This window comes from Bradyrhizobium sp. CCBAU 53351 (genome assembly GCF_015291745.1).
Taxonomy (GTDB): Bacteria; Pseudomonadota; Alphaproteobacteria; order Rhizobiales; family Xanthobacteraceae; genus Bradyrhizobium.
Genome location: NZ_CP030059.1, coordinates 57,672 through 169,618, shown reverse-complemented (window position 1 = coordinate 169,618; position 111,947 = coordinate 57,672). Strand labels below are relative to the sequence as shown.

Here is a 111,947-nt window from a genome sequence, read left to right as displayed (position 1 = left end):
ATCGCCGCCGGCGCCGATTATCTCGTCGTCGGGCGTCCGGTCGTGGAAGCCGCTGATCCCAGGGCCATCGCAGACGCCATTCAGGCCGAGATCGCGCAGGCGCTGGGCTGATCAACAACACAGGGAGAAGAATAATGGCAAAGGGCTACTGGATCGGGCGCGTCGACGTGAGCAGTGACGAGGGTTACAAGCCCTACGCCGTCGCCAACGGTCCGATCTTCAAGAAATGGGGCGGCCGCTTCGTCGTCCGCGGCGGCAAGTTCACCACCGTCGAAGGCGCCAGCCGCACCCGCAACGTCGTGATCGAATTCCCCGACTACGAGACCGCGATCGCCTGCTACAATTCGCCGGAATACCAGGCCAACATCAAGGTGCGCCAGCCGCACTCGGTCGCCGATCTCATCATCATCGAGGGCTATGACGGCCCGCAGCCGCAGGACGGCTGAGGCGCGATCTCACTTACCCTCCCCTCCAGGGGAGGGTAAGCGAGCGCGTGCCTCCCAAGCCCCTCGGTTGCCGGAACTGCCTCCCCCCGCTACAACGGCGGCGAAGAGGATCACACCATGTCCGACATGCGCTTGATTGTTGCTGGAGCCGGCGGCCGGATGGGCCGCGCGCTGGTGCGGGCGATTTCCGAGAGCAAAGGCGCGGTGCTGGCCGGCGCGCTGGAGGCCCCGGGATCGGAGCTGCTCGGCAAGGATGCCGGGGTGCTCGCAGGGCTGCCCGCCAACGGCATCAAGCTCTCGGCCGATCTCTGGGCGATGTCGAAGGAGGCCGACGGTATCCTCGATTTTACCGTCCCTGCCGCCACCATCGCCAATGTCGCGATCGCCGCCGAGCGCGGCATCGTCCATGTCGTCGGCACCACCGGGCTGTCGGGCTCCGACAACGCCGTGATCAAGAGCGTCACCAACCGTGCCGTCGTGGTGCAGTCGGGCAATATGAGCCTGGGCGTCAATTTGCTTGCCGCCGTGGTCAAGCGCGTCGCCAAGGCGCTCGACCAGGGTTTCGACATCGAGATCGTCGAGACCCATCACCGCATGAAGGTCGATGCACCCTCCGGCACGGCGCTGATGCTGGGCCAGGCCGCCGCCAGTGGCCGCGGCGTCACGCTCGATGAGCATTCCGAGCGGGGCCGCGACGGTATCACCGGCGCGCGCAGGCCTGGCAATATCGGCTTCGCCTCGTTGCGCGGCGGCACCGTCGCCGGCGATCACAGCGTGACCTTCCTCGGGCCGTTCGAGCGCCTGACGCTGACGCATCAGGCCGAGGACCGCATGCTGTTCGCCCATGGCGCGCTGAAGGCGGCGCTGTGGGCGCATGGCAAAGCGCCGGGGCATTACTCCATGGCCGACGTGCTCGGCCTTGCCGATATCTAGTCGACAATAAGCAACGGAAAGCAGTCAATGAGCGAACGTCTTCTCGTGCTCGTGCGCCACGGCCAGAGCGAATGGAATCTGAAGAACCTGTTCACCGGCTGGAAGGATCCTGACCTCACCGAGCTCGGCGTGAAGGAAGCTACCGAAGCCGGCCGCAAGCTGAAGGCACAGGGTCTCGTGTTCGACGTGGCCTTCACCTCGGTGCTGACGCGCGCGCAACACACGCTCGATATCATCCTCGGCGAGCTCGGCCAGAAGGGCTTGCCGACTTCGAAGAACCTCGCGCTGAACGAGCGCGACTACGGCGATCTCTCCGGCCTCAACAAGGACGACGCCCGCAAGAAATGGGGTGAGGATCAGGTGCTGATCTGGCGCCGCTCCTACGACGTGCCGCCGCCCGGCGGCGAAAGCCTGAAGGACACGCTCGCGCGCGCGCTGCCCTATTACGTGCAGGAGATCCTGCCCGGCGTGCTCAACGGCAAGCGCACCCTGGTTGCCGCCCACGGCAATTCGCTGCGCGCGCTGATCATGGTGCTGGAGAAGCTGTCGCCCGAAGGCATTTTGAAGCGCGAGCTCGCGACCGGCGTGCCGATCATCTACCGGCTCAACGCGGATTCGACCGTGGCGTCGAAGCTGGATCTGGCGGGCTAAACCTCGCTCCACGCGCGGTGCCGTAGGGTGGGTTAGACAGCGTCTGCGCGAAGCGCAATCGCTGGCGTAACCCACCATCTCTGCCGCCGCGGAAGCATAAGAGGTGGGTTACGCCTACGGCTAACCCACCCTACGAATTCCGCTGCATCCCGAGCTGCCCGGCTTCCCAGCCCAGCATCGCCTGCTTGCGCGTGATGCCCCAATGATAGCCGGTGAGCGTGCCGCTCTTGCCGAGCGCGCGGTGGCAGGGCACGACGAACGAGACCGGGTTCTTGCCGACCGCGGCGCCGACGGCGCGCGAGGCCTTCGGACTGTTGATGTTGCAGGCGATGTCCGAATAGGACACCGCGCGGCCCATCGGGATCTTCAAGAGCGTCTCCCACACCCGCACCTCGAAATCGGTGCCGATCATCACCACGCGCAGCGGCTGGTCCGGCCGCCACAGCCTGGTGTCGAAGATGCGCGCCGCGAGCGGCGCCGTGCCTTCGTGGTCTTCGACATAGGTGGCATTCGGCCAGCGCCGCGTCATGTCGGCGAGCGCGATCTTCTCGTCGCCGTGGTCGGCGAAGGCAAGCCCCGACAGGCCGCGATCGGTGGCGATCACGATCGCCGTGCCGAACGGGGAGGGATGAAAGCCGTAGCGCAAGGTGAGGCCGGCGCCGCCGTTCTTCCATTCGCCCGGCGACATCGCTTCATGCGTGACGAAGAGATCGTGCAGCCGGCCCGGGCCCGACAGGCCGGAATCGAGCGCGGCGTCGAGAATGCTCGCGGAGTCCCGCAGCAGGCCCTTGGCGTGGTCGAGCGTCAGCGCCTGCATGAAGGCCTTTGGTGTGATCGAGGCCCAGCGGCGGAACAGATGGTGCAGCTCATCCGGCGTGACGCCGGCCGCATCGGCCATCGCCTCGATGGTCGGCTGCGCGCGCCAGTTCTCCGAGATGAAGGCGATCGCCCGGCGCACCGAATCATAGTCGCGCAACGCGGCGTGTTGGGGGCCCGGCTTGGTCAGGCGCTGGTCATGTATGGCGAGTGTCATCATGACCGGAAATGTAGGAGAGGGGCGGGTCGGAAACCACCCGATTCCTGACTACGTTCAAGTCACCGGATTATAGGTCGGGCCGCGTCGGGCGGCATTCAGGGCGCCGACCAAGGCATTGTAAAAACTTGTCTTTTCCTCCGGTCCGAGAAAGCCGGCGATACGCAGCCGGCTGCCGCGAGAGATCAGATAGAGATGTTCGATGCCGTATTCCTCGTCGATCTCCTGGTCGAGCCGGACCCAGAGCGGGTTGAACGTCCATTCGGCAACCTGACCGCGGTGACTGACGCGGCGCACGCGCAGCTCCGAAGGCGTGATCACGATCTCCTCGCTGGCCCGCGCGGCGCGGAAATTGGCCTTGAAGGCCCACCAGATCACGAGAACGTCGAGGCCGAAGAAACCGAACACCGGCCAGGCGCCCATCATCAGGAAGACGAGGCCGGTGACGAAGCTGACCGCGCTCACGAACAGCATCACGGCGAGGAAGCCGGTGCGGTTCAGCGAGCGGTGCGGCGTCAGCAGCGCGGAGAAGATCTGCACGTCGCGCGGATCACGATCGCTGCGCTCAATTTCGTTGCCTGTGCTCATCGTCCGTCAGTATATCCCGATCATGGCGAAAATCACCCGCAAGCCGGTCCCGCGCAAGGCCGCCGCGCCGAAAAAGGCAAGGGCCGCTGTCGCGAAGCCCAAGCCCGGCGAGAAAACGGCTCCAGCGAAAAAATCACTCAAAGCGATCAGACCCTGGACGCCCGCCGAGGTCCGCGAGGTCTTCAGCCGTTTCCGCAAGGCCAACTCGGAACCGAAGGGCGAGCTCGAGCACGTCAATCCGTTCACGCTGCTGGTCGCCGTGGTGCTGTCGGCGCAGGCGACCGATGCCGGCGTCAACAAGGCGACGCGCGCCTTGTTCGAAATCGCCGATACCCCGCAGAAGATGCTCGACCTCGGCGAGGAGCGCTTGCGCGACTACATCAAGACCATCGGCCTCTACCGCACCAAGGCGAAAAACGTGATCGCGCTGTCGGCAAAGCTGCTCAGCGAGTTCGGCGGCGAGGTGCCGCGCACCCGCGCCGAGATCGAGTCGCTGCCCGGCGCCGGCCGCAAGACCGCCAACGTCGTGCTCAACATGGCCTTCGGCGAGCACACCATGGCGGTCGACACGCATGTCTTCCGCGTCGGCAACCGCACTGCCCTGGCGCCCGGCAAGACGCCGCTGGAGGTCGAGCTCGGTCTCGAGAAGGTCATCCCGGCCGAGTTCATGCTGCACGCCCATCATTGGCTGATCCTGCACGGCCGCTATACCTGCCTCGCGCGCAAGCCGCGCTGCGAGGTCTGCCTGATCAACGATCTCTGCCGGTGGCCGGAGAAGACGGTCTGAGACGGCGCCGTTAGCGCATCTGCCGCGCCGGTTCGATCAGCTCCGGCCGCGGGCCTGACAGCCGCTTGTGCATGTGGACCATGAAGGCCATGCCGAAGATCGGCGTCGCCAGATTGACGATCGGGATCGAGACGAAGGCGGCGATGAACAGGCCGGCGGTGAAGATGGTCGCGGCATTGTCGCGCCGCATCGCCTTGGCTTCCTCCGGCGAACGGAAGCGCATCGCCGCGAGCTCGAAATATTCACGGCCGAGCAGCCAGGCCGCGGCGAGGAAGAAGATCAGGAATCCGGCGCCGGCGAACAGCACCAGCGGCAGCGCGATCAGGTAGACCAAGATCGTCAGCAGCGCGGTCTTGATGCCTTCGAAGATCGCCTGGTTGAAGGGTAGCGCGAGACCCGGCTGCTCGGCCGGATAATGCTCGCGCTCCACGACATCGGCGACGTCGTCGACGAACAGGCTCGCCACCAGCGAGGTGATCGCGGGCATCAGGAAGATGCCGCCGAACACGACGCCGAGGCCCGCCGCGATCGAGACGATCCAGGACAGGACGTCGAGTGACGTATGCCAGCCCGGCCCGAGCAGGCCTTCCAGCCAGACCTCGCCGGAGGTCGCAAACCAGCTGAGCAGCCGCTGCAAGCCGATCGCCAGCACGATGATCAGCACCAGCGCGAGCCCAATCGACCGCCACAGGATCGAGCGCATCGGCGGCGACATCATTTGCGACAGCGCCTTCACGGCGGCATCCAGCATGGGAGACCCTTTCACGAAATCACTCGCGAGAGGTAGACACCGATTGCGGCTTCGGCAAGGGAGAGCGGCTGCTTCCCTTCTCCCCCTTGTGGGAGAAGGTGGCGCGAAGCGCCGGATGAGGGGTATCTATCCGCGAGTCCAAATGAGAATTGGAATCGCAGATAGATACCTCTCACCCGCCTCGCCGCTACGCGGCAAGCCACCCTCTCCCACAAGGGGGAGAGGGTTTGCACTGCCCGCACACTCGTTCCGGTCTACCCATGCCGGTGCCCGTGCTTCCGCGCCTTCGCCGGCTTCCGCTCCCCGGTCGGGATCATCACGACGCGGCCATAGCGCACGCCGCGTTCGGCGATGATGTGGTCGGCGAAATGCTTGACCTCGTCGGCAGCGCCCTTCAGCGCCGTCATCTCCATGCAATTGTCGTCGTCGAGATGGACGTGCAGGGTCGCCAGCGCGAGGTCGTGATGGCCGTGAAATTCCTGCACCAGTCGTTTCGACAGATCGCGGGCGGCGTGGTCGTAGACATAGACGAGGCCGGCGACGCATTGGCCTGTTTGCGCGGTGTCCTCGGTGCTCTGCTGCAGGCCGGCGCGGGCGAGGTCGCGGATGATCTCGGAGCGATTCTGGTAGCCGCGCGCCTCTGCCGCCGCGTCGATCTCCGCCAGCAGATCGTCCTCGATCGTGATCGTAATTCGCTGCATCAGATGCTCCCGCCTGTGTCCCCCTGAACCGTAGCCGGGATGGAGCGAAGCGCAATCCGGGACGGTGCCAATAAGAGGGCAGGCCCCCGGATTTCGCTTGCGCTCCATCCGGGCTACGCCGCCATCCCTACAGCCGCGTCGCGCGCAGCCGCAGCGCGTTCCCGACCACGCTCACCGAGGACAGGGCCATCGCCGCCGCGGCGATGATCGGCGAGAGCAACAGGCCGAACGCCGGATAGAGGATGCCGGCCGCAATCGGGATGCCGGCGGCATTGTAGATGAAGGCGAAGAACAGGTTTTGCCGGATGTTGCTCATGGTCGCCTGCGACAGTTTTCGCGCGCGGACGATGCCGACGAGATCGCCCTTGAGCAGTGTCACGCCGGCGCTCTCCATCGCGACATCCGTGCCGGTGCCCATGGCAATGCCGACTTCGGCGGCGGCCAGCGCCGGCGCGTCGTTGACGCCGTCGCCGGCCATGGCGACGACGCGGCCGGCCTTTTGCAGCTTGCTCACCACCGCGCTCTTCTGGTCCGGCAGCACCTCGGCTTCGACCTCGGAGATGCCGAGCCGGCGCGCCACCGCTTCCGCCGTGGTGCGGTTGTCGCCGGTCAGCATGATCACCTTGATGCCTTCGTCCGCCAGCGCCTTCAGCGCCTCCGGGGTCGAGGCCTTGACCGGATCGGCGATCGCGAACAGGCCGGCAAGCGCACCGTCGACGGCCATGTTGATCACGGTCGCGCCGTCCTGGCGCAGCCGCTCGGCCTCGGCGTCGAGCGCTATCGTGTCGATTCCGATCGAGGCGAGATATCTGGCGTTGCCGAGCGCGATGGTCTTGCCGTCGACCTTGCCGGTGGCGCCCTTGCCGGTTGGCGAGTCGAAGTGCTCGACCTGGCCGAGCGCGAGCTGCTTCTCCTTGGCCGCGCGCATGATCGCGTCAGCCAAAGGATGCTCGCTGGCGCGCTCGACGCTGGCCGCGAGCCGCAGGATGTCATCTTCCGCAAAGCCGGCGGCCGGCACGATCGCGACAACCTTGGGCTTGCCCTCGGTCAGCGTGCCCGTCTTGTCGACCACCAGCGTGTCGATCTTCTCCATCCGCTCCAGCGCTTCGGCGTTCTTGATCAGCACGCCGCCCTGCGCGCCGCGGCCGACGCCGACCATGATCGACATCGGGGTCGCAAGGCCCAGCGCGCAGGGGCAGGCGATGATCAGCACGCTGACGGCCGCGACGAGGCCGAAGGCCAGCCGCGGCTCCGGTCCGAACCAGGCCCATGCGCCGAACGCGACGAGAGCGACGACGATCACGGTGGGAACGAACCAGCCGGCGACCTGATCGGCGAGGCGCTGGATCGGCGCGCGCGAGCGCTGCGCGTCCGCGACCATCTGCACGATCTGCGACAGCAGCGTCTCGCGGCCGACCTTGTCGGCGCGCATCACGAAGCTGCCCGACTGGTTCAGCGTGCCGGCAATGACCTTGGCGCCGGCTTCCTTGGTGACCGGCATGGACTCGCCCGTCACCAGGGATTCGTCGAGCGAGGAGCGCCCCTCCAGGATGATGCCGTCGACCGGCACCTTCTCGCCGGGACGAACGCGCAAGCGGTCGCCGGCATGAAGCGTATCGATCTCGACCTCGTGCTCGCTGCCATCGGCATCGACGCGGCGCGCGGTCTTCGGCGCGAGCTGCAGCAGCGCCTTGATCGCGCCCGAGGTCGCGTCACGCGCGCGCAGCTCCAGCACCTGGCCGAGCAGCACCAGCACGGTGATGACGGCGGCCGCCTCGAAATAGACGGCAACCGCGCCTTCATGGCCACGGAACGTCGCAGGGAAGATCTGCGGCGTGACGGTGCCGAGGACGCTGTAGACATAGGCAACGCCCGTGCCCATCGCGATCAGCGTGAACATGTTGAGGTTGCGCGTCAGCAGCGATTGCCAGCCGCGGACGAAGAACGGCCAGCCGGCCCACAGCACCACCGGCGTGGCGAAGACGAGCTGGATCCAGTTCGAGAGCGTCGCGTCGATCCAGTTGTGCGGACCCGTGAGATGGCCGCCCATCTCCAGCACCACGGCCGGCAGCGCCAGCGCGCCGCCGATCCAGAACCGGCGTGTCATGTCGGCGAGCTCGGGGTTGGGTCCGCTCTCCAGGCTCGCGACTTCCGGCTCCAGCGCCATGCCGCAGATCGGGCAACTGCCGGGACCGACCTGGCGGATCTCGGGGTGCATCGGGCAGGTGTAGATCGTGCCCGCGGGCATCTCGGGTTCGGGCGCCTTCTCCTTGGCGAGATATTTGGCGGGATCGGCGGCGAACTTGGTGCGACAGCCGGCCGAGCAGAAATGGAAGGTCTCGCCGTGATGGTCAAAGCGGTGCTTCGAGGTCGCGGGATCGACGCTCATGCCGCAGACGGGGTCCTTGACCCCCGTCAAGGCGTCACCGCGGTCATGGGTGTGATGATGGGCATGGCCGGAATGATCGCCGTGACCCCCGCAGCACGAGGAGGTCGCGGGCTTGGCGGCCGGCGCCGCCTTGCTCGAACAACCGCATCCGGAAGGCTTGTTCGTGTCGTGATGATGCCCGTGCTCGTTGTTGTTCATTGCCATGCTCCGGCCCTTGTGCCTGGTCCCGTATCCGGGCTTGCAACCCATACCCGGTAGGGGTATATAGACCTCATGCGCAAGGACATCAAGGCATCTGTCGGAAAACGCCTGGGCCGGATCGAGGGCCAGGTTCGCGGCCTCTCGAAAATGGTAGAGGAGGACCGCTACTGCATCGACATCGTGACGCAGATCTCGGCGGTGCGTGCCGCGCTGCGCCGGGTCGAGGAGGAAGTCCTGAAGGATCACGTCGCCCATTGCGTCGAGCACGCCATCGCGAGCGGCGACAAGACCGACCAGCGCGAGAAGATCGCGGAGCTGATGGCGGTGATCGGACGGGCGGAGCGGTAGGTTTTCACCGTTGTCGCGAGCGCAGCTTCGTCGCTACGCCCATCGCAATAACGGTCCGTGAGGAGAAGTCCCGCAACACACTCGGTGTCGTGCCTGCGAACGGAAGGGCCGCAGCGGCTATGCCGCTTTCTCTCTTGCGCGGCCACGCCGACGCGGGCGGTACATCGCCAGCTTCTTCAGCAGCGGAACATGCTCGGAAGCAGTGACGCTTCCGGCCACTGCAACATCCGCACTCACTTGCTCAGCCGGAATCTCATCCGGCGCCTCTTGGTCAATCGCTTCAGGAACGAGCGGCGGCGCACTGATCGTTTCTGGAAACACACTGAATGTGCCCGCTACCTCCTCGAGCGGCTTCTGCTTGTCGGCCCAGTGCAGGGCGGTGTAGTCGAACCCGTGCACGATGGTGGGTTTGACGACTTCGAAATAGGGCGAGATGTCGAAGTCGCGGGGCATGTAGAGCGAGGAATCGCGGATGTGCAGGATCTCGCGGCGGGCGGCGCGGCTGCCGGCCTTGGTGATCTTGGGCAGGATCGGGTAGCGCACGGCGTCGAAGGCCTGCGCGATCAGTGCCGAGCAGATGATCTTGGTCGGATCGCCCGAGCCGATCGCGATCATGCGACGCCGCCAGCGCTGCGGCACCGGCAGCGGAAACAGGAAGCGCATGAGGTCGACGATGTTCTTGGTGTCGTAGCCGAAGCCGATGCGGTTGATCGCATAGCGGCAGACCGTGGTGCGATCCTCATAGGACAGCCCGACCGGGCGGCAGACGCGGGTGTGATACGGAAAATATTTCGACAGCGGCGCCGAGGTGACGCCTTCGCCGATATTGGCCTCGATCAGCACGTGCGGCTCGCCATCGGGCTCCGCGGCGCCTTCGACCGGACCGACATAGAGCGCGGCATGCGACCAGGTCGACTGGGTCAGATATTTGATGATGCCGGAGATGCGGTTGTTGCCCTCGACCAGCAGCACGTCGCCGGGCTCGATGACGCCGCGCAGGTGCTCGGGGTCGCTTGGCGTGAACGGCTCATAGCCGGGCACCTCCTTGGAGAGGTACGCGGCAATCAACTTGCCGACTGAATCTAGGACCGTCCCCATTTCAAGCTCCCCCCACGGCCTTTTCCGGCCGTCTTTTTCCCTTCTCTATCATGGTCGAAACGTGTTGCCATTCGGTTCATCAATCCGTGAGGTCAAGCACGATTGATTCACCATGATGGTTGCCGTGCAACATCAGATGCGGCAAGGTTCGCTGACTGTTCCCGTTTGCCGCAAGTCCTCGGAAACCATGACATGACAATCACGCGCCGCGGTTTCCTTGTCGCGTCGGCGGGCCTTGCCGCGATGCCGGTCCTGCGCGCAAGCGCCGCGCCCTTGCCGCGCGAGGCCGACATCGTCGTGGTCGGGGCGGGGGCTGCGGGCATCGCCGCGGCGCGGCGCATCATGGCGACGGGCCGCAAGGTCGTCGTGGTGGAAGCGGCATCGCAAATTGGCGGCCGCTGTATCACCGACAGCACGACCTTCGACACGCCGTTCGACCGCGGTGCGCGCTGGATGCACAATCCCGACACTAATCCGATGATCCGGCTGGCGCGCAGCGCCGGGCTCGACGTGCTGCCGGCGCCGTCCGGCCAGAAGATGCGTATCGGCCGCCGCAACGCGCGTGCGGGCGAAACCGAGCAGTTCCTGGCGGCGCTGGTGCGCGCCAACCGCGCCATCGACGAGGCGGCGCGGGGCAAGCTCGATACTTCCTGCGCGTCCGTGCTGCCGAAGGATCTCGGCGACTGGGCGGGCGCGGCCGAGTTCATGCTGGGCGCGAGCTTCGCCGGCAAGGATCTGAAGGAGCTGTCCGCGATCGACAAGGGCCGCGCGCAGGACCGCAACGCGGCGATCGCCTGCCGTCAGGGCTTGGGCACGCTGATCACCAGGCTCGGCGAGCAGGCGCCGGTGGCGCTGTCGAGCCCGGTGAGCCGCATAGCCTGGAGCAGCCGCGACGTTGGTGTGGAGACGCAAGCGGGCAAGATCGCCGCGCGCGCCGTCATCGTCACGGTCTCGACCAACGTGCTGACATCTGGCGCGATCAAGTTCGCGCCTGACATTCCCAAGCGCACGCTGGACGCGGCGTCGAAACTCGGTCTCGGCAGCTATGATCGCATCATGCTGCAATTGCCGGGCAATCCGCTCGGCCTGTCGCGCGACGACAGCCTGATCGAGCAGAGCAATTCGACACGCACGGCGCTGATGTTCGCCAATATCGGGGGATCCTCGCTCTGCTCCATCGATGTCGGCGGCGCGTTCGGCCGCGAACTGTCCGAGCAGGGCGAGAAGGCCATGGTCGCCTTTGCCAGGGAATGGATCACGAAGCTGTTTGGCAGCGAGGCGGCGGCCGCCGTGCAGAAGACCAGCGTCACGCGCTGGAACGCCTCGCCCTACGTGATGGGCGCGATGTCGGCGGCGTCACCCGGCGGTCAGCTCTCGCGAAAAATTCTGACCGAGCCGATCGGCAATGTGTTCCTCGCCGGCGAAGCCACCCATGAGACGTTGTGGGGCACCGTCGACGGCGCCTGGGAAAGTGGCGAGCGTGCCGCGGATGCCGCCCTGCGCAAGATCGGCGCGCTCAAGGACGACCCGGCGGATGTGCCGACGCAATCGACCAAGAAGCGGCGAGTGCCGCGGCAATAGGGCACTCCGCCTCAAAACAGCGGAGATTATCGGCGCAACACCCCGTCCAGCGCCGGTAATCCAAAAATCACCGCCAACGCAATCAGTCCGTAGCAAATCCCGCGAAACACCTTCTCGCTCGCGCGCCCGAACAGCGAGGCGCCGAACGCGACGCCGATCGCATAGACCGGGCCGACGATCAGCGAGAGCACCAGCGATTCGCGGCTGATCAGGCCCGTGGTCGCGTAACTGATCATCGAGAAGAAATCAGAGGCGCCGAAGAACAGCACGATGTTGGCGCGCGCGACGATCGGCGCGATCGGTCGGCCGAGCCAATAGCCGACGATCGGCGGGCCGCCGGTCTGCGCGAGGCCGCTGCAGAAGCCGGAGAGCCCGCCGATGCCGACCGAGAGCCAGGAATGGTCCTTGCCGCGATAGCGCCAGCCCGACAGCAGCAGAAGCAGGAGCGCGGTGACGAAGCAGGAGATGATCCAGCGCGTGGTGACGGGCTCGAGCACGCTGAGGAAATAGGTGCCGACGGGGACGCCGACCAGCGCGCCCAGCACGATCACGGCGGTGGCCTTGCGGTCAGCCTTCCGCCACGCGTCCGGCAGCAGCGGCGCCGCCGAGACGAAATCGATGACGAGCAGGAGCGCCGCAACGAGCCGCGGCGCCGCGATGCTGCTCGCGAGCGGCATGAAGATCAGCGCCGAACCGAAGCCGGAGAAGCCGCGGGCGGTGCCCGAAACGAAAGCGACGGCGCAGAGCGCCATCGCGATGGTGAGGCTGACGTCCTTGGGGAGGAAATCAGCGAGCGTCATCCGCGGAGCGTGCCGCCGGTCTTCTTCGTGACCTCGGCGACGATCTTCGCCGCGACGGCGTCGATCTCCTGATCGGTCAGGGTCTTCTCGCGCGGCTGGAGCGTCACCGCGATCGCGATCGATTTCTTGGCCTCGTCGATGCCCTTGCCCTCATAGACGTCGAAGACGTTGACGCCGGTGATGAGCTTCTTGTCGACACCCTGCGCGGCGCGCACGATGTCGCCCGTCTTCACGGTGCGATCGACGATGAAGGCGAAGTCGCGCGATACCGGCTGGAACGCCGAGAGTTCGATCAGCGGCTTGGCGCGGGTCGGCTTCTTCTTCGCTTCCGGGATACGGTCCAGGATCACCTCGAACACGACAAGCGGGCCGTCGGCGCCGAGCGCTTCGAGCGCGCGCGGATGCACCTCGCCGAAATATCCGAGCACGTTCTGCGGCCCGATCTGGATGGTGCCGGAGCGGCCCGGATGCAGCCAGGACGGTCCACCGGACACGATCTGCAGCGCCTGCATCGGCGCGCCGCTTGCTGCCAGCACCGCCAGCGCATCAGCCTTGGCGTCGAACACATCGGCCTGCGCCGAGCCGGTCCAGTGCCGTCCCAGGCCTTCGGACGAAGCAATGCCGTGGCGGACGCCGCTCGCGGCCATGAACTGGTCCTGCGGGCGATCGCCCTTGAACACCTGGCCGACCTCGAACAGCGCGACATCGTTCACGCCGCGGTTGGCGTTCGCCTGTGCCGCCGCGATCAGGCCCGCAAGCAGCGTCGGGCGCATGTCGGAGAGATCCGACGCGATCGGGTTGGCGACCTCGAGCTCGCGCTGGCCGCCGCCGAACAACTGTGCCGCGCTCTTGGTGATGAAGGACCAGGTCACCGCCTCCACCATGCCGCGGCCCGCGAGCGCGCGCTTGGCCCGGCGCGTGCGCAGCTGGAGCGGCGTCAGCACCGGCTTGCGCGCGTCCTCGCCGCGCTCGAACGGCGTCATCGGGACCTTGTCGACGCCGAAGATGCGGACAATCTCCTCGACGATGTCGGCCTTGCCGTGCACGTCGGAGCGCCAGGACGGCACAGCGACCTTCACGACCGGCCCCGGGCCGGCCATCATGAAGCCGAGATGGGTCAGGATGCGCTTCATCTCTGCTTGCGGCACGTCGATGCCGGAGAGACGCTTCACCTCGGTGACCGGGAAATCGATCACGCGGTCGTCGCCGAAGGATTTGCCGACCACGACGGTCTCGGACGGCGCGCCGCCGCACATCTCCGTCACGAGTTTCGTCGCAAGCTCCAGGCCGGGCACCATGAAGGCCGGATCGACGCCGCGCTCGAAACGGTAGCGCGCATCGGAATTGATGCCGAGCTTGCGGCCGGTCTGCGCGATGTTGATCTCGTTCCACAGCGCCGATTCGATCAGCACGTCGGTGGTGGTCTCGTCGCAGCCCGAGGCCTCGCCGCCCATGATGCCGGCCAGCGATTCGACGCCATGCTCGTCCGCGATCACGCAAATCGCGGGATCGAGATTGTAGGTGCGGCCGTCGAGCGCCAGCAGGCTCTCGCCCTCGCGCGCGCGGCGTACGACGAGATTGCCCTTCACCTTCTTGGCGTCGAACACGTGCAGCGGACGCGCGCGGTCGTAGGTCATGAAGTTGGTGATGTCGACCAGCGCGTTGATCGGACGCAGGCCGATCGCCGTCAGCCGCTTCTGCAGCCATTCCGGCGACGGCCCGTTCTTGACTCCGCGCACGAGGCGAAGCGCGAAGCCCGGACAGAGCGAGGTGTCCTCAACCGTGACTTTCACAGGACAGGGGAATTCGCCCTTGATCGGCTTGATGGTCGGGTCCTTGAACTTGCCCATGTCGGCGGCGGCGAGGTCGCGCGCGATGCCGTGCACGCCGGTGCAGTCCTGCCGGTTCGGCGTCAAATTGATCTCGACCACGGGATCGCCGAGCGCCGCCCATTCGGCGTAACCTGCGCCGATCGGCGCATCCGCCGGCAATTCCATGATGCCGTCATGATCGTTGGAGATCTGCAGCTCGGCCGCCGAGCACAGCATGCCGCGGCTCTCGACGCCTCTGATGGTGCCGACGCCCAGCGTGATGTCCTTGCCGGGGATGTAGGTGCCGGGCGGAGAGAACACGCTGACCAGACCCGCACGCGCATTCGGCGCGCCGCACACGACCTGCACCGGCGCGCCACCGTCGCCGGTGTCGACCATGCAGACGCGTAAACGATCCGCATTCGGATGCTGCTCGGCGGAAATCACCTTCGCAATGGTGAAGGGCTTGAGCGCCTTCGCCTTGTCCTCGATGTTCTCGACCTCGAGTCCGATCATGGTGAGCTTCTCGGCAAGCCTGTCGAGCGGCTCGTCAGTCTCGAGATGATCCTTCAGCCAGGAGAGGGTGAATTTCATGGCTGTGTGCCTCGGCTCTTGTCGGTGTTTACGAATTGATCTTGGTCGGTGCCAGTGTTCCCTCCCCCCTTGTGGGGGAGGGTCAGGGAGGGGGGTGAGCCGCGGGCTCCGGCGGAAGCTGCCTGGCGAATTGCCTCAACAACTCCCTCAAGGTTCGTCATCACCTGATCGTTGTTGAAGCGCAGGACCTGAAAGCCCTCAGCTGCGAAGAACGCGTCACGACGCTCGTCCTTCTTCTGACGTTCCTCGAAATTGTGGGATTCTCCATCGAGTTCGATGATGAGCTTTGAGGAGAAGCACACGAAGTCAGCGATGTAGTTTCCGATCGGCGTCTGGCGACGGATCCCAACGCCATCCATGCGGTTAGCTTTCAAGTAACGCCACAGCAGTGTTTCGGCGCGCGTCATCGCTCGGCGAAGATCCTTCGCCTTGCTGCGCTGACGCTCGCTCACAACTGCGTGCGGCATCCGCGGCTACCCCCCTCCCTGACCCTCCCCCACAAGGGGGGAGGGAACGGAGAGAGCTTTCGTATGGCCAATCACAGCCATCACGTGCTCAACCCCCCAGCCAGCGTCGGCACCTCCAGCGGCTTGAACCCGTAATGGCTCAGCCAGCGGACGTCGCTGTCGAACAGCTGGCGCAAATCGGCGATGCCGTATTTCAGCATGGCGATGCGGTCGATGCCCATGCCCCAGGCGAAGCCCTGGTACTCGTCGGGATCGATGCCGCAGGCGCGCAGCACGTTCGGATGCACCATGCCGCAGCCGAGGATCTCGAGCCAGTCCTCGCCCTCGCCGAAGCGGATCTCGCCCTTGTCGCGGCGGCACTGGATGTCGACTTCCAGCGACGGCTCGGTGAACGGGAAGAACGAGGGCCGGAAGCGCATGTTGATGTGGTCGACCTCGAAGAACGCCTTGCAGAATTCGTGCAGGATCCATTTGAGGTGGCCGAGATGCGAGGTCTTGTCGATGACGAGGCCTTCGACCTGGTGGAATTGCGGCGTGTGGGTCGCGTCCGAATCGATGCGGTAGGTACGGCCCGGGCAGATCACGCGGATCGGCGGCTTCTGGCTCAGCATGGTGCGCACCTGCACCGGCGAGGTGTGGGTCCGCAGCAGCATGCGCGAGCCGTCCTCCTTCGGATGGAAGAAGAACGTGTCGTGCATCTCGCGCGCGGGATGGCCTTCCGGGAAATTCAGCTTGGTGAAGTTGTAATCGTCGGTCTCGATGTCAGGACCTTCGGCCACCGAGAATCCCATGTCGGCGAAGATCGTGGTCAGCTCGTCCCAGACCTGGCTCAGCGGATGGATGCGGCCGGCTTCGGCCTGAGCCTCGCGCAGCGGCAGCGTGACGTCGACGGTCTCGGACGCCAGCCGCGCATCGAGCGCCGCCGATTTCAGGACGTCGCGCCTTGCCGCGAGCGCCTGGGTGACTTCGTCCTTGGCCTGGTTGATCGCGGCCCCTTGCGACTTGCGCTCGTCCGGCGACATCTTGCCGAGCGTTGCGAGCAGCGCGGAGATCGAACCCTTCTTGCCGAGGGCTGCGACGCGCACGGCTTCGAGCGCGCCCTCGTCGGCGGCGGCGGCGATGTCGGCGATGATCTGGGCTTGGAGCTGGGCAAGATCGGTCATGGCAATCCCTTTTGGCCAGGATGCTGAGCCGATGATCCTAGCCCGTTACGCCCGGCCCAGAAGCGCGAAGCGCGTCTTCGCGTAAATGCGCCGGGCTTCCACGTCGGAGAAGTGTTTGCGCGAGAGACGGCCGGGGCATCAAGGCGCAAGAAGCGCCTCTGCCCGGGGCCATCACAAGCTGAATGCTGCGCAGAGCACAGTGGAGGACGGCTTGCGCCGGTATCAGGCCGCCAGCGCGGCTTTGGCCTTCTCGGCGATCGCCTGGAACGCGGCGGGCTCGTTGACCGCCAGATCCGACAGCACCTTGCGGTCCACGGTGATCCCGGACTTGGCCATGCCGTCGATAAACCGGCTGTAGGTCATGCCGAACGGACGGACGGCAGCGTTGATGCGCTGGATCCAGAGCGCGCGGAACGTCCGCTTCTTGCGCTTGCGGTCACGGAAGGCGTACTGCATCGCCTTCTCGACCGCCGGCTTGGCGGCGCGGATGGTGTTCTTGCGGCGGCCGTAGAAGCCCTTGGCGGCCTTGTAGACTTTCTTGTGCTTGGCGTGGGCGGTCACACCGCGTTTGACGCGAGACATGACGAAATCCTTCAGAGATGACTTTGGTTATCGGATTGCCGCGAGATGCGGCACGGTTGGCAATGATCGGGGACGCGATCAGGCGTTCGGCAAGAAGTACTTCTTGACGTTGTCGCCGTCGGTCTTGAACAGCACGCGGGTGCCGCGGAGCTGACGGATCTGCTTCTTCGTCCGCTTGATCATGCCGTGACGCTTGCCGCGCTGGGCGTGCATCACTTTGCCGGTGGCAGTCACCTTGAAGCGCTTTTTAGCGCCCGATTTGGTCTTCAGCTTGGGCATTTGGCTCTCCTAATGGCCACAGAGTTCCGCCCGCGAAGGCGGCTGGCCGTCAAAAATGCTCGTTAGAGCGTTGATTGTGCTCAGGTTTTACGAACAAGCGCGAAACCCGCACGAAACACCGCCACGGCAGCCCTTAATCAGCCGGGCGATGAAGGCTGGGCTTATGGCAGAGGACAAGCCAATTGGCAACGATGAACCACCGGAACCCGCCCCGCGACTATCCGGAAATGCTGCCCTCATGTCCAAGTTTGTCGCCTGGAGCAGGACCACAATGGCCCATTTTTCCCAATTGCTTTCGTCTCTGACCGGTTTCGCCCGCCCGCGCCATCTGGCGCTGCTCGCTGTGCTGGCCACGGCCGCGCTGCCATCGACCGCCGATGCCCGTGCCGGCGGCTATGACGGCACCTGGAATGTCACCTTCGCCACCACGAGGGGCAATTGCAGCTCGGGCTACAGCGTGCCCTTCACCGTCACGGGCAGCCGGGTCTCGTCCGCCGGCGGCGGCCGGGTCTCCGGCACGGTCAGGCGCGGCGGCGCGGTCGCGGTCCAGGTCTCGGTCGGCGCGTCGCATGCCAACGGTGGCGGCCGGCTCGCCGGGGTCAACGGCGCCGGCTCGTGGAAGGGCGTCATTTCCGGCGACGCCTGCAGCGGCACCTGGCAGGCGACACGGACCTAGCTGTCGTCAGACGCTCGGTGCGCTCCCTCTCCCGCAAGCGAGCGAGGTGCAGCAGCGCTCGCGGCCTGCACCTTGGCCAAAACAAAACGGCCCGCCGGAAATCCGGACGGGCCGTTGAACCTCTTAACGTCCTAACGTGCTGGAATCAGCGTGGCGCCAGCACCATGACGACCTGGCGGCCCTCGAATCGCGCGTCCTGCTCGACCTTGGCGAGTTCGGCCACGTCGGTCTTGATCTTGTCCAGCAACTTGGTGCCGATCTCCTGGTGCGCCATTTCGCGGCCGCGATAGCGCAGCGTGATCTTGACCTTGTCGCCCTCTTCGAAGAACCGCTGCATCGCGCGCATCTTCACGTCGTAATCGTGATCGTCGATCATCGGGCGGAGCTTGATCTCCTTGATCTCGACGGTCTTCTGCCGCTTGCGGGCTTCGGCGGCTTTCTTCTGTGCCGAATACTTGTACTTCCCGTAGTCCATAATTTTGCAGACGGGAGGGCTGACGTTCGGCGAGATCTCGACAAGATCCATGCCGGCTTCCTGAGCCATGCGGATTGCCATAACTGTCTCGACGGTGCCTTTGTTGTCACCGGCCGCGTCGATCAGCTGGATCTGCGCATTGCGGATATCATCATTGATGCGCGGCCCGTCTTTGCTGGCAGCGGGCGGAGCTTTATTAGGACGGCGAATGGGTGGTTCTCCAAAGTTGTGAAAGAAGCGGCCATCTTGAAGGAAGTCGCGGTTGCCGGCAAGCAAGTCGCTCGTGCGGGACGCGAAAAACCCTCAAATGCGAGGTATTTTGGCCACGCCCGGGCACGCTGACCGACATAGACACCTTGCGTCTGTTCCGCAAGCGTCCCAAAGGGCGCAGCCGCATCCCGGTTGCGTCGCAGGAGGCACCCCGGACAGCTCAAACCGCACAGCCAGAGTAAACGTTCCATGACTTCAGCAATTCCCGATGCCGTGCCCGACTTCATCAACGTGGGCGAGGGGCCGTCCGCACGCAGGATCGCGGTGCGCCGCCGTGCCGGGAAGGACCATGTCTCGGGGCCTGGCCTGGTCTGGTTGGGCGGATTCAAGTCGGACATGCAGGGCGGCAAGGCCTTGGCACTGGATGCCTGGGCCCGGGATCACGGCCGCGCCATCGTCCGGTTCGACTATTCCGGTCACGGCGAATCCGGCGGCGATTTCGCCGATGGAACCATCGGCAGTTGGCTCGAGGACAGCGTCGCGGTGTTCGGGCGCTTTTGCGAGGGGCCGCAGGTTCTGATCGGCTCCTCCATGGGCGGCTGGATGGCGCTGTTGCTCGCGCGCGAGATCAAGAAGCGGCAGGAGAAACAACAAGCCAAGGCCTCGCTTGCGGGGCTCGTGCTGATCGCGCCGGCGCCCGATTTCACCGAAGAGCTGATGTGGAAGAATTTTTCGCCTGCTGCGAAGCAGGAGATCGAGACCAAGGGCGTCTGGATGCGGCCGTCGGACTATGGCGACGGCTCGCCCTATCCGATCACGCGGAAGCTGATCGAGGAGGGGCGCAACCATCTCGTGCTCGGCAGCGCCATCGATCTCGGCTGCCCGGTTCGCATCCTGCAGGGCGCCCAGGACCCGGATGTGCCCTGGCAGCACGCCTTCGCGCTGACGCACCGTCTGCCGGCCGACGACGTCGTGCTGACCATGATCCAGGACGGCGACCACCGCCTCTCCCGCCCGCAAGACATCGCGCGCATTCTTGCCGCGGTGGCCGAGATCGGGTGAAACTGTTCCCCCCTCTCCCACAAGGTGAGAGGGAAAGAAGAGCGCCGGGAGGATAACACGATGACCACCATCGCCATGCTGCGCGCTTTCTGCGACGCCGTCGAGCAACGCAACGGCCGCGCCTTTGCCGAGCTCTTCACCGAGGACGGCGTCTATCACGACGTCTTCTACGGCGCCTTCGCAGGCCGCGAAAAGATCGCCGCGATGATCGACGACTGGTTCTATCGCACGGCGACCGATTTTCGCTGGGACATGCATGACCCCGTCACTGACGGCGCCACGCTCTATGCGCGGTACACCTTCAGCTATCGCTCGACGCTGCCGGAAGCGAATGGTGCGCGTGCGATGTTCGAGGGCGTGGCGATCATGACGCTTCGTGAGGGGCAGATCGTCAGCTATCACGAGGTCGCCAACACGGCGCCGGCGTTCGTCGATCTGAAGTTCGCGCCGGAAAGAATCGCGAAGATCGTCGCCAAGCAGGGCATGGAATTGAAGCAGCGGCCGGAGATGCAGCGGCATCTCACCTGACCGTCATGCCGGGGCGCGCGAAGCGCGAACCCGGAATCCATTTCTCCTCCGGGCCTGTAGCCCGATGGATTCCGGGTCTGCGCCTGACGGCGTATCCCGGAATGACGAGCGGAGAAAGGCGCGCGCTCCCTACCGCTTCGACGGATTCGCCATCGGCTTGCGCTGCGCCAGCGCGGCGACCGTTGCGGTGCCGATCGGGCCCGCTTCGTCATAGAGCCAGCATTCGCCGATCGCGACGCCGTCGGTCGCCTGATGGTTCACCACCTCGAAACCGATCCACTCCGTTACCGGCAGGCGATGCAGATAGATCGTCACGTCGCTGTTGATGTAGCCGAGACCCTTGTCGCCGGCATTGGCAAAGGGGCTTGCGAAATCGGCGCCGGTGGCGACGTGGACGAACGGCGTCATCGGGACGCCGGCAACGAGCTCGCGCACCTCGCTCATCCAGAGCCGGCGCGGCCCGAGCGAGCCCATGTGGCCGACGATCGGGCGCGTCGTCCATTTGCCGTTCATGCCGAGCCTGGGATCGGCAGGTTTTGGAATGTCTGACGGCTTCGGCACGTCCCAGTTCGGCGGCGACCAGACATTGCCGTCGGGATTTTGCGTCTTGCGCAGCAGCTGGCAGGAGGCGCGCGCCATGCTGACGCCGCCGGAGACGAATTCCGCCTCGACCACGCGGATGCGCAGCCCGTCGCGCACAAGGCGCGTCGTCACCTCGATCGGCTTGTCGATGGTCGGCAGCCGAAACATGTCGACGGTGAGCCGCGCCGGCACCAGGTCGGGACCGGAATGGCGCTCTTCGATGGCGAAGCCCAGCAGGCCGACGATGACGCGACCATGCAGCGATTTCGGATCCCATGGACCGTTCGCGACTTCCGTCGGATGGAATGTGTCGCCGTCGCGGGTGAAGAAAGGCATGTTTGTCATGCGCGCGAGATTGCGGGAATGAGTGGAGAAATCAAGGGTGATGAGGCGTGGCCACAAAAGCGGTGTCATCGCCCGACTTGATCGGGCGATCCAGTACTCCGAGACGGCAGCGGTTTACTCGATAGGCCGCGGCGTACTGGATGCCCCGGTCAAGCCGGGGCATGACAGCGGTGGATTAGGAGGCGACGCGCCACTCCTCACGCACACTCTCGTCGGATTCTTTGTCCAACGCAGCATGCCTCAACGCAACAAACTCTTCGCGCTCCACCAACTCCCCCAGCGCCCACACCGCCGCCCCACGCACCAGCGGGTTCGCGTCCTCCAGCAATCGCCGTACCTCGCCCGCCAGCGCTGTATCGCCGGAGTTGCCGATCGCGATCAGCACGTTGCGCAAGAAGCGGTCGCGGCCGATGCGTTTCACCGGTGACTTTGTGAACAGCGCGCGAAACGCGGCGTCGTCGAGCCGCGCCAGCTCGGAAAGTGACGGTGCGCGCAACTCATCGCGCGCGGCGAGCTTCGCTTCGCGTCCCTCCTGCGCGAACTTGTTCCATGGACAGGCGGCGAGACAGTCGTCGCAGCCATAGATGCGATTGCCGATGGCTTTGCGGAATTCGATCGGGATCGGCCCCTTGTTCTCGATGGTGAGATAGGAGATGCAGCGCCGCGCATCGAGCTTGTAGGGCGCGGGGAATGCCGCGGTCGGGCAGATGTCGAGGCAGGCCTGGCACGAGCCGCAATGATCGATCTCCGCGGCGTCGCGCGACAACTCCAGCGTTGTGTAGATCGCGCCGAGGAACAGCCATGAGCCGAACCCGCGCGAGACGAGGTTGGTGTGCTTGCCCTGCCAGCCGAGACCCGCGGTCTGCGCCAGCGGCTTCTCCATCACCGCCGCGGTGTCGACGAACACTTTCACGTCCGACGGCGCGGTCGCGACCAGCCAGCGCGCCAGCGCCTTCAGTCGTTTCTTGATGAGGTCGTGATAATCGTCGCCTTGCGCATAGACCGAGATCGCTGCGCGCGTGCGCTGCTTCAGGATCGCCAGTGGATCGGAGTCGGGACCATAATTGACGCCGAGCATGATCACGCTCCGCACGTCGCTCCACAGCCCGCGTGGATCGACGCGGCGCTCCGGCTGCGCGGCCAGCCAGTCCATGTCGCCATGGCCGCCGGATGCGATGAACTCGAGGAAGTATCTTCCGGCGTTCTCGATCGTGCCGGGTGCGGTAACGCCGATGCAGTCGAAGCCGAGCTCACGCGCTTCGCGTGCGAGCGCCGTTTTCAGTTCAGTCGGATCGGAGCTCAGAAATCCAGGTCCACGTAGGTCCGCGATGCCGGCACGCCGGCCAGCCATTCGCTCAGCAGCGGACGGAACGACGGGCGGGACTTCACCCGCGCGTACCACGCCTTTGCTGAATCGTCCTCGCTCCATGGCACGTCGCCCAGATAGTCGATCGCCGAAAGATGCGCCGCGGCGGCGAGGTCCGCGTAAGTGAGCCGGTCGCCGCCGAGGAAATTGCGCGTCTGCGCCAGCCAGCCGATATAGGCCAGATGATAGCGCACATTGGCCTTGGCGGCGCGCATCACGTCGGCGGAAGGCGCACCGCCGCCGTTCTCCTCGCTCATGAAGCGCTTGTAGATGCGCTCGGTGACGAGGGGATGCGAGACCTCCTCGAAGAACTTTTCGTTGAACCAGGCCATCAGCCGGCGCACCTCGACGCGCTCGGAAATCGTCTCCGGCATCAGGCGCTTGGGTCCCATCTCGGCGCCATAGGCTTCGTCGACATATTCCGCGATGATCGCCGCGCCCGGGACGGGTGGCTGCTCGTCGTCGACCATGACGGGCGTCGTCCCCGCCGCGTTGAGCAGCAGAAATGCCTCGCGCCGTTCCCAGCTGCGCTCTTCGACCAGCTTCAGGTCGAGCCCGTACTCGCCCGCGATCAAGCGGATGAAGCGCGAATGCGGACAGAACGGATGATGAAACAGCGTAAACATGAAGCCTTTGACTATTTGATGGTGCTTAAGAATCCATCAATGTTTGTGCAGCGCCACACTAGTCCTTCAAAACCGCGAGGCAAGGGCGTGATGTCGCATTTTGCGATTGCGGCATAGGGGCGAATAGGCGAGAAGAGCCCCGCTTTTCAAGCCGAAATGGACCGTAAATATGTCAGACGCAATACGGGCAGTGATCCTCGGCATCATCGAGGGCGTGACCGAGTTCCTTCCCGTATCCTCGACCGGCCATCTGCTGCTCGCGGAGCGCTTCTTCCATCTCGGCGAAGGCGCGTTCTGGGATTCGTTTACGGTTCTGATCCAGCTCGGCGCGATCCTCGCCATCGTCGGCCTCTACTTCAAGAAGCTCTGGGACGTCGTGATCGGCTTCTTCACCGGCGACACCTATTCGCGCCGCTTCGTGCTCGGCGTGCTGGTGGCGTTCCTGCCCGCTGTGATCGTCGGGCTCGTCGCAGGCAAATACATCAAGAGCGTGCTGTTCAATCCCTGGGTCGTGTGTTTCACGCTGATCGTCGGCGGCGCCATCCTGCTCTGGGTCGACAAGCTCGATCTCAAGCCGCGCGAGCATGACGCCACGAGGTTTCCGCTGCTGATGTATCTCTATATCGGCATCGCGCAGTGCGTGGCGATGATCCCGGGCGTGTCGCGTTCCGGCGCCAGCATCGTCGCCGCGATGTTCCTGGGTGCCGACAAGCGCGCGGCGGCGGAGTTCTCGTTCTTCCTCGCCATCCCCACCATGATCGGCGCGTTCGCCTACGACTTCTACAAGAACCGCTCCGAGATGACGATGGACCATATGGGCATCGTCGCGATCGGTTTCGTGGTGTCGTTCATCACCGCGATCATCGTGGTCAAGACGTTCCTGGAATACGTCACCCGGCACGGCTTCGTGGTGTTCGCCTGGTGGCGCGTCATCGTCGGCACGCTCGGCCTGATCGCGCTGGCGCTCGGCCGGTAGGCGCGAAGTTCAGGTAACGGCAGTCGCGACGTCGAAGCTCGTCATGCCCGGCCTTGTGCCGGGCATCGACGTTCTTGGCGACCCCTCACGCGCTCTTGCGCTGGAACTGGCCCGCGGCGCGGAAACGCCAGAGATATTGCGGGGCGATCGCTTCCAGCGAATCGGCCTGGATGCCGAGCCCTTCCAGCGTCAGGCCGGCGGCCTTCGCCGCGTCGGACACGACATTGTCGCGCTCCAGCAGCGTGACCTGGTCCGGCGTCAGCTTGAATGCGCCCGGCGCGAATTGCAGGAAGGCGGCCTTGAAGCGGGCGAGGCCGAACGGCAGCGGCACCAGCATCCGCTCGCGATCGGTGATGGCGAGGATGGCCTCGATGATCTCGCGCATGGTCAGCACTTCAGGCCCGCCGAGCTCGTAGGTGGCGCCCGCCTTGGCCTTGCCGTCGACGGCGTCCGCGATCGCGGTGGCGACGTCGCCGACATAGGCCGGCTGCATCTTGGTCTCGCCGCCGATCAGCGGCAGCACCGGCGAGATCCGGGCCAGCGCGGCGAAGCGGTTGGTGAACTGGTCCTCGGGGCCGAACATCATGGACGGGCGGAAGATCGTGGCCGAGGGCACCGCGGCCAAGACCGCGGCTTCGCCGGCCGCCTTGGCCCTGGCGTAGCGCGCGGGCGATTCGGCGTCGGCCCCGATCGCTGAGACATGCACCAGGCGGGCCCCTGCCGCGGCCGCCGCCTTGGCGACCGTCTCGGCACCCCTGGCCTGGACCGCGTCGAACGTCTGCTCGCCGGCTTCAGTGAGGACGCCGACCAGATTGATCACGACATGCGAATCACGCAGCGCCGCCTCGACCGAGGCCGGATAGCGCAGATTGGCCTGCACGGTGTGGACCTGCCCGACCCTGCCGGAGGGCTGGAGGAAGCCCGCCAGTTCCGGCCGCCGCACCGCGACCCGGACCCGATAATCGCGCTTGCACAAGGCACGGACGACATTCCGGCCCAAAAACCCCGATCCGCCGAAAACCGTGACGAGAGTTTCCAGATTCGATGCCATGGGAGCCAATCCTGCGGAAAAGAGTGCGTCTTGTCAGGCTTGTATCGGGCCGGTTTGCGATGCGCAATCGGCATCCCGACCGGGCCGCAAGCATGAATTGACAACGGCGTCACCGAACCGTAGTAACCGCCTCCGTGCCCCAAACGGCATGCCCAGGTGGTGGAATTGGTAGACGCGCTGGCTTCAGGTGCCAGTGGCTTAACGGCCGTGAAGGTTCGAGTCCTTTCCTGGGCACCATCCCCAACCCAAGTGGTTGAAATCGCTCATTTGCAGGGAATTTGAGCCGCTGACCGGTACACAAAACCGGGACACAGCGTGTATGAACTATCGCATGGCCTACATCTATCTCGACACCGATTCCTCGCACTGGAACTTCCGGCTGCGGACACCCACAGACGTACTTCGAATCCTCGACGACGACCGCTTGCTGATGGTGTTCGACAGGTGCATGGGCGAACCAGGTTTTGAGGCACAGGTTCGCATTGGAGCGGTCGTGAAGCTCTCACTACGGACCCGCAACGCGGCGGTGGCCGAAATTCGAAAAGCCCAAGCCTTGGCGCAGTTGGCGAAAGTCTGGGCTGCCAAAAGGTCGGAGCCGAAGCGGCTCAACCTCATGCAGATCATGGGTCTCGCGGGTCTCGTGCACGACCTCTACGTCGAAACGTTTCAGCAAGAGCCAGGCGAGCGGGCGGATTGGATCGCGCACAAGGCGGTGAACAGAGCCGTGCGGGAAGGTCGTCTGGTTGACGTCCCGCCGATCATCCCTGGCCAGATGCCGAACGAGCAGCAGCTTGCGCTCGACGAGTTCGGGGATGATCTCACCGCCGGCATCAACGCGCTTCCAAGATTGGAGAACGGCGACGAGGGTCTGGAGCGCAGATATGGTCTGCTTTGCAATTGGGTTCTGGCCCAGCAATGCCTGCGCGTCGACTATGCGACCAGGAAGCGGCTGCTGGTCGCGATCGCGAAGGCCGGCGACACGGGACCGCGTCAGCTCAAGGAGAACGCGATTGGTGACTACAGCCCCGACATCTATCGCGAGCGATATCCGCGTTATCGATCGAGCCGCACGCTACAACAGGTGTTCGAGCAATGGCGGGGTGAGACACAGCCGGCGCCCAGCAGCGTGACGAACTGGAGGGGTCATGTCGACTCGCTGGTGGGTTTCGTCGGACATGACCATGTGGAACGGCTAACCAGGGCAGATATCGTCAGCTGGAAGGACCACCTGGTCGAGAAGGGGTTAGCCGCCAAGACCATCAACGACAGCTATCTGGCCTGCATCAAGAGGCTCCTGAACTACGAGGTGGAGAACCACCGGCTGGTCGAGAGCGTGGCCGAAAAGGTCTCGGTGAGCAGCCGAGGTCAGGCCGGTGACTCTCAGCTCCCTTATACCACCGAGGAAGTGGCTCAGCTGCTCACGCTCGCGAGGGGGCAGCATAAGCCGATCCTGCGCTGGCTACCCTGGCTTGTTGCGTTGAGCGGCTCCCGCGTTGGAGAGGTAGCGCAGCTTTGGGGATCCAGCGTCAAACAGGTCGGAAATCTGTGGGTCATGCAGATTAAGCCCGCGGACGATGGCGGTCGGCTGAAAAACCACTGGAGCGAACGAGAAACCCCGATCCATCAGGCCATCATCGAGGAAGGATTCCTAAACTTCGTTTCGGACCGTGGCGACGGACCGCTGTTCTATAACCGCAGCTCGGGCGATCGAAACAGGAAGCATGCCTCGAAGAGCGTGTGCAATCGCCTCGGGGCCTGGATTCGATCGCAAGAGGGATTCCAGGACCCGCGCAAGGCGCCGAACCATGCATTTCGGCACTGGTTCAAAACGGAGCTTGGCGCGCTGGGTGTGCCTGACAGTATGGCGGACGCGATCATGGGGCACGGGAAGAAATCGGAGGCGGACAAGTATCGCCACTACACCGCCCAACGGAAGGCCCCGTTCGTGAACAAAGTGCAGGTCCCCGAGGTCACAGCCAGTTCTACGGTAGAGGCCGCCGAATAGGTCGCATGGATGAGACTCCTGCGACCTACGACGGCTCTCGGTCACTTCCCCTTCTTGGAAGGCGAAGGGCTCGGCGTTACGTCCTGGAGCGCTGCGGCGACACGTTCGGCCTCTCGGACTGCCTCAGCAAGGACGACCCTATGGCTCTCCGGGTCGAACGTCTCTAGCCGGGCTCGGGCGTCGGCCACACGAGCGAGGGCCTGCTCCTGCTGCCGTTCGAGGTCTTTGCGCGCGAGCAGAGCGGCACGGATCGCCCTGATCTCGTCAGAAGCCTTTTGGCTATCGCGGATGATGCTCGCTCGCTCCTGGCGGTACGACCATCCCTTGGTTGAGAAGGCGGATGCATTCCGGTTCATGTCAGGCGTCCTCGGCCTCTCTGCGCAGCATGGCCGCGCGTTCGGGATCGTTCTTTTCGAGCAGCATCTGCTGGGTCAAGTTGAAGCCGGCCCGGCTGAATGGATTTGTCGGGTCGCCGTCATCTCTTCGAACATTGCGCTCGCTCGCGGCGTAGCGCTCCAGCTGCTGTGCATATTGCGGGTCGTCGCGCTGGAGGAGCATCTGCTTGGTGACGTTCCAATGCCGCTTCGAGAACGGATTTTGGGTGAGCAGCGAGGCTCCGTGGGGCAGGCGGAGAGGCGCCCCGTTGCTGCTGAAGAAGCGCCTGGTCTCAGGGGTGCTGTAAAGGCAAGCGAGATAGGCCGTGAGGTCAGCTTCAGCACCGTCCTGGTCGAGGTACTTCAAGCTATGACCGCCGCCCGGGATGAGCCGATCGGTCAGCCGCTCAACGAGAGCGTCCTCGCCCTCTCGGGTGAGCTTAAGGCCATGAAGGTCGAGCACCTGACGGAGCGCCGTCGCGGTGTTGATCCTGCCTGCGATGACTTCGGTCATGACTTGACCTTCTGCAATTCGGCCAAAGCAACTCGGCGCAGCCAAGATGATCGCGAGATCAGCTCGGATTTGGCGCGTTCCTCGATGGCGGTAGCCATGGTTTCAGGGAACACGGTACCGATGGTGACGGTCCGCTCGTTCCTAAGCAGGTCGAGATCGATTTCCTGCATGTTGGTCTCCATGATGAGAGTGGTTGAAGAGGTGCGAGCTGGGGAGGCGTGCTGGCGCCCAAGCTCGAGTGAATCTTTACACTGTAAAGATTCAAATGTCAATAGTTGCAAAGGCTTAGAAGGGCCTACCAGCCAAAACCAGGGAATTTCGACGCTTGGCGATCGACTTAGAACTCATAGCAAGCGGTTGATTTTCCAAGATTTTTTCGCTGACTGGACGTCGCGGTCACGGAGCCCGCAAATCAAATGCTCTTTTAAGAAAGGTGCAACGTCTCGGGCGCCGAACGGCTCCAGAATGCCCCTAGGATTCAATAGGATAGCCGCTGATGCGTTTTGCGTCAGACGAAGGGGCAACCCTACTGACCAATCGCACACGCGCCAGCGAGGCCCCTAGGCGGCTCTGTTGCGGCTCCCCTTACGGCCCTGGTCGTTGGCCGGCTTCGGGACCGGGTTGTTCACCTCCGAGGTGACGCGGGGCAGGCGCAGGTCCTGCCGCAGGCCACCAGCAACCGCGGCGCGGGCGCGAGCCTTGGCCGTCAGATTGGTGGACAGCCCGTAGCGCTTGCCGAAGATCGGACCGCCGTACTGGACCGTGTGGTTAAAGAACCGGTTCGCCTGCGGGCTGTTCTTGGCGATGTACGTCAAAACGCTCTCCTCGCCGCCCCTCTCATTGCGCCTGATCTGGTACGTGCAACCACGCACGTCGATTTCATCAGTCCCATCGCACCAAGCCTCGACCACGCTGTCGAACCGCTTTTGCAATAAGCGCGGCACATGCATCAGGACGTGGAGGTGTTCGTTTTTCCCGGTGTGGCGCTCCGATTCCCTGGTCCACAGGCAAGTGAAGTCGAAGTCGTTATCGCGGGCGAACTGGGCCAGCTTGTTTCGCCAGCGCCACCAAGTATCGATCCGCTGCTCGGCATCCTGGTCGTTGATGTCGTGCGGCCTGAACGTGATGAACCTGTTCACCGGCTGACCGACCGTCTTCGCGTGATGCCAGGCGGATTTCAGGTCACGAACTTGGGGCAGCGTCAGCTGTCGGGTGATGCTCCTCCGACCGATCTTGGTCTTCTTGGTCCAGTTCGCGAACGGGTCTGCCCCGGGATGAAGGGCCTCACTCCTGTTGGTGTGCTTCACCCCAGCAGCGCCTGAAACCATATAAGAGGGTCGCAGGCGGTTCTCGTCGCCTTCAGGTAAGGAATCCCTAGAAATTTGCGGGATTTTGCAGCTGCTGTCCGCCGGGAACTCGGATTGGAGTTCTTGAAAGTTGTCGTTCGCGGAAAAGGGGTCTTTTGGAAGTTCGAAGTAGGAGCGGGTCATCCGAGGCAGGGGCCTATGCAAGAAAAAAATTGGACCTTCAATGGTGCAGCCTCGCCCCACCGGAGTCCACGCGATGAGCGCAGGACTCGCCGCACGTCCGGCTTTTCCCCAAGCACGAGTGCAACCGAATCACCAAAGCGCCCGCGTGTAAAACGACACCAAATGTAAGCCGATGGACCGAATCGCCGGCACATAACGCGACCAACTTCGTACTTGTTTTGTTCCACGACTAGTCCGCCCGGACAGCGGGTGCAGGGATCGGCGATCGCTCGCCGATCCCAATTCTTGTTCCCGGTTAACCTGACGCTAAACGTCAGGCACCAAGATGGGCCACGCACGCAGCCCGAAGGCCTTGGCGTAGAGCCGGGCGCCGGTCTTCGGACATGTCCGCCATGGGCGGAACACGTACCGATATCCCGGAGCAGGCGGAGGAAGCTTTCGCTTCGCCATCACGCACTCCGTCGGGGCGCTGTTTGCCTTGACACGACTGCCGGCCCATATTAGGCGAGGTTTGCGATCACCTGATTCGGCATCGTGGGCTTCCGGTTCGGCAAGCCCCTTGTGCCCGAACCAGAAATACGGAAGAGGGCCTGAGCCCCCAAGCTCAAGCCCTCTTTCTATTTCAGCAGTCCCTTTCTGCTCAGGAAATTAAGACGGTTGGTCGCCGCCTCATAGGAGACGCCGTGGCGCGCGATGACCACCGCTGCGGTGTCGGTGCGCATCATGAAGCAGCGAGGCATCAACAGCTCCGCTGCAAACTGGTTGGCCTGAGGTTCGCTCAGGCAAAAGGGCGGGACGCTCTGCTCCGGACGGGCGCGTGCGAGTGGCATCCGGGTGTGAAGGGCGAGATGTCCAAGCTCGTGAGCTGCCGTGAACCGTGACCGGCCGTCACCGGCATACGCGCCGTAGTAGACGTCATCCCGTAAAATGATGAACTCGCCATTCGGGTCGGTGTAGCCCTCGGCATTGGCCATCTCGTGCTTGTCGGCGACCTCGAACGTGACCACGCTCATTCGCTGGTCCAGGACCTTCTCGATGAACTCCATGATCGGGAAGTAGGGCTGCGCACCGAGACCGAACTGCTCGCGGATGCTGTCTGTCGTCTGTGCGATCTGGTCCCAGCTCAGTGCTGGCACGACGAAGTCTTGTCCGCTCACGCCGGCTTGCTCCCCTTGAACAAAATCTCCCGGATTTCTTTGAGCTGGCTGTCCGACAGATTGTTGATGCGTCTCGCCAGCAATGCCGCAGTGTCACGACCGAGGGCGCTGCTCGGCTCAATGGTGAAGGCTTTGCGCGATCGATCTGCCGCCCGGCGAAGCGCCTCAGCGGCATCGCCGGCAAGCTGGTAGATTTTGATCACGGCCTCTTCGAAGTCCGAGGGCGGCGACTTCTTGCCGACCTCGACCGCGGAGATGAAGGAGGCCGACTTGTCCAGTCGCTTTGCCATGTCCATCAAGCGCTCATCCGTTTCGATCCGCAGCTTCCTCAGCTCTTTTCCAATGTCTGTAAGCATGCGATTCCTCCTCTTTGGTGTGCTGAAATAACCTGTCGCGCTCTGTAATTCAACCCATCAGATTGAAAAATTTCACCCCACTTATCGTTTTTCGTTGCCGTCTTGGTGCTACTCTGTTACGATATCTCAAGATAACGAAACAGATAATTGGGTTAAGCCGTGGCAAAATCACCGAAATTGACGAAATCGATCGCGTATCTGCGGACGTCGAGTGCGGCGAACGTCGGGCCGGACAAGGACAGCGACAAGCGCCAGCGGGCCGCGATCGAGGCGTTTGCGAAGCGGGCCGGCCTGGAGATCACGGAGGAGTTCTACGACCAGGACGTTAGCGGTGCGGACCCGATAGAGAGCCGGCCGGGATTCTCAGCCTTGCTGGACAGGATTGAGTCCAATGGCGTGCGGACGGTCGTGGTCGAGGATGCTTCGAGGTTTGCGCGCCAGCTGATCGTCCAGGAGGCCGGCATAATCGCTTTGATCGAGCGCGGCGTTCGAGTGTTAACCAGCTCGGGCGACGATCTCACGGAGACGAACGACCCGTTCAAGATCGCGATGCGCCAGATCGCCGGCGTATTCGCTCAGCTTGAGAAGGCGCGGCTGGTGGGCAAGCTGAAGGCCGCGCGGGATCGGAAGCGCGCCACCGGCGTGAAGGTTGAAGGCCGCAAGAGCTATCGCGAGATCGATGACGAGAAGCATGGCGGGGAGATGATCACTATGGCGAAGCGGTTGCGTCGAAAGACGCCAAAGGGCGGTCGCCGTTCACTCAGGGCTATCGCCGATGAACTGGCGAGAGCCGGCTACAAGAGCGAAAGCGGAAAGCCCTACGCGGCGACCGCCATCGGACGAATGTTAGGGGAGATCCAATGAAGATTTGGAGTGGACGTCCGCTCTACCCCAGAAGTGGGCCTATTGGTAAGTCGGCCTGTGACCCACAGTCCGGCTCTCACGCTAGGAGAACGTCCCCCATGTTCGCTCGGTAGCCCACCATATGAGCCAGCTTCCGCCGAGGATCATCACGCCCAACCAAAACCATCCAACTATGCCGACCGTGATCAGCCCCGCTCCGAGGACCGTCACGGGCACGATCATCGCGAGATAGTAAGGCCCGGTATAGCGACAATGCGTGCGATTACAGCGTCGTGCATTCAGGATGCACGCCGCGCCCATCCAGATGAGTGCGATAATCCAGATCACGGCGCGAAAAGATACAGGGAAAAACAAACCGGCAAGGATGGCTGCTTTAGGCAGCCACCACGCCAGCACGCTGGTATGGACACTGCCAAGCCAGTCGCGCGAGGTTTGAATCGGCGCGCTGGTCATCGCCTGTTACGCACAGCAGGAGGCAGCGCCAGGTTTGCCGGCGCGAACCTCTTGAATTGGTGGACACGGCACCGAGCCATAGGAACAGAATACGCAACAATCGCCCGACTTGGGCTTTAGCTTCGTGCCGCAGCCGGTGCATTCATAGAAGAACTGACAGGCATCGGTCGGCATGGTCTCCGTTTTCGCGACAGAGCAGTGCGGACAGGTGATGGTCGACTGAAGAAGCATCGGATCAGCTCTTGGGTGCGGACGGGTAACCGGCCTGGGTGGTGGCCGAGGTCAGTTGGTTTACATCGGCCTTGGCATCGTCATAGACGATCGTTGCCGTCTTGTCCTTGTAGGACACCGCAACCTTGGCCACACCCGGCACTGCTTCCAGGCTTCCTTTGACGATGGAGGGGCATGACGCGCAGTACATGTTCTTCACGGCCAACGTGATCGTTCTCTCTGCAGCCATGGCCGTTGGCGCAGCGATAATGGTGACAGCGAAGGCGGCGAAGGCGAGAACTTTGTTCATGGGAAGTTTCCGGTCATGAGTTGAGGAGTAGGGGAGCGATAAAGTCGAGCCCTAGAGCGGCAGCAACCAAGATAGTTGCGAGGATGAGGCTTGCCTTGATGATGCGATTCGGTAGGGCCCGCGCGCAGGCCTCGCCCTCGGCGCAGGCGCGTTTTCCTGATCGGTAGACCAACCAATAGCCGTACCCCAAGAACCCGAGGGTGGCCGCTATGAAATAGGGTTGGTAGGGAGCCAGCCGGGTGAAATTCCCGATCCAGGCTCCGCTAATCCCGAGAGCAAACATCGCTAGGGGAAGAATACAACACGACGATGCCGCAAGCGCGGCCAGGACGCCACCTGCCGCTATCAGGCCTTGCCGCGGTCGGTCATCAGCAATGTGATCGGTCTGATTGATCTTCATGGGCTATACCATGCATCCTGTAGTCACTACAGGATCAAGGACGATTTCATGCGCTCAATCACACCCTCGCGAGCGGAAGGCTTCTCGATCGGGGAACTCTCGAAGCACAGCGGCGTGAACGTTGAGACCATCCGCTATTACGAGCGCATCGACATGCTGCCGGCGCCACCACGCACGGCTAGTGGGCGGCGAGTCTACGGACCGACCGAAGCCAGGATATTGGCTTTCATCCGCCGATCCCGCGACCTTGGGTTCACCCTCGAGGAAATTCGCGCCATGCTTGCCATGGGAGGGCCAGGGCGTGCGCCATGTGCCGACGTGCACAGGATTGCGAGTGCACATCTGGCGAATGTTCGTCAGAAACTCTCCGACCTCGTGAAGCTTGAGTCCATCCTGGCGGAAACGGTCGCACAGTGCTCCGACGGCGCAACCCCCGATTGCCCGGTGCTCGATATTCTGGATGCCGGTCGGCCAGGCGACTAGACCATAGATCCGATGTCTGACGCGCCGGTTGGATAGGCAAACATGGTCGTCTGCAAATCCCTCGCGGTCAGATTGTGCCGCATCGCGAGTCCAAACAGATTGATTACCTCGTCGGCGTGGGGACCGACGATATGTGCTCCGAGAATCCGACCCGTTCCCTCCTCGACCAGCGTTTTGTAGCCGTACACTCGTTCTGCGAGACGACGAGCCGTATACCAATTTGGCGTGTTCTCCGAGTTCACTTTGAACTTCAACCCTTGCGTCCGGGCCTGACTCTCCGTCAGCCCCACGGAGGCAATTGGCGGGATTGTGAATGCCACGCTCGGCACCCCTCGATAATCGGGCTTGCGAGAGTTGCCTTCCAGAATATTGGTAGCGACGACCCTACCATCGTGGGCCGATACGGGCGTCAGGGGCGGGCCCAAACTCGCAGCATCGCCGGCAGCGTAGACTTGAGGGTTGGATACGCTCTGGAGATATTCGTTCAATTCGAGACGCTTCTTGCTTACCGTGACTTGAGCCGCCGCTAAGTCCATGCCCAGGTCAGGCTCGCGACCCGCCGCATGCACCACCAGATCGGCAGCCACGCTTTGCTGCCCATCGGCATGCACTAGCAGACCGTTCGCCGTTTGCTCGATTCGGTCGACCGTTGATCGCGTCCGCACGTCGATTCCGAGTTCCGCAAACTTTACCATCAACCAACCGACAAGGTCTGGGTCGAAACGCGGCAGCATACGGTCAGCGCGTTGGAACACCGTTACCTGTGCTCCCGCGCGAGCGGCAATGTGGGAAAACTCCGCCGCGACGTAACCACCGCCAATCAGTACGATCCTCCCTGGCAGGCTCTCCAGCTCCAGGAATCGGTCACTCGTGATGATGTGTTCTGCACCGAGAAACTGCAGAGGCACGGGACGTGCGCCGGTAGCGATGACAATGTGACGCGCCTTTAATTCCTGTCCTTCGACAGAGACAGCGTCGGGGCCAGTGAACCGCGCAATGCCGTGAAAAGCATCAATGCCTTGTGCGGCGTAATGGGCCTCCTGCTTCTGAGGCACCGGGTCGGTGAAAGTGCGTTTGAAGGCGATGAGTTCGCGCCAACCGATCCGAAGTTCGCCTGTGACCCCGTGACCCTGCATGCGCTGTGCAGCATCGATGGTCTCGGCACCACTTATGAGCATTTTCTTAGGGTCACATCCGCGCAGCGCACAGGTCCCGCCGAACGGACGATGGTCCACGACAGCAACTGTCCTTCCGGCCTTTCGGACCTTCGCGCTCACGACCTGAGCGGCCGTTCCAGATCCAATCACCACCAAGTCATACGCTTGCATCGCATCCTCCTGTCGCTCCAGGCGGAGAAATTAACCCCCGTAGCAACTAAAGGAGCAATGGCCGACCTGATTAAGGATCCAGCGGTCTGCAGAAGTGAACCAGTCTGGTCCCTCAGGCTGTCAAGCGCTTGTCTCCGGTACACAGAACCGGTACACAAGCCGATGCCGGGCGGCTCAAAAACCCAGCAAATTAGGGCTTTTTCGACGGTGGCGATCCAGTCCTTTCCTGGGCACCATTTTGTGCTTGTGCGAGCTGCACATAGCGGTCGATCGTGACACCCTGGTCCTCCGGGAAGAGTAGCGGCTCGTAGTCACGTGCGCCGTGGAGGATGTGGATCACCTCGATCGCATCGATACCGACACGGTAGAAAATCAAAAAGCTTCCGAACGGTCGCCGTCGAATACCGTTGTGCTCCTAGCGCGGGACCAAGGGGTAGCCGCGTGGTGCGTCAGCAAGGGATTCGCACTTTTCGCGCAGTGCGCGGATAAGCGCGAGCGCGCTCCGCGGGCTCTGCCCAGCGACATAGGACGCAATCTCCTCAAGGTCGGCTTCCGCTTCCGCGGTGATGACGACAATCACGCGGGCTCAGCCTTGGCGGCCAATCTCGCTTCCAGCCGGTCAAACACCTCAGAGTTCGATTTGACCCGTCCTGCTCCGGCGTCCTCAAGCCCGCGCGCGATTGCAGCGTCCAACGCGGCCAGACGGGCTTCACGCTCCTGGATAAGCCGGACGCCCTCCCGCAGCACCTCGCTCTTGGAGTGATAACGACCCGAAGCGACTAGATTTTTTACAAAGTTTTCAAGGGCTTCGCCGAGATCCGCGCTCGCAGCCATGACAATTCGCTCCACCAATGCCGCTCCCAATAACCATTGTTGGAAAGGTGCTGCATCAAATCGCCAACCGGGCAATCCCCCCTCACACCACCCGCTTCCCCGTCCGCTCGGCCACCGCCTTCTGCACGAAATACATCATCACCAGCGTGATGATCGTCGTGGCGACGACGACGTAGCCGATCCGGTCGAAATGGAGCAGCGCCCCGTCGGGCGCCTGCACGATAATCGCACCGGCGAGCACCGAGCCGAGGCCGCCGGAGAGCTGCTGCAGCGAGGCGCTGACCGCGCTGAACGAGCCGCGCTGGGTCGGATCGGGGATCGCCGACATCAGCGCCTGCGACGGGATCATGCGCGAGAAGATGCCGATGAACATCAGCACGTTGACGACGATCGCGGTCACCAGCGAGACGTGGCCGAGATGGGTGTAGATCAGCACCATGATCACGGTCATCACGCAGCCGAACACGAAGGTCGGGTATTTGCCGAACGCGTCGCTGGCTCGGCCGACCAGCGGCCCCGTGACGATGCTGAACAGGCCGGAGACGAGATAGATCGTCGGCAGATGCGTGATGTCGATGCCGAGATTGTGCACGGTGAAGGCGCTGGAGAACGGCATCAGCATGTAGCCGCCGGTCGCCAGCAGCGTCGTGACCGCGAAGGCCAGCGTGTAGCGCGGCTGCGCGAGCGTCGCGATCAGATGGTGGAACGGGTTTTTGTCCTGCCTCAGCTTCAGATGCGCATCGACCGGCTCCATGGCGAAGGCGATGATGGCGATCGCGGCAATCGACACCACGACGATCGCGATGAAGCAGACATGCCAGCTCCAGTGATTGGCGAGAAACAGCCCGGCGGGAATGCCGAGCACCTGGCTCGCCGCGAACGCCGTCTGGATAATCCCCATCACGCGGCCGCGCATCCGCAGCGGGAACAGGTCGGTGATGATGGCGAGCACCACCGAGCCGATCACGCCACCGAACAATCCGGTCACGATCCGGCCCATGAGCAACACGTGGTAGTTCGGCGCCGCCGCGCAGAGCGCGGTGCCGAGCGTGAAGCCGACATAGAAGAACAGCAGCAGGCGCTTGCGGTCGAAGCGATCGGCAAAGCCGGCGGCCAGCACGCCCGAAATGCCCGCGCTGAACGCGTAGGCCGACACCGCGACGCCGAATTGGGTGGCCGTGATGTCGAGCGCGGGCATCAGGATGGCGCCGAGCGGCGACATGATGATGAAGTCGAGGATGATGGTGAACTGCGTGAACGCGAGCAGCGCGATGAGAAGCGCCTGGTAGCGCGAAAAGCCGCGCGGCTGCTCCGATGGGGCGTCGATAGGCGCAGCGAGCGTCTGTTCGGTCATGGGTCTCGATTTCGTCGGGGGCGGTGAGGGAAACTGGCAGATGGGGTGGGCCCGCACGATTTTCACGGGCCGCTTAGCTCTCGTTGCTGCCGGGAACCTGAACTCGCGCCGGGTTGTGGGATCCGGGCAACAGCCTCCCGTCGGACGAGCCGTCCGCTTCTTTGCGAAAAGAGTGCGCGGATTGAGAAGCAGTGCACCGCGCGCACCCCATGAATATGGGGGGACGGAATGCCGCGCGGTCCGTCGCGCATCCGCGTCTTCCCAAAGCCATGGACTGCATGCTTTGAGTATCGCATATGGCGCAAGCGTCAATCGCGTTGACGTGGTGGCGGCCTTCGGCTGGAAGTGACGGCGGTCTTGGTTCTTCGTGCGCCACTTGCCGGTCGCAAGGTCGGAAGACGGGGTGGGGGGACCAACATGATGATCTCATCGCGAGCGCGAATCAGCGCTTGTCTCGCAACGGTGCTGATCGCCGTCGTCGTGGCCTGCGCCGGCGCGCCGCGAGCCCGGGCCCAGTTCATCTGCGTGGATGGGGCCTTATCCGATCAAGGCGCCAGTGCGGCCGGCTCAGCGGGCAATTTTGCCTGCGGGCCCTCCGCCTCCGCTCCGGGTGCGGGCAGCAACAACTCCGCGATCGGGAGCGGCGCTTACGCTGACGGAAATGCCAGCAGCAATATTGCCGTCGGTTCCGCCAACGCCAGCGGCCACAGCAGCTCCAATATGGCGACCGGAAACAATGCCAACGCCAGCGGCAACAACAGCTTCAACAGCGCGACCGGAGCGGGAGCCATCGCCAGCGGTGACACCAGCAAAAACATCGCGTCCGGTAACAACGCGCAGGCCAGCGGCGACAACAGCAACAATATCGCGACCGGCGCCGGAGCCAACGCCGGTGGCAACAACAGCGGCAATCTTGCGTCCGGGCTGACAGCCCTCGCCAACGGAGACAACAGCAGGAACGTTGCGACAGGGCGCAGTTCCAATGCCTCCGGCAACAACAGCAGAAATGTTGCGACCGGGTTTGTCGCCAGGGCTTACGGCGACAACAGCTTCAACACCGCGACGGGGACCAACGCCAACGCCTACGGCAACGGCAGCGCTAACATCGCGACCGGCCCCAACTCCAACGCGACCGGCGACAACAGCTTCAATATCGCGACCGGCGTGAATACCAACGCGAGCGGGTCCGGAAGCAATAACGTCGCCACCGGCAACGCCGCCAACGCATTTGGCGCCAACAGCTCCAACGCGGCGGCCGGCTATCTGGCGAATGCCAGCGGCGCCAATTCGGCGAATATCGCGAACGGCACGCAATCCAATGCCAGTGGGACCGGCAGCTTCAACATTGCGGTCGGCAACGGCGCCAATGCGAGCGGAAACGGTGTCGCGAACACCGCGGTCGGTAACGGCGCCAATGCCACCGGCGCGAATTCGTCGGCCTACGGCAATGGCGCATCAGCAACTTTCGGGAATTCCACCGCGATCGGCAATGGCGCCACCGCGACGCGCGCGAACCAGCAGGTTTACGGGACGGCGAGCAATACCTACACGATGACAGGCGTCACCTCGGCCGCGAGCACGGCCGCGCAGTCAGGGCCCGTGCAGCTCGTCACCACTGACGCTGCCGGCAATCTCGCATCCACCTCGCTCAGCGCGCTCGGGTTTGCGAGCCCCGCGGATATCGCAGGCATCAACAGCCAGCTCGCAGGCATCAATGCCCGGCTCAACGACCTCGACGGCAGGACCGGCAAGGCGGTCAACGGTGTCGCGATGGCCTTCGCGATGTCCGGCTCGCCCTGGCTGATGCCGTCCGAGAAGATCGCGATGAGCATGAACTGGGGCACGTTTCAGAACACCAATGCGCTCTCCATGAGTGCGGCGCTGCGTGTCAGCGAGCACGTGCAGGCCAGCGGCGGGCTGACCTATGGCACGAACGGCGGCGGCTTGGGCGGCCGCGTCGGCATGCGTGTCGGCTGGTGAAGGCAGCAGGCCACTTCATGCAAGGGGCCGTGCCATGCGATTGATCGTGCGAGCCGTGATTGCACTGGCGTTGCTGCTGTCCTGCGGCAGCGGGGCGATGGCGCAGCAGAAGACGCCCGAGCCGGCCCCGGCGCAGCCGTCGCTGCCCGTCACGCTGGAGAAGGCGCTCTATCTGATCCGCTCGACGCTGCTCACGCTCAATGATGCCAACCGCACCGGCAATTACACGGTGCTGCGCGACCTCGCGGCGCCCGACTTCCAGGCGCGCAACACCGCCGCAGATCTCGGATTGAATTTTCTCGACCTGCGGCGCCGCAATTTCGATCTCTATGCTGCGGCATTGCTGGCGCCGCAATTCAGCGAAGCGCCCGCGCTCGATCAGCGCGGGATGCTGCGCCTCGCAGGTTACATTCCGACCCGGCCGCAGCAGATCCAGTTCGATCTGACGTTTCAGATCGTTGCGGGGCAATGGCGCCTGTTCGCGATCGCGATCGCGACGCCGGAAGCTGCACCGGCACAGCCGCATGCCCAGGTGACGCCTGCCAAGCCCGCCGTGCCTGCGCAGAAGAAGGCGCCCTGAGGGGGTTGCGCGGGCGCGGCCGCATCACGGTCGCGGCGATGATCTGCATCATGCTGCCGGCGATCTGACCGAACCGCGTGCTTGCGCGGCCCGCCGGCAATGGCTACATCGCGGGCAATCCGAATTAGCTATTGTGCCGACGCAACCGATTCGACCCGAGGTTTTGAAACGCCATGACCGTACGCCTGCATCGCGGTGACCTGCCCGACCTCACGCGCTACACCACAGCGGTGGCGATCGACACCGAGACCATGGGGCTCAACCCGCACCGCGACCGGCTCTGCGTGGTGCAGCTCTCGCCCGGCGACGGCAGCGCCGACGTGGTGCAGATCCCGAAGGGGCACACCGACGCGCCGAACCTGAAGGCCCTGCTGGCCAATCCCGCCATCACGAAGATCTTCCACTTCGCGCGGTTCGACGTCGCGGTGCTGTACCAGACCTTCGGCGTCATGACCGGGCCGATTTATTGCACCAAGATTGCCTCGCGCCTGACCCGTACCTACACCGACCGCCACGGCCTGAAAGACCTCGTGCGCGAGGTGCTCAATGTCGATCTCTCCAAGCAGCAGCAGTCCAGCGATTGGGGTTCCGACAGCCTGACCGAGCCGCAGCTCGCCTACGCCGCCTCGGACGTGCTGCATCTGCATGGCTTGCGCGAACGACTCGATGCCATGCTGGTCCGGGAAGGCCGCACGGCGCTCGCCAAGGCCTGTTTCGACTTCCTGCCGACCCGTGCCCTGCTCGACCTCCAGGGCTGGGCGGAGGAGGACATTTTCGCGCATTCCTGAGCCCCGGGTCCCCGGTTAGACCCTGGACCGCGCCCCGTTTCGGACACTTTCGCGCGGTCTGTCCAGGCCACGCCAAGCCTGCAACGCCAGCCAGCGACGTCCACGGCTGCATATTGGCGCGGTGAGGGGTACAATAGGACGACCCTCGATCCGGCTTGGCGAGCGACACCTCAGGAGCTCAGGTGAATTCGGCCCATAATCCCACCTACGACGCCGCGCTTGCGGCGAAGTTTGCCAGCGCGGCGCGCCACAGCCGCCTGGTGCGGATTCTCAGGGTTTGGGTCCCCGCGACGGTGGTCGTGGCCATGGCCGTGATCATCTACATCGCGTTCTTCAACAAATTCCGGATTCCCGAGCTGCCGCTCACCGTCGAGAACATGGTGGTGTCGGGCACCAAGATCACGATGGAATCGCCGCATCTGTCCGGCTTCACACCGGATCAGCGGCCCTATGAGCTCTGGGCCAAGACCGCGACGCAGGACATCACCGATCCTGATCACGTCGATCTCAACGACCTCCGTGCGAAAGTGCTGATGGAGGATCAATCCACCCTGTTCCTCGATGCCCGCACCGGCCGCTTCGACAACAAGCAGCAGCAGCTCGATCTGCACAAGGACATCTTCCTGCGCACCTCCACCGGCTACGAGGCGCGGCTGAACTCCGCCTTCGTCGACATGAACAAGGGCACGGTCTCCTCGGACGAGCGTGTCGACGTCAAGCTGACCAACGGCACGCTGACCGCGGATCGCCTGCGAATTACGGAAGGCGGCGACGTCATCCGTTTCGAAGGCAATGTGGTCATGCATCTGGACAAGCTGGATGACCCCGCCGCCGCACAGCCTGCGCCACCCGAGCCCGCGCCGCCGGCAAAGACACGTCCTCCTCAGAACAAGTCTGCCAACTCAAGATGATTTTCATGACCAAGATCTTTTCGCGCAGCGACGACCAGCGGCGCGCCATCGTCAGCGCGGCTGCACTTGCCGTCGGCATTGTTCTGGTCGCCACAGGTGCGGCCATCGCGCAGAACACCATGCAGGGCGTGCCCAACGCGATGCAGGGCTTCTCGCAGAACCGCGATCAGCCGATTCAGATCGAGGCCGCTTCGCTCGAGATGCGCGACAAGAAGAAGGAGGCGACCTTCGCCGGCAATGTGAAGGTCATCCAGGGCGACACCACCATGACCTCGAAGACGCTGGTGGTGTTTTACGAATCGGGCGGCGACAAGCCGGCCACGCCGCCGCAGCCCGCGAAGGGCGCGAAGTCGACGGCGCCGATGCAGTCGGCGCAGCCAGGCCCTGGCGGCAGTTCCTCGATCAAGCGACTGGAGGCGCACGGCAATGTCGTCGTCACCCAGAAAGACCAGGTGGTGACGGGCGAGACCGCCATATTCGACACCAAGACCAATCTCATCACCATGTTCGGCGGCGGCGCTGGGCAGGTGGTCATGACGCAGTGCAAGAACGTGATGCGTGGCGATCGGCTGAAGGTCGACATGACGACCGGCGTGTCGCGGGTGGAATCTGATAGCGGGAGGGTTCAGGTCTTGCTGCCCCAGGGCGCCGGCAATGATTGCGGTTCGGGCAAGGGCGGCGGAGCAGCGCCTCTGCAATTGCCTGGTGCAAGTAAACCGAAATAAATTCAAAGACTTGGTTCGGATGCAACCGAACCGAGGTTGAAGCTTGGCGGGCGAGACTGTATCTAGCGCCCAGGGCTTTCGAAGCGGGGTCGGCCGCTTTTCGGGCGTGTTTCACTGGGCATGAGACATCCCTTCACTCATGCTGCATCGGCGAATCGAAAGCCCGATGCGGCAGATCGCGCAAATTCGCGCGGGATCGTCGCGCAGGATCGTCGCGAAAGGCTTAGAAGGCGGGGATGGTCGATCTCTTCAGCATGTTCCGTCGGCGCCCCGCCAAGCGCGGCCGGCCAGGATTTGCGCGCCAGGACATCACCGCGCTCGGTGACAGTGTCGGCGGGCTCGTGGCCAGCCCGATCCGCGATGCGCCGCCGCTCGCCCGCGACCCGGCGCGTGCGCCCGATCAGTTCCAGGCTGACTATCAGGACGGCTACGAAGCCGATTATCGAGCCGAGCCCCGCCCGCAGGCGGTTCACCCGGTCAGGGCTGCCGGCAGGTCCAATGGCGCGACCGCGCCTCAGCTCCTGAAGCGGCCGGGTTTCCTGGCTGTGCATAGCGTGGAAAAGGCCTTCGGCAGCCGCCAGGTGGTTCGCGGCGTCAGCATCTATGTGCGCCGCGGCGAAGCCGTCGGCCTGCTCGGTCCGAACGGCGCCGGCAAGACCACAGTGTTCTACATGATCACGGGCCTGATCAAGGCCGATCGCGGCGCGATCGAGCTGGACGGCCACGACGTCACGAAACTGCCGATGTATCAGCGCGCGCGGCTCGGCATCGGCTATCTGCCGCAGGAAGCCTCGATCTTCCGCGGCCTCACCGTCGAGCAGAACATCCGCGCCGTGCTCGAAGTGGTCGAGCCCTCGCGCAAGAAGCGCGAGCAGCAGCTCGACTCGCTGCTCGACGAATTCAACATCACGCGGCTGCGCAAATCGCCGTCGATCGCGCTGTCCGGCGGCGAGCGCCGCCGCGTCGAGATTGCGCGCGCGCTGGCGACGCGGCCGAACTACATGCTGCTCGACGAGCCGTTCGCCGGCATCGACCCGATCGCGGTCGGCGACATCCAGGACCTCGTCCGCCATCTCACCAATCGCGGCATCGGCGTGCTCATCACAGACCACAATGTGCGCGAGACGCTCGGCCTCACCGATCGCGCCTACATCGTCTATGCCGGGGAAATCCTGACCGAGGGGAGCCCGGATGAGATCGTGGCCGATCCGGACGTGCGCCGCCTTTACCTTGGCGAGGAATTCCGCCTCTAGCCCGTTTTTGCGTTTCGTCAAGACGTGTACATCGGGCCCGGACTAGGATAAGCAAAAATCGGACCAACTTTTTGGGATCGGTTCTAGCTTCATGGCGCTCACGCAGAGATTAGAGTTCCGGCAGTCGCAGTCGCTGGTCATGACGCCGCAGCTGATGCAGGCGATCAAGCTGCTGCAATTGTCCAATCTCGATCTCACGACCTTCGTGGAAGAGGAACTCGAGCGTAACCCCCTGCTGGAACGGGCCAGTGACGAGGCCCCCGCGGGTGAGACCCCCACGGATGCGGGCCAGTTCAGCGACAGCGACGATTTCGGCGGCGGCAACGCCGATGAGCCCGGCGGCGGTCCCGGCGAGGCGTTCGAGCCGGGCCAGGAAGAATGGATGAGCAAGGATCTCGGCACCCGCGCCGAGATCGAGCAGACCCTGGACACGGGCCTGGACAACGTCTTCTCCGAGGAGCCGGCCGAGGCCGCGGCACGCAACGCCCAGGACGCCGCGCCGACCACCTACACCGAATGGGGCGGCGGCGCCTCCGGTGACGAAGACTACAATCTCGAAGCTTTCGTCGCCGCCGAGATGACACTCGGCGACCACCTCGCCGAGCAGCTCTCGGTGGCTTTCACCGCGCCCGCGCAGCGCATGATCGGCCAGTACCTGATCGACCTCGTCGACGAGGCCGGCTATCTGCCGCCCGATCTCGGCCAGGCCGCGGAGCGCCTCGGCGCATCGCAAGCCGACGTCGAGGGCGTCCTTGCCGTGCTGCAAAAGTTCGATCCGCCCGGCGTCTGTGCGCGCAATTTGAGCGAATGCCTGGCGATCCAGCTCCGCGAGCTCGACCGCTACGACCCCGCGATGCAGGCCCTGGTCGAGCATCTCGATCTCCTCGCCAAACGCGACATCGCCGCCTTACGCAAGCTCTGCGGCGTCGACGACGAGGACATCGCCGACATGATCGGCGAGATCCGCCGCCTCAATCCCAAGCCCGGCATGAAGTTCGGTTCGGCGCGCCTGCAGACCATGGTGCCCGACGTCTATGTCCGCCCGGGTCCCGACGGAGGCTGGCATGTCGAGCTCAACAGCGACACCTTGCCGCGCGTGCTGGTCAACCAGACCTACTATTCGCAGCTCTCGAAGAAGATCGGCAAGGACGGCGACAAGTCCTATTTCACCGACGCGCTGCAGAACGCGACCTGGCTGGTGCGCGCGCTCGACCAGCGCGCCCGCACCATCCTGAAAGTCGCAACCGAGATCGTGCGCCAGCAGGACGGCTTCTTCACCCATGGCGTGGCGCATCTGCGGCCGCTCAATCTGAAGGCCGTCGCCGACGCCATCCAGATGCACGAATCCACGGTGTCCCGCGTCACCGCCAATAAATACATGGCCACCAACCGCGGCACGTTCGAGCTGAAATATTTCTTCACGGCCTCGATCGCCTCGGCCGACGGCGGCGAGGCGCATTCCGCCGAAGCGGTGCGCCATCACATCAAGCAGCTGATCGATTCGGAGGAGCCGAGCGCGATCCTGTCGGACGACACCATCGTGGAACGCTTGCGCGCTTCGGGCATTGATATTGCCCGCCGCACGGTCGCGAAGTACCGCGAAGCCATGCGCATTCCTTCCTCGGTGCAACGCCGCCGCGACAAGCAGAGCGCCCTTGGTAACGTCCTCTCCACCGCCTTGTCCGATCGCTCGCGCAATCCCGAACCGGCCTGATTGCACTGGCGCGAAATCGCGCTACTCTCGGCTCCCCTTTGCAACCCATCCAAGCACGCGCATGATTCGAAAAAGTGCACAGCGGTCTCCTCTCGCGACCAACGCGGAACGGGTTCGTGGGGAGATCATGCGCAGGGAACGACTTCAGCTGCGGTGACGCGTCGTCGCGGCTGATGAGCAAATCAAGCGAGGCATCCCATGACTCTTCGGATTTCGGGCAAGAGCATCAGCGTCGGCGAGGCCCTGCGCGGCCGCGTCGCCGACCGCACCGACGAGGTGCTGCGCAAATATTTCGACGGCAATTATTCCGGCCACATCACGCTCAGCAAGGACGGCTTCGGCTTCCGCACCGATTGCGCCCTGCACCTCGATTCGGGGATCACGCTCGAGGCCGATTCGAACGCGCCGGATGCCTATGCCAGCGCCGACCAGGCGCTGCTGATGATCGAGAAGCGGCTGCGCCGCTACAAGAACCGGCTCAAGGACCGCTCCGCCCGCAAGGCCCATGTCGCCTCCGAGGCCATGGCTGCGCTCGACGCGACAGCCTACGTGCTGGAGGCGCCCGGCGAGGGCGAAGAGGACGTCACCGGCTACAGCCCCGTGATCATCGCCGAGCAGACCACCTCGTTGAAGCAGCTCTCGGTCAGCGAGGCGGTCATGGAACTCGACCTCAGCGGAGCCCCGTGCCTGGTCTTCCAGCATGGCTCTTCGGGCCGGGTGAACATCATTTACCGCCGGGCGGATGGCAATGTCGGCTGGATCGATCCGCCGGGGGCCAAGGTGGACGACAAGGTCGATGGCAAGGCGGGCGGTTAGGCGGGGCGGGCTCCGTACGATCCCGGCCCTTAACAATGACCGTGGCAAAGCCGCACGCGGGAGTTGGCACCGGGATTGCGTTGGAGTAGAAGCCCCCCACATCTGGACTTGGCAGGACTTTGGGCTAAGTCCCCTTCCTGCTTCACGTTATTGACGCTGGCTCGGCTTGGTCTATCAAGCTGGCCAATTCGGAACCTGACGGTTTAATTCACCTCGGAAAGCCTCCATGCCGATTACCGATCTGGTCGCACCCGAGGCGATTCTCCCGGCATTGAAGGTCAACAGCAAGAAGCAGGCCTTGCAGGAGCTCGCGGCCAAGGCCGCCGAGCTGACCGGGCAGAACGAGCGCTCGGTGTTCGAGGTGCTGCTGCAGCGTGAGAAGCTCGGCACCACCGCGGTCGGCTATGGCGTCGCCATCCCGCACGGCAAGCTGCCCAAGCTCGAAAAGATCTTTGGCCTGTTCGCGCGGCTCGACCGCCCGATCGATTTCGAGGCCATGGACGGCCAGCCGGTCGATCTGGTCTTCCTGCTGCTCGCCCCCGAAGGCGCCGGCGCCGATCACCTCAAGGCCCTCGCCCGCATCGCCCGCCTCCTGCGCGACCAGGACATCGCCAAGAAGCTCCGCGCCTCGCGCGATGCGCAGGCGATCTATTCGGTGCTGGCCCTGCCGCCGGCGACCGCGGCGTAAGTCTTCCGGTTCGAACCCGAGCCGCGCCGGCTGCGACCTAATGTCGAGGCCGGGCGCCATGACATGTCTCCGTCAGCTCTGATCGTTGTGCGTCCCGGCGCCGATTTGGCGCGGGAATTTTCAGAGATGATGTGCGGTTCGATCGGCCGGGTTTTTGGTCTGCTTTGCTCCGTGTCCGTGATCACCACGGCCGCAGCGCATGCTGACGAGGCCTCCAACGACCGCGTCATCGCGGAGAAGTCCGAGATCATCGCGGCCGACCCGACGAACGCGGTCGCCTACGAACTGCGTGGCGAAGCCTACTACCTCAAGCACGACTGGAATCGCGCTTTCGAGGATTGCAGTGCCGCGATCCGGATCGATCCGAATTTCGGCCGGGCCTATAATTGCCGCGGCCGCGCTTATTCCGCCAAAGGCGATCGCGATCACGCCATGGCCGACTACAACGAAGCCATTCGTCTCGATCCCGGCTATGGGCCATCCTACACCTCGCGTGCCCAGGAATATTTCAACAAGCGCGACTTCGAGGGCGCGATCGTCGGCTTCACCGAGGCGATCGAACGCAATCCCAAGCAGGTCTATTTTGCCACCGTCATGAGAGGTGAAGCCTACGCCGCGAAGGGCGACACCGACCGCGCCGTCGCCGATTACAACGAGGCGATGCGGCGTAACCCCGCCGCCGCTTGGCCCTACGAGCTGCGCAGCACGATCCATGTCGGGAACGGCGAAATCGACGCGGCGCTCGACGATTGCAACAGCGCCGTTCGCCTCGAGCCGGGCAAAGCCGGCGGCCATTATTGCCGGGCGGTCATCCTCCTGAAAAAGGACGATGCCGACGGGGCCATCCGGGAGTTTGACGAGGTCACGCGGATGACCCCGGCTTTCGCGAGAGCCCATCTCGCTCGTGCCCTCGCCTGGCACAGGAAGGGTGACGACAAGCGCGCCCTCGCCGATTGCGACGAAGCGGTTCGATTGGAGCCGGCAAATTCGGCGGCCTACAATAACCGTGCCGCCTTGCTTCGCGACATGGGAGAGCACACGCGTGCGCTCGCCGACTACAACGACGCAGTCCGGCTCGATCCGAAGAACCAGGTCGCGCTGGCCAATCGCGGCCTCCTCTACATGATGATGTCGGATCCAAAGCACGCGCGCGCCGATTTCAACAACGTGCTCGCGCTGCCGCCGAACGACAAATGGGCGGTCGACACCGCGCGCGAAGGGCTTGGCTTTCTGAAGTGAATGAGAGTGGCGCGTGTCCCGGACAGCAGCAACGCTTAAGCGTTGCTGCGCAGAGCCGGGACCCAGCGCCTCACGGATTGCGGTCAGCCGCATGGGCCCCGGCTCTGCAGCGCACCGTCGAAGGGACGCTGCGCTGCGTCCGGGGCACGAGAGCTGAGCGTGCGATAGCCTTATACGCCGTCATTGCGAGCGCAGAAGCAATCCAGAGTCTTTCCGCGGAGGGATTCTGAATTGCTTCGCTGCGCTCGCAATGACAAAGCCGAGACGTCATCACACAAATGAAAACGGGCACGCCTTCCTGCGAAGGCATGCCCGCTCAAAATCCTAATCTTCGTGCGACGCTCGCGCGCTCAGTGCACGCTCACCGCTTGCAGCTCGTTGCTCCAGGCGTTGGCGACCGCGGCTTCGCGGCTGTCGGTCAGCATGATCGGCGTGCCGTCGGCGGCGTGGAGCGCGAAGAGCTTGAGGCCCGGCGCGATTTTCGGCGCTTCGGGAAACAGGCCCGGCACGTCTTCCGAGCGGATCTGCTTCACATAGGCGATATGGCCTTCGCCGAGGGTTGCCAGCGTCTCGGGCGAGACGTTCTTGGCTTCGTATTCGAACGCAACGTGACCTTCACTCATGGTCTCGACTCCTCTGGAACACTAAGCGGTCGAGTCCGCTACTCGTTCCATTATTCGTGCTCATTGATAGCGATTGTCTTAACGATCCTCTCCGGTTCAGGCCGGGCCAGATCGATCGACAACAGCCCGTTCTTCAGATCCGCACCCAGCACCAGCATCCCCTCCGCCAGCACGAAGGTGCGCTGGAAGTGGCGCGCGGCGATGCCGCGATGGATGTATTGCCGGGTCTTGTCGTCCTGCTGGCGCCCGCGGATCACGAGCTGGTTTTCCTCAATGGTTACATCGAGTTGGTCGCGGGTGAATCCGGCGACCGCCAGCGTGATGCGTAACCGCTCGGGCTGACCGTCCGCGCCGCCGCACCTCTCGATATTGTAGGGAGGGTAGCCGTCGGCGCCTTTGACGACGCGATCGAGCACGCGCTCAATCTCGTCGAAGCCCAGAAGGAACGGACTGGATAACGTGGGAACACGAGACATAGTTTACAAAGTCCTCGCGGAAGCGACTTTGGTGTGTCGGGGCCCATAGAGGCGCCCCTTGAGACGCAATATGGGCACGTTCCCGTGTTGGTTCAAGCAGGTAGCCGGGATGCTGGATGCTGTGGATGGGGGCATGTCGGCCGCCCGTCCATTCTGCTGTCACCCATGTGTCAGCCATGTCTCCGAACGCCTCTCAGTGATGTCGTACGGGCTGAGCCGACAAGCCCGGGCGTGATGGCTTTCCGTCGCGGTTTTTTCCCAACGAAAACAAAGCCCCCTCTACTGTGCATGGGGTTGTTTTCGTAATTTTGGTTTGGGAGGCCTCGGAACCCTCAGGCCTCGAGCCGCGTCCGGCCGTCGCCGCTGAACAAATGCAGCTTGCTGCGCACCGCAGCGACTCGGATTTTCGCGCCGATGGCGGGGGCATCGGTTCCGGGAATGCGGACGATGATCTCGCCGGGCGGCAGCTCTCCGGGCGTGGCGGCGAGGTGCTGCTCTTCCTGCTCGCGCGAGCCATAGACGAAAGTTTCTGCGCCGACGCGCTCGATCGCTTCCACGGTCAGCGGCAAGGCGACGCCGCCCGCCGGGGTCTGGTCGGTGATGACGAAGTCTTCCGGTCGGATGCCGAGAATGCCGGCATCGGCAGCACTGCTGCCGGCGAGCTGCGCGCGGATTTCCTCGGGCCGCGTCGACATCAGATTCATCGGCGGCGCGCCGATGAAGGAGGCGACGAAGGTGGTCGCCGGCTTCTCGTAGATCGCCAGGGGATTGCCGACCTGCTCGACCTGGCCGCCATTCATCACGACGAGAATGTCGGCGAGCGTCATCGCCTCCAGCTGGTCGTGGGTGACGTAGATCGACGTCGTGTTGAGCCGGCGCTGCAATTTGCGGATCTCGACACGCATCGCGATGCGCAGTTTTGCGTCGAGATTCGACAGCGGCTCGTCGAACAGGAATACCTTCGGCTGGCGCACGATGGCGCGGCCCATGGCGACGCGCTGACGCTGGCCACCGGAGAGCTGGCGCGGCTTGCGCTCCAGCATCGGCGACAGCTCGAGCACGCGCGCGGCTTCCTCGACGCGGGTCTTGATCTCGGCCTCCGCCATGCCGCGGTTGCGCAGGCCGTAGGCCATGTTGTTGTAGACGCTCATATGCGGATAGAGCGCGTAGTTCTGGAACACCATCGCGATGTCGCGATCGGCGGGCTCGACCTGGTTGACGACCTTGCCGCCGATGTCGATCTCGCCGCCGGTGACGGTCTCCAGGCCTGCGACCATGCGCAGCAAGGTCGACTTGCCGCAGCCGCTTGGTCCGACCAGCACGCAGAACTGTCCGTCGCCGACATCGACGTTGACGCCCTTGATGGCCTCGAAGCCGCCGGGATAGGTCTTGCGGACGTTGCGCAGGGTGACGTTAGCCATGAAAACTCGCTTCTTACTTTTCCGTCTCGACCAGCCCGCGCACGAACAATTTTTGCATCACGACGACGACGAACACCGGCGGCAGCATGGCCAGCACGGCGGTCGCCATCACGATCGGCCATTCGGTCAGCGCGTCGGTGGTGGTGATCATCTTGCGGATGCCGACCTGGATGGTCTGCATGTCGTCGCGGGTGGTGATGAGCAGCGGCCAGAGATATTGATTCCAGCCGAGGATGAACAGGATCACGAACAGCGCCGCCATGTTGGTGCGCGACAGCGGCAGCAGCGTATCCCAGAAGAAGCGCAAAGGGCCGGCGCCGTCGATGCGCGAGGCCTCCAGGAGTTCGTCCGGCACGGTCATGAAGAACTGGCGGAACAGCAGCGTCGCCGTGGCCGAGGCGATCAGCGGCAGCGCGAGGCCCGCATAGCTGTCGAGCATGTGCAGGTCGGCGACGATCTTGTAGGTCGGATAGATGCGCACCTCGACCGGCAGCATCAGGGTGATGAAGATCAGCCAGAAGATCGGCATGCGGAGCGGAAAGCGGAAATACACGATCGCATAGGCCGAGATGATCGAGATCGCGATCTTGCCGACCGCAATCATCAGCGCCATCACCAGCGAGTTCAGCATCATGTGGCCGACCGGCTCGCGGGTCGAGCCGCTCGTGCCGACGAAGATGGTCTGGTAGTAGGTCTCGAAGAAATGACCGCCGGGCAGCAGCGACATCTGCCCGTTCGCGATCAGCGCGTTCTCCTGCGTCGAGGCGATGATCGCGATGTAGACCGGGAACGCGACGATCGCGATCCCGATCCAGAGGATGACGTGGGCGACATAGCGCCGAAAGCCCTCTTCCTCGACCATCAGTACGTCACCTTGCGTTCGACGAAGCGGAACTGGATGCCGGTGAGCACGATGACCATGATCATCAGGACCACCGATTGCGCCGCGGAGCTGCCGAGATTGCCGCCGAGCAGGCCGTCGGAATAGACCTTGTAGACCAGCGTTTCCGTCGACTTGCCGGGGCCGCCGCGGGTCATGGTGTCGATGATGCCGAAGGTGTCGAAGAAGGCGTAGACGATGTTGACGACCAAGAGGAAGAAGATGGTCGGCGACAGCAGCGGGAAGGTCACGGTCCAGAACCTTCGCATCGGGCGGGCACCGTCGATCGCGGCGGCTTCGAGCACGCTGCGCGGGATGCTCTGCAGGCCGGCGAGGAAGAACAGGAAATTGTAGGAGATCTGCTTCCAGGCGGCGGCGAGGATGATCAGCGTTGCGGCCTGGTCGCCGTCGAGCAGCGGATTCCAGTCGATGCCCAGGGCGCGCAGATAACGCGCGATCACGCCGAGCGAGGGATGCAGCATGAAGATCCAGAGCACGCCGACGACCGGCGGCGCCACGGCATAGGGCCAGATCAGCAGCGTGCGATAGAGCATCGAGCCGCGCAGCGGCTTGTCGGCCATGACCGCGAGCAGCAGCGCGAACGACAGCGACGAGACCGCGATGGCGAACGAGAAGAAGAAGGTGCGGAGGATCGATTCGAAATAGGCGGAATCCCCGAACAGCTCGACGTAATTTTCGAACCAGACGAAGGTGGTCGACAGGCCGAAGGCGTCCTGCTGCAGGAAGGACTGGATCACGGCCTGCAGGGCCGGCCAGTAGAAGAAAATCAGGACGATCGCGAGCTGCGGCGCAACGAGCGCATACGGCAACAGCTTTGATTGGAAAATGGCTTGCTTTTGCATGATGTCCGCAGGAGTGGCAGGCCGGGTTGCCCGGCCTGCCATCCGTGACCTTACTTGACGGCGGTCTTTTCGAACTGACGCAGCATGGTGTTGCCGCGCTCGACGGCCGCGTCCAGCGCCTGCTTGGCGGTCTTCTTGCCGGCGAGCGCCTGCTCGATCTCTTCCGCCCAGACGTCACGCAGCTGAACCATGTTGCCGAGGCGAAGGCCGCGGGAGTTCTCGGTCGGCTCCTTGTTGGTCAGCTCGAGCAGCGGGGTCTCGAGATAGGGCTGGTCCTTGTAGAACCCTTCCGCCTTGGCCTTCTCGTAAGCCGCCTTGGTGATCGGCAGGTAGCCCGAGGCCTTGTGAATATAGACCTGGCGATCGGTGTCCGAGAGGAACGTCAGGAATTTTGCAACGCCCTTGTACTCCTCGGCCGGCTTGCCGCCCATGACCCAGAGCGAAGCGCCGCCGATGATGGAGTTCTGCGGCGCGCCCTTCGCGTCGGGGTAATAGGGCATCGGCACCGCGGTGAAGGCGAACTTGGCCTGCGCCTTGACGTTGCCGAAGAATGCCGACGAGGTCAGATAGAGCGGACATTCGCCCGAGGTGAAGCGGCCCTCGCCGGTGTTGGTGCGGCCGGCATAATCGTAGGTCTTGTCCTTCTGCAGCTCGACCAGCTTCTCGAGATGCTTGACCTGGAGCGGACCATTGAACTCGAGCTTGGTGTCGAAGCCGTCGAGGCCGTTGGCCTTGCTCGACAGCGGCACGTTGTGCCAGGCGGAGAGCTGCTCGAGATTGACCCAGGTGACCCAGGAATTGGAGAACCCGCAGGTCGCATGACCGTTGTCATGGAGCTTCTTGGCGGCCTCAAACGTTTCGGGCCAGGTCTTTGGGATCGCGACATTGGCCTTCTTCAGCTCGTCGAGATTGACCCACATGACGGTCGACGACGAGTTGAAGGGGAACGAGAGCATCTCGCCCTTCGAGGTGGAGTAGTAGCCGGTGATGGCGGGCAGGTAGATCTTGGGATCGAACTTTTCGCCGGCCTCGGCCATCAGCTTGTAGACGGGCTTCACGGCGCCGGTCGCGGCCATCATGGTGGCGGTGCCGACCTCGAACACCTGCATGATGTGCGGCGCGTTGCCGGCGCGGAACGCCGCGATGCCGGCATTCATCGTATCGGCGTAGTTGCCCTTGTAGGTCGGGATCACCTTGTAATCGCTCTGCGACGCGTTGAAGTCGTTGGCGAGCTTGACGATGACGTCGTTGTTGGCGCCGGTCATCGCGTGCCACCACTGGATCTCGGTCACGGCCAATGCCGGCGAGGCGCCGAGACCAACCGTGAGTGCAACAGCAGCAGCCGTGCCAAAATGTCGAAGAGCCATCAAGAAAACCTCCCTTGCCCGTCACTAAAGAAGCGCTTGCGCTAGCAGTGCCATATGACGTTCACATGACTGTGTAAGCGGGAGAAACGAAAGCAGCAAGCGCTGCTAAATGGGAAGTCGTCAAATAGGCGAAGAGGCCACAGCCAGCCTCCTCCGTTCGCGGTGCACTATCGTGCCCGCGCCGCACTGCGGCATCATTCGTTGGACGGAGGTGGCCTCTACCGCTTGCGCTCGGGGCCGCAGACCGTGCCCTTTTCGACCATCGCGTCGATCTCGGCCCTGGAGTAGCCGAACTCGCCCAGCACCTCGGCTGCGTGCTGGCTGAATTTCGGCGGCAGCCGGCGCAGGCTCGGCTTGCTGCGGTCGAGCCGGATCGGGGAGGCGACGCCCTTGTACCAGTCCTTCTCGATGATATCGCCGCGCGCGATCGTGTGCGGATTGGTCAGCGCCTGGTCGATCTTCTGCACGGGCCCTGCGGGCAGGCCCGCGGCGAGCAGGCGATTGCACAGCGGCTCGGCCTCGTGCTGGCTGAACACGGCGGCAAGCTCGGCGCGCAGCGCCTCGCGGTTGGCGATGCGGTCCTTGTTGCGGGCAAAGCGCGGATCGGTGCCGAGCTCGGGCTTGCCGATCTCCTTGGCGAGCTTGCGGAAGGTGCCGTCATTGCCGACGCCGATGAAGATGTTGTCGGTTTTCGTCGGGAAGATCGCGTAAGGCACGAGGTTCGGGTGCTCGTTGCCGGTGAGCGAGGGCGGCTTGCCATGCATGAAATAATTCGCGGTGTGCGGATGCATGATGGCAAGGCCGGTCTCGTACAGCGTGGTCTCGAGGAATTGGCCCTGGCCCGAACGCTGCCGCTCCGACAGCGCCATCAGGATGCCGATCGCCGCATAAAGGCCGGTGGTGATGTCGACCAAGGGCACGCCGATCCGCATCGGCCCGCTCTCGGGCGAGCCGGTCGCGGCGATCATGCCGGTCATGGCCTGGATGATGGCGTCATAGCCGGGATTGCCGCCACGCGGACCGTCGGCGCCGAAGCCGCAGATCCGGCAATGCACGAGACGCGGGAATTTCCTACTGAGGACGTCGTTGCCGATGCCCCATTTCTCCAGCGTGCCCGGCTTGAAATTCTCGATCAGGACGTCGGCTGTCTCCAGCATCTTGAGCAGCACGATGCGGCCGCCCTCGGAGGCGAGGTCGAGGCCGATCGAGCGCTTGTTGCGGTTGATGCCGACGAAATAAGCCGCGTCCTCCTCGTGGAAGGGAGGACCCCATTCGCGCACCTCGTCGCCGGCGGGCGGCTCGACCTTGATCACGTCGGCGCCGTGGTCGGCGAGGATCTGGGTGCAGTAGGGACCGCCGAGCACGCGCGTGAGATCGATGACGCGCAGTCCGCTCATGGCACCTGTGGCGGCTTCAGAACTCATTGCCTTCGCTTCCCCTGTGTCGATCTTTGGTCACAGGCCTAGCGAGGTTTGTTTGCGCCAGCAATGGGCCCTCGCGTAGGGCCATATGCGCCGCCGAGCGTCAGTCCCGCGGCGTGGCAAATCAACGCAAGTGGCCGGCCCGAGGGGGATCTCGGGCCGGCCAATCCGCCGTTCCGATCAGACGACCGTCAGGCGAACGTCGACATTGCCGCGCGTGGCGTTGGAATAGGGGCACACCTGGTGGGCCTTTTCGACCAGTGCTTCGGCCTCCGCGCGGGCGAGGCCCGGCAGCGAGACCGCGAGGTCGATATCGAGGCCGAAGCCGCCCTCGGAGCGCGGGCCGATACCGACGGTCGAGGTGACGGAGGCGTCGGCGGGAACCTTCGGGCCGCCCTGCGAGGCCACGAACTTCATCGCGCCGATGAAGCAGGCGGCATAGCCGGCCGCAAACAGCTGCTCGGGATTGTTGCCGGCGCCGCCGCCGCCGCCGAGCTCCTTCGGCGTGGTGAGCTTGACGTCGAGGGCGCCGTCGAGGGTCGCAGCATGGCCGTCGCGGCCGCCGGTGGCCTTGGCGCTGGTCTTGTAGAGGACGTTCACGGACATTGTCGTCTCCCTGGGGTCTTGGGGTGGGGGTGCGATCTATATCGCAGACAATTAGATTGTGCGCAATTGAAACTTCGCCGTCTCACATTTAATTGTTCGCAATTGAATGTGCCGGCGCGCGGCGCCAGAATGAGACAAGTCCCAAAGAGATTCCCATGCCCCGAAAATCATCGGCAGCGGACGCGCCGCTGCGGCTCGACAACCAGATCTGCTTCGCGGTCTATTCGGCCGCGCATGCCTTCAACCGCGTCTACAAGCCGCTGCTGGACCGGCTCGGCCTGACCTATCCGCAATATCTGGTGATGCTGGTGCTATGGGAGCGCGACGACGTGCCGGTCAAGGACATCGGCGAGCGGCTGTTCCTGGATTCGGGCACCCTGACCCCGCTGCTGAAACGGCTGGAAGCGGCGCATCTCGTGAAGCGCACCCGCTCCAGCGAGGACGAGCGCCAGGTCCTGATCGCGCTGACGGCGCAAGGCCATGCCCTGAAGGAGAAGGCGCGTGCCGTGCCGCAATCGATCCTGGCGGCGTCGGATTGCTCGGTGTCGGAGTTGGTGGCGATGAAGGACGAGATCGTGGCGCTCAGGGATCGGCTGAATGCGGTGATCGGGGAGTAGCGTTTCGCCAGAGCCGGCTTTGCCTTCGAAGCGGGCGAAGGCTGGTGGAGCCAGGCGGGATCGAACCGCCGACCTCTTGCATGCCATGCAAGCGCTCTCCCAGCTGAGCTATGGCCCCTTAGTCCTTAACGGGGTGAAATCTGGTGGATCACCCCAACCGGCGAGTCCTGGCGACTCGCGCGGTGCACCCTTTTTCACAGATCAGGACTGATCTCAAGTCTCTTCATCACCTCCGACATCACCAATGATGTCGGTAACGTCCTCATCGCCCTCTTCTTCATCGGCAATGAAGGTCGAATCATCGTCATCGTCGTCGTCGAGGGTCTCGTCGACCTCGATATCGTCCTCGGATTCGGGCACCACGGCCTTGACCTTGCCGGTGTTCTCCTCGGCGTCGGCCTCCTCGAGCGAGACCTCTTCGACCTCTGCCGGCTCGGGCGCAGCATCCGCTGTCGCCGCGTGCCGGGCTTCGGCGCCACGGGGCATACGCGCCGGCGCCACCGGGGCAATCGGCACGACTTCGCCGGTATAGGGCGAGATCACCGGATTCTTGTTGAGGTCATAGAACTTCTTGCCCGTGGTCGGGCAAATACGTTTGGTTCCGAGTTCGGACTTGGCCACGGCAGGAATCCTGGGAATGTCTGAAAAGCGGTGTTTCACTTGGCTAGTTGGCGGCCCGCTGTCAATAGCGCATTACGGGAGAACGACATGCCCGTGACGGGGCGCGGACCATGTGGTACCTGCGCCGCAGTCCCCTCAGGGCTCATCCAAGGACACAATCTTGACTCATTCCGACCAACCGAGGCCGCTTCAGTCTCGCGCCAGCGGTCCCCTGACCGGGAAAGTACGGGTGCCCGGCGACAAGTCGATCTCCCACCGCGCGCTGATCCTGGGCGCGCTCGCGGTCGGCGAGACCAGGATATCGGGCCTGCTCGAGGGTGAGGACGTCCTCAACACCGCCAAATCCATGCAGGCGCTGGGCGCCAGGGTCGAGCGCACCGGGGATTTTGCCTGGAAGGTCAACGGCGTGGGCGTTGCGGGCTTCGCCACGCCCAAGACCCCTCTGGATTTCGGCAACTCCGGCACCGGTTGCCGGCTGGTCATGGGCGCCGTCGCCGGCTGCCCGATCTCGGCGGTTTTCGACGGCGATGCCTCGCTGCGCAGCCGCCCCATGCGCCGGATCCTCGATCCCCTGGAAAAGATGGGCGCGAAGGTCATTTCCGGCGGCGAGGGCGGCCGCCTGCCCCTGACCCTTCAGGGCGCGCGCGATCCGCTGCCGATCACCTACACGACCCCGGTCGCCTCGGCCCAGATCAAGTCGGCGGTGCTGCTGGCCGGCCTTGCCGCACCGGGCACCACGACCGTGATCGAGAGCGAGGCCAGCCGCGACCACACCGAGTTGATGCTCAAGCATTTTGGCGCCGACATCACCTCGGCGCAGGAAGGCCAGCACGGCCGCCGCATCACGCTCAAGGGCCAGCCCGAACTGCATGGTGCCACCGTCGTGGTGCCCGCCGATCCGTCCTCGGCGGCCTTTCCGGTCGTCGCAGCGCTGATCGTCGAGGGCTCGGATGTCGTCCTGTCCGATGTCATGACCAACCCGCTGCGCACCGGTCTTTTCACGACGCTGCGCGAGATGGGCGCTTCGATCGAGGAAAGCGAGGTCCGTCGTGACGCCGGCGAGCCGATGGCGCAATTGCGCGTGCGCGCCTCGAAACTGCGCGGGGTCGAGGTGCCGTCCGAACGCGCGCCATCGATGATCGACGAATATCTGGTGCTGGCCGTGGCGGCGTCCTTCGCCGAAGGCACGACGATCATGCGCGGCCTCCAGGAGCTGCGCGTCAAGGAATCCGACCGGCTGGAGGCCACCGCCGCCATGCTGCGCGTCAACGGCGTGACGGTCACCATTTCCGGCGACGATCTCATCGTCGAGGGACGCGGCCACGTTCCCGGCGGCGGCACCGTCGCCACCCACATGGACCATCGCATCGCGATGTCGGCGCTGGTGATGGGTTGCGCCTCCGATCAGCCCGTGACCGTCGACGACACCGCCTTTATCGCCACGAGTTTCCCGGACTTCATTCCGATGATGCGTTCTTTAGGGGCCGAGTTTTCATGATCATCGCCATCGACGGGCCCGCGGCCTCGGGCAAGGGGACGCTCGGCAAGCGTCTTGCGCACCATTACGGCTATCGTCATCTCGATACCGGCGTGATCTACCGCGCGGTGGCCTATGCCCTGATGCAATCAGGTCATGATCTCCGCGACGAGGCCGCCGCGGTGCAGGCCGCCCTGGAGCTCGATCCCGAAAAGTTCGGCAATCCCGCCCTGAAGACCCAGAAGGCCGGCGAGGGCGCCTCGATCGTCTCGGCGATCCCCAGGGTTCGCGAGGTCCTGGTCAATTTCCAGCGGCAATTCGCCGCCGATCCGCCCGGCGCCGTGCTTGATGGCCGGGACATTGGAACCGTGATCTGCCCCGATGCCGACGTGAAGATCTTCGTCGTCGCCGACCCCAAGGTCCGCGCCCGCCGCCGGACCATGGAAGCCAAGGCCAGGGGCGAGGAGGCCGACGAAGCCGCCGTGCTCGCCGATATCATCCAGCGCGACGAACGCGACAAGAACCGGCCGATTGCGCCTTTAAAGCCCGCCCCGGATGCTTACTTGCTAGATAACTCCCAACTGGATATAGAGAGCGGCGTCCGGGCCGCCATCGACATTATCGAGGCCGTCCGAGCGGGCCGGTCGCGGGGTTAAGCCGCCGCCGTCATTGGAGGAAGTGCCCGCTCCCGCTCTTTGAGGTCGATACGTCAGGTCCCTGTTTCGGGACCGGCGCGATCCAGGCTCCGGACACAAGATTTCCACGTATCGAACGCGCGGGCCTCAGCCGGCCCGCTTCCGCCGTTCCGGTGTCAAGCCGGGGCTGCGAGCGGTCGCTCGAAGGTTCTGCGGACCTTCCGACACTGCGTGTGCGATGCGCCCATGAACCCAACGGCCGGCACGACATCCGCAACTGGAGAACAAATGGCTTCGACTTCTGCTGATACCTATAGCCCGTCGCGCGACGATTTCGCCGCGATGCTCGACGAGTCCTTCGCAGGCGGCAACCTGCAGGAAAGCTCCGTCGTCAAGGGCAAGGTGGTTGCAATTGAAAAGGACATGGCCGTCATCGACGTCGGCCTGAAGACCGAGGGCCGCGTCGCCCTGCGCGAATTTTCCGGCCCCGGCCGTGACAGTGAACTGAAGGTCGGCGACGAGGTTGAAGTGTTCCTCGACCGCATCGAGAACGCCCTCGGCGAAGCCGTGCTGTCGCGCGACAAGGCGCGCCGCGAAGAGAGCTGGGGCAAGCTCGAGAAGGCGTTCCAGAACAACGAAAAGGTCAACGGCGTCATCTTCAACCAGGTCAAGGGCGGCTTCACCGTCGACCTCGACGGTGCCGTGGCCTTCCTGCCGCGCTCGCAGGTCGACATCCGTCCGATCCGCGACGTTGCGCCGCTGATGAACAACTCGCAGCCGTTCCAGATCCTCAAGATGGACCGCCGCCGCGGCAACATCGTGGTGTCCCGCCGCACGGTTCTCGAAGAGACCCGCGCCGAGCAGCGCCAGGAGCTGGTGCAGAACCTCGAAGAGGGTCAGGTCATCGACGGCGTGGTCAAGAACATCACCGATTACGGTGCGTTCGTTGACCTCGGCGGCATCGACGGCCTGCTGCACGTCACCGACATCGCGTGGCGCCGCGTCAACCACCCGACCGAGGTGCTCTCGATCGGCCAGACCGTGAAGGTCAAGATCATCAAGATCAACCACGAGACGCACCGCATCTCGCTGGGCATGAAGCAGCTGCTGGACGATCCGTGGCAGGGCATCGAGGCGAAGTACCCGCTGCAGGCCCGCTTCACTGGCCGCGTCACCAACATCACCGACTACGGTGCGTTCGTCGAGCTCGAGCCGGGCATCGAAGGCCTGATCCACGTCTCCGAGATGTCGTGGACCAAGAAGAACATGCACCCCGGCAAGATCGTTTCGACCTCGCAGGAAGTCGAAGTGCAGGTGCTGGAAGTCGATTCCGTCAAGCGCCGCATCTCGCTCGGCCTCAAGCAGACCATGCGCAATCCGTGGGAGGTCTTCGTCGAAGGTCACCCGACCGGTTCGGTGGTCGAGGGCGAAGTCAAGAACAAGACCGAGTTCGGTCTGTTCCTGGGCCTCGAGGGCGACGTCGACGGCATGGTCCATCTCTCCGACCTCGACTGGAAGCTTCCGGGCGAGCAGGTGATCGACAACTACAAGAAGGGCGACATGGTGAAGGCCGTGGTGCTCGACGTGGACGTCGAGAAGGAGCGCATCTCGCTCGGCATCAAGCAGCTCGAAGGCGACCCCTTCGCCGAGCCGGGCGATGTCAAGAAGGGCGCGGTCGTGACCTGCGAAGTGCTCGAAGTGAAGGAAAGCGGTATCGAGGTGAAGATCACCGGGACCGACTTCTCGACCTTCATCAAGCGCTCCGAGCTTGCCCGTGACCGCAACGATCAGCGCGCCGAACGCTTCGCCGTCGGCGAGAAAGTCGATGCCCGCGTCATCCAGTTCGACAAGAAGGCCCGCAAGGTCCAGGTGTCGATCAAAGCGCTCGAAGTCGCCGAAGAGAAGGAAGCCATCGCGCAGTACGGCTCCTCGGATTCGGGTGCGACGCTCGGCGACATCCTGGGCACCGCGCTCAAGAACCGCGACAGCAAGTAAGCGAAACGCAGCTTTCGCTGACATCGAAGCCCCGGCGCAAGCCGGGGCTTTTTTGTTGGCCTTGTTGCCCGTAGCCCGGATGGAGCAAAGCGTAATCCGGGAAGGTCTTTCGGCGCGGTGACGGCCCCGGATTACGCTTGCGCTCCATCCGGGCTACGCAGCTACCGCTTACAGCCTTGTTTTCTTCAAATTGCGCCGCAATTGATGTATCGAGATAAGCCGTCGGTCATCTCGTGACGGCACAACGCGTCCAGTCTTTCATTTGGAGATATTCCGATGTCGCTCGATTCGGACATCATCGTCGACCGTCGGCGGATCCGTCGCAAGCTGACGTTCTGGCGCGTCATGGCCGCGCTGATCGCGATCGCGGCGATCGCAAGCGTCGCGTTGATTGCGACGCCGGGTGCGCGGGGGTCCTTCGTATCCGCCGGCTCGATCGCGCGGGTCCAGATCGAGGGATTGATCCGCAGCGATTCCGATCGCACGCAGGCGCTGGAGCGGCTCGAGAATTCGCAGGCCGCCGCCGTCATCGTCCACATCAATTCGCCGGGCGGCACCACCGCCGGCTCCGAGCAGCTCTACGATTCGCTGGTCCGGCTGAAAGCGAAGAAGCCGCTGGTGGTTGTGGTCGAGGGCCTGGCGGCCTCCGGCGGCTACATCACGGCGATCGCCAGCGATCACATCATCGCCCAGCAGAGCTCGCTGGTCGGCTCGATCGGCGTGCTGTTCCAATATCCCAACGTCTCCGAGCTCTTGAAGACGATCGGCGTCAAGGTCGAGGAGGTGAAGTCGTCGCCTCTGAAGGCCGCACCCAATGGTTTCGAGCCGACCAGTCCCGAGGCGCGCGCCGCCCTCGACGCGCTGGTGAAGGATTCCTACGCCTGGTTCAGGGGACTGGTGAAGGAACGGCGTGGCATGGATGACACGCAGCTCGAGAAAGTGGCCGACGGCCGCGTCTTCACCGGACGCCAGGCGATCGATCTCAAGCTGATCGACCAGATCGGCGACGAGAAGACGGCGGTGACCTGGCTGGTCGAGAACAAGAGCGTCAAGAAGGGTCTGCCGGTACGCAACTACAAGCTCGAGCCGCGATTTGGCGATCTGCCGTTCCTCAAGACGGCGGCCGCCGTCACGCTGGAAGCGCTTGGTTTAGGCTCGATTGCGCATCAAATCGGGCAAACCGGCGTCGCGCAGGCGGTCGATCGGTTTGGAATGGATGGAATGCTGGCTCTGTGGCAACCGGCCGCCTCAAACTGAGGGGCCGGGCGAGCTTCCCAAGGTTTTCCCGTCTGACGGGCATCGGGACAGCCCGCTTTTTCGGCATTTGTCACGCATTTTCACGACGCTCAGCCTTCATTTAGCGTCTTGACAGATCAAGGTATTTTCACGGAAATGGTCATCCGCACGCTTCCGGGTCCTATCTCTCGATGATCAAATCCGAACTTGTTCAGCGTATCGCCGAGCACAACCCGCATCTGTACCAGCGGGATGTCGAGAACATTGTGAATGCGATTCTCGAAGAGATCGTAGCGGCCCTCGCACGCGGTGACCGCGTCGAGCTGCGCGGCTTCGGTGCCTTCTCGGTCAAGCATCGCCCTGCACGCGCCGGGCGCAATCCGCGGACTGGCGCGCATGTGCCCGTCGATCAGAAGAGCGTTCCGTTCTTCAAGACCGGCAAGGAAATGCGCGAGCGGCTGAACCGCGATCATCCGGATCCGGGCGCCCCAGACTGAGCTGGCATGGGGATTTGTCTTGCGGTCGTGCATGCGGCCGCAAGCTTGATTCAAGGCGAGCAAAGCGAGATGCGAAAGTTCCTGACCGCGCTGATCGTGCTTCCGCTGGGCCTGATCCTGGTGACCTTCGCCGTCGCCAACCGGCATTTCGTCACGGTCTCGTTCGATCCCTTCATTGCGAACGACCCGTCCTTGTCGGTCACCTTGCCGCTGTTCCTGCTGCTGATCCTGGTGGCGGCTATCGGCGTCTTCGCCGGCGGCTGCGCCGTCTGGTTCGGCCAGCGGCACTGGCGGCGCTCCGCGCGCCGGCATGAGGCGGATGCCCGGGCCGCCAAGGGCGAACTGGCCGATCTGCGGGCCCAGGCGGCTGCAGCAAGGCCACAGTCCCAGCGCCTTCCCGTTCCCTCCGGGGTCGGGCTTTACGGGCCCATCGGGCGAGACAAGCAGCGCGCGACGTTGTAGAAGCGGCCGCAACCGAAAGCCCCGTTTTCCGGCCGCGGACCTGCGGCCTCCATTTGCATTGAGACCATGTCCCTGCTCGTCAAGATCTGCGGCCTGTCCACGCCCGAGACGCTTCAAACGGCGCTTGAGGCGGGTGCGGATATGGTGGGGTTCGTGTTCTTTCCGCCGTCGCCGCGGCACCTGTCCCTGGAGCTCGGCCGCGACCTCGGTCGCCAGGTGAGGGGGCGCGCGCTCAAGGTGGCGCTCACCGTCGATGCCGATGATGCCACGTTCGACAACATCATGGACGCGCTGTCGCCGGACATCTTCCAGCTCCACGGCAAGGAAAGCGTCGCGCGGCTGCGCGACATCAAGCAGCGGTTCGGCCGCCCGGTGATGAAAGTGGTGCCGGTCGAGGTGGCTGCGGATCTTGCCGTGCTGCCTGGCTACGCGGCGGTTGCCGACCGCATCCTGTTCGACGCGCGAGCACCGAAAGACGCGACGCGGCCCGGCGGCCTCGGTACGCCCTTCGACTGGCGCCTGCTCGGAAACCTTGAGCTCAAGCTGCCGTATATGGTTTCGGGCGGTCTGCATGCGGGGAACGTCGCCGAAGCCCTGCGCGTCACTCGCGCTGGCGGCGTCGATGTTTCCTCCGGTGTCGAGAGCGCTCCCGGCGTGAAGGACCCGGAGATGATCAAAGCCTTCATTCGCGCCGCGCGCGCCAGCCAAGAGTTGAGTGTTCGATGAACGTCGCCAAACCCAATTCCTATCGCAGCGGCCCCGACGATCGCGGCCATTTCGGCATTTTCGGTGGACGCTTCGTCGCCGAAACCCTGATGCCGCTGATCCTCGACCTGGAGAAGGCCTACACAGCGGCCAAGGCCGATCCGGCGTTCCAGGCCGAGATGAACGGCTATCTCAAGAACTATGTCGGCCGGCCCTCGCCGCTATATTTCGCAGAACGCCTGACCGAGCATCTCGGCGGCGCAAAGATCTACCTCAAGCGCGAAGAGCTGAACCACACCGGCTCGCACAAGGTGAACAACGTGCTCGGCCAGATCATGCTGGCGCGGCGCATGGGCAAGAAGCGCATCATCGCCGAGACCGGCGCGGGCCAGCACGGTGTCGCCACCGCGACGCTGTGTGCGCGCTTCGGCCTGGAATGCGTGGTCTATATGGGCGCGGTCGACGTCGAGCGGCAGCAGCCCAACGTCATTCGCATGGAGATGCTGGGCGCGACGGTGGTCCCGGTGCAGTCGGGCACGCGCACGCTGAAGGACGCCATGAACGAGGCGCTGCGCGATTGGGTCACCAACGTGCACAACACCTTCTACTGCATCGGTACGGTCGCAGGCCCGCATCCCTATCCGATGCTGGTGCGCGACTTCCAGTCGATCATCGGCCACGAGACCAAGGCGCAGATGCAGGAGATCGAGGATCGCCTGCCGGATTCGCTGGTCGCCTGCATCGGCGGCGGCTCCAACGCGATGGGCCTGTTCCATCCGTTCCTCGACGATCCCTCCGTGGAAATCTTTGGCGTCGAGGCCGCAGGCCACGGCCTGACGCAACTGCACGCGGCCTCGATCGCGGGCGGCCGCCCCGGCGTGCTCCACGGCAACCGCACCTATCTCCTGATGAACGCCGACGGGCAGATCCAGGACGCCCATTCGATCTCGGCCGGCCTCGACTATCCCGGCATCGGGCCCGAGCATTCCTGGCTGCACGAGGTCGGCCGCGTGAACTATCTCTCGGCGACCGATGACGAGGCGCTCGCCGCGTTCCAGCTGCTGTCGAAGCTCGAGGGCATCATTCCCGCGCTCGAGCCCGCGCATGCCATCGCCAAGGTGATGGAGCTGGCACCGAAGCGGCCGAAAGACCACCTGATGGTCGTCAATCTCTCCGGCCGCGGCGACAAGGACGTCCCGCAGGTCGGCGACATCCTGAGGGGCAAGAAGTGACCACGCGTATCGACACCCGTTTTGCCGAGCTGAAGAAGCAGGGCCGCGCGGCCTTCGTCACCTATGTGATGGCCGGCGATCCTGATCCGGCGACGTCGCTCGAGATCGTCAAGGCGCTCTCGAAATCAGGCGCCGACGTCATCGAACTCGGCATCCCCTTCACCGATCCGATGGCGGATGGTCCCTCGATTCAGGCTGCAGGTCTGCGCGCGCTCAAGGTCGGCATGACCTTGAAGAAGACGCTGGAATTGGTGCGCGACTTCCGCAAGGACGACAATGTCACGCCGCTGGTGCTGATGGGTTATTACAATCCGATCTACATTTACGGCGTCGACAAGTTCCTGACCGATGCCAAGACGGTCGGTGTCGACGGCCTGATCATCGTCGATCTGCCGCCGGAGGAAGACGACGAGCTCTGCATTCCCGCGCTGAAGGCCGGCCTGAACTTCATTCGCCTGGCGACTCCGACCACCGACGACAAGCGCCTGCCCGCGGTGCTCGCGAACACCTCTGGCTTTGTCTATTACGTCTCGATCGCCGGCATCACCGGTGCAGCGGCGGCGGACGCGAATGTCGTCGGCGACGCTGTCGCGCGCATCAAGCGGCACACCAAGCTGCCGATATGCGTCGGTTTCGGCATCCGCACGCCGGAGGCGGCACGTGCCATTGCCGAGAAGGCCGATGGCTCGGTGGTCGGCACTGCGCTGGTCGATGCGCTCAAGAACAGCCTCGATGCGGAAGGGCGCGCGACGGCCAAGACCGTCAATGCCGTCGCCGAGCTGACCGCAGCCCTGGCCCAGGGCGTCAAGGGCGCGCAACAGGCGGCCGAATAGGCCCGAGACGACGGCTTGCCGGGGCTAGGTCCGGCGGCCATATATCCCTTCAGGCGAACCCCAGCGGGGGCTCGCACATCGGAGCAAACCATGAACTGGCTTACCAATGTGGTCCGGCCGAAGATCCGCAACATGCTGCGGCGGGAAACGCCGGAGAATCTGTGGATCAAGTGCCCGGATTCCGGACAGCTCGTGTTCTACAAGGACGTCGAGGCCAACCAGTTCGTCATCCCCGGCTCGAACTACCACATGCGCATGGGCGCGGTGGCGCGCTTGAAGTCGATCTTCGACAACGAGACCTGGTACGACGTGGCGCTGCCCGACGTGACGCCCGACCCGCTCAAGTTCCGCGACGAGAAGAAATACGTCGACCGCATCAAGGATGCCCGCGCGCGAACCAACCTCAATGACGCGATCAAGGTCGGCTACGGCAAGCTCGAAGGCGCCGCCGTCGTCGTCGCCGTGCAGGATTTCGACTTCATGGGCGGCTCGCTCGGCATGGCCGCAGGCGAAGCCATCGTGCGCGGGCTCGAGCTCGCGGTCGAGAAGAAGTCTCCGTTCATCGTGTTCGCCGCATCCGGCGGTGCGCGCATGCAGGAAGGCATCCTGTCGCTGATGCAGATGCCGCGGACCACGGTCGCAGTGCAGATGCTGCGCGAGGCCAAGCTGCCCTACATCGTCGTGCTGACCAATCCGACCACCGGCGGCGTCACTGCGTCCTACGCGATGCTGGGCGACGTGCAGATCGCCGAGCCCGGCGCGCTGATCGGTTTTGCCGGCGCGCGCGTGATCGAGCAGACCATCCGCGAGAAGCTGCCCGAAGGCTTCCAGCGCGCCGAGTATCTCAAGGAGCACGGCATGGTCGACATGGTCGTGCATCGTCATGAGTTGCGCCCGACCCTGGCGCGGCTCTGCCGCCTGCTGACCAAGGCGCCGGCGCAGGAGGGCGTATCGAAGCCGACCCAGGCCGTGACGAGCCCGGCACAGATCGTATCGGCCGCTGAGACGGCGCCGGCTGCGCCCCACGCGTGAACGCGTCCCCTGACAGCACGAAGACGCCGCTCGGCGAATTGATCGGGCGGCTGTCGGCCCTGCATCAGAAGCGCATCGATCTCGGCCTCGAGCGGATGCACCGCCTGCTCGCGCGGCTCGGCCATCCCGAACGCAAGCTGCCGCCGGTGATCCACATCGCCGGCACCAACGGCAAGGGCTCGACGCTGGCTTATCTGCGCGCGACGCTGGAGGCTGCGGGCTTGCGCGTCCACGCCTATACCTCGCCCTACCTCGTCCGCATCAACGAATGCTTCCGGCTCGGCCGCGCCGGCGGCGGCGTGCTGGTCGGTGACGATGAACTACGCGCGGCGCTGGAAGAGGTCGAGCGCGTCAATGCCGGCGAGGTCGCGACCTTGTTCGAGCTGAAGACGGCAGCCGCCTTTCATCTGTTCGCGCAGAATCCGGCTGACGTCGTGTTGCTCGAAGTCGGCCTCGGCGGCCGGCTCGACTCGACCAATGTGATCGACACTCCTGCGGCCTGCGTGATCACCCCCGTCAGCATGGACCACATGGACTTCCTCGGGGATACCCTGACATCGATTGCCGGCGAGAAGGCGGCGATCATCAAGCGCGGCGTGCCCGTGATCTCTGCGGAGCAATCGCCGGACGCCATGGCGGTGATCGAGGCGCAGGCGAGGCGCATGCGTGCGCCGCTGTTTGCCGCGAACGAGAACTGGCACGTCAATGTCGAGCGCGGACGTCTGGTCTATTCCGACGATCGTGGCCTGATGGATCTGCCGGCACCGCGCCTGTTCGGCCGCCATCAGTTCGACAATGCCGGGCTCGCGATCGCGACGCTGCGCGCGGTTCCGGATTTCAAGATCAATCAGGCCGCCTTCGAGGCCGGCATCGTGGGCGCCGAATGGCCGGCGCGGATGCAGCGCATCACCTCGGGCGAGCTGCTGTCCTGGGGTCCGCAGGGCTCGGAGATCTGGCTCGATGGCGGGCACAATGTCGAAGGCGGGCGTGTCGCGGCCGCGGCGCTGGGCGACCTCGAAGAGCGGGTGTCGCGGCCGCTGGTCGTCATCGCAGGCATGATGGCCAACAAGGATGCGCAAGGCTTCCTGGCCAATTTCGCCGGCCTCACCCGCCACATCATCGCGGTGCCGATCCCCGACACCGAGAACGCAATGCCGGCCGACCGCCTCGCCGACGCCGCGCGCAGCCTCGGCATGCGCGTCGAGCCCGCGCCCGACGTCGAAGCCGCGCTGCGGGCCCTGTCGAAGCTCGCTTATGAGGTGCCGCCGCGCATCCTGATCACGGGCTCGCTGTATCTGGCCGGTCACGTGCTGGCGATCAACGGCACGCCTCCTGCATGAGGTTGCGTGTCGCGGACGCGCGAAGCGCGAGCCGGGACCCGGAATGCCGCACCATGGGCTCCGGCTCAGCAGCGCACCACTGCGTGATGCGCCGCGTCCGGGGCACGAGATTAGGGGATCACGACAATGCGCTTTGCGGCCATCGCCGACGTCCACGGAAACTACCTTGCGCTGGAGGCGGTGCTCGCCGACATCCGCGCGCTTGGCATCACCGACATCGTCAATCTCGGCGACATGCTGAGCGGCCCGCTCGATGCCCGCCGCACGATGGAAATGCTGATGCCGCTCGACGCCGTGCACGTGCTCGGCAATCACGACCGCTATCTGCTCGACCGTCCGCCGGAGAAGATGGGCTCGTGGGACCGTCCCGCCCATGACGCACTGAATGCCGCGCAACTCGACTGGCTGCGTGCGCAGCCGATGACGCTTGTATTTCGCGATCAGGTGTTTCTCTGTCATGCGACCCCCGGCAATGACGAGATCTATTGGCTCGACATTGTGCATCCCGACGGCGCGGTGGCGCTGTCGCCGCTGGACCGGATCGAGCAATTCGCGCATGGCGTCACGCAACCGCTGATCCTCTGCGCCCACACCCATCTCGCCCGTGCCGTGCGGTTGCGTGACGGCCGGCTGATCGTCAATCCCGGCAGCGTCGGTTGCCCCGGTTTTCGCGACAAGCATCCGTATCCGCATGTCGTCGAAGCCGGCACGCCGCACGCGCGCTATGCGATCCTCGAATTGTTTGATGGTGCCTGGCAGGTGACGTTCCGAAACGTCGCGTATGATCACGAGGCTATGGCGGTGCTCGCACGTCGCAACGGGCAGCCTGAGCTCGCGAACGCGCTCGCGACGGGATGGATCGGGTAACCACGCTCGTGTCCCGGGCGCGGTGCAGCACAAAGCTCTGCAGCGCTTCGCGCTGCGTCCGGGGCACCAGACCGTGCTACTTCAGCAGCTTCATCGGATGGGCCGCCTTCTGCTTCAACTGATCGAAGCTGCATTGCCGCGGGGCCTTGTCCGGGCGCCAGCGCAGGATCGAGGTGCCATGGCGAAAGCGCTCGCCGCTGAAATGGTCGTAGCAAACTTCGATCACCAGCTTCGGCTTCAGCGGGCACCACTTTGCTGAGCGCTCGGTCGACCAGCGGCTCGGTCCGCCCGGCGCGTTGCCGGTAAAGCCGGGCTCGCCAATCAGCGCCTCCAGCCGGTCGGTCAGTTCGGGCTTCTCGCCCGCCTTGATCGCCGAGGTGAAGCCGACATGGTGCAACAGTCCCTTCGTGTCATAGAGCCCGAGCAGCAGCGATCCCACCACCTTGCGGCCGGCGATCTTGTTGGTGGCATAGCGGAAGCCGCCGACCACGCAATCGGCGCTGCGGAATTTCTTGATCTTCTGCATGCCGTCGCGATTTCCGGCCTGATACGGCAGGTCGATCCGCTTGGCGATGACGCCGTCCGAGCCGCCGCCGGATTGCGCCAGCCACTTTTTGGCCGTGGCATAGCTGGTCGTGGACGGCGAGAGACGAAAGATGCCGCCTTTCAGATTGGCTTTCGCAAATGCTTCCAGCACCGGCCGCCGTTCGCTCAGCAACTTTTTGGCAAGCTGCTCGTCTCTGGCGGTCGCGAGCAGATCGAAGGCGAGATAGAGCGCCGGGGTTTCTTCCGAGAGCTTCTTCACGCGGCTTGCGGCGGGATGGATCCGTTGCAGCAGCGCGTCGAAGGAAAAACCCTTGCCGTGCGGCACGACGAGCTCGCCGTCGAGCGTGAAACGATCCGCTTTGAGCTTCAGGGCAGCGGCCACCACTTCCGGAAAATAGCGCGCGAGGTCCTCACCTGACTTCGAGCGCAGATCGACCCGGCTGCCGTCGCGCGAGAGGAGACAGCGAAAGCCGTCCCATTTCGGCTCGTACTGCCACTCCTTGCCGCGCGGGATCTCGTCGACCGAGCGCGCCTCCATCGCAACGAGCGAGGTCGATCTTCGGGCGCGCTTTCGGGGAGGGGCTGGCAAGGACGGGACTCGTCATACGCTGAACACGTCCCGTCAACGCAGAACGGCCGGCTTTCGCCGGCCGTTGTCGAAAATAATCTTGCGCGAAACGGATCAGACCGCGGAGGTGATCCACTGCTGCAGCTTCGCCTTCGGCGCGGCGCCGACCTGGCGGGAGGCCATCTCGCCGCCCTTGAAGATCATCAGGGTGGGGATCGACATCACGCCGTACTTCGAGGCGGTCTTCGGGCTCTCGTCGACGTTGAGCTTCACGATCTTGACCTTGTCGCCCATCGCGCCGGCGATCTCGTCGAGCGCGGGTGCGATCATGCGGCACGGGCCGCACCACTCCGCCCAGAAATCGACGACCACGGGGCCGTTCGCCTTGAGCACTTCGGCTTCGAAATCGGCGTCGGAAACCTTGCTAACGGCCATTGGGAGTACCTCACACGGGTTGAAAGAATCGGCGCGACCTGGAATCGCGCCCGGGATCATGGGGTGAACCTATGAACGGCTTCTTGCCGGGTCAAGGACGCTCACACCGAGATGAAGGGATGCCAGCGCCGCGTCCAGCGCGGGGGCTGAAATCTCCATATATTCAAGGGCCTCGGTCCAGAGCAGAACGGCCCGGATGGGCTTTTGGGGATAAAGCCGCGCCAGCACCGCCCGGTACAGCGCAAGTTGCCGGACATAGGCGACGGGCGCCTGAGCCGCGCTCGCAGGCGCCGCCTGATTGGTCTTGAAATCGACGATCAAAACCTCATCCGAACGCACGACCAGCCGATCGATCTGCCCCGACACCAAGGCCGGCGGGCGGCCCGGCCGCTCCAGCCGGCCGGCGATGGCGACTTCCGCCCGGCTGCCGGCGGCAAAGACCGGCGCAAAGCGCGGTTCAGTGATCAAAGCGAGCACCTTGTCGGCCAGTGCGGTGCGATCGGCGTCGGTCCAGTCCGCGGCATTGCGCGCCATGAAGCCGAGGGCCGCCTCGCGACGCCGCTCGACGGCGATGTCGGGGAGGGATTGCAGCAGCCGATGCACCAGCGTGCCGCGTTGCAATGCGAGCGCGCGGGACTGCACCGATTCGCCGGATCGCACGCTGCGGCCTTCGTCGGCCGGCTGACCCGACGGGCGCACCATGTCATCGTCGGTGGTCTCGCGTGGCGCCGCCTCCCGTAGCCAATCGGGGAGGGCAACGGTCTGGTCCACGGATGCCGCCGGCGTGCCCAGCGCCGCCACATCCTCCGGCCGGGCGAATCGGGTCACCTTGCCGAGCGGCGTCTCGATCACCTGCTTGTCCAGACCGGAGCCGGCGAGCCCGGTGTCGACCAAATCGTACCAGCTGAGCTTGCGGACCGTCTTCATGTTGCCGGGCATGCAGCCGCCGACAATCAGCCGGTCTGCCGCGCGCGTCATCGCGACATAGAGCAGGCGGCGATATTCGTCCTCGGTCTCGTCGATCATCGCCTTGCGTGCGTCCGCGACCGGCTTGGGATCGTCGGCCTTGCGGCCGGCCCAGACCACGACCTCGCCGCCATTGCCGCGCGGCACGTGGATCAGCCGGACCCGCTGCGAGTCCGCGGGCGACGACGTGGTGTCGACCATGAACACGACGGAGGCTTCGAGACCCTTGGCGCCGTGCACGGTCATCACCCGCACCTCGTCGCGCGAGATCTCCATGTCGCGCTTCACCTCGGTGTCGGCCGAGCGCAGCCACGCCATGAAGCCCTGCAGCGAGGCCGGCGCCTTGCGCTCGTAGTTCAGCGCCAGCTCCAGGAACTCGTCGAGCGCGTCGTTGGCTTCGTGACCGAGCCGGCGCAGCATGCGGGCGCGGCCACCGTCGCCGCCGAGCAGCCAGGCGTAGAAGGCGAACGGCGTCTCCTCGCGCGCCCACATCTCGCAGGCTTCCAGGCGACGCAGCGCGGTCGCGAACTTCTCGTTGCCGACGGCGTGCTCGCCGAGCGCGCGGCGCAGCGACCCCTTGCGGTCATGGGCCAGCTGGAACAGGTCGTCGTCGTCGAGTCCGAACAGCGGGCTCTTCAGCGCCACCGCGAGCGCGAGATCGTCCTGCGGCAGCAGCAGAGCGTCCGCGAGGTTCATCAAATCGATGATCGCGATATGCTCGGTGAGTTTGAGCCGGTCGGCGCCGGCGACGGGCACGCCCGCGTGCTTCAGCGCCTGGATCACCGCGTCGAACGCATTGCCGCGCCGGCGAACCAGGATCAGCATGTCGCCGTAACGCAGAGGCCGGCGCTCGCCTTCGTGTCCCGTCAGCGTGCCGCTCTCAACCAGCCGCTTGATCTCGGCCTGGATGCGGCGCGCCAGCTTGACCTCGGGGCTCGTGGCGGCAACGCCGTCGAACGGCGCGCGCCAGCCCTCGATCTCCTGCCGGTCGTCGGCCTCGGCAAGATCCCACAGCTCGATCACGCTGGGGCCGGCGTCAGCGAGTGCATTGTGCAGGGGGTGGCCGATCTCGACCGAATGGATGCTCTTGTAGATCTGGGGATCGCGGAAGACGTGGTCGACCGAGTGCAGGATGGTGGCGCCCGAGCGGAACGAATAGGTGAAAGCAACGGGGTCGAATTTCAGCCCGGCGGCGGTGAATTTGCGGTGCAGCTCGCGCCGGCGCGCGTCGAATTCGTGCGGCGCGGCGCCCTGGAACGAGAAGATCGACTGTTTTTCGTCGCCGACCGCGAAGATGGTGCGGTTCAATCCCTCGCGCGCGCCTTCGCCGGCGGTGAACTCGGAGATGATGTGGGCGACGATGTCCCATTGCCGCGGGCTGGTGTCCTGGGCCTCGTCGATCAGGACGTGGTCGACACCGCGATCGAGCTTGTAATGCACCCAGCCCGAGGAGATGCGGTCGAGCATCGCCAGCGTCTTGTCGATGAGATCGTCGTAGTCGAGCAGGCCGCGCTCCTGCTTTTCGCGGCGATAGTTTGCGGCGGCCGCGGTCGCGATATGCAGCAAGGCTGCGGTGCGGTCGCGCATGGTCACGGCGCGGCGCTTCTCGACCAATCCGCTCACGCGCTGCGCCTCCGCCTCGAACAGGCGGGCGACGGAGGGATTATGATCACAAAATTTCTTGGTCAGCAGCGTCTTGCGCGGCAGCTTTTCGTCGGTGAGGAAGACCCCGAGATAGGCGTCAACCTGCGCGCTGCCGGAAAATATCTTGGCTTCGCGGAGCCGGCCAGCCTGGTCATTGTCGGACTTGCTGCCGTCCTCCAGCGAAAAGGCGATGTCGTCCCAGCGCGAGCGCGGCAAATAGGGCCCATCGAGAATCTCCGTCTCGACGTCCTCGATCCGGTCCCCGGCATCGACGCCCAGCGCCGCCGCCATCTGCGCGGCAGCAGCTTCCGCGTTGCCGGCCCCGTCTGTCCAGGCCATGAAATGATCGCGGCTGAGACAGGCCTCGCGCACGACCTCCTTGAAGGTGACGTCGGCGGCGCTCGCCATCGCGGTCAGCAAGGCGCGGCCGGTGACGCTCTCGGGATCGCGCGCGGCCTCCAGCAGTACCTTCAGATTGGCGCGCTCCATCATGTCGTTCTGGTCGCGCTCGTCGATGACGGAGAAGCGCGCAGGCACGTTGGCCTCGAACGGGAATTGCTGCAGCAGGCGCGTGCACAGCGCGTGGATGGTCTGCACCTTCAAGCCGCCCGGCGTCTCCAGCGCGCAAGCAAACAGCTTTCGCGCGTCACGGCGCAGCTTTGCATTGGGATGCGGGATGCCGACCGCGCGGATCGCCGCGTCGAGCGCGGGGTCATCCAGCGTCACCCAATGCCCGAGCGTGGTGAACACGCGCTCGGCCATGTTGGCGGCGGCGGCCTTGGTGAAGGTGATGCAGAGGATCTTTTCCGGCGGCACGCCCGACAGCAAGAGGCGGATCACGCGCTGCACCAGCACATGGGTCTTGCCCGAGCCGGCATTGGCCGACACGAAGGCCGAGGCGGTCGGATCCGACGCGCGCGCCTGCCGCGCACGCACCTCGTCGGGGATGGGGCGCGGTGCCTTCACCATTCCTCGATCCCCAATCCGCCCGCGGCCGACCATTCCTTGATCCGGGCGAGGTCGTCATAGGCGCCGTAGCGGTTCGTCCACATCGGCAGGTTCAGCGAGGTGTAGGGCTGGTTCTCGTCCTCGAAGGCGCGGATCAGCGCCTCCAGCTTGGCGCGTGCTTCCGCGGCCGCCGTGTCAGGCGGCTGCTGTGCGTCGCTCTGCCGATATCTGAGCTCGAGAATGCGCTCCTCGCCCGGCGGGTTGTTGCCGCTCACGCGCACATAGACGAGCTGGCTCACTGACGAGCCCGCGTCGATATCAGCGAAGCCGCCTTCGCGCAGGATCGCGGCCTCCAGCGTCAGCTGCGGCGACAGGCCCATGCGCACCTGCTTGCCGGTCGGTGGCTGCCCGGTCTTGTAGTCGAGGATGGCGTAGCTGCCGCCCTGGCGCCGCTCGATGCGGTCGGCGCGCGCGGAGAGATAGAACGTGCGCGCATTGTCGAGTGGGATCGAGATCTCGCCGCGGGTTTCTGCGGTGACCGCCTCGATCGCCTCGCGGCGCGCGGTCTCCCATTCACCGAACCAGCGCGCGATGCGCTGGAAGCGCGGCCACCACAGCGCTCGCGCCTCGGGACGTTCCATCAAAGGTGCGAAGTGCTTTTCGCCGATCTCGCGCAGCACACGGGCGGGATCGTCGGGCAGAGACGAAGCATAGGACTTGGTGAACTCACCAAGCGCTTCGTGGATCGCAGAGCCACGGTCGGCGGCCGACAAGGGCATGTCGACGGGATCGAGCGCATCCAGCCGCAAGATGTGTTTTGCGTAGATCGTGTAGGGATCGCGCAGCCAGTCCTCGATCGCGGTGACCGACATTCTCAGCGGCCGCGTCGCGCGCGGCGGCCGCGGCTCGGGCTGCTTGATCGGCTCGACCTTGTCGGGCTGATCCAGCCTGTTTGCAAATCGCACATACGTCTCACCGGCGCGAATGGCGGCCTTCCAGAGCTCGTCGCCCGCGACCGCCTCGAGCCGGTGCAGGAAGCGCGAGGCCACCGCGGGCGCGCCGCCCGCCTTGGCGGAATGGGTGAGGATGACCTCGACGCCGCCCAGCAGTTGCGCGAAGTCATGGGCGGAGAGGCCGATGCGGCGCTCCGGCAGATCGAGGCCGAGCTCGTGCCGCATCGGCCGGCTCAGCCAGGGATCGATGCGAGGCGCCGGCGGCCAGACGCCCTCGATCAGGCCGCCGACGATGATGCGGTCGGCCTGCATCAAGCGCGATTCCAGGGGGCCGTAGATCTGCAGCCTCGCGCCGGGCTTGTCGCGCCGTCGCACCGCGCGATCGCCGAAGGCGGTCTGGAAGACGTCGGGATAGTCGGGCAGCTGCACCATCAATCCGCTGGTCGTGCCGCCGCGCAGGAGATCGTCGAGGGCGCTGGCGAGCGCGAGGCCCTCGCGGTCCTCGAAAGCGAGTGGGATGCCCTGCTCGTCGCGCGACAGCTCGATCATGATCTCACGGTGCCGGTGTGCCAGTTCGGCAAAGTCATATGGTTTCGCTGAGGCCAGGCTCTCGATCGGCGCCAGCACCTTCTGCAAAACGCCGATCAGCGCCTGGATGCCATCGAGATCCTCGGCCTTGAGACGCGCGCGGGGCTCGGATTTATGAAGTGCGGAAACCTCACGGCGCCCCAGTTTTGCAAGCTCCTCGCGAAAGCGGTTGAATTCGCGCAGCAGGCCGGCGGTGCCGGCAGGCGGACGCGTGCCACGCAAGACCGCGAGTTCGAGGTCTTCGATCGTCGCCTTCCATGCGCCGCCCGCGCGTCCGAGCCGGCACAGCGGATGCTTCAGCAGCGCCAGCAGCGTCGGTGGCTCCAACCCCTTCGTCGCCGCCTCTGCCGCAAGGCGCGCGAAGATTCCGGCCGAGGTTTCCATCAGCACATCGCCGCCGGAATCGTCGAAACTGAGCCCCCACCGGGTCAGCGCCGCCATCACCCGTCGCGCCAGCGCGCGGTCGGGCGTCACCAGCGCGGCGGATTTGTCGAGATGTCGCGCCTCACGCATCGCAATGGCGATGGCGAGCGCTTCCATTTCAGGATTGGGAGCCTCGACGACCGCAAGATTGTTCATGCCGCCTGAGATCTTCGCTGCGACATCAGGCTGCTTCAGCCGGTCGTGCCAGACTTCCGTCTTGGCCGACGGGCGCATCGATTCCGATGCGAGCAGGTCGCGGCCGCCCTCAGTCGGCGGCTGAAGGATCTCGACGTCGGTGCGCTTGATGCCGAAGCGCTGCAACAGCGCGTGCATGGCATATTGCGGATGGTTCGAGGCCGGATGCTCCACGAATTTGCCGAGCGCATCGCGCACGCCACCGATGGTCCGCCAGGCGTCCTCGTCGAGATCGGTGTCGAGGCCCGGCAGCACCACGGCGCCATGGGCTAGTTGCGCGACCGCGTGCAGGAATTTCGCGGTGGCCGGCATCGAGCCGGTCGATCCCGCCGCGATCACCGGCCCGCTTGGATGCGCGGTCAGCCGTTTGGCTTCCGCCGCGATCAGGAGATCGCGCCGCGCCGCGGGCTCGATCCGGTTGATCTCGGCGAGATGAGCGGGCCAGGCGATGCGCGCGATGCGCAAGAATTCGAGCGAGTGCTGCCAATAGCGATCGAGGTTGTCAGGCACGAGGCCGTCGAGCGCGCTCCAGTCGACGCCGCGCGTGACCATGTCGTCGATGAGGCGCGCGAGATCGCCGGCGAGCGCGAGCGTCGAGGCGGGTCCACCGACCACCAACGGCGCCAGCACCGGGCCCTTGGCCCAGGCCGCGACGAGCTGCGCCAGCGTCAGCCGCCGTTCGAGCTCGCCGAGCCGCGGCGGAATCTCGAGGGGCGTCGTGCCGGAGAATTGCTCGCCCTCGTCAGCGAAAGCGAGCTCGTCCTCGTCGATGTCACCGAGCGCGACGATGCGCGGCAGCACCACCGCATCCGCCTTCATCTCGTCGAGGAAGATCTCGCGCACGACGCGCATGGCGCGCCGGGTCGGTAAATACAGCGTGGCGTCCGCCAGGCGCGCCGGTTCCTTGCGCGCCTCGAATCCCTCGACCAGCCGCCCCTCGAGCAGGGCCGTGACGACCGTGCGCAGGAACGGAACTGAGAGGGGAACGCTGAAGACGCGCATGAGCTGCCTGATTCGGTGGATCAGGCGCCAATATAAGGAGGCGGGGTCAAATGGTCATGGGTGGAGGGTAGATAGTCCCCGTTGTTCGTGCGAGCCACCGCTCGTGCCCCGGACGCTGCGCAGCACGCAGTGATGCGCTGCTGAGCCGGGGCCCACGCTGCTTCGTTCCGTGAGGGAGGATCGAGTGGGTGCCGGCTCTGCGGCGCGGCACCATAGCGTGTCGAAGACGCGCGTAAACGCGCTTATGGCGTCGCACCGCGTCCAGGACACGGAAGCGCTTACGCCACGCTCTCCAGGAACGCTTCTTCCGCGGCATGGACTGCATCGGGCGTGCCGACATGCATCCAGACGCCGTCGAGGCGGAGGCCGAACAGCCGCTCCTGCTCGTTGGCGCGGTCGAACATCTTGGTCAGCGAGAACTCACCCTGCGGCGCGCCTGCGAAGATCGCGGGCGACAGGATCGCCGCGCCGGCATAGACGAATGGGACGACCTCTTTTTCCTTGCGCTTGCGCAGGGCGCCGTCGGGCAGCATGCCGTAATCGCCGCGGCCGCTATAGCCGATGCTGGTTGCGGTCGGCGCCATCAGCAGCAGGATGTCCATGCGCGCGGGGTCGAAATTTTCAGCGAGCCGCGTCAGATTGGAGCGCACGCCGTCGATCCAGAGCGTGTCGGAATTGACATGATAGAATGGCGCATCACCGAGCAGCGGCAGCGCCTTGACCACGCCGCCTCCGGTGCCCAGCACCTGGTCGCGTTCGTCGGAGATGGTGACGCGCGGATGCTGGCGCGAGGCCGTGTGATCGATGATCTGATCCGGCAGGTAATGCACGTTGACCACGGCCTCGCTCACGCCGGCCTGGCCGAGCTTGTCGAGTACGTGATCGAGTAACGGCTGGCCGGCGACCGGCACCATCGGCTTCGGCATCTTGTCCGTCAGCGGACGCATGCGCAGGCCGAACCCTGCGGCGAGCACCATGGCTTTGGTCGGCTTGACGGACATCCTTCGCTTTCTCAGATTCCTTGATTTCGCTTTCGCGGCAATCCTAGCATGAGCCAGGACTGGCCGCACCGCATCTCAACCGCCTTAGCCACCCGCCGTGACGGTTGTACGACGGGTGTTGCCGTCATGCCCCGACGGCTGTGGAACGCACCTTTTTCTTCTTGTCGCCCACTTTGAGGAAATTGACGCCGATCTGGTCGCCATTGACCCAGGCAAGCTCGCAGCGCCGGTAGGCCAGTCCGGTGGACGACAGCAGCAGAAAGAACTCTTTCAGGTGCAGGCCTTCGACCGAGCCGTCGATGGTCAGCTTGGCGCCGCTATCGGAGACATCCTCCATGGTGCATTCGCGCCGCCATGTCCCGTCGATACCCATCATCTGGGCCGGAATCCCACGCTCGAAAACGACCCTGCTATTTCCGCGCTGATCCGCTTTCGCCGCCATCTGCCCTGCTCCAGCCCCGTAATCATCCGGCTCCCTCGCCGTCAGAATAGCGACATCTTGGCTAACGGCCGGTAAATCGGGTCGTTAATCAGGCCTGAGGAGGCGGGACGTTGGCGAGATACCAGTCGCGCAAGGCACTCAGCGCGGGATGGGCCAGCGAGCGCTGCAGATAGGTCCAGATCCGCGGCTGGTGACGCAAATAATGCGGCTTGCCGTCGCGGCGGTTGAGGCGGGCGAAGGTGCCGAGCAGCCGCGTGTTCCGCTGCGCCGACATGATCGCGTAGAGCTCGGCGAAGCCGGCCGCCTCGAAGCCGGCATCGGCCGCGCGCCGCGCCTTGATGTAGCGCGACAGCAGCGTCAGCTCGATGTTTTCGGGCACGTCGATGCGGGCGTCCTGCAGCAGCGACACCACGTCGTAGGAGTGCGGACCGAGCACGGTGTCCTGGAAATCGATCACGCCGACGCGTTGGATGCCGTCGCGGTCAGCGAGCCAGATCAAGTTCGGCGAGTGGTAGTCGCGGATGATCCACGTCCGCGGTGCCGCCAGCGGCTTCTTCAAGAGCTCCCGCCACATCGCGAAGAATTCTGCGCGCGCTGCCTCGCTCAGCGGCGCGTTGCGGTCGGGCAGATACCATTCCGGCATCAAGCCGATTTCGATCAGCATCGCCTCGATGTCGAAGACGGGAATGGCATAGGTCTGCCCGTCCAGCGGCAACGTTTCCGGCAGCGTCTTGCCGTGCAGCGCGGCCAATAGATCGGTTGCGGCCTCGTAGCGCTCGGCGATCGGGCGCGGCGGATCGCCTTCGATCACGCCTGCGCTGCCGAAATCCTCGGAGATCAGGAAACCGTGGTCGAGATCGAAATGGTGGATCTTCGGCGCGGAGATTCCTGCCTCGCACAGGCCTTCGTCGAGGGCAACGAACGGCTTGATGTTTTCCGCGAGATGTACCGCGGCGCTGTAGGACTTGCCGTTGTAGAGCGCCGCGCCGTCCGGCCGCTGCGGCGAGTTCATGAGGATGACGACCTCGTCGTCGCGGATCAGGCGCGCGTAGGATCGTGTCGAGGCATCGCCGGCCATCCGCTTGCGCGTCGCGTCGATGTATCCGGAGGCATCGAGAAATTCGCGCAGCGCCTGCAATCGCGCCACAGTCGCGGCACCCTTGCCATACCCGGCGATGTCCGCTGCGCGTGCATTCGACCCCAGCGCCGGGCGATGCGTCAGCGCGATGTCGATGCGGTCCTGCGGCACTGCCGACGGCGCGCGCTCCGGCCATTCGATCAGGACGAGCGTGGCATCGGGCAGTGGCGACAGCCCGATCTCCTCGAGCTCGCTCTCGTCCTCGACGCGGTAGAGATCGGCATGCAGCACCGGGAAGGGCGGCAGCTCGTAGCCCTGCACCAGCGTGAAGGTCGGGCTGGGCACCTCCAGCTCCTCGTCGCTGGCGAGATAGCGGATCAGGCTGCGCGCTGCTGCGGTCTTGCCGGCGCCGAGATCGCCGGTCAGGGTGATGACGTCGCCAGGGCCGACCAGCAGCGCGAGGTCGGCCATCAATTGCGCGGTGGCCGTCTCGTTGTGAAGCGCGACGGAGAGTTTCGTGGGTTCTGTCATTCGGCGGCGTCGCGATGCGCCGCTTGGTCGGTCGGGAAATCGCAGATCACGACCGTGCCGCGGCCGACGATCGAATCCACCCGCACCTTGCCGCCATGCAGCTCGACGAAGGAGCGCACCAGCGACAGGCCGAGCCCGGCGCCGCGGTGACGCGAGCCCTGCGAGCGGCTTTCGAACCAGTTGAACACCTTGTCCTTCATGTCGGCAGGTATTCCAGGCCCGGAATCTGTCACGGTGAAGACCACGCTGCGCTCGGTACGCCGCGCGCTGATGCCGACGGTGGAATCCTGTGGAGAAAACCCGACGGCGTTGGCGAGGAGGTTATAGAGCACCTGCACCACGCGCTTCTCGTCGCCGACGAAGCTGCCGACATCGGGCGCGATCTCGACCTTGAGGCGGATGCGGTCGGTGGCGAGGCGGTCCTGGATGCCCTCGGCGGCGAGTTCGATGGTCTTGCTGACGTCGACCGGCCCGAGTTCCAGCTTCATCGCGCCGGCATCGATGGTGGCGAGATCGAGGATGTTGTTGGTCAGCGCCAGCAGCGCGTTGGTCGATTTGGTGACGTAGTCGAGATATTCGGCCTGTTTCGGGGTCAGCGGCCCGGTCGAGGGATCGCTGAGGAAATGCGCGAAGCCGATGATGGTGGTGAGCGGCGAGCGCAGCTCGTAGGAGACGTGGTGGACGAAATCCACCTTCATCTGGTCGGCTGTCTCCAGCGCCTCGTTGCGCTCGCGCAGCGCGCGCTCGACATTCTCGGTGTCGGTGATGTCCTGGAACGTGAGCATGGTTGCGCCGTCATGCAGCGGGCGGATCATGCCGTCGAGCACGCTGCCGTCCTTGCGCTCCAGCTTCAGCGGCACGTCGGCGCGGCTCTCGATCGAGGTGACTGCCTCGCGGATCTGGCGCCAGACCGCGGGGTCGTCGAACAGCTGGTGGCACCAGCCTTCCACCGTCTGGATGTGCGGCTCGTCGCGCATGGCATCGCTCGACAGCTTCCACATCCGGACGAAGGCCGGGTTGAACAGCTGCGCCTTGCCGTTGCTGCCGAACACCGCGACGCCCTCGGCGAGGCTGTCCAGCGTCTCGCGCTGGACCCGGATCATGCCGTCGAAGCGGCGGGCGAGCTCGAGGCTCTCGGTGACGTCGTCGAACAGATAGGTGACGCCGCCTTCCGGGTTCGGCGTGGTGACGACGGAGAGCGCACGGCCGTCGGGCAGATACCACGTGTCCTTCGCAGCCTCGACCGCGCGGTAGGCCTCGTGCAGTTTCGCTTTCCAGGCGCGGAAATCGGGCTGTTCCGGCAGCTTGCGCGCGGCGCGGAGCTGGTCGAGCACGCTGGAATCGTCGGGATGGGCGTCGAGGAAGCTGCGGTCGAGGTCCCACAGCCGGCGGTAGGAATCGTTGTAGAAGGCGAGGCGGCGCTGGCCGTCGAACACGGCAACGCCGGAGGAGAGCTGGTCGAGGGTGCGGCGATGCGCCTCGGCCATGCGCACCAGCGCCGAGCTGAGGCCATCGGCCTCGCTGGCATCGATGGCGACGCCGACGCTGCCGCTGCCGACATTGACCGCGCGCACGTCGTAGATGCGGCGCTCGCCGCCGATCACGATCGGCAGCCGCGCGTTGAAACTGGCCGCGTCCTTCAGGCCCCGCTCCAGCGCGGTGCGATCGGCACTGTCGAGCAGCTCGAGCTTGCGTTCCTGCGCGTCGGTGACGCTGTTCGCTTCGGTCGCGCGGACATAGGCCGGGTTGGCGTAGGTCAGCGCGCCGTTCTCGCTCTTGGCCCAGATCGGCCAGGGTGCGGCGGCGGCAAAGCCGCGCAGCATCTCGGTCTCGTCGGAGAGCGCGTTGTAGCGCAGATGGGTCTCGGCCAGCTCGCGGCGCAGGCCCGAGAGTTCGCGAATCCGGACGATGGCCTGGCCGCCGATGGCGCGGCCGATCGCTTCCAGCGTATGGCCATGTGCGGTGCCCAGCGTCAGCTGGAACCCGTCGCCGCGGTCACGCAGGGCGTCGACCGCATGGTCCATCTGCAGCGCGGGTTCCGGCGGCAACCAGGTTCCGAAGGCGAGCACGCGCTGCGGCGAGGAGTCGCGCGGCAACACCAAGGAGATGTCGCCGGAGATCTGCGCGCGATTGTCGCCGGCGGGCCAGGAGATCAGGATCTGCGGCTCGGCGAACAGCAGCGCGCCGAAGCGGTCGGCCTGCAGCTGGAGTTCCCCGATCCGGGCGCGCAGCCGCGCCTCGCTCTTCGCCGTCCGCACGCGCGTGCGCATCAACAGGATCGCGGCCATCACCGAGAAGCCGAGCAGGGCCAGCGCGGTGGCGAGCACCGCGAGTTCCTGCCGGTTGAAATCCAGCATGATGGAGAGGGTGTCGATGAGGTCGGCGGCCTCGGCCGGCGCAGCCGGCAGCAGCGCTGCAAGAGCGCCTCCCAACAAGCCGTTGCGCGCAAGTGATGTGCACGACAGCAGCGTCCGACGCATCGACACGATCACGCCTGACATAGTTGCCCCAAGACCGCACGAATCTACGCGCGGCGACCCCCGTCGCGCGCGAATCAAAAGACAATACCCTCACCGTGACTCCGCCGGTAAGAGTCCAGATCGTGAACGCAAAGGCGGCCCCAAAAAAATGCGGGGCCCGGTGTTCCAGCTCACGTAGTTCTTCGGGATGATTCGGCTTGATCTGCCGTACGTTAGCGCCCGGTCGAGCCGAAGCCGCCGGCGCCGCGATCGGTCGTCGACAACGTCGCCACTGGAACCAGCGCCGCCTGCACCACGGGCGCGATCACCATCTGGGCGATGCGTTCGCCGCGCTTGATCACGAACGGGGCCGTGCCGTGATTGATCAGGATCACCTTGATCTCGCCGCGATAGTCGGCGTCGATCGTGCCCGGCGAGTTCAGCACGGTGACGCCGTGCTTGGCCGCGAGTCCCGAGCGCGGCCGCACCTGGGCCTCAAAGCCGGGCGGCAAGGCGATCGCAAGCCCGGTCGGCACCAGCACATATTGGCCGGGCGCGAGCGTCAGCGGCTCGCTGTCCGCAACCGCGGCCATCAAATCGAGCCCGGCGGCCTCACTGGTCTGATAGGCCGGCAATGGCAGGCCGTCGGCATGCGCCAGTTGCTGCAGTTCGACAGTGACTTTCGTGCTCAAGGCGCCGACTCCAGGGATGTGTCGGTCGCGCTCTTTGCGATGTGCGCGACCAGTTCGATGGCGACCTGTTCCTTGGTCATCACCGGCCAGGAATCAACTGCAATCTCGCCGTTCTTCTCGCCATTCTTGCGGCTGATCAGATGCACGGTGTTGCGGTCGCCGCCCATCACGCCGGTGGCGGGGGAGACGTCGTTGGCGACGATCCAGTCGCAGCCCTTGCGCTCCAGCTTGGACTTGGCGTTGTCGATGAGGTGCTCGGTCTCGGCGGCAAAGCCGATCACCAGCGGCGGGCGCTTGTCGGTCAGTTTTGAAATCGTGGCGAGGATGTCGGGATTCTCGACCAGCTGCAGCGGCGGCATGCCGGCGGACGTCTTCTTCAGCTTCTGCTCGCCTTCATTGGCGACGCGCCAATCGGCGACGGCGGCAGCGAAGATCGCGATGTCGGCGGGCAGCGCGGCCTGCACCTGCTCCAGCATCTGCCGGGCCGATTCGACATGCTTTACCGTCACGCCCGGGGGATCGCTGAGATCGACCGGACCGCTCACCAGGATCACCTCGGCACCGGCGGCCTGAGCGGCCGCGGCAATGGCAAAGCCCTGCTTGCCGGAGGAGCGGTTGGCGATGTAGCGCACCGGATCGATTGGCTCGTGCGTGGGGCCTGCGGTGATCAGCACGCGCTTGCCGGCGAGCGGCTTTGGCATCGGAGGCCGCAGCAGGCGCTCGGCGGCATTGGCGATCTCGATCGCCTCCGACATGCGGCCGACACCCGCCTCGCCCGCCTCCGCCATCTCGCCGGAATTCGGTCCACACAGCACGACGCCGTCGCGCTGAAGCTGCGTGACGTTGCGGCGTGTCGCCGCATTGCTCCACATCAGCGGATTCATCGCCGGTGCCAGCAGCACCTTGCGGTTGGTTGCGAGCAGGATGGCACTGGCGAGATCGTCGGCATGGCCGTTCGCCATCTTCGCCATCAGATCGGCGGTGGCCGGCGCCACCACGATGAGGTCGCAGTCGCGCGCGAGGCGGATATGCCCGGCGTCGAACTCGCTCTGGGGATCGAACAGGTCGGTGTAGACGCGCTCATGCGACAGCGCGCTCACCGCCAGCGGCGTGACGAATTGCTGGGCCGCCTTGGTCAGCACGCAGCGAACCTCGATGCGGCGCTCCTTCAGCCTGCGGATCAGGTCGAGCGATTTGTAGGCCGCGATGCCGCCGCCGATGATCAGGGTGACGCTGGCCTCTGCGACCGCGCCGGTGCGCTGCGGCGTCGGGGCGGTGGATGCGGCGGGCGGCGCCGAAAACGGCGTCAGCGGCTCCTCGCGGCCCTCGATCAGCTCCCGCAGGATGACCCGGACCTCTTCCTCGACCGACCTGTGGTTCTTGGCCGAGCGCAGCCGCAGATAGGTTTTGACGTGTTCGTCGAGCTTGCGGATGGTGAGGCTTGCCACGGCGCCCTCCAGCACGGAATGATAGCGATGCTATCATTCGCATGATTGCAGTGCAATCAGAAATTCCGGACGGCGATCAGGATTCCGATGAAGGTCGCGGCGATGATCCAGAGCGCGACGGTGCGCCAGCGGTTCTTGCGGCCTTCGCTCCGTCCCATCGCGGCGATGCTCTCCGGCGACAGCCTGATGCCCTCCCGCGTCATGGTTTCGAGTTGCTCGAGCACCTTCACCGACCGCTCGGCGATCTCTGGCAGCCGCATCAGCACCCGCGCGATGTCGCCGGTTCCGGCGAGCGCGCCCTGCACCCGGCCGATCGGACCGAGATTGCGCTCGATCCATTCGCGCACCACGGGGTCGGCGACCTTCCAGATGTCGAGCCGGGGGTCGAAGCCGCGCGCCACGCCTTCGACCACGACCATGGTCTTCTGCAGCAGGATCAGCTCGGGCCGCGTCGTCATGTCGAACAGGCCGGTGACCTCGAGCAGCAGCGTCAAGAGCCGCGCCATCGAGATCTCTTCCGCCGTGCGATTGTGGATCGGCTCGCCGATGGCGCGGATGGCTTGCGCGAAATTCTCGACCGAGTGATGCGCGGGCACGTAGCCCGCCTCGAAATGCACCTCGGCGACGCGGCGATAGTCGCGGGTGATGAAGCCGAGCAGGATTTCGGCGAGGAAGCGCCGCTCCTTCATGCCGAGCCGGCCCATGATGCCGAAATCGACCGCGACGAGACGGCCGGCGTCGTCGAGGAACAGATTGCCCGGATGCATGTCGGCATGGAAGAAGCCGTCGCGCAGCGCGTGGCGCAGGAAGCTCTGGATCACCTTGCGGCCAAGGTCGGGCAAATCGACCTGCGCCTCTTCCAGGCGCTTGTGATCGTTCAGCGCGATGCCGTCGATCCACTCCATCGTCAGCACGTTGTGCGTGGTGCGGTCCCAGTCGACTGCAGGCACGCGGAAATCGGGGTCGTCGCGGGTGTTCTCCGCCATCTCCGACAGCGCAGCTGCCTCGAGACGCAGGTCCATCTCCATGGCGACCGAGCGCGACATGGTGTTGATGACTTCGATGAGGCGCAGCCGCCGCGCTTCCGCCGAGTAGGTCTCGGCCTTGTGTGCGACGAAGAAGAAGTCGGAGAGATCGCGGCGGAAACGCGCGGCGACGTTCGGCCGGAGCACCTTGACCGCGACCGATTTGCGGATCCGGTCGTGCAGGACTTCGCCGCGATGCACCTGCGCGATCGAGGCGGCTGCGACGGCCGGCCCGAAGCTCACGAACACGTCCTTCAGCGGGCGCTCCAGCGACGTCGCGATCGCGGCCTCGGCTTCGTCCTGCGGAAACGGCGGCAGGCGATCCTGCAGGCTTTCGAGGTCGCGGGCCATGATGACGCCGACGACGTCGGGGCGCGTCGCCAGGAACTGTCCGAGCTTGAGATAGGCGGGGCCCATCCGTGTCAGCGCGCGAGCGATCCGGGGACCGTGCTTGGTGCCGCGGCGTTCGACCAGGCGTGCGAGCTTCAGCGCGAGCTGTCCCGGCGGGGGCACCAGGCTCGGATCGACCGAGCCGAACACGCCCTCGCGCGCGAAGACGAACGCGGCGCGGATCAGGCGCGAAATGTGGTTGAAGGCAGAGATCACAAACGCCAGCCCGAATGCAGTGCGACGATGCCGCCGGACAATGTCTGCCAGCTGACGCGGGAAAAGCCGGCTTCGCGGATCATGTCGGCGAAGGCGTTCGGCTTCGGAAACTTGCGGATCGATTCAACGAGATATTGGTAGGACTCGGCATCGCCCGTGATCATGCGGCCGAGCGGCGGGATCACCTTGAACGAGAACAGGTCATAAAGCCGATCGAGCCCGGGCATCTCGACGCTGGAGAATTCAAGGCAGAGGAAGCGGCTGCCGGGCCTCAGCACGCGATAGGCTTCGTGCAGCGCCAGATCGATCCGGGGCACGTTGCGAATGCCGAACGCGATCGTATAGGCGTCGAAGCTGCGGTCCGCGAAGCCGAGCGCTTCGGCATTGCCTTCGACGAAATCGACTTTGGCTTCGAGATGCCGCTTGGCCGCGCGCTCGCGGCCTACCGCCAGCATGTCGGTGTTGATGTCGCAGACGGTGGCATGGAAGCCCGCACCTGCGGCCTTGGCGGCGCGGAACGAGATGTCGCCGGTGCCGCCGGCCACGTCGAGCAAGGCGAACGGCCGATCGCTCCTGGGCGGATCCAGCGCCGTGATCATGATGTCCTTCCAGACCCGGTGCAGGCCGCCGGACATCAAATCGTTCATCAAATCATAGCGCGACGCCACGCTGTGAAACACGTCGTTCACCAGCGTCTGCTTGTCCCCGAGGGGCACGTCCCTGAAGCCAAAATGCGTGGTTTCGCCCGGCCGATCCATTACTCTACTCCACTGGGCGGACCATAGCGCGCCCGCCGCAATGGCGCTATCACACCGCCCTCATAAGGTGAATGCCTGACCATGCCTGAATTGCCCGAAGTCGAGACCGTCCGCCGCGGCCTTCAGCCCGCCATGGAGGGTGCGAAAATCCTCAAGGCGGAGGCTCGCCGGCCGGACCTGCGCTTTCCGTTCCAGCCGGACTTCGTGGCCCGGCTCCAGGGCCAGGTCGTCACAGGACTGGGCCGCCGCGCAAAATATCTCATGGCCGATCTTGCCTCCGGTGACGTGCTTCTGATGCATCTGGGCATGTCGGGCTCGTTCCGCGTCATCAAGCCGGACAACGACGCCGCTCCGGGCGAGTTTCACTATCCGAAGGGCAAGGATTCGGCGCACGACCACGTGCTGTTTCGGATGTCCTCCGGCGCGGATATCGTCTTCAACGATCCGCGCCGCTTCGGTTACATGAAAGTGATCGCGCGCAGTGCGCTCGACGAGGAGCCGTTGTTGCGTGGGCTCGGCCCCGAGCCGCTCGGCAACGAATTCGATGCCGCGATGCTGGCGGGGGCCTGCGCAGGCAAGCTCACGAGCCTGAAGGCGGCACTGCTCGACCAGCGCGTGGTCGCAGGCCTCGGCAACATCTATGTCTGCGAAGCCCTGCATCGCTCGCATCTGTCGCCACGCCGGATCGCCGCGACGCTCGCGACCAAGGGTCGCAAGGGCGTCGGCGCGGGCGAGCCGACCGATCATGCGAAGCGGCTGGTCGGTGCGATCCACACCGTGCTGAACGACGCCATCAAAGCCGGCGGTTCGTCACTGCGCGATCATCGCCAGACCTCCGGCGAGCTCGGCTATTTCCAGCATTCGTTCAAAGTCTACGACCGCGAGGGCGAGAAATGCACCACGCCGCGCTGCGGCGGCACGATCAAGCGTTTCACCCAGAATGGCCGGTCGACCTTCTGGTGTCCGAAATGTCAGAAGTGATGATCGGGCACGAAGGCGTCTTCCCAAAAACGCGAAGCGAAGCAATCCGGCCGGGCTGGTGGCCGGATTGCTTCGTCGCTTCGGCCCTTCCGGATGGCGAAGGGCCGACGGTCGTCTGAGCGATCGCCCCGCTCAGGACGCCAGAGTCGTGGTCTCGTCCGACGCGAGCTCGGCAGCGATGTGCAGCATGCCGTCTGCGGCCGACATCACCTGGTCGATCAGGACATTGGTCGTGGCTTCGAGCTCGAGCCGGGTCTCGATCCAGCGCCAGAGGCCGCGGATCTCGTCCGCGGACTTGCCGTTCGGCGCGAATTCGCTCACCGCAAGGCCGCTCGCGAGCGAGTCCTGGTGATCATTGCGCATCACGATCAGTGGGCGTGCCAGCACGTCAGCGAGATCGAGTGCGGCTTCCTCGGCGAGCGTGTTGGCGGCGTTGTCGATGCGCTGGCCGCGGATCGGGGTCTGGTTGAGCACGAAGCTGTAGGGCCGCTTCCAGGCGCGGGCAACGCTGAGGGTGGAGACGGTCGCCTCGATGTCGGCGACGCTCGGGCGGGCCGGGATCAGACAGAGGTCGGAATGACGGATCGCAGCGGTGGTGGCGGCGGAAAGACCGGCGGCGGTGTCGACGATCGCGAGCTGCAGGCCGCTGTCAGCCAGCATCTTCAGGCGCGGCTCGATGTCGGCGGCGTGGTAGATCGGCTCGACGACGAGATCGTCGGCGGTGCGGCGACGCTGCCAGTTGGACAGGGTGCCCTGCGGGTCGGTCTCGATCAGGCGGACGGTAAAGCCGGCCTGCTTGGCTGCGAGCGCGAGACCGATGGCGAGCGTGCTCTTGCCGCTGCCACCCTTTTGGGTGGCCAGTACGATCGTGTGCATTTGAAGGTCAATCCTTTGGAGTGCTTGGGTCAGGAATACGCCACGCGAACGTGCATCAATCGCGATGCTGAGCTCTTCTCGCTCAGGACGTGCCGGCCCGATCCAAAGGGGATCGCGGAGGTCCGAATCAGCAGTCATGATGATGGCGGAATAGGGAATGCCAGCTAATCCGTACCATTACTGGACCAGTACTCGTACGTGTGATGTGCTCGCTGCCGTGATGGAAAGGGCAGGCGATGAGCGGTAACTGGCGCGACCGGACAACAACCACCTTTGACTGCCAGAAGATGCCGGCGGTCTCGAGCCGCGGCATGGTGGTCAGCAACCATCCCCTGGCCTCCAGCGCTGGCGCCGAGATGCTGGCCGCCGGCGGCAACGCCATCGATGCCGCGATCGCGACCCTGTTCACGCTGACCGTGGTCGAGCCGATGATGGTGGGCATCATCGGCGGCGGCATGGCACACATCCGGCTGGCCGACGGTAGCCACCGCTTCATCGATGGCCAGAGCACCGTCCCGTCGGCCGTTCGCGACACGACCTATACGTCCGCGCCGGGCTCGGCCCACGACGTGTTCGACACCGTCGGCAACGAGAACCTCAACGGGGCGAAGGCCGTCGCGGTGCCGGGCTCGCTCAAGGCCTGGTGCGAGACCCTGCATCGGTTTGGCACCATGAGCCTCGCCGACGTGATTCAGCCCGCGATCAAGCATGCGGCCCGCGGCTATGCGGCGACGCCCTACCTGCATGAATGCATCAGCGAGAGCGCCGTCGAGATGCGCAAGGACAAGCCGATCGCGGCGATCTATCTGCCCGATGGCGAGCCGCTGAAGGTCGGCGAGCGCGTGGTGCAAGCCGAATATGCCGAGACCTTGCGCTATATCGCCGATCATGGCGAAAAAGCTCTCTACGAAGGGCCGCTCGGCGATATCCTCGCCAACTACATAGAGAAGAACGGCGGCTTCATTCGTCGCAATGACCTCACGGCTTACAAGACCGTCGAGCGGCAGCCGGTCCGCGCCGATTATCGCGGCTGGACCATCCTTGGACCTCCGCCGCCCGCCGCGTCCGGCGTGCACATTGCCCAGATGCTCAACATCCTGGAGGGCTATGACATCGGCGCCCTCGGCTTCGGCACGTCAGAGACGATCCACTATCTTGCCGAGGTGCTGAAGATCGCCTTTGCCGACCGCGCTGCGGCCAGCGGCGATCCTGATTATGTCGGCGTCCCCGTGGAGAAACTGACCTCCAAAGCCTATGCCGAAGAGCGCCGGCGCGCCATCGACTCCGTGCGGGCGCAGAATTGGGGCGCCGGCGTGTCGCAGCTCGAAGGTGCCCACACCACGCACATGACTTCGGCGGACGCTTTCGGAAACGTGGTCGCGACGACGCAGACCATCAACAATCTGTTCGGCGCCAAGATCATGATCCCGGGCTTAGGGGCCATTGCCAACAACTACATGAACCTGTTCGATCCGCGACCGGGCCACGCGCTCTCGCTGGCGCCGGGCAAGCGTGTCACCACCTCGATGTCGCCGATGATGGCGCTGAAGGGTGGTAAGCTGCGCTATGCGCTCGGATTGCCCGGCGGCAAGCGCATCTTTCCGAGTGCGATGCAGGCCCTGGTCAATCTGATCGACCACGGCATGAGCCTGCAGGAGGCCGTCGAGGCGCCCAGGGTCTGGACCGAGGGCAACGCGCTCGAGGTCGAGCAGACGGTGCCGGAGACCGTGCGCACCAAGCTCGAAAGCCTCGGCCACACAGTGCAGCCCGTTGCGACGGTCGCAGGCGGCATGAACGGCATCGCTTTCGACGACGACGGCACCATGACCGGGGCCGCCTGCTGGCGTGCTGACGGCACGCCGGTCGGGATATCGGGTGGTCTCGCGCGGAGTGGCATCAGATTCAGGTTGGGCTGACCGGGAAATTACAAGACCGGTTCGCTCGCCCGTCGAGGCCACTGAACTCGTCCAATCGCCTGCGGACGGCATCGCCTTCGTTCCGCGCTTGGCAGTTCTCGGATTGCCGCGGCATTATTCGAACAATGGCCTTTGCCGGTGCACATCGACGTCACCTCGGACCCGATCCCCTGCGGATGACGGCGTGAGCCCGGCAGTATATGCTGGGGCTGGCTGGCGGCAGGCGCGTCTGTCAACGTCTCAGTAAGGCTGTGCGTATGGGCAGGGATATCGGCGGCGACTTCTTGGCTGGCGGAGGCGAGTTGGGCGCTTTGACGCGAGCGTTTGACTGGTCGAGCACATCCCTGGGCGCTCCAGAAAGCTGGCCCCAAAGTCTTAGGGTCACGGTGCGGCTCGTTCTGACCTCGCGGCACCCCATGTTCATCTGGTGGGGGCCGGAGCTCATCCAATTCTACAACGATGCATACCGGGAGACGATGGGGCCGGAAAGGCACCCAAGCGCTTTGGGGAGCTGCGGCCGCGAGTGCTGGGCTGAGATCTGGGACATCATTGGTCCTCAGATCGAGTACGTCATGTCCGGCAAGGGAGCGACCTGGAATGAGGACCAATTGGTGCCGGTCACGCGTCACGGACGTCGCGAGGACGTTTGGTGGACCTATAGCTTCGGCCCTATCGATCTTGAAGGCGAGGTTGGCGGCGTGCTTGTCGTCTGCAGGGATGTCACGTCCGAGCATATTGCAAGGGAAGCGCTCAACCTCATCAACGAGGAGCTGAAGCACCGCGTCAAGAATACGCTTGCAGTGTTGAGCGCGGTCGCTGCGCAGACATTTCGCGATCCCACGAGCAAAGCGAGCCTCGAAAAGTACCAGGCGCGGCTGGGCGCCTTTGGACGCGCGCAGGACCTGCTGACCGCGTCAAACTGGGCGGCCGCGCCGCTCCACGATGTGATCCGCACGGCTCTAGCACCCTATCGGACAGGTGAAGGCCGCTTCACGGTGTCGGGTCCTCCACTCGTCGTGAAGTCTCGCCAAGCGCTTGCTCTGTCCCTGGCGCTTCATGAACTTGCGACCAACGCTTTGAAGTACGGCGCTCTGACCGTGGCGGGAGGCTGTGTATCCATCACATGGACGGTCGAGACTGAGGATGGCGAGTCCAAATTCGTTTTTGTCTGGGAGGAGATTGACGGCCCGCTTGTGTCGGAGCCCGTCGGCGCAGGTTTCGGGTCCAGGCTTATTTCGCGCGTGCTGAAAGACGATTTCAGCGGTTCCGTCGATGTTTCCTACGGCTCGGCCGGGCTCAAATGTCGTCTGACGGCGCCCCTTAAGAATCTCGGGACTTCGCAGAATATCACGTGAGACTCTGCATGGGCGTGGCCGAGCGGAGCGCATCACGTGCCGCACCGCATCGGAGACGAGAGAGCATGATGATCTCTCGCTCTATTTCCTGACGCAGATCACGCGCACGACGGCGGCCTTTGCGTCCGTCGAGGTGCCGTTGGCTGCGACATTGTTCGCCTTCAGGAAATCGCGCACGGCGTCCGCGGACACCATCACGGCCTGCGAGGCCGGAACCGATGTCGCAGGTCCCGCCACCATGGCCGGCTTCAACAGCGCAATACCGGCGAACTTGCCGTCGCTATCGATCAACGGAGCACCGGAAAACCCGACCGCCGGCGGCGGGGACAGCATGGACTCGCTGCTCGGGACCGGCGCCAGCGCAGCCCTGACGATCGACACGCCGCCGGCGCCGCCCTGGCTCTGCGGATCGGCGATGCCGACGACATCCACATTGGTCTTTGCTGCGCCGCCAGTAAGGCTCAACGGCTTCAGTCCGCGGGCGCCGTAGATGTGCAGGAGCGCGAGGCTGCGCTCCTTGTCTTCGGCCAGACGGTCGGCACTGCCATGGCCGGCGATCGTGATCGCGAGACAGCTGTCGGTGACGAGGCGGTCAGCGACGATCGCGCCGTCGTCGCTGACGACGATGCCGGTGCCGTATTCGACGGTCTTGCGCGGCGGCGGCCCGGCCTGCGGTCCCGACGGGAACGCGTTGAACGCACTCGACATCGCGATCACGACCGGCTCGACCGTGTTCTCCATCGCCTGGTCGTAGAGGATCGTCATGGTGCGGACCTCGTCTCCTTTGAAGGCGCCCCGCACGTAGAACTTCTTCAGGCCCTGCAAGCCCGACAGCACGAAGAAGTCGGGCTTCACCACGGTGTAATCGACCTTGCGTCCGGACGGCTCCTTCTCCAGCTCCGCGAGTTTTGCCGCGGTCGGGTTCGCCTCCTTGCGGCGGCTGAGCAGCACCTGCACGGTTCCGGTCGGCGAGGTCCATTTCGAGCCGTTGGCGTCGCTTGCCTGCTGTGGCACCAGTTTCGAGGGGATGCCGAGCCGGGCGCCGCTGGTCGGCTCCGTCACGATCTTCCAGCCGACGCCGTCCTGCTTCTTTCGCGCCGTCTCGGCGAGCGCGGCGCGCTCCTGCGGATTGAGCACGCCGGTCGGCTTGCCGCCCTTGGCCTTCTGGTATTCCTTGATGGCGTTGACCAAGCGCTCACTGACGTCGCCGGTGATGGCGCCGTTGTACTGGCCGACCCAGGCGAGGTCGGATTGCAGCGCCAGCCGCTCGGCCTTCGCCATGGCATCCGCCGTCGCCGCCGGCGTCTGCATGGCCGGAGGCTGGATCGGCACGGTCTGCACCGTCTTCGGCTTGGTGCCGGGGATCTGCGGCGTCGTCATCTGGGCCTGCGCGCCGGTGGCAGCCGCAAACATCAAGGTTGCCGCAAGCATCGATCTCATGACAAATCCAACCAGCCCATTGAACGCAATGCCATTGAAGCACATCTCGTTGGTCGCGAACAATGTTGGGGTGGTTCAGGCTGTTGACCCTCATCCTGAGGAGCCGCGGAAGCGGCGTCTCGAAGCATGAAGGCCGAGCTGCCGCAGCAGGGCCTGCATGGTTCGAGATGGCGCTTCGCGCCTCCTCACCATGAGGGGTGAGAGGAACGAAAGCGATGCTGAGCCCGGACGAACTCGAACGCTATGCCCGCCATATCGTGCTGCGCGACGTCGGCGGCCCAGGCCAGGCCGCGCTGAAAAAGGCCTCCGTGCTGGTCGTCGGCGCCGGCGGCCTCGGCGCGCCCGTTCTGATGTATCTGGCCGCGGCCGGCGTGGGCACGCTCGGCGTGGTCGACGACGACGTGGTGTCGCTGTCCAATCTGCAGCGCCAGGTCATCCACACCACGCCCGACATCGGCCGGCACAAGGTCGAGAGCGCCGCCGAGCGGATCGCGGCGCTCAATCCGCATGTCCGCTTCGTCGGCCATGCCACCTGGCTGAATGCCGACAACGCGCTCAGCCTGATCGGCGACTACGATCTCGTGCTCGACGGCTCCGACAATTTTTCGACGCGCTATCTGGTCTCGGACGCGTGCTTCTTCGCGAAGCGGCCGCTGATTACTGCCGCGCTCGGCACCTTTGACGGCTCGCTCACCACCATCCGCGCGCATGAGAGGAACGAGCAGGGCGAATTCAATCCGACCTATCGCTGCCTGTTTCCGGAGGCGCCGCCGCCCGGCACCGTGCCGGCCTGCGCGGAAGCCGGCGTCATGGGGGCTCTCGCCGGTGTGCTCGGCTCGATGATGGCGCTGGAGGCGATCCGCGAGATCGTCGGTTTCGGCGAGGGCCTCGTCGGCCGCCTCCTGATGATCGATGCGCGCGCGATGCGCTTCGAAACGCTGCGCTATGGACGCGATCCGGCCAACCCGCTCAACGGCGATGGGCCCGTGGTCGCCGACCTCAGCGCCCACCGCAGCTGATCGCCTGATTACGCCGTGGCCAATTTCTCGCTGTCGAGATGCGCCATCTGCTCGGCGGCGTAGCGCGTGCCGGAAGCGACATCCGGCGGGAAGGCTTTTGCCAGCGCCGCAAGATGCGCCTGTGTCAGCGTGAACCGGGTCGCGCCGAGCGCTTCGGTGAGACGGTTGCGGGTTCGTGCGCCAACCAGCGGCACGATCTCCTTGCCCTGCGCCGCCACCCAGGCAATCGCGACTTGCGCCGGCGTTGCGCCGATCTCGGTGGCGATCGCACGGAGGGATTCCACCAGCGCAAGATTGGCATCGAGGTTGGCGCCCTGAAAGCGCGGCGTCATCAGCCGGTAGTCTCTGCCGACTTTGCCGCTGTCCTTGGTCCAATGGCCGCTGATCAGTCCGCGCGCCAGCACGCCGTAAGCGGTGATGCCGATGCCGAGCTCGCGGCAGGTCTTGAGGATATCGCGTTCGATGCCGCGCTCGATCAGTGAATATTCGATCTGGAGGTCTGCGATCGGATGCACCGCATGCGCGCGGCGGATGGTATCGGAGCCGACCTCGGACAGGCCGATATGCCTGATGTATCCGGCCTTCACGAGATCGGCGAGGCCGCCGATGGTCTCCTCGATGGGGACGTTGGGATCGAGCCGCGCCGGACGGTAGATGTCGAGATAGTCGGTGCCGAGACGTTGCAGTGAATAGGCGAGGAAGTTCCTGGTCGCGCCCGGCCTCGTGTCCATGCCGGCGAACTCACCGGCCGGACCGCGCAGCGCGCCGTACTTGACGCTGATCTGCACCTTGTCGCGGGCGACCTCCTTCAGGGCCTCGCGCACCAGCATTTCGTTGTGACCCATCGCGTAGAAATCGCCGGTGTCGAGCAGTGTGATGCCGGCGTCGATCGCCGCATGCACAGTGGCAATGGCTTCGCCGCGGTCGGCGGGGCCATAGACCTCGGACATGCCCATGCAGCCGAGGCCGAGGGCTGAGGTGGTGGGGCCGGCTGAACCGAGTTTGCGCTGTTCCATGATGGTTCTCCCTTAAAATGCGGCTGATTGCGCCGCGTGACGAGGGAGATATGCGCCGGCTCGATTGCGCCGATAAGCTGGACAATCAAGAATAGCTTGTTCACATTAGCGAACAATGCCTGAGCCTGATCTGCGCGATCTCGATGTCTTCGTGGCGGTCGCCCGCACCCGCAATTTCCGGCGTGCGGCGGTCGAAATGCGCGTGTCGGTGTCGAGCCTCAGCCAGCGGCTCCGGGACCTCGAGGAGCGCCTTGGCGTCCGCCTGATGAACCGCACCACCCGCAGCGTCGCCCTGACCGAGGCGGGCGAGTTGCTGCTGTCGCGGGTGGCGCCGGCCTTGCGCGATGTCGGCGATGCGCTCGATCAGGTCCGGGGCCTTCGCGAGGTCGCCTCGGGTCGCCTGCGCATCAACGCGCCGCCACCGGCCGTCGATCTCGTGCTGGGGCCGATGGTCGGGCCGTTTCTGAGCGCCTATCCGCAGGTCGATCTCGACATCGTCTCGGAGAGCGGCTTCGTCGACATCGTCAGTGCCGGCTACGATGCCGGCGTGCGCTATGGCGAGCATCTCGCGCAGGACATGGTTGCGATCCCGCTGAGCGGACCGCAGAGCTACGTCGTCGTCGCATCGCCTGCATATCTTGCGCGGCGCGGCCGGCCGAAACATCCGAAGGATCTGCTCGAGCATGATTGCATCCGCGCGCGCTACTCGAGCGGCGTCATGCACGATCTGGAGTTCGAGAAGGCCGGCCAGGTCGTGAAGGTCGATCCGCCCGCAAAGCTGATCTCGACCAACATGAACCTTGCGATGCGCGCGGTGCTCGACGGCGTCGGCATCTGGGCAACGATCGACGGCTATGTCGGCGACGCCTTGAAAACCGGCGCGCTGGTCAGCTTGATGGAAGATTGGTGCGAGCCGTTCCCTGGTCCGTTCCTGTATTACCCGAGCCGGCGGCAAACGCCGCCGGCGCTCCGCGCCTTCATCGATTTCGTCGCCGACTGGCGCAAGTGCGAAGCGCGAGGCGAATAGGCTCTCACAGCATGCTCGGCAGCACGCGATCCGGCGGTTTGTGGGCGTCGAGGAAGGTGCGGATGTTGATGATCACCTTCTCGCCCATCTCGACGCGGCCCTCGATCGTGGCCGAGCCCATATGCGGCATCAGCGTCACCTTGCCGGCCTTGGCGAGCCGCACCAGCTTCGGGTTGACCGCGGGCTCGTGCTCGTAGACGTCGAGGCCGGCGCCGGCGATCTCGCCGCCTTCGATCAGCTTGATCAGCGTGTCCTCGTCGGTGACCTCGCCGCGCGCGGTGTTGACGATGTAGGCGTCCTTGCGGATCAGCTTCAGCCGCCGCGCCGAGAGCAAATGATAGGTCGCCGGCGTGTGCGGGCAGTTCACCGAGATGATGTCCATCCGCGCCAGCATCTGGTCGAGGCTTTCCCAATAGGTCGCACCGAGTTCTTCGGCGATCTTCGGGGCGACGGGACGGCGGTTGTGATAGTGGATCTGCAGGCCGAAGGCGCGGGCGCGGCGCGCCACCGCCTGGCCGATGCGGCCCATGCCGATGATGCCGAGCCGCTTGCCGCCGATGCGGTGGCCGAGCATCCAGGTCGGCGACCAGCCCGGCCACGGCTTCCCCTCGGTCAGGATCGAGGCGCCTTCGATCATTCGCCTGGGCACGGCGAGGATCAGCGCCATGGTCATGTCGGCGGTATCCTCGGTGAGAACTTTCGGCGTGTTGGTGACGGTGATGCCGCGCGCGTGGGCGGCCTCGACGTCGATATTGTCGACGCCGTTGCCGAAATTGGCGATCAGCCGCAGCTTGCAGTCGGGCTGGTTGACGATGTCGGCGCTGATATGGTCGGTCACCGTCGGAACCAGCACGTCGGCGGTGCGCGCGGCTTCGGCGATCTGTTCGGCGGACATCGGCGTGTCCTCGAGATTGATCCGCGCGTCGAACAATTCGCGCATCCGCGTCTCGATCGAATCCGGCAGCTTGCGCGTCACCACGACGAGGGGCTTTTTCTTCACCGACATGTCCTGCTCTCATGAGGCGTCGCAGGCCGCCCCTGTCGCCAAAGGCTGGTCGTTGAGGCCTCATTAACCCGGTTGTTCGACACTGCCCTTGCCGTGTCCGTCTCCGGCGTTTCCTTCAAGCTCTCCCGAGATTTCCGGCCCGGAAAATCGGGGCAAACTGGTTGTTCAAGTGCTCGTCCTCTCTAGCAGAAGGCCGGGCCAAGACAAGAACCACGGGCCAGGCTTGGGGAACACCCGCGTGGGGCGGGTCGGGATCGACGCGGCAGGATTTGGATTTGGGGTGGGGGTCCGGCAAGGCCGGGTCCTCGACAGGAGACGGGTTGATGGCGTTGGGGCGTTTTTGTTCGGTGATGGCGCTCGTTTGCACCTGGTGGAGCGCCTCGGTCGGTCCCTCGCATTCGGCCAAGGATAATACCCCGCAGACCACCAGCGGCCTGCCGGTGCCGCGTTACGTCAGCCTCAAGTCGGATCACGTCAATGTTCGCGCCGGTCCGACCAAGGACAATGACGTGGCCTGGGTCTACACCCGTGCCGGCCTGCCGGTCGAAATTACCGCCGAGTTCGAGAATTGGCGCCGGGTGCGCGATTCCGAGGGCGCCGAGGGCTGGGTCTATCATTCGCTGCTGTCGGGCCGCCGCACCGCGGTGGTCACCATGAAGCACAAGGACGATCTCGCCCCGATCTACGATCGCGCCGATCTCGACAGCGCGGTTGCAGCAAAGCTCCAGGCCGGCGTCGTCACGCAGGTGAAGAAGTGCACTGCAAACTGGTGCCGCGTCACCGGCAACGGCTTCGACGGCTGGATCCAGCAGGAGCGCCTCTGGGGCGTCTACTCGGACGAGCAGGTGAATTGACGCGAAGCGTCATTCCGGGGTCGGTACTCCGCACCGTCCCGGAATGACCGCGCAAAACGGCGATGGCCGGGACAAGCCCGGCCATGACGACGAATTCAGCAGTTCGGACCGATCTCAGCGCTTCTTGCGCAGGCGCACGACCATGTCGATGCGCGCGATCTCGTAGCCCTCGGGCACCTCCGGCATCTTGGACAGCGCCAGATGCGGATCCTCGATGTCGACCAGCTCATGGCTGTTCTCGAGGTAGTAGTGGTGGTGGGTGGTGACATTGGTGTCGAAATAGGTCTTGGTGCCGTCGACGCTGACCTGCCGGAGCAGACCGGCATCGGTGAGCTGGTTCAGCGTGTTATAGACGGTGGCCAGCGACACCGGGACCTTAGCCAGGGTCGCTTCCTCGTAGAGCATTTCAGCCGTCAGGTGGCGTGCACCCTTGCCGAACAATAACCAGCCGAGCGCCATGCGCTGGCGCGTCGGACGGAGCCCGGCGGACTGGAGCATTTCGTTGACGTCGTGCCAGGGACAGCCGGTCAAAGCCGGCTGACGGCCGGACAAGAGGGCCGCAGCGTGGACGTCGTCGTCGTGATGGGGCGCAGTATTCTCGCTCATTTCCAGATTTCGGGCACGCGTGAACAAATATCTCTCTGCAATATAAGAACAGAAAGATGCAGATGCAAGTTTCTCGCAACTAGAGAGGTTCTAATCAGCCTTGAAGGTTCTCATCAATCTTGGAACCGGGCCGACATCGCGTCATTTTACCTTCATGGATGCACTTTGCCACCGGAAATGGCCTGTGTTAGAGAGCCCGCGGTTCCGCTTAGCCGATTTTGGCGCAGCCGGGCATGGAGGCCCGGCCGGCAGTCCATCCGGGGCATGCGGGAGCTGCGCCTGACGGTGGCAATTGGCGTTGCTCTCCGACCGAGACGGGGCCCATTTTCGCCAAAAAACGCCGCTCAACCGGAATTCAAACAGAGGCTCGTCCATGCTGAACAGGCGCAACGGTTACGAATACGAAGATCTGCTGGCCTGTGCCCGCGGCGAGATGTTCGGTCCGGGCAATGCCCAGCTGCCGCTGCCGCCGATGCTGATGTTCGATCGCATCACCGAGATCAACGACAATGGCGGCGAGTTCGGCAAGGGGCTGGTGCGCGCCGAGCTCGACGTGAAGCCCGACCTCTGGTTCTTCGGCTGCCATTTCAAGAACGATCCGGTGATGCCCGGCTGCCTCGGCCTCGACGCGCTGTGGCAGATGGTCGGCTTCTACCTGGGCTGGACCGGGGGCGAAGGTCGTGGTCGCGCGCTCGGCCTGAACGAGCTGAAGTTCAGCGGCCAGGTGCTGCCCGAGGCACGCAAGGTTGTGTACAACGTCGATATCAAACGCGTGATGCGTTCAAAGCTGGTGCTCGGTATTGCCGACGGGTGGCTTTCGGTCGACGACCAGATTATTTATCGCGCCAAGGACCTGAAGGTCGGCCTGTTCAAGCAGGGCACGAGCCTGGGCTAACGCGCATTCACCACGAAGAGAACGAGAAGATAACGAGCAGGGCGAGGCTGTCATGAGGCGGGTTGTGGTCACCGGGATGGGCATCGTCTCGTCGATCGGAAACAACACCCAGGAAGTGCTTGCGAGCCTTCACGAGGCGAAGTCGGGCATTTCTCGGGCTGAGAAATATGCCGAGCTCGGCTTTCGTTCGCAGGTGCAAGGCGCGCCGTCGCTCGATCCCGCGACTGTGGTCGACCGCCGCGCCATGCGTTTCCTCGGTCAGGGCGCGGCGTGGAATCACGTCGCGATGGAGCAGGCGATCCAGGACTCCGGTCTGTCGCCTGACGAAGTCTCCAACATCCGCACCGGCATCATCATGGGCTCCGGCGGTCCGTCCGCCCGCACCATCGTCGAATCCGCCGACATCACCCGCACCAAGGGGCCGAAGCGCGTCGGACCGTTTGCGGTGCCGAAGGCGATGTCGTCCACGGCCTCCGCGACGCTCGCGACCTGGTTCAAGATCAAGGGCGTGAACTACTCGATCTCCTCGGCCTGCGCGACGTCGAACCATTGCGTCGGCAATGCCTATGAGACGATCCAGATCGGCAAGCAGGACGTCATCTTCGCCGGCGGCTGCGAGGAGCTGGACTGGTCGCTGTCCGTGCTGTTCGACGCCATGGGCGCGATGTCCTCGAAATACAACGACACGCCTGCCACGGCCTCGCGTCCCTACGACGTCAACCGCGACGGCTTCGTCATCGCCGGTGGCGCGGGAGTCCTCGTGCTGGAAGAGCTCGAGCATGCCAAGGCGCGTGGCGCGCGCATTTACGGCGAGATCGTCGGCTATGGCGCAACCTCGGACGGCTACGACATGGTCGCGCCATCGGGTGAAGGCGCCGAGCGCTGCATGCGCATGGCGATGTCGACGGTGAAGACCAAGGTGGACTACATCAATCCGCACGCGACCTCGACGCCGGCCGGCGATCCGCCGGAGATCGACGCGCTGCGTCGGGTGTTCGGCGCCGGCGAGAAGTGCCCGCCGATCTCGGCGACCAAGGCGCTGACCGGCCATTCGCTGGGGGCCACCGGCGTGCAGGAGGCGATCTACTCGCTGCTGATGATGAACAACGGCTTCATCTGCGAGAGCGCCCATATCCAGGAGCTCGATCCTGTGTTCGCCGACATGCCGATCGTGCGCAAGCGCATCGACAACGTCAAAATCGGCACCGTGCTGTCGAACTCCTTCGGCTTCGGCGGCACCAACGCCACGCTGGTGTTCAGCCGGATGGATGTGTGACGTCCTTGTTGGTGCACCGTTGATTTTCTCGTCAATGGCCGGGCTCGTCCCGGCCATCCACGTCTTGGCCTCAGGCTCCGAAGGGCGTGGATGGCCGGGACAAGCCCGGGCATGACGAAAGCGGAAGGTGGTCTTGAGATGGAAGGTTTGATGAAGGGCAAGCGCGGTCTGATCATGGGCATCGCCAATGATCATTCGATCGCCTGGGGCATGGCGAAGACGTTGCATGCGCACGGTGCCGAGCTTGCCTTCACCTTCCAGGGCGAGGCCCTCGGCAAGCGCGTCAAGCCGCTGGCCGAGCAGCTTGGTGTCGATCTGGTGCTGCCTTGCGACGTCGAGGACATCGCCAGCGTCGATGCCACCTTCGCGGCGCTTCGCGAAAAATGGGGCAAGCTCGACTTCGTCATCCACGCGATCGGCTTCGCCGACAAGAACGAGCTGAAAGGCCGCTACGCCGACACCAGCCGCGAGAATTTCTCGCGCACCATGGTGATCTCCTGCTTCTCCTTCACGGAGGTCGCAAAGCGCGCCGCCGAGCTGATGAATGAGGGTGGCAGCATGATCACGCTGACCTTCGGCGCTTCGGAGCGAGCGATGCCGAACTACAACGTGATGGGCGTCGCCAAGGCTGCGCTGGAAGCCTCGGTGCGTTATCTCGCCTCGGATTTCGGACCGCGCGGCATCCGCGTCAACGCGATCTCCGCAGGTCCGATCCGTACGCTCGCCGGCTCCGGCATCGGCGAGGCGCGCGCGATGTTCGCCTTCATGCAGAAGCATTCGCCGCTCCGCCGCGGCGTCACGCTCGATGAGCTCGGCGGTTCGGCGCTGTATCTCTTGTCGGATCTCTCCGGCGGCGTCACCGGCGAGATCCACTATGTCGATTCCGGCTACAACATCGTGCTGATGCCGCGGCCGGACGATTTGAAGTCCCCGGAGTAGCTTCGCGCCCCACGATCATGGGGCTGACTCGCCCACAGAATTATGCTTGCTGCTCCCCGGTGGCGCCTCAGGGTCGTTTTCCCTGCGGTTCGGGAGGGGTGATCGTGCCAAGGCGGCATGCGATAAGGCTGCATGCGATGTGTCGCGCGAGCGCGCTGGCGTCCGTTGCCGGCGCGATGCTGCTTTGCGGTGGCTCGCACGCGCTGGCACAATCCACGATCTGGGACACGACCCTCTCCAACACGAATTGGTACGTCCCGACGGCGCAGCTGCTGGCCTATGCCGCGCCCAAGACCGGCTTCTCCAATCCGATTCCGATCGGCGACCAGACCCTGTGGTCGCTGGCGACCGCGACCAACGGCTCGTTCACGGGAGCGAGCGTGGCGCAGCTCAAGCTTGGGCCGGCGCTGCTGACCGACACCTCGACCATCCAGGGCTTCGTCACGACCGCGGGCCAGATCACGATGCAGTTCACGCCGACATCGGGCGGCGCGGTGACGGTCGGCCTCGGTCATATGAGAACCATCAACGGCGTGACCGCGATGGAAATGCAGATGATCACGGGCGACAGCCTGCTGGTGACGCATTGGGCCTATATGCTGCCCTACGATCCCGCGACGTTCACGCCGCCGGCTTCGCAGCCCGTTCCCGCCAACTCGGTCCCGCAATGGGCGTGGACCTCAGGCACGCCATGGCGGATCACCAGCAATTCGTTGTTCGGCACCTCCGCGCCCGGCCGCTTCGTCATCACGAATTACCAGAACGGATATTTCTGGGGCGCGGGCGTCGCGCCGGCGGGCAGCAATGCGGCCAACTTCACGCTGCTGGGATCCGTGACACCGGAGGGCAACGTGCTCTTCAACACGCTCTCGCGCGGCACGCTCGCCAGCCTCTATGGCTCCGCCAGCGGCGACGCCTCGGGCGCGCAGATGCTCGTCAGCACCTACGATCTCTCGGGCAATCCGACCGGCGGCCACGCCTATCTCTCCCTGGTGCGCCCCTATGCCGAGACGCTTCAGGCCCAGAATAGCCGCGCGGGATTGGGTGCGGCCGGCATGCTGTATCGCCTGTCGGCGACATCGCTCGGCTGGAGCGGCAGCATGGCAACCGGCTTCACTGCGCTCGACAATCTCAACGGATCCGGTCTCGTCAACGCGGTCAACCAGACCTTGCCGGTTATAACGGGCGCGGCATCGCAGGCGACCTACGCCACGCAGCGCGTGTTCCAGCAGGCGATGACGGGGCGACTGGACGATGTGCTCGGGCTGAATACGGGCGTTGCGGCTGAACGGAATCTTTGGATGAAGCCGCTCGGCGGCAGCATTCGGCAGGCAAGCGTCGACGGCGTACCCGGTTATAACGCGACCGGCGGCGGCATGGCCCTCGGTGCCGACGCGACGATCTCGCCGCGCGCGATGCTCGGCGGCGTGCTCGCCTATTCGCATCAAGCCATCACCGGCAGCGACGATGCCGTCCCGAACCGGCTCGCCATCGATTCCTATCAGGCGGGTCTCTACGGGGCCTACGCCCTCGGCCATGGCATTCAACTCGATGGCCAGCTCGACGGCGCGCTGAATGACAGCAGCGAGAGCCGTTCGCTGACTTTCATCAACGGCATGGCTGGCGCCGGCTATCGCTCCTATAGCGGTCATGCGGGCGCCGGCATTCGCAAGCTGATTCCGATCGAGCCCGGACTTGCGATCGCCCCGTCATTGCGGCTGGACTATGGGCACGTGCGCTCGCCCGCCTATCAGGAAGGCGGCGCGGGCGGCTTCAGTCTCCATGTGGATTCACAAACCTATCGCGAGCTGACAGTGACGGCGGGGCTGAAGAGCGCATACCGGATCGCGAAGCAGGTCTATCTCACCGGCGATGTCGGCGTCGGCTACAACACGTTGAACCAGGGATTGCAGATCAAATCGGCGTTTGCCGGCGGTGGCGAGAGCTTCATTACCAATGGTCTTGCGTTGTCGCCCTGGATCTACTCGACCGCGCTGGGCCTCGTCGCGGCGGACGGCAAGGGGTTCGATCTCGGCATCCGCTACGGTGTTGCGATGACGTCCTCCGGACTGCTGGAGCAGTCCGGGCTCGCCGTCCTCAAGATCAAATTGTAAGCGCGCCGTCTCACCCCGCCGCGATCTTCTCCGCGCGCTGGAACGCCGGCCGCGCGGTGCAGCGCGCCAGATAGGCGTCGAAGGCGGGACGCGTCGGTACCATCTTGAACTGGCGCACCGCGAAATTCAGGCCCGAGCCGATCGTGACGTCGGCGGCCGAAAAATCCTCGCCGAGAATCCACGGTCCCTTGGCGAGCGCAGCTTCCAGCACGTCGAACACCTGCGTGGCGCTGCCCCAGGCCGCGGTCGAGGTCGGAATCTCGATCTTAGTGAAGATCTGGATGATGGCGGGCTCGATGCAGCCCGGCGAAAAGAACAGCCATTGCAGATAGCGCGCGCGGCGTGGATCGGTCACCCCCGGCGCAAGCTTGGTCTCGGGATAGCGGTCGGCGATGTAGGCGCAGATCGCGGCGGCTTCGCCGAGCGCGGCATCGCCGTCGGTCAGCGCCGGCACCTTGCCCATTGGGTTGATCTTCAGATAGTCCGGCGCCTTCTGCGCGCCGGTCGAGATGTCGGTCAGCACGCGCTCATAGGGCAAGCCGCTCTCCTCCATCAGCCAAAGCGTCGTGAACGAGCGCGAGCGGGGCGACCAATAGAGCTTGATCATGGCGCGGAACCTTCCATCGGCAAGGGGCGGGTGGCGCGCAATTCATGGCGCGTTTGCAGCGCATTCGCAACGCACTACGCCTAGAGGCAAGGAGAGTTTTGCGAGCGATATCTTGGTCAACGCGACGAAGGCGATGTCGGACGTTGCAACAGGGCCGGAAGCGTCTTGTCGAGGCTCTTTATCAGCATCGTCCGCACACCGGCGCGCAGCACAGTATTGTTGACCACTTCCGCAGGCTTTTCCGGAAACATCGCAGGATCCAGCTTCATCGAGGGCCCGCCGAGAAAATTATGCGTCATGCGCTCGATATAGGTGTCCTCGGTCATCAAGGCCGGCGCCTCCTTGATCAGCTCGAAAGTCCGGCCGTCGTAGATTCGGATGAGCATCATGGCGAAGAGATGCACGGGTCCGCCATAGGGGTATTGCGAGATGCCGATACCGTATTCGCGCTGCGTTCCGCCGTGCCGGTGGACGACGAGGTAACGATCACAGCGGATCTTTGGCGCTAGAAATTGAACAAAGCCCTTCACGTCGGCTTCGGCCCGATAGAACCACGGATTCTGCTTTTGTCGGCCCCCGGACCTGAGCTCCTCGGGGGTGTAAGGAACCCTGCGTACGGAAATGCCAAGTGCAGCAGCACGAACGCGGGAGACGACGAGGTCGTCGAGCGCCCACGCCGCGACCGACGTGCGCGTGTACTTGTCGAGAAACTTCAGAGGACCGAATTTCTCGACCATGAACAGGTCGCCTGCGATCGGGATCACGCCGACGTGGCACGGGCCCGCTTCTGCGGTGGCACGTGGAGCGACAGCCGGCTTCTTTGCAGCCGGTCTTACCGGCTCCGGCTTTGGCGCCGATTGCACCTGTCCGCCGCTTGGGGACACCAGCGCATATGAGACCATTGCGACAACGGCGAGAAGATTGATGGTCACATCGTGCTCGCTTCACTGCGCGAAATACGGCGGCAAGATCTTGTCGAGCCGCTTTGTCAGAAAGTCGCGCGTGGTGTCGCGCAGGGCGGTGTTGCTGGCGGAGTCCGTGGCCGCCTCCGGAAACATGGACTTGTCCACCTTCTGTAACAGTTCGTTCGACGTGAAGTTGTCCGCCATATGCTTCATGACACCTTCGAACGTCACGGCCGGACCTTTCATGACTTCGAAGGTGCGGCCGTCGATCCATGTCACGCCGATAGAGGCGAAGACGTAGGCGTAGGAGATGAGACCGACACCCCGGCTGAAGATGCCGATGCCGCTGAGCGACTGATTGGTCCCGTCGAGCTGTCCTTCGCTGCGCATGATGACGAGATAACGCTCGCAACCGGCATTGCCCGCGACCTGTCGGATCAGGTTCGACAACTCCTGGCGCTGATTACGGAACAGGCCGGATTTGGGGTGATAGTAGGAATCGAGCGCGCCCTTGGCGTAGCTGATACGTCGTACCGGCGTGTTGCCTGCCGCGGCCCGCGCCCGCGCAAAGACGAGATCGTCGAGGCCCCAGGACACCGGGACTTCTGCATAGTCGTTGCCGAACACGGTCAGGCCGATCTTCTGGACGACGAAGATGTCGCCGGTCCCCGCAATCACGCCGACGCCGCAAGGACCGGCCGTCGCCGGGTCCGCAGGCTTGGCTGCTGCCTTCGGCTTCGCGGCCGCTTTCTTGGGAGCCGGCTTCGCCTGTGGCGCGGACTGAGCGGCGGGAGCACTGGTTGCAGGCGTAGTATGTGCCTCTGCCGGACCCAGAAGGGACAGCAGGACGAGCACTGGGACAGCAGGTCGAAACATGGATTCCAAGTGGGATCAGACGCAACGTGACAGCGGACGCGTCACACTAGGTTGTCAAGGCGACAACCGCAAGCTGCGCTCGGAGTTCGGTGCCTACCCGATGGGCCGCTTCCACCGATAGTACTTCATCATGAAGCCGTTCGACGGCTCGATCTCTTGCTTCTCGAACACAAATCCTTCGCGCTCGTACCAGCGCCAGGCTTTTTCGTTCTCGCGGACGCAGCGCAGGTGCATCTCATCCGGCATTTGCGTGCGGGTGAAGGCGAGCAACTTTCGTCCGAGCGATTGGCCCTGATAGGCGGGCGCGACGAACAGCATGTCGAGATAACGCTTCGGCACATGCAGCGCCAGCATGGCGGCGATCGTGCCGCGATCGTCGGCAACGAACAGGCTCCAGCCGTCCGCGATCTCGCGCCGGATGCGCGCGCGCAGGTTGGCGAGCAGGAAGTCGCTGGCCTCGCCGAGGCCGGTCGAGACCCAGCTCTCCATCCAGACGCGGCCGACCTCATCGTATTCGTTTGCGCGGGCGGGACGAATGACGGGATGCGACATCTGGCGCTCAGCTGCGATGATCGCGCGCGGCCGAACGCGGGCGTGCCTTGCCGGCCGACAGGCACACCACTTCGGAGATCTGCAGCAGCTGCCGGGCCAGCGGGCTGGTCTTGCGCCAGACCATGCCGATGGTGCGGGACGGCTGCGGGTCGCGGAAGCGTGCCAGCGAGACCGAGGCCGATCGCGTCTCCACAGGCACTGCCATTTCCGGGATCAGCGTCACGCCAATGCCGGCGCTGACCATCTGCACAAGCGTCGACAGCGAATTGGCATCCAGCATCTCGCGCGGCGGCGCCGACTGCATGTTGCAGAACGACAGCGCCTGATCGCGGAAGCAGTGGCCTTCCTCGAGCAGCAACAGCCGCATCTCGCGCATCCTCTCGCGCGACGGCGCCGGTGTGCCCTCATCCGTGCTGGGCCGGACCAGCAGGAATTTCTCCTCGAACAGCGCAACCTCGGTCAGCGAAGGCTCCGACACCGGCAGCGCCACGATGGCGGTGTCGAGCCGTCCCTCCACCAGCTCCTGGATCAGCCGCGGCGTCATGGTCTCGCGGACGCGGATGTCGAGCTCCGGATGCATGCGCGTGAGATTCTTGGTGATCGTGGGCAGCAGATAAGGCGCGATGGTCGGGATCATGCCGATGCGTAAGCGGCCCGAGAAGTGATCCTGCGAGGCGCGGGCGAAATCGCCGAGCTCATCGACCGAGCGCAAAATGTCGCGGACGCGCTGTGCGAGCTCCTCGCCGAATCGGGTCAGCGCCACCTGGCGCGCGCTGCGCTCCAGCAGCAGCCCGCCCAGCGCCTCCTCCAACTCCTTGATCTGCATCGACAAGGCCGGTTGCGAGATCGAGCAGGACTCGGCCGCGCGGCCGAAATGGCCGTGACGCGCCAGCGCATCGAAATACCGGAGTTGGCGCAGGGTCACGTTGAGCATCAGGAATTCTTATTGCAGCGATCACTAAAGTCAACTTCCCCTGATCGAACGCGGCGCCTAGAGTGGTTCTACCTGGTCAAAGGCGCGAGTTCGACGCCACCAGAGGAGGTATTCATGGACGACACTTCGAAGTGCCCGTTTTCGGGCGGAAAACCCACGCGCGTGAACCGCGACTGGTGGCCGACGCAGCTCGATATCGAGGTGCTGCACAAGAATTCCGACAAGTCCGATCCGATGGGCCAAGGCTTCGACTATGCCAAGGAATTCAAGACGCTCGACCTGAACGCCGTGATCAAGGACCTGACCGCCCTGATGACGGATTCGCAGGAATGGTGGCCGGCCGATTTCGGTCATTACGGTGGCCTGATGATCCGCATGGCCTGGCACAGCGCGGGCACCTACCGCACCACCGACGGTCGCGGCGGCGCCGGCGCCGGACAGCAGCGCTTTGCGCCGCTCAACAGCTGGCCCGACAACGCCAATCTCGACAAGGCGCGCCGCCTGCTGTGGCCGATCAAGCAGAAATACGGCCGCAAGATTTCCTGGGCCGATCTGATGGTTCTCGCCGGCAACGTCGCGCTGGAATCGATGGGCTTCAAGACCTTCGGTTTTGCCGGCGGCCGCGTTGACGTGTGGGAGCCGGAAGAGCTGTATTGGGGCCCCGAGGGCACCTGGCTCGGCGATGAGCGCTACAGCGGCGAACGCCAGCTCGCCGAGCCGCTCGGCGCGGTGCAGATGGGCCTCATCTACGTCAATCCGGAAGGTCCCAACGGCAAACCGGACCCGGTCGCCGCGGCCAAGGACATCCGCGAGACCTTCGCCCGCATGGCGATGAACGACGAGGAGACCGTCGCGCTGATCGCCGGCGGCCACAGCTTCGGCAAGACCCACGGCGCGGGCGACCCTTCGCTGGTTGGACCGGAGCCGGAAGCGGGCGCTCTGGAGGATCAGGGCCTCGGCTGGAAGAGCAAGCACGCCTCGGGTCACTCGGGCGACGCCATCACCAGCGGCCTCGAAGTCACCTGGACGACGACGCCGACGAAGTGGAGCAACAACTTCTTCGAGAACCTGTTCAATTTCCAATGGGAGCTGACCAAGAGCCCGGGCGGCGCGCAGCAATGGACGGCCAAGGGTGCCGACGCGATCATTCCCGATGCCTTCGACAAGTCGAAGAAGCATCGGCCGACGATGCTGACGACCGACCTCTCGCTGCGCTTCGATCCGGCCTATGAGAAGATCTCGCGCCGCTTCCTGGAGAACCCGGCTCAGTTCGCTGACGCCTTTGCCCGCGCCTGGTTCAAGCTCACCCATCGCGACATGGGTCCGATCCAGCGCTATCTCGGCCCGCTGGTGCCGAAGGAGACGCTGATCTGGCAGGATCCGATTCCGGCCGTGAACCACGAGCTGGCCAGCGATCAGGACATCGCTGCGCTGAAGAGCAAGATCCTGGCTTCGGGGCTTTCGGTGTCCGAGCTGGTCTCGACCGCCTGGGCGTCGGCCTCGACGTTCCGCGGCTCGGACAAGCGCGGCGGCGCCAACGGCGCGCGCATTCGCCTTGCCCCGCAGAAGGACTGGGAGGTGAACGAGCCGGCGCAGCTCAGCAAGGTGCTCGGCAAGCTCGAAGCGATCCAGAAGGACTTCAACGCCTCGTCAGGCGCGAAGAAGGTCTCGCTCGCGGACCTCATCGTCCTCGGCGGCACCGCCGCGGTCGAGAAGGCCGCGAAGGATGCCGGCGTCGACGTCAAGGTTGCGTTCACGCCGGGCCGCATGGATGCTTCGCAGGAGCAGACCGACGCGGCGTCCTTTGCACCGCTCGAGCCGCGGGCTGATGGCTTCCGCAACTATGTCGGCAAGCGGCATCAGTTCATGCAGCAGGAAGAGGCGCTGGTCGATCGTGCGCAGCTCCTGAGGCTGACCGGCCCCGAGATGACGGCACTGGTCGGCGGACTGCGTGTGCTCGGCGCCAATGCGAACGGGTCGAAGCACGGCGTCTTCACCGCGAAGGTGGGTACGTTCAGCAACGACTTCTTCGTCAACCTGCTCGACATGAGCACGCAGTGGACGCCGGCGGCTGACGGCAGCTACGAGGCCCGCGACCGCAAGACCAACGCGGTGAAGTGGACCGGCACGCGTGTCGACCTGATCTTCGGCGCGCACTCGCAGCTCCGTGCCTACGCGGAAGTCTACGCGACCTCGGATGCGAAGGAGAAGTTCGTGGCTGACTTCGCCAAGGCCTGGACCAAGGTGATGAACCTGGACCGCTACGACATCGTGGCGTGAGGCGATCTCGCCTCGTGGTCGGTGCAACCTCTCCCGCAAGCGGGAGGGGGGAGCGCAGATCGCCCGGAGCGAACACAAGCAAAAAGGGCGGCCTTTCGGCCGCCCTTCGCGTTTCTGATGTCGTGAGACTTACTCGCCGGCGGCTTCGCGCGGGGCCTTCTCGCCCTCGCCGCCCTTGCCTTCGAGGTCTTCGCCGGTGGTCTGGTCGACCACCTTCATCGACAGGCGGGTCTTGCCGCGGTCGTCGAAGCCGAGCAGCTTGACCTTGACCTTGTCGCCTTCCTTGACGACGTCGGAGGTCTTCTGCACGCGGTTGGCCGCGAGCTGGCTGATGTGGACGAGGCCGTCCTTGGAGCCGAAGAAGTTCACGAAGGCGCCGAACTCCATCACCTTGACGACGGTGCCGTCATAGATCTGGCCGACTTCCGGATCGGACGCGATCGACTTGATCCACTTGATCGCGGCCTTCATCGCTTCGCCGTCGCTGGAGGCGACCTTCACGGTGCCGTCGTCCTCGATGTTGACCTTGGCGCCGGTCTTCTCGACGATCTCGCGGATCACCTTGCCGCCGGTGCCGATCACTTCGCGGATCTTGTCGGTGGCGATCTTGAAGGTCTCGATGCGCGGCGCGTATTCGCCGAGCTCGGCGCGGGCGTTGGTGAGCGCCTTCGCCATCTCGCCGAGGATGTGGATACGGCCTTCCTTGGCCTGGCCGAGCGCCACCTTCATGATCTCTTCGGTGATGCCCTCGATCTTGATGTCCATCTGGAGCGAGGTGATGCCTTGCTCGGTGCCGGCCACCTTGAAGTCCATGTCGCCGAGATGGTCTTCGTCACCGAGGATGTCCGAGAGGACCGCGAAGCGCTTGTCCTCGAGGATCAGGCCCATCGCGATGCCCGCGGTCGGCCGCTTCAACGGCACGCCTGCGTCCATCAGCGCGAGCGAGGCGCCGCAGACCGAAGCCATCGACGAGGAGCCGTTGGATTCGGTGATCTCCGAGACCACGCGGATCGTGTAGGGGAACTCGTGATGC

110 protein-coding genes, 2 tRNA genes and 1 pseudogene (2 of these 113 cut by a window edge) are annotated in these 111,947 nt (G+C 64.6%); 49 read left to right on the top strand and 64 right to left on the bottom strand.

Annotated elements, in window-relative coordinates:
* The 4 genes from pyrF to XH83_RS00795 all read left to right on the top strand — a co-directional run.
* Positions 1-111 carry the end of an orotidine-5'-phosphate decarboxylase gene (gene pyrF, locus XH83_RS00810; protein ID WP_194405231.1) on the top strand. Its footprint begins 600 nt before the window's first position, so 111 of the gene's 711 nt are visible here — the last part of the coding sequence; its start codon lies off the left edge, out of view; the stop codon is at positions 109-111.
* A 23-nt stretch (positions 112-134) separates the two neighbouring features.
* Positions 135-446, top strand: coding sequence for a DUF1330 domain-containing protein (locus XH83_RS00805; RefSeq protein WP_194405230.1), 312 nt, complete (start codon positions 135-137; stop codon positions 444-446).
* A gap of 117 nt (positions 447-563) precedes the next feature.
* Positions 564-1,379, top strand: a complete 816-nt coding sequence (dapB, locus tag XH83_RS00800) for a 4-hydroxy-tetrahydrodipicolinate reductase (protein ID WP_194405229.1) — start codon at positions 564-566, stop codon at positions 1,377-1,379.
* Positions 1,380-1,406: 27 nt separating this feature from the next.
* Positions 1,407-2,030, top strand: coding sequence for a 2,3-bisphosphoglycerate-dependent phosphoglycerate mutase (locus XH83_RS00795; RefSeq protein ID WP_194405228.1), 624 nt, complete (start codon positions 1,407-1,409; stop codon positions 2,028-2,030).
* A 130-nt stretch (positions 2,031-2,160) separates the two neighbouring features.
* Here XH83_RS00795 and XH83_RS00790 read toward each other — a convergent pair whose 3' ends face one another.
* Positions 2,161-3,066 carry a bifunctional helix-turn-helix domain-containing protein/methylated-DNA--[protein]-cysteine S-methyltransferase gene (locus XH83_RS00790; protein WP_194405227.1) on the bottom strand — a complete coding sequence of 302 codons (906 nt, stop codon included), beginning with the start codon at positions 3,064-3,066 and terminating at the stop codon, positions 2,161-2,163.
* A gap of 54 nt (positions 3,067-3,120) precedes the next feature.
* Entirely contained in the window at positions 3,121-3,651 is a 531-nt protein-coding gene (locus tag XH83_RS00785; RefSeq protein ID WP_194405226.1) for a DUF2244 domain-containing protein, read from the bottom strand.
* A 22-nt stretch (positions 3,652-3,673) separates the two neighbouring features.
* Here XH83_RS00785 and nth point away from each other — a divergent pair, with 22 nt between their 5' ends.
* Entirely contained in the window at positions 3,674-4,438 is a 765-nt protein-coding gene (gene nth / locus XH83_RS00780; protein ID WP_194405225.1) for an endonuclease III, read from the top strand.
* Between the two features lie 10 nt (positions 4,439-4,448).
* Here nth and XH83_RS00775 read toward each other — a convergent pair whose 3' ends face one another.
* From XH83_RS00775 to XH83_RS00765, 3 genes are all read right to left on the bottom strand, one after another.
* The gene (locus XH83_RS00775; protein ID WP_194408119.1) at positions 4,449-5,189 is read right to left on the bottom strand and encodes a sulfate transporter family protein; all 741 of its coding nucleotides are present in this window, start codon (positions 5,187-5,189) and stop codon (positions 4,449-4,451) included.
* A gap of 254 nt (positions 5,190-5,443) precedes the next feature.
* Positions 5,444-5,890, bottom strand: a complete 447-nt coding sequence (gene nikR, locus XH83_RS00770; RefSeq protein ID WP_194405224.1) for a nickel-responsive transcriptional regulator NikR — start codon at positions 5,888-5,890, stop codon at positions 5,444-5,446.
* 127 nt (positions 5,891-6,017) lie between these two features.
* On the bottom strand, positions 6,018-8,477 hold the full coding sequence (locus tag XH83_RS00765; protein ID WP_194405223.1) for a heavy metal translocating P-type ATPase: 2,460 nt from the start codon (positions 8,475-8,477) through the stop codon (positions 6,018-6,020).
* Positions 8,478-8,552: 75 nt separating this feature from the next.
* Here XH83_RS00765 and XH83_RS00760 point away from each other — a divergent pair, with 75 nt between their 5' ends.
* Positions 8,553-8,828 (top strand): metal-sensitive transcriptional regulator, encoded by a 276-nt coding sequence (locus XH83_RS00760; RefSeq protein ID WP_194405222.1) that lies wholly within the window; start codon positions 8,553-8,555, stop codon positions 8,826-8,828.
* Positions 8,829-8,945: 117 nt separating this feature from the next.
* On the opposite strand, the gene XH83_RS00755 is transcribed toward XH83_RS00760, so the two are convergent.
* Positions 8,946-9,926, bottom strand: coding sequence for a YiiX/YebB-like N1pC/P60 family cysteine hydrolase (locus tag XH83_RS00755; protein WP_194405221.1), 981 nt, complete (start codon positions 9,924-9,926; stop codon positions 8,946-8,948).
* A gap of 192 nt (positions 9,927-10,118) precedes the next feature.
* Between XH83_RS00755 and XH83_RS00750 the strand changes: the two genes are divergently transcribed.
* On the top strand, positions 10,119-11,507 hold the full coding sequence (locus XH83_RS00750; protein ID WP_194405220.1) for an NAD(P)/FAD-dependent oxidoreductase: 1,389 nt from the start codon (positions 10,119-10,121) through the stop codon (positions 11,505-11,507).
* A 26-nt stretch (positions 11,508-11,533) separates the two neighbouring features.
* On the opposite strand, the gene XH83_RS00745 is transcribed toward XH83_RS00750, so the two are convergent.
* The 6 genes from XH83_RS00745 to rpmI form a co-directional block, all read right to left on the bottom strand.
* Entirely contained in the window at positions 11,534-12,307 is a 774-nt protein-coding gene (locus tag XH83_RS00745; protein WP_194405219.1) for a sulfite exporter TauE/SafE family protein, read from the bottom strand.
* Complete coding sequence (gene pheT / locus XH83_RS00740; protein ID WP_194405218.1) at positions 12,304-14,712, bottom strand: phenylalanine--tRNA ligase subunit beta; 2,409 nt, start codon at positions 14,710-14,712, stop codon at positions 12,304-12,306. The genes XH83_RS00745 and pheT overlap by 4 nt, the downstream gene beginning before the upstream one ends.
* The gene (locus XH83_RS00735) at positions 14,709-15,179 is read right to left on the bottom strand and encodes an endonuclease domain-containing protein (protein ID WP_194405217.1); all 471 of its coding nucleotides are present in this window, start codon (positions 15,177-15,179) and stop codon (positions 14,709-14,711) included. The genes pheT and XH83_RS00735 overlap by 4 nt, the downstream gene beginning before the upstream one ends.
* 80 nt (positions 15,180-15,259) lie before the next feature.
* The gene (gene pheS, locus XH83_RS00730; protein WP_194405216.1) at positions 15,260-16,342 is read right to left on the bottom strand and encodes a phenylalanine--tRNA ligase subunit alpha; all 1,083 of its coding nucleotides are present in this window, start codon (positions 16,340-16,342) and stop codon (positions 15,260-15,262) included.
* A gap of 222 nt (positions 16,343-16,564) precedes the next feature.
* Positions 16,565-16,924, bottom strand: a complete 360-nt coding sequence (rplT, locus tag XH83_RS00725; protein ID WP_194405215.1) for a 50S ribosomal protein L20 — start codon at positions 16,922-16,924, stop codon at positions 16,565-16,567.
* Between the two features lie 78 nt (positions 16,925-17,002).
* Entirely contained in the window at positions 17,003-17,203 is a 201-nt protein-coding gene (gene rpmI / locus XH83_RS00720; protein ID WP_008539890.1) for a 50S ribosomal protein L35, read from the bottom strand.
* A gap of 271 nt (positions 17,204-17,474) precedes the next feature.
* On the opposite strand from rpmI, the gene XH83_RS00715 reads away from it, so the two are divergent.
* On the top strand, positions 17,475-17,879 hold the full coding sequence (locus tag XH83_RS00715) for a hypothetical protein (RefSeq protein ID WP_194405214.1): 405 nt from the start codon (positions 17,475-17,477) through the stop codon (positions 17,877-17,879).
* A gap of 145 nt (positions 17,880-18,024) precedes the next feature.
* Here XH83_RS00715 and infC read toward each other — a convergent pair whose 3' ends face one another.
* Positions 18,025-18,564 (bottom strand): translation initiation factor IF-3, encoded by a 540-nt coding sequence (gene infC / locus XH83_RS00710; protein ID WP_080672213.1) that lies wholly within the window; start codon positions 18,562-18,564, stop codon positions 18,025-18,027.
* Between the two features lie 249 nt (positions 18,565-18,813).
* On the opposite strand from infC, the gene XH83_RS00705 reads away from it, so the two are divergent.
* Both XH83_RS00705 and XH83_RS00700 read left to right on the top strand, forming a co-directional pair.
* The gene (locus tag XH83_RS00705) at positions 18,814-19,626 is read left to right on the top strand and encodes a carboxylesterase (RefSeq protein WP_194405213.1); all 813 of its coding nucleotides are present in this window, start codon (positions 18,814-18,816) and stop codon (positions 19,624-19,626) included.
* Positions 19,627-19,686: 60 nt separating this feature from the next.
* Entirely contained in the window at positions 19,687-20,154 is a 468-nt protein-coding gene (locus XH83_RS00700; RefSeq protein WP_194405212.1) for a nuclear transport factor 2 family protein, read from the top strand.
* Positions 20,155-20,283: 129 nt separating this feature from the next.
* On the opposite strand, the gene XH83_RS00695 is transcribed toward XH83_RS00700, so the two are convergent.
* From XH83_RS00695 to XH83_RS00685, 3 genes are all read right to left on the bottom strand, one after another.
* Entirely contained in the window at positions 20,284-21,081 is a 798-nt protein-coding gene (locus XH83_RS00695) for an acyl-CoA thioesterase domain-containing protein (protein ID WP_194405211.1), read from the bottom strand.
* 175 nt (positions 21,082-21,256) lie between these two features.
* Positions 21,257-22,432 carry a tRNA epoxyqueuosine(34) reductase QueG gene (queG, locus tag XH83_RS00690; protein WP_194405210.1) on the bottom strand — a complete coding sequence of 392 codons (1,176 nt, stop codon included), beginning with the start codon at positions 22,430-22,432 and terminating at the stop codon, positions 21,257-21,259.
* On the bottom strand, positions 22,381-23,073 hold the full coding sequence (locus tag XH83_RS00685; RefSeq protein WP_194405209.1) for a glutathione S-transferase family protein: 693 nt from the start codon (positions 23,071-23,073) through the stop codon (positions 22,381-22,383). Before XH83_RS00685 ends, queG begins: the two co-directional genes overlap by 52 nt.
* A 169-nt stretch (positions 23,074-23,242) precedes the next feature.
* Here XH83_RS00685 and XH83_RS00680 point away from each other — a divergent pair, with 169 nt between their 5' ends.
* Positions 23,243-24,049 (top strand): undecaprenyl-diphosphate phosphatase, encoded by an 807-nt coding sequence (locus tag XH83_RS00680; protein ID WP_028139439.1) that lies wholly within the window; start codon positions 23,243-23,245, stop codon positions 24,047-24,049.
* Between the two features lie 85 nt (positions 24,050-24,134).
* Here the strand turns inward: XH83_RS00680 and XH83_RS00675 are convergent, their stop codons facing one another.
* Positions 24,135-25,100, bottom strand: a complete 966-nt coding sequence (locus XH83_RS00675) for a complex I NDUFA9 subunit family protein (RefSeq protein ID WP_194405208.1) — start codon at positions 25,098-25,100, stop codon at positions 24,135-24,137.
* 150 nt (positions 25,101-25,250) lie between these two features.
* On the opposite strand from XH83_RS00675, the gene XH83_RS00670 reads away from it, so the two are divergent.
* Both XH83_RS00670 and XH83_RS00665 read left to right on the top strand, forming a co-directional pair.
* Positions 25,251-25,337, top strand: a tRNA-Leu gene (locus XH83_RS00670).
* Positions 25,338-25,431: 94 nt separating this feature from the next.
* The gene (locus XH83_RS00665) at positions 25,432-27,105 is read left to right on the top strand and encodes a tyrosine-type recombinase/integrase (protein WP_194405207.1); all 1,674 of its coding nucleotides are present in this window, start codon (positions 25,432-25,434) and stop codon (positions 27,103-27,105) included.
* A 41-nt stretch (positions 27,106-27,146) separates the two neighbouring features.
* Here the strand turns inward: XH83_RS00665 and XH83_RS00660 are convergent, their stop codons facing one another.
* The 6 genes from XH83_RS00660 to XH83_RS00635 form a co-directional block, all read right to left on the bottom strand.
* A complete protein-coding gene (locus XH83_RS00660) occupies positions 27,147-27,461 on the bottom strand; it encodes a hypothetical protein (protein WP_194405206.1) in 315 nt (104 codons plus the stop codon).
* Between the two features lies 1 nt (position 27,462).
* Entirely contained in the window at positions 27,463-27,993 is a 531-nt protein-coding gene (locus tag XH83_RS00655) for a hypothetical protein (RefSeq protein WP_194405205.1), read from the bottom strand.
* Positions 27,990-28,163, bottom strand: coding sequence for a hypothetical protein (locus XH83_RS00650; protein ID WP_194405204.1), 174 nt, complete (start codon positions 28,161-28,163; stop codon positions 27,990-27,992). The genes XH83_RS00655 and XH83_RS00650 overlap by 4 nt, the downstream gene beginning before the upstream one ends.
* Before the next feature lie 390 nt (positions 28,164-28,553).
* The gene (locus XH83_RS00645; RefSeq protein ID WP_194405203.1) at positions 28,554-29,483 is read right to left on the bottom strand and encodes a hypothetical protein; all 930 of its coding nucleotides are present in this window, start codon (positions 29,481-29,483) and stop codon (positions 28,554-28,556) included.
* 617 nt (positions 29,484-30,100) lie between these two features.
* Positions 30,101-30,640: an ImmA/IrrE family metallo-endopeptidase gene (locus XH83_RS00640; protein WP_194405202.1), complete on the bottom strand. Its 540-nt coding sequence runs from the start codon at positions 30,638-30,640 to the stop codon at positions 30,101-30,103.
* Positions 30,637-30,996: a helix-turn-helix domain-containing protein gene (locus tag XH83_RS00635; protein WP_194405201.1), complete on the bottom strand. Its 360-nt coding sequence runs from the start codon at positions 30,994-30,996 to the stop codon at positions 30,637-30,639. Before XH83_RS00635 ends, XH83_RS00640 begins: the two co-directional genes overlap by 4 nt.
* A 177-nt stretch (positions 30,997-31,173) precedes the next feature.
* Between XH83_RS00635 and XH83_RS00630 the strand changes: the two genes are divergently transcribed.
* The gene (locus tag XH83_RS00630) at positions 31,174-31,860 is read left to right on the top strand and encodes a recombinase family protein (protein ID WP_246776391.1); all 687 of its coding nucleotides are present in this window, start codon (positions 31,174-31,176) and stop codon (positions 31,858-31,860) included.
* 81 nt (positions 31,861-31,941) lie between these two features.
* On the opposite strand, the gene XH83_RS00625 is transcribed toward XH83_RS00630, so the two are convergent.
* The 4 genes from XH83_RS00625 to XH83_RS00615 are packed head-to-tail and all read right to left on the bottom strand — an operon-like array spanning position 31,942 to position 33,233.
* Complete coding sequence (locus XH83_RS00625) at positions 31,942-32,313, bottom strand: hypothetical protein (RefSeq protein WP_194405199.1); 372 nt, start codon at positions 32,311-32,313, stop codon at positions 31,942-31,944.
* 6 nt (positions 32,314-32,319) lie between these two features.
* A complete protein-coding gene (locus XH83_RS39640) occupies positions 32,320-32,544 on the bottom strand; it encodes a GDCCVxC domain-containing (seleno)protein (protein ID WP_246776390.1) in 225 nt (74 codons plus the stop codon).
* Positions 32,545-32,548: 4 nt separating this feature from the next.
* Entirely contained in the window at positions 32,549-32,833 is a 285-nt protein-coding gene (locus XH83_RS00620) for a heavy-metal-associated domain-containing protein (protein ID WP_194405198.1), read from the bottom strand.
* Positions 32,834-32,846: 13 nt separating this feature from the next.
* Positions 32,847-33,233, bottom strand: coding sequence for a mercuric transporter MerT family protein (locus XH83_RS00615; protein ID WP_194405197.1), 387 nt, complete (start codon positions 33,231-33,233; stop codon positions 32,847-32,849).
* A 48-nt stretch (positions 33,234-33,281) separates the two neighbouring features.
* Here XH83_RS00615 and XH83_RS00610 point away from each other — a divergent pair, with 48 nt between their 5' ends.
* Complete coding sequence (locus tag XH83_RS00610; protein WP_194405196.1) at positions 33,282-33,716, top strand: helix-turn-helix domain-containing protein; 435 nt, start codon at positions 33,282-33,284, stop codon at positions 33,714-33,716.
* On the opposite strand, the gene XH83_RS00605 is transcribed toward XH83_RS00610, so the two are convergent.
* The 4 genes and pseudogenes from XH83_RS00605 to XH83_RS00590 form a co-directional block, all read right to left on the bottom strand.
* A complete protein-coding gene (locus tag XH83_RS00605) occupies positions 33,713-35,044 on the bottom strand; it encodes an NAD(P)/FAD-dependent oxidoreductase (protein WP_194405195.1) in 1,332 nt (443 codons plus the stop codon). The two genes, XH83_RS00610 and XH83_RS00605, sit on opposite strands and share 4 nt — an antisense overlap.
* Positions 35,045-35,234: 190 nt before the next feature.
* Positions 35,235-35,624: pseudogene (locus tag XH83_RS00600) on the bottom strand (type II toxin-antitoxin system RelE/ParE family toxin).
* Positions 35,621-35,878, bottom strand: a complete 258-nt coding sequence (locus XH83_RS00595) for a type II toxin-antitoxin system ParD family antitoxin (RefSeq protein WP_194408118.1) — start codon at positions 35,876-35,878, stop codon at positions 35,621-35,623. Before XH83_RS00595 ends, XH83_RS00600 begins: the two are co-directional and overlap by 4 nt.
* 82 nt (positions 35,879-35,960) lie before the next feature.
* Positions 35,961-37,232, bottom strand: a complete 1,272-nt coding sequence (locus XH83_RS00590; RefSeq protein WP_194405194.1) for an MFS transporter — start codon at positions 37,230-37,232, stop codon at positions 35,961-35,963.
* A gap of 720 nt (positions 37,233-37,952) precedes the next feature.
* Between XH83_RS00590 and XH83_RS00585 the strand changes: the two genes are divergently transcribed.
* The 10 genes from XH83_RS00585 to XH83_RS00540 all read left to right on the top strand — a co-directional run bounded on the left by XH83_RS00585 (position 37,953) and on the right by XH83_RS00540 (position 47,926).
* The gene (locus XH83_RS00585) at positions 37,953-39,212 is read left to right on the top strand and encodes a hypothetical protein (protein WP_246776389.1); all 1,260 of its coding nucleotides are present in this window, start codon (positions 37,953-37,955) and stop codon (positions 39,210-39,212) included.
* Positions 39,213-39,246: 34 nt separating this feature from the next.
* Positions 39,247-39,792 (top strand): hypothetical protein, encoded by a 546-nt coding sequence (locus XH83_RS00580; RefSeq protein ID WP_246776388.1) that lies wholly within the window; start codon positions 39,247-39,249, stop codon positions 39,790-39,792.
* A gap of 173 nt (positions 39,793-39,965) precedes the next feature.
* Positions 39,966-40,580, top strand: coding sequence for a ribonuclease D (locus XH83_RS00575; RefSeq protein ID WP_194405193.1), 615 nt, complete (start codon positions 39,966-39,968; stop codon positions 40,578-40,580).
* Between the two features lie 182 nt (positions 40,581-40,762).
* Positions 40,763-41,491 (top strand): LPS export ABC transporter periplasmic protein LptC, encoded by a 729-nt coding sequence (gene lptC, locus XH83_RS00570; protein WP_194405192.1) that lies wholly within the window; start codon positions 40,763-40,765, stop codon positions 41,489-41,491.
* Positions 41,488-42,216, top strand: coding sequence for an LptA/OstA family protein (locus tag XH83_RS00565; protein ID WP_371746233.1), 729 nt, complete (start codon positions 41,488-41,490; stop codon positions 42,214-42,216). The genes lptC and XH83_RS00565 overlap by 4 nt, the downstream gene beginning before the upstream one ends.
* A gap of 236 nt (positions 42,217-42,452) precedes the next feature.
* Entirely contained in the window at positions 42,453-43,469 is a 1,017-nt protein-coding gene (gene lptB / locus XH83_RS00560) for an LPS export ABC transporter ATP-binding protein (RefSeq protein ID WP_194405190.1), read from the top strand.
* Positions 43,470-43,560: 91 nt separating this feature from the next.
* Positions 43,561-45,183 carry an RNA polymerase factor sigma-54 gene (rpoN, locus tag XH83_RS00555; RefSeq protein ID WP_194405189.1) on the top strand — a complete coding sequence of 541 codons (1,623 nt, stop codon included), beginning with the start codon at positions 43,561-43,563 and terminating at the stop codon, positions 45,181-45,183.
* Positions 45,184-45,381: 198 nt separating this feature from the next.
* Complete coding sequence (gene hpf, locus XH83_RS00550) at positions 45,382-45,999, top strand: ribosome hibernation-promoting factor, HPF/YfiA family (protein WP_194405188.1); 618 nt, start codon at positions 45,382-45,384, stop codon at positions 45,997-45,999.
* A 226-nt stretch (positions 46,000-46,225) separates the two neighbouring features.
* Entirely contained in the window at positions 46,226-46,687 is a 462-nt protein-coding gene (ptsN, locus tag XH83_RS00545) for a PTS IIA-like nitrogen regulatory protein PtsN (RefSeq protein WP_008141251.1), read from the top strand.
* A gap of 63 nt (positions 46,688-46,750) precedes the next feature.
* Positions 46,751-47,926 (top strand): tetratricopeptide repeat protein, encoded by a 1,176-nt coding sequence (locus tag XH83_RS00540; protein ID WP_246776387.1) that lies wholly within the window; start codon positions 46,751-46,753, stop codon positions 47,924-47,926.
* Positions 47,927-48,276: 350 nt separating this feature from the next.
* Here the strand turns inward: XH83_RS00540 and XH83_RS00535 are convergent, their stop codons facing one another.
* The 8 genes from XH83_RS00535 to XH83_RS00500 form a co-directional block, all read right to left on the bottom strand.
* The gene (locus tag XH83_RS00535) at positions 48,277-48,549 is read right to left on the bottom strand and encodes a DUF1150 domain-containing protein (protein WP_011083553.1); all 273 of its coding nucleotides are present in this window, start codon (positions 48,547-48,549) and stop codon (positions 48,277-48,279) included.
* A gap of 50 nt (positions 48,550-48,599) precedes the next feature.
* The gene (locus tag XH83_RS00530; protein WP_028139463.1) at positions 48,600-49,025 is read right to left on the bottom strand and encodes an Hsp20 family protein; all 426 of its coding nucleotides are present in this window, start codon (positions 49,023-49,025) and stop codon (positions 48,600-48,602) included.
* Positions 49,026-49,357: 332 nt separating this feature from the next.
* Positions 49,358-50,446, bottom strand: coding sequence for a sn-glycerol-3-phosphate import ATP-binding protein UgpC (locus tag XH83_RS00525; protein WP_194405187.1), 1,089 nt, complete (start codon positions 50,444-50,446; stop codon positions 49,358-49,360).
* Between the two features lie 13 nt (positions 50,447-50,459).
* The gene (gene ugpE, locus XH83_RS00520) at positions 50,460-51,308 is read right to left on the bottom strand and encodes a sn-glycerol-3-phosphate ABC transporter permease UgpE (RefSeq protein ID WP_194405186.1); all 849 of its coding nucleotides are present in this window, start codon (positions 51,306-51,308) and stop codon (positions 50,460-50,462) included.
* Positions 51,308-52,189, bottom strand: a complete 882-nt coding sequence (ugpA, locus tag XH83_RS00515) for a sn-glycerol-3-phosphate ABC transporter permease UgpA (protein WP_194405185.1) — start codon at positions 52,187-52,189, stop codon at positions 51,308-51,310. Before ugpA ends, ugpE begins: the two co-directional genes overlap by 1 nt.
* A 50-nt stretch (positions 52,190-52,239) precedes the next feature.
* Complete coding sequence (ugpB, locus tag XH83_RS00510) at positions 52,240-53,556, bottom strand: sn-glycerol-3-phosphate ABC transporter substrate-binding protein UgpB (protein WP_194405184.1); 1,317 nt, start codon at positions 53,554-53,556, stop codon at positions 52,240-52,242.
* 218 nt (positions 53,557-53,774) lie between these two features.
* The gene (locus XH83_RS00505; protein WP_246776386.1) at positions 53,775-54,980 is read right to left on the bottom strand and encodes a CaiB/BaiF CoA-transferase family protein; all 1,206 of its coding nucleotides are present in this window, start codon (positions 54,978-54,980) and stop codon (positions 53,775-53,777) included.
* 177 nt (positions 54,981-55,157) lie between these two features.
* Complete coding sequence (locus tag XH83_RS00500; protein WP_061023501.1) at positions 55,158-55,583, bottom strand: organic hydroperoxide resistance protein; 426 nt, start codon at positions 55,581-55,583, stop codon at positions 55,158-55,160.
* Between the two features lie 155 nt (positions 55,584-55,738).
* On the opposite strand from XH83_RS00500, the gene XH83_RS00495 reads away from it, so the two are divergent.
* Positions 55,739-56,200 (top strand): MarR family winged helix-turn-helix transcriptional regulator, encoded by a 462-nt coding sequence (locus XH83_RS00495; protein WP_194405183.1) that lies wholly within the window; start codon positions 55,739-55,741, stop codon positions 56,198-56,200.
* 42 nt (positions 56,201-56,242) lie between these two features.
* Here the strand turns inward: XH83_RS00495 and XH83_RS00490 are convergent.
* Positions 56,243-56,318, bottom strand: a tRNA-Ala gene (locus XH83_RS00490).
* A 95-nt stretch (positions 56,319-56,413) separates the two neighbouring features.
* Entirely contained in the window at positions 56,414-56,821 is a 408-nt protein-coding gene (locus tag XH83_RS00485) for a TIGR02300 family protein (RefSeq protein WP_028133602.1), read from the bottom strand.
* A 160-nt stretch (positions 56,822-56,981) separates the two neighbouring features.
* On the opposite strand from XH83_RS00485, the gene aroA reads away from it, so the two are divergent.
* The 12 genes from aroA (at position 56,982) to XH83_RS00425 (ending at position 69,132) form a co-directional block, all read left to right on the top strand.
* Positions 56,982-58,319, top strand: coding sequence for a 3-phosphoshikimate 1-carboxyvinyltransferase (gene aroA, locus XH83_RS00480; RefSeq protein WP_194405182.1), 1,338 nt, complete (start codon positions 56,982-56,984; stop codon positions 58,317-58,319).
* Positions 58,316-58,954, top strand: coding sequence for a (d)CMP kinase (gene cmk, locus XH83_RS00475; protein WP_194405181.1), 639 nt, complete (start codon positions 58,316-58,318; stop codon positions 58,952-58,954). Before aroA ends, cmk begins: the two co-directional genes overlap by 4 nt.
* A 267-nt stretch (positions 58,955-59,221) precedes the next feature.
* A complete protein-coding gene (rpsA, locus tag XH83_RS00470) occupies positions 59,222-60,928 on the top strand; it encodes a 30S ribosomal protein S1 (RefSeq protein WP_194405180.1) in 1,707 nt (568 codons plus the stop codon).
* Between the two features lie 276 nt (positions 60,929-61,204).
* Entirely contained in the window at positions 61,205-62,185 is a 981-nt protein-coding gene (sppA, locus tag XH83_RS00465; protein WP_194405179.1) for a signal peptide peptidase SppA, read from the top strand.
* Between the two features lie 170 nt (positions 62,186-62,355).
* Positions 62,356-62,661: an integration host factor subunit beta gene (locus XH83_RS00460; RefSeq protein WP_007598410.1), complete on the top strand. Its 306-nt coding sequence runs from the start codon at positions 62,356-62,358 to the stop codon at positions 62,659-62,661.
* A gap of 69 nt (positions 62,662-62,730) precedes the next feature.
* The gene (locus XH83_RS00455; protein WP_194405178.1) at positions 62,731-63,123 is read left to right on the top strand and encodes a lipopolysaccharide assembly protein LapA domain-containing protein; all 393 of its coding nucleotides are present in this window, start codon (positions 62,731-62,733) and stop codon (positions 63,121-63,123) included.
* A 66-nt stretch (positions 63,124-63,189) separates the two neighbouring features.
* A complete protein-coding gene (locus XH83_RS00450; protein ID WP_194405177.1) occupies positions 63,190-63,849 on the top strand; it encodes a phosphoribosylanthranilate isomerase in 660 nt (219 codons plus the stop codon).
* Positions 63,846-65,060, top strand: a complete 1,215-nt coding sequence (trpB, locus tag XH83_RS00445) for a tryptophan synthase subunit beta (RefSeq protein ID WP_194405176.1) — start codon at positions 63,846-63,848, stop codon at positions 65,058-65,060. The genes XH83_RS00450 and trpB overlap by 4 nt, the downstream gene beginning before the upstream one ends.
* Positions 65,057-65,893, top strand: a complete 837-nt coding sequence (gene trpA, locus XH83_RS00440; protein WP_194405175.1) for a tryptophan synthase subunit alpha — start codon at positions 65,057-65,059, stop codon at positions 65,891-65,893. The genes trpB and trpA overlap by 4 nt, the downstream gene beginning before the upstream one ends.
* Positions 65,894-65,983: 90 nt before the next feature.
* Entirely contained in the window at positions 65,984-66,925 is a 942-nt protein-coding gene (gene accD, locus XH83_RS00435) for an acetyl-CoA carboxylase, carboxyltransferase subunit beta (RefSeq protein ID WP_194405174.1), read from the top strand.
* Positions 66,922-68,265: a folylpolyglutamate synthase/dihydrofolate synthase family protein gene (locus tag XH83_RS00430; RefSeq protein ID WP_194405173.1), complete on the top strand. Its 1,344-nt coding sequence runs from the start codon at positions 66,922-66,924 to the stop codon at positions 68,263-68,265. The genes accD and XH83_RS00430 overlap by 4 nt, the downstream gene beginning before the upstream one ends.
* A 126-nt stretch (positions 68,266-68,391) precedes the next feature.
* On the top strand, positions 68,392-69,132 hold the full coding sequence (locus XH83_RS00425; protein WP_194405172.1) for a metallophosphoesterase: 741 nt from the start codon (positions 68,392-68,394) through the stop codon (positions 69,130-69,132).
* Positions 69,133-69,208: 76 nt separating this feature from the next.
* Here the strand turns inward: XH83_RS00425 and XH83_RS00420 are convergent, their stop codons facing one another.
* From XH83_RS00420 to ubiE, 12 genes are all read right to left on the bottom strand, one after another.
* Positions 69,209-70,216: an ATP-dependent DNA ligase gene (locus tag XH83_RS00420; RefSeq protein ID WP_194408113.1), complete on the bottom strand. Its 1,008-nt coding sequence runs from the start codon at positions 70,214-70,216 to the stop codon at positions 69,209-69,211.
* 144 nt (positions 70,217-70,360) lie between these two features.
* Positions 70,361-70,681, bottom strand: coding sequence for a thioredoxin (gene trxA / locus XH83_RS00415; protein ID WP_008540017.1), 321 nt, complete (start codon positions 70,679-70,681; stop codon positions 70,361-70,363).
* A 69-nt stretch (positions 70,682-70,750) separates the two neighbouring features.
* Entirely contained in the window at positions 70,751-74,260 is a 3,510-nt protein-coding gene (addA, locus tag XH83_RS00410) for a double-strand break repair helicase AddA (protein ID WP_194405171.1), read from the bottom strand.
* A complete protein-coding gene (gene addB, locus XH83_RS00405; protein ID WP_194405170.1) occupies positions 74,254-77,400 on the bottom strand; it encodes a double-strand break repair protein AddB in 3,147 nt (1,048 codons plus the stop codon). The genes addA and addB overlap by 7 nt, the downstream gene beginning before the upstream one ends.
* Positions 77,401-77,678: 278 nt before the next feature.
* Positions 77,679-78,401 carry a nucleotidyltransferase family protein gene (locus tag XH83_RS00400; RefSeq protein ID WP_194405169.1) on the bottom strand — a complete coding sequence of 241 codons (723 nt, stop codon included), beginning with the start codon at positions 78,399-78,401 and terminating at the stop codon, positions 77,679-77,681.
* A 124-nt stretch (positions 78,402-78,525) separates the two neighbouring features.
* Complete coding sequence (locus tag XH83_RS00395) at positions 78,526-78,843, bottom strand: PilZ domain-containing protein (RefSeq protein ID WP_194405168.1); 318 nt, start codon at positions 78,841-78,843, stop codon at positions 78,526-78,528.
* 88 nt (positions 78,844-78,931) lie between these two features.
* Positions 78,932-80,452 carry a tRNA (adenosine(37)-N6)-threonylcarbamoyltransferase complex ATPase subunit type 1 TsaE gene (gene tsaE, locus XH83_RS00390; protein ID WP_194405167.1) on the bottom strand — a complete coding sequence of 507 codons (1,521 nt, stop codon included), beginning with the start codon at positions 80,450-80,452 and terminating at the stop codon, positions 78,932-78,934.
* Positions 80,449-82,953, bottom strand: coding sequence for a PAS domain-containing sensor histidine kinase (locus XH83_RS00385; protein WP_194405166.1), 2,505 nt, complete (start codon positions 82,951-82,953; stop codon positions 80,449-80,451). Before XH83_RS00385 ends, tsaE begins: the two co-directional genes overlap by 4 nt.
* A gap of 191 nt (positions 82,954-83,144) precedes the next feature.
* Positions 83,145-83,603, bottom strand: a complete 459-nt coding sequence (gene dut, locus XH83_RS00380) for a dUTP diphosphatase (RefSeq protein ID WP_194405165.1) — start codon at positions 83,601-83,603, stop codon at positions 83,145-83,147.
* Positions 83,600-85,051 (bottom strand): bifunctional phosphopantothenoylcysteine decarboxylase/phosphopantothenate--cysteine ligase CoaBC, encoded by a 1,452-nt coding sequence (gene coaBC / locus XH83_RS00375; RefSeq protein WP_194405164.1) that lies wholly within the window; start codon positions 85,049-85,051, stop codon positions 83,600-83,602. Before coaBC ends, dut begins: the two co-directional genes overlap by 4 nt.
* 56 nt (positions 85,052-85,107) lie before the next feature.
* Positions 85,108-86,682, bottom strand: a complete 1,575-nt coding sequence (ubiB, locus tag XH83_RS00370; RefSeq protein WP_194405163.1) for a 2-polyprenylphenol 6-hydroxylase — start codon at positions 86,680-86,682, stop codon at positions 85,108-85,110.
* On the bottom strand, positions 86,679-87,440 hold the full coding sequence (gene ubiE / locus XH83_RS00365; RefSeq protein ID WP_194405162.1) for a bifunctional demethylmenaquinone methyltransferase/2-methoxy-6-polyprenyl-1,4-benzoquinol methylase UbiE: 762 nt from the start codon (positions 87,438-87,440) through the stop codon (positions 86,679-86,681). Before ubiE ends, ubiB begins: the two co-directional genes overlap by 4 nt.
* Positions 87,441-87,521: 81 nt before the next feature.
* On the opposite strand from ubiE, the gene mutM reads away from it, so the two are divergent.
* Positions 87,522-88,421: a bifunctional DNA-formamidopyrimidine glycosylase/DNA-(apurinic or apyrimidinic site) lyase gene (gene mutM, locus XH83_RS00360; protein WP_194405161.1), complete on the top strand. Its 900-nt coding sequence runs from the start codon at positions 87,522-87,524 to the stop codon at positions 88,419-88,421.
* 132 nt (positions 88,422-88,553) lie between these two features.
* On the opposite strand, the gene XH83_RS00355 is transcribed toward mutM, so the two are convergent.
* Positions 88,554-89,297 carry a ParA family protein gene (locus tag XH83_RS00355; protein WP_194405160.1) on the bottom strand — a complete coding sequence of 248 codons (744 nt, stop codon included), beginning with the start codon at positions 89,295-89,297 and terminating at the stop codon, positions 88,554-88,556.
* 236 nt (positions 89,298-89,533) lie between these two features.
* Here XH83_RS00355 and ggt point away from each other — a divergent pair, with 236 nt between their 5' ends.
* Entirely contained in the window at positions 89,534-91,213 is a 1,680-nt protein-coding gene (gene ggt, locus XH83_RS00350; RefSeq protein ID WP_194405159.1) for a gamma-glutamyltransferase, read from the top strand.
* A gap of 416 nt (positions 91,214-91,629) precedes the next feature.
* On the top strand, positions 91,630-92,568 hold the full coding sequence (locus tag XH83_RS00345; RefSeq protein ID WP_246776385.1) for a sensor histidine kinase: 939 nt from the start codon (positions 91,630-91,632) through the stop codon (positions 92,566-92,568).
* An 81-nt stretch (positions 92,569-92,649) separates the two neighbouring features.
* Here the strand turns inward: XH83_RS00345 and XH83_RS00340 are convergent, their stop codons facing one another.
* The gene (locus tag XH83_RS00340) at positions 92,650-94,008 is read right to left on the bottom strand and encodes a peptidoglycan-binding protein (protein ID WP_194405157.1); all 1,359 of its coding nucleotides are present in this window, start codon (positions 94,006-94,008) and stop codon (positions 92,650-92,652) included.
* 215 nt (positions 94,009-94,223) lie between these two features.
* Between XH83_RS00340 and XH83_RS00335 the strand changes: the two genes are divergently transcribed.
* The gene (locus tag XH83_RS00335) at positions 94,224-95,027 is read left to right on the top strand and encodes a molybdopterin-synthase adenylyltransferase MoeB (protein WP_194405156.1); all 804 of its coding nucleotides are present in this window, start codon (positions 94,224-94,226) and stop codon (positions 95,025-95,027) included.
* 8 nt (positions 95,028-95,035) lie between these two features.
* Here XH83_RS00335 and XH83_RS00330 read toward each other — a convergent pair whose 3' ends face one another.
* Positions 95,036-96,043 (bottom strand): aldo/keto reductase, encoded by a 1,008-nt coding sequence (locus XH83_RS00330; RefSeq protein WP_194405155.1) that lies wholly within the window; start codon positions 96,041-96,043, stop codon positions 95,036-95,038.
* 115 nt (positions 96,044-96,158) lie between these two features.
* Between XH83_RS00330 and XH83_RS00325 the strand changes: the two genes are divergently transcribed.
* Positions 96,159-97,070 carry a LysR family transcriptional regulator gene (locus XH83_RS00325; RefSeq protein WP_194405154.1) on the top strand — a complete coding sequence of 304 codons (912 nt, stop codon included), beginning with the start codon at positions 96,159-96,161 and terminating at the stop codon, positions 97,068-97,070.
* Positions 97,071-97,074: 4 nt separating this feature from the next.
* Here XH83_RS00325 and XH83_RS00320 read toward each other — a convergent pair whose 3' ends face one another.
* Positions 97,075-98,076, bottom strand: coding sequence for a D-glycerate dehydrogenase (locus XH83_RS00320; RefSeq protein ID WP_194405153.1), 1,002 nt, complete (start codon positions 98,074-98,076; stop codon positions 97,075-97,077).
* Positions 98,077-98,399: 323 nt separating this feature from the next.
* On the opposite strand from XH83_RS00320, the gene XH83_RS00315 reads away from it, so the two are divergent.
* On the top strand, positions 98,400-98,930 hold the full coding sequence (locus XH83_RS00315; RefSeq protein WP_194405152.1) for an SH3 domain-containing protein: 531 nt from the start codon (positions 98,400-98,402) through the stop codon (positions 98,928-98,930).
* A gap of 114 nt (positions 98,931-99,044) precedes the next feature.
* Here XH83_RS00315 and irrA read toward each other — a convergent pair whose 3' ends face one another.
* The gene (gene irrA / locus XH83_RS00310) at positions 99,045-99,536 is read right to left on the bottom strand and encodes an iron response transcriptional regulator IrrA (RefSeq protein ID WP_008131763.1); all 492 of its coding nucleotides are present in this window, start codon (positions 99,534-99,536) and stop codon (positions 99,045-99,047) included.
* A gap of 373 nt (positions 99,537-99,909) precedes the next feature.
* On the opposite strand from irrA, the gene fabA reads away from it, so the two are divergent.
* The 4 genes from fabA to XH83_RS00290 all read left to right on the top strand — a co-directional run bounded on the left by fabA (position 99,910) and on the right by XH83_RS00290 (position 104,760).
* Positions 99,910-100,431, top strand: coding sequence for a bifunctional 3-hydroxydecanoyl-ACP dehydratase/trans-2-decenoyl-ACP isomerase (fabA, locus tag XH83_RS00305; RefSeq protein WP_092289360.1), 522 nt, complete (start codon positions 99,910-99,912; stop codon positions 100,429-100,431).
* Positions 100,432-100,483: 52 nt separating this feature from the next.
* Positions 100,484-101,707: a beta-ketoacyl-ACP synthase I gene (gene fabB, locus XH83_RS00300; RefSeq protein ID WP_194405151.1), complete on the top strand. Its 1,224-nt coding sequence runs from the start codon at positions 100,484-100,486 to the stop codon at positions 101,705-101,707.
* A 138-nt stretch (positions 101,708-101,845) separates the two neighbouring features.
* Complete coding sequence (gene fabI / locus XH83_RS00295) at positions 101,846-102,646, top strand: enoyl-ACP reductase FabI (RefSeq protein ID WP_194408112.1); 801 nt, start codon at positions 101,846-101,848, stop codon at positions 102,644-102,646.
* A 137-nt stretch (positions 102,647-102,783) separates the two neighbouring features.
* The gene (locus tag XH83_RS00290) at positions 102,784-104,760 is read left to right on the top strand and encodes an autotransporter outer membrane beta-barrel domain-containing protein (RefSeq protein ID WP_194405150.1); all 1,977 of its coding nucleotides are present in this window, start codon (positions 102,784-102,786) and stop codon (positions 104,758-104,760) included.
* Positions 104,761-104,770: 10 nt separating this feature from the next.
* Here the strand turns inward: XH83_RS00290 and XH83_RS00285 are convergent, their stop codons facing one another.
* The 5 genes from XH83_RS00285 to XH83_RS00265 form a co-directional block, all read right to left on the bottom strand.
* Positions 104,771-105,367, bottom strand: a complete 597-nt coding sequence (locus tag XH83_RS00285) for a glutathione S-transferase family protein (RefSeq protein ID WP_194405149.1) — start codon at positions 105,365-105,367, stop codon at positions 104,771-104,773.
* Between the two features lie 116 nt (positions 105,368-105,483).
* A complete protein-coding gene (locus tag XH83_RS00280) occupies positions 105,484-106,299 on the bottom strand; it encodes a hypothetical protein (RefSeq protein WP_194405148.1) in 816 nt (271 codons plus the stop codon).
* Positions 106,300-106,311: 12 nt separating this feature from the next.
* A complete protein-coding gene (locus XH83_RS00275) occupies positions 106,312-106,950 on the bottom strand; it encodes a hypothetical protein (RefSeq protein WP_246776384.1) in 639 nt (212 codons plus the stop codon).
* A gap of 291 nt (positions 106,951-107,241) precedes the next feature.
* Entirely contained in the window at positions 107,242-107,700 is a 459-nt protein-coding gene (locus XH83_RS00270; protein WP_194405146.1) for a GNAT family N-acetyltransferase, read from the bottom strand.
* A gap of 7 nt (positions 107,701-107,707) precedes the next feature.
* Entirely contained in the window at positions 107,708-108,634 is a 927-nt protein-coding gene (locus tag XH83_RS00265) for a hydrogen peroxide-inducible genes activator (protein WP_194405145.1), read from the bottom strand.
* Positions 108,635-108,748: 114 nt separating this feature from the next.
* Here XH83_RS00265 and katG point away from each other — a divergent pair, with 114 nt between their 5' ends.
* Entirely contained in the window at positions 108,749-110,914 is a 2,166-nt protein-coding gene (gene katG / locus XH83_RS00260) for a catalase/peroxidase HPI (RefSeq protein ID WP_194405144.1), read from the top strand.
* Between the two features lie 129 nt (positions 110,915-111,043).
* On the opposite strand, the gene pnp is transcribed toward katG, so the two are convergent.
* Positions 111,044-111,947, bottom strand: partial view of a polyribonucleotide nucleotidyltransferase gene (pnp, locus tag XH83_RS00255; protein ID WP_194405143.1) — the 3' portion only. It continues 1,253 nt past the right edge of the window; 904 of the gene's 2,157 nt are visible here — the last part of the coding sequence; its start codon lies beyond the right edge, outside the window; its stop codon occupies positions 111,044-111,046.

Bases quoted from the DNA above. Each gene is read 5' to 3' on its own strand.
- XH83_RS00580 (WP_246776388.1), top strand. From the start codon at position 39,247: ATGCGATTGATCGTGCGAGCCGTGATTGCACTGGCGTTGCTGCTGTCC.
- XH83_RS00330 (WP_194405155.1), bottom strand. From the start codon at position 96,043: ATGGAACAGCGCAAACTCGGTTCAGCCGGCCCCACCACCTCAGCCCTC.
- XH83_RS00660 (WP_194405206.1), bottom strand. From the start codon at position 27,461: ATGAACCGGAATGCATCCGCCTTCTCAACCAAGGGATGGTCGTACCGC.
- accD (WP_194405174.1), top strand. From the start codon at position 65,984: ATGAACTGGCTTACCAATGTGGTCCGGCCGAAGATCCGCAACATGCTG.
- rpmI (WP_008539890.1), bottom strand. From the start codon at position 17,203: ATGCCCAAGCTGAAGACCAAATCGGGCGCTAAAAAGCGCTTCAAGGTG.
- trxA (WP_008540017.1), bottom strand. From the start codon at position 70,681: ATGGCCGTTAGCAAGGTTTCCGACGCCGATTTCGAAGCCGAAGTGCTC.
- XH83_RS00285 (WP_194405149.1), bottom strand. From the start codon at position 105,367: ATGATCAAGCTCTATTGGTCGCCCCGCTCGCGCTCGTTCACGACGCTT.
- fabB (WP_194405151.1), top strand. From the start codon at position 100,484: ATGAGGCGGGTTGTGGTCACCGGGATGGGCATCGTCTCGTCGATCGGA.
- XH83_RS00505 (WP_246776386.1), bottom strand. From the start codon at position 54,980: ATGAGTTCTGAAGCCGCCACAGGTGCCATGAGCGGACTGCGCGTCATC.
- ggt (WP_194405159.1), top strand. From the start codon at position 89,534: ATGAGCGGTAACTGGCGCGACCGGACAACAACCACCTTTGACTGCCAG.
- XH83_RS00345 (WP_246776385.1), top strand. From the start codon at position 91,630: ATGTTCATCTGGTGGGGGCCGGAGCTCATCCAATTCTACAACGATGCA.
- addA (WP_194405171.1), bottom strand. From the start codon at position 74,260: ATGGTGAAGGCACCGCGCCCCATCCCCGACGAGGTGCGTGCGCGGCAG.
- XH83_RS00355 (WP_194405160.1), bottom strand. From the start codon at position 89,297: ATGCACACGATCGTACTGGCCACCCAAAAGGGTGGCAGCGGCAAGAGC.
- XH83_RS00455 (WP_194405178.1), top strand. From the start codon at position 62,731: ATGCGAAAGTTCCTGACCGCGCTGATCGTGCTTCCGCTGGGCCTGATC.
- XH83_RS00590 (WP_194405194.1), bottom strand. From the start codon at position 37,232: ATGACCGAACAGACGCTCGCTGCGCCTATCGACGCCCCATCGGAGCAG.
- XH83_RS00735 (WP_194405217.1), bottom strand. From the start codon at position 15,179: ATGCCGCACGCAGTTGTGAGCGAGCGTCAGCGCAGCAAGGCGAAGGAT.
- addB (WP_194405170.1), bottom strand. From the start codon at position 77,400: ATGCGCGTCTTCAGCGTTCCCCTCTCAGTTCCGTTCCTGCGCACGGTC.
- pheS (WP_194405216.1), bottom strand. From the start codon at position 16,342: ATGACCGATCTTGCCCAGCTCCAAGCCCAGATCATCGCCGACATCGCC.
- XH83_RS00700 (WP_194405212.1), top strand. From the start codon at position 19,687: ATGACCACCATCGCCATGCTGCGCGCTTTCTGCGACGCCGTCGAGCAA.
- XH83_RS00775 (WP_194408119.1), bottom strand. From the start codon at position 5,189: ATGCTGGATGCCGCCGTGAAGGCGCTGTCGCAAATGATGTCGCCGCCG.
- XH83_RS00765 (WP_194405223.1), bottom strand. From the start codon at position 8,477: ATGAACAACAACGAGCACGGGCATCATCACGACACGAACAAGCCTTCC.
- XH83_RS00615 (WP_194405197.1), bottom strand. From the start codon at position 33,233: ATGAAGATCAATCAGACCGATCACATTGCTGATGACCGACCGCGGCAA.
- XH83_RS00495 (WP_194405183.1), top strand. From the start codon at position 55,739: ATGCCCCGAAAATCATCGGCAGCGGACGCGCCGCTGCGGCTCGACAAC.
- XH83_RS00745 (WP_194405219.1), bottom strand. From the start codon at position 12,307: ATGACGCTCGCTGATTTCCTCCCCAAGGACGTCAGCCTCACCATCGCG.
- sppA (WP_194405179.1), top strand. From the start codon at position 61,205: ATGTCGCTCGATTCGGACATCATCGTCGACCGTCGGCGGATCCGTCGC.
- XH83_RS00655 (WP_194405205.1), bottom strand. From the start codon at position 27,993: ATGACCGAAGTCATCGCAGGCAGGATCAACACCGCGACGGCGCTCCGT.
- ugpB (WP_194405184.1), bottom strand. From the start codon at position 53,556: ATGGCTCTTCGACATTTTGGCACGGCTGCTGCTGTTGCACTCACGGTT.
- mutM (WP_194405161.1), top strand. From the start codon at position 87,522: ATGCCTGAATTGCCCGAAGTCGAGACCGTCCGCCGCGGCCTTCAGCCC.
- XH83_RS00385 (WP_194405166.1), bottom strand. From the start codon at position 82,953: ATGTCAGGCGTGATCGTGTCGATGCGTCGGACGCTGCTGTCGTGCACA.
- XH83_RS00680 (WP_028139439.1), top strand. From the start codon at position 23,243: ATGTCAGACGCAATACGGGCAGTGATCCTCGGCATCATCGAGGGCGTG.
- XH83_RS00450 (WP_194405177.1), top strand. From the start codon at position 63,190: ATGTCCCTGCTCGTCAAGATCTGCGGCCTGTCCACGCCCGAGACGCTT.
- XH83_RS00290 (WP_194405150.1), top strand. From the start codon at position 102,784: ATGTGTCGCGCGAGCGCGCTGGCGTCCGTTGCCGGCGCGATGCTGCTT.
- XH83_RS00335 (WP_194405156.1), top strand. From the start codon at position 94,224: ATGCTGAGCCCGGACGAACTCGAACGCTATGCCCGCCATATCGTGCTG.
- hpf (WP_194405188.1), top strand. From the start codon at position 45,382: ATGACTCTTCGGATTTCGGGCAAGAGCATCAGCGTCGGCGAGGCCCTG.
- XH83_RS39640 (WP_246776390.1), bottom strand. From the start codon at position 32,544: ATGCTTCTTCAGTCGACCATCACCTGTCCGCACTGCTCTGTCGCGAAA.
- nth (WP_194405225.1), top strand. From the start codon at position 3,674: ATGGCGAAAATCACCCGCAAGCCGGTCCCGCGCAAGGCCGCCGCGCCG.
- dapB (WP_194405229.1), top strand. From the start codon at position 564: ATGTCCGACATGCGCTTGATTGTTGCTGGAGCCGGCGGCCGGATGGGC.
- XH83_RS00585 (WP_246776389.1), top strand. From the start codon at position 37,953: ATGGCGACCGGAAACAATGCCAACGCCAGCGGCAACAACAGCTTCAAC.
- XH83_RS00595 (WP_194408118.1), bottom strand. From the start codon at position 35,878: ATGGCTGCGAGCGCGGATCTCGGCGAAGCCCTTGAAAACTTTGTAAAA.
- XH83_RS00605 (WP_194405195.1), bottom strand. From the start codon at position 35,044: ATGCAAGCGTATGACTTGGTGGTGATTGGATCTGGAACGGCCGCTCAG.
- XH83_RS00530 (WP_028139463.1), bottom strand. From the start codon at position 49,025: ATGTCTCGTGTTCCCACGTTATCCAGTCCGTTCCTTCTGGGCTTCGAC.
- rpsA (WP_194405180.1), top strand. From the start codon at position 59,222: ATGGCTTCGACTTCTGCTGATACCTATAGCCCGTCGCGCGACGATTTC.
- XH83_RS00500 (WP_061023501.1), bottom strand. From the start codon at position 55,583: ATGTCCGTGAACGTCCTCTACAAGACCAGCGCCAAGGCCACCGGCGGC.
- XH83_RS00610 (WP_194405196.1), top strand. From the start codon at position 33,282: ATGCGCTCAATCACACCCTCGCGAGCGGAAGGCTTCTCGATCGGGGAA.
- cmk (WP_194405181.1), top strand. From the start codon at position 58,316: ATGATCATCGCCATCGACGGGCCCGCGGCCTCGGGCAAGGGGACGCTC.
- XH83_RS00270 (WP_194405146.1), bottom strand. From the start codon at position 107,700: ATGTCGCATCCCGTCATTCGTCCCGCCCGCGCAAACGAATACGATGAG.
- XH83_RS00760 (WP_194405222.1), top strand. From the start codon at position 8,553: ATGCGCAAGGACATCAAGGCATCTGTCGGAAAACGCCTGGGCCGGATC.
- XH83_RS00685 (WP_194405209.1), bottom strand. From the start codon at position 23,073: ATGTTTACGCTGTTTCATCATCCGTTCTGTCCGCATTCGCGCTTCATC.
- XH83_RS00695 (WP_194405211.1), bottom strand. From the start codon at position 21,081: ATGACAAACATGCCTTTCTTCACCCGCGACGGCGACACATTCCATCCG.
- XH83_RS00425 (WP_194405172.1), top strand. From the start codon at position 68,392: ATGCGCTTTGCGGCCATCGCCGACGTCCACGGAAACTACCTTGCGCTG.
- XH83_RS00265 (WP_194405145.1), bottom strand. From the start codon at position 108,634: ATGCTCAACGTGACCCTGCGCCAACTCCGGTATTTCGATGCGCTGGCG.
- irrA (WP_008131763.1), bottom strand. From the start codon at position 99,536: ATGAGCGAGAATACTGCGCCCCATCACGACGACGACGTCCACGCTGCG.
- XH83_RS00675 (WP_194405208.1), bottom strand. From the start codon at position 25,100: ATGGCATCGAATCTGGAAACTCTCGTCACGGTTTTCGGCGGATCGGGG.
- XH83_RS00705 (WP_194405213.1), top strand. From the start codon at position 18,814: ATGACTTCAGCAATTCCCGATGCCGTGCCCGACTTCATCAACGTGGGC.
- queG (WP_194405210.1), bottom strand. From the start codon at position 22,432: ATGGCTGGCCGGCGTGCCGGCATCGCGGACCTACGTGGACCTGGATTT.
- XH83_RS00785 (WP_194405226.1), bottom strand. From the start codon at position 3,651: ATGAGCACAGGCAACGAAATTGAGCGCAGCGATCGTGATCCGCGCGAC.
- fabA (WP_092289360.1), top strand. From the start codon at position 99,910: ATGCTGAACAGGCGCAACGGTTACGAATACGAAGATCTGCTGGCCTGT.
- ptsN (WP_008141251.1), top strand. From the start codon at position 46,226: ATGCCGATTACCGATCTGGTCGCACCCGAGGCGATTCTCCCGGCATTG.
- pheT (WP_194405218.1), bottom strand. From the start codon at position 14,712: ATGAAATTCACCCTCTCCTGGCTGAAGGATCATCTCGAGACTGACGAG.
- XH83_RS00540 (WP_246776387.1), top strand. From the start codon at position 46,751: ATGTCTCCGTCAGCTCTGATCGTTGTGCGTCCCGGCGCCGATTTGGCG.
- XH83_RS00420 (WP_194408113.1), bottom strand. From the start codon at position 70,216: ATGGAGGCGCGCTCGGTCGACGAGATCCCGCGCGGCAAGGAGTGGCAG.
- ugpA (WP_194405185.1), bottom strand. From the start codon at position 52,189: ATGCAAAAGCAAGCCATTTTCCAATCAAAGCTGTTGCCGTATGCGCTC.
- XH83_RS00340 (WP_194405157.1), bottom strand. From the start codon at position 94,008: ATGAGATCGATGCTTGCGGCAACCTTGATGTTTGCGGCTGCCACCGGC.
- XH83_RS00395 (WP_194405168.1), bottom strand. From the start codon at position 78,843: ATGGCGGCGAAAGCGGATCAGCGCGGAAATAGCAGGGTCGTTTTCGAG.
- ubiE (WP_194405162.1), bottom strand. From the start codon at position 87,440: ATGGATCGGCCGGGCGAAACCACGCATTTTGGCTTCAGGGACGTGCCC.
- tsaE (WP_194405167.1), bottom strand. From the start codon at position 80,452: ATGACAGAACCCACGAAACTCTCCGTCGCGCTTCACAACGAGACGGCC.
- XH83_RS00715 (WP_194405214.1), top strand. From the start codon at position 17,475: ATGGCCCATTTTTCCCAATTGCTTTCGTCTCTGACCGGTTTCGCCCGC.
- XH83_RS00620 (WP_194405198.1), bottom strand. From the start codon at position 32,833: ATGAACAAAGTTCTCGCCTTCGCCGCCTTCGCTGTCACCATTATCGCT.
- lptB (WP_194405190.1), top strand. From the start codon at position 42,453: ATGGTCGATCTCTTCAGCATGTTCCGTCGGCGCCCCGCCAAGCGCGGC.
- XH83_RS00460 (WP_007598410.1), top strand. From the start codon at position 62,356: ATGATCAAATCCGAACTTGTTCAGCGTATCGCCGAGCACAACCCGCAT.
- XH83_RS00645 (WP_194405203.1), bottom strand. From the start codon at position 29,483: ATGACCCGCTCCTACTTCGAACTTCCAAAAGACCCCTTTTCCGCGAAC.
- XH83_RS00575 (WP_194405193.1), top strand. From the start codon at position 39,966: ATGACCGTACGCCTGCATCGCGGTGACCTGCCCGACCTCACGCGCTAC.
- XH83_RS00650 (WP_194405204.1), bottom strand. From the start codon at position 28,163: ATGCAGGAAATCGATCTCGACCTGCTTAGGAACGAGCGGACCGTCACC.
- XH83_RS00325 (WP_194405154.1), top strand. From the start codon at position 96,159: ATGCCTGAGCCTGATCTGCGCGATCTCGATGTCTTCGTGGCGGTCGCC.
- katG (WP_194405144.1), top strand. From the start codon at position 108,749: ATGGACGACACTTCGAAGTGCCCGTTTTCGGGCGGAAAACCCACGCGC.
- XH83_RS00565 (WP_371746233.1), top strand. From the start codon at position 41,488: ATGATTTTCATGACCAAGATCTTTTCGCGCAGCGACGACCAGCGGCGC.
- XH83_RS00755 (WP_194405221.1), bottom strand. From the start codon at position 9,926: ATGGGGACGGTCCTAGATTCAGTCGGCAAGTTGATTGCCGCGTACCTC.
- XH83_RS00805 (WP_194405230.1), top strand. From the start codon at position 135: ATGGCAAAGGGCTACTGGATCGGGCGCGTCGACGTGAGCAGTGACGAG.
- XH83_RS00315 (WP_194405152.1), top strand. From the start codon at position 98,400: ATGGCGTTGGGGCGTTTTTGTTCGGTGATGGCGCTCGTTTGCACCTGG.
- XH83_RS00790 (WP_194405227.1), bottom strand. From the start codon at position 3,066: ATGATGACACTCGCCATACATGACCAGCGCCTGACCAAGCCGGGCCCC.
- XH83_RS00525 (WP_194405187.1), bottom strand. From the start codon at position 50,446: ATGGCTAACGTCACCCTGCGCAACGTCCGCAAGACCTATCCCGGCGGC.
- XH83_RS00400 (WP_194405169.1), bottom strand. From the start codon at position 78,401: ATGTCCGTCAAGCCGACCAAAGCCATGGTGCTCGCCGCAGGGTTCGGC.
- XH83_RS00635 (WP_194405201.1), bottom strand. From the start codon at position 30,996: ATGCTTACAGACATTGGAAAAGAGCTGAGGAAGCTGCGGATCGAAACG.
- XH83_RS00795 (WP_194405228.1), top strand. From the start codon at position 1,407: ATGAGCGAACGTCTTCTCGTGCTCGTGCGCCACGGCCAGAGCGAATGG.
- ugpE (WP_194405186.1), bottom strand. From the start codon at position 51,308: ATGGTCGAGGAAGAGGGCTTTCGGCGCTATGTCGCCCACGTCATCCTC.
- XH83_RS00625 (WP_194405199.1), bottom strand. From the start codon at position 32,313: ATGACCAGCGCGCCGATTCAAACCTCGCGCGACTGGCTTGGCAGTGTC.
- fabI (WP_194408112.1), top strand. From the start codon at position 101,846: ATGGAAGGTTTGATGAAGGGCAAGCGCGGTCTGATCATGGGCATCGCC.
- XH83_RS00535 (WP_011083553.1), bottom strand. From the start codon at position 48,549: ATGAGTGAAGGTCACGTTGCGTTCGAATACGAAGCCAAGAACGTCTCG.
- trpB (WP_194405176.1), top strand. From the start codon at position 63,846: ATGAACGTCGCCAAACCCAATTCCTATCGCAGCGGCCCCGACGATCGC.
- rpoN (WP_194405189.1), top strand. From the start codon at position 43,561: ATGGCGCTCACGCAGAGATTAGAGTTCCGGCAGTCGCAGTCGCTGGTC.
- XH83_RS00750 (WP_194405220.1), top strand. From the start codon at position 10,119: ATGACAATCACGCGCCGCGGTTTCCTTGTCGCGTCGGCGGGCCTTGCC.
- nikR (WP_194405224.1), bottom strand. From the start codon at position 5,890: ATGCAGCGAATTACGATCACGATCGAGGACGATCTGCTGGCGGAGATC.
- XH83_RS00665 (WP_194405207.1), top strand. From the start codon at position 25,432: ATGGCCTACATCTATCTCGACACCGATTCCTCGCACTGGAACTTCCGG.
- rplT (WP_194405215.1), bottom strand. From the start codon at position 16,924: ATGTCTCGCGTCAAACGCGGTGTGACCGCCCACGCCAAGCACAAGAAA.
- XH83_RS00320 (WP_194405153.1), bottom strand. From the start codon at position 98,076: ATGTCGGTGAAGAAAAAGCCCCTCGTCGTGGTGACGCGCAAGCTGCCG.